The sequence below is a fragment of the Prevotella sp. 10(H) genome (assembly GCF_000711235.1).
Taxonomy (GTDB): Bacteria; Bacteroidota; Bacteroidia; order Bacteroidales; family Dysgonomonadaceae; genus Dysgonomonas.
Window position 1 is genome coordinate 1 of sequence record NZ_JOMI01000004.1, and the last position, 115343, is coordinate 115343.

99 protein-coding genes and 1 pseudogene (1 of these 100 running past the window's edge) are annotated in these 115343 nt (G+C 38.7%); 58 read left to right on the forward strand and 42 right to left on the reverse strand.

Going from position 1 to position 115343, the window contains the following annotated elements; all coding sequences use genetic code 11:
* The 7 genes from K348_RS0109265 to K348_RS0109295 all read right to left on the reverse strand — a co-directional run.
* Positions 1-1490 (reverse strand): lipopolysaccharide biosynthesis protein (locus tag K348_RS0109265; protein WP_029904691.1); only part of this gene is annotated, 1490 nt, incomplete at its 3' end.
* Complete coding sequence (locus tag K348_RS0109270) at positions 1487-2236, reverse strand: WecB/TagA/CpsF family glycosyltransferase (protein WP_029904692.1); 750 nt, start codon at positions 2234-2236, stop codon at positions 1487-1489. The genes K348_RS0109270 and K348_RS0109265, both read right to left, overlap by 4 nt.
* 5 nt (positions 2237-2241) lie before the next feature.
* The gene (locus K348_RS0109275; protein WP_029904693.1) at positions 2242-3354 is read right to left on the reverse strand and encodes a glycosyltransferase family 4 protein; all 1113 of its coding nucleotides are present in this window, start codon (positions 3352-3354) and stop codon (positions 2242-2244) included.
* Positions 3347-5548 carry a polysaccharide pyruvyl transferase family protein gene (locus K348_RS0109280; RefSeq protein ID WP_029904694.1) on the reverse strand — a complete coding sequence of 734 codons (2202 nt, stop codon included), beginning with the start codon at positions 5546-5548 and terminating at the stop codon, positions 3347-3349. The genes K348_RS0109275 and K348_RS0109280 overlap by 8 nt, the downstream gene beginning before the upstream one ends.
* Positions 5549-5907: 359 nt before the next feature.
* Entirely contained in the window at positions 5908-7002 is a 1095-nt protein-coding gene (locus K348_RS0109285) for a Wzz/FepE/Etk N-terminal domain-containing protein (protein WP_029904695.1), read from the reverse strand.
* A 3-nt stretch (positions 7003-7005) separates the two neighbouring features.
* Complete coding sequence (locus K348_RS0109290) at positions 7006-9375, reverse strand: SLBB domain-containing protein (protein ID WP_029904696.1); 2370 nt, start codon at positions 9373-9375, stop codon at positions 7006-7008.
* A 256-nt stretch (positions 9376-9631) separates the two neighbouring features.
* Positions 9632-10213: an SIS domain-containing protein gene (locus K348_RS0109295; RefSeq protein ID WP_029904697.1), complete on the reverse strand. Its 582-nt coding sequence runs from the start codon at positions 10211-10213 to the stop codon at positions 9632-9634.
* A gap of 198 nt (positions 10214-10411) precedes the next feature.
* On the opposite strand from K348_RS0109295, the gene K348_RS0109300 reads away from it, so the two are divergent.
* A complete protein-coding gene (locus K348_RS0109300) occupies positions 10412-11368 on the forward strand; it encodes an SPOR domain-containing protein (protein ID WP_029904698.1) in 957 nt (318 codons plus the stop codon).
* 70 nt (positions 11369-11438) lie between these two features.
* Here K348_RS0109300 and upp read toward each other — a convergent pair whose 3' ends face one another.
* The 3 genes from upp to K348_RS0109315 all read right to left on the reverse strand — a co-directional run bounded on the left by upp (position 11439) and on the right by K348_RS0109315 (position 13621).
* Positions 11439-12095 (reverse strand): uracil phosphoribosyltransferase, encoded by a 657-nt coding sequence (gene upp, locus K348_RS0109305; protein WP_029904699.1) that lies wholly within the window; start codon positions 12093-12095, stop codon positions 11439-11441.
* A gap of 63 nt (positions 12096-12158) precedes the next feature.
* Positions 12159-12902 (reverse strand): shikimate dehydrogenase, encoded by a 744-nt coding sequence (locus tag K348_RS0109310; protein WP_029904700.1) that lies wholly within the window; start codon positions 12900-12902, stop codon positions 12159-12161.
* A gap of 101 nt (positions 12903-13003) precedes the next feature.
* Positions 13004-13621 (reverse strand): OmpH family outer membrane protein, encoded by a 618-nt coding sequence (locus K348_RS0109315; protein WP_029904701.1) that lies wholly within the window; start codon positions 13619-13621, stop codon positions 13004-13006.
* Positions 13622-13837: 216 nt separating this feature from the next.
* Between K348_RS0109315 and K348_RS0109320 the strand changes: the two genes are divergently transcribed.
* The 6 genes from K348_RS0109320 to K348_RS18765 all read left to right on the forward strand — a co-directional run bounded on the left by K348_RS0109320 (position 13838) and on the right by K348_RS18765 (position 20677).
* Positions 13838-15295, forward strand: a complete 1458-nt coding sequence (locus tag K348_RS0109320) for an aminoacyl-histidine dipeptidase (protein ID WP_029904702.1) — start codon at positions 13838-13840, stop codon at positions 15293-15295.
* Positions 15296-15421: 126 nt separating this feature from the next.
* The gene (locus K348_RS0109325) at positions 15422-16486 is read left to right on the forward strand and encodes an acyltransferase (RefSeq protein ID WP_029904703.1); all 1065 of its coding nucleotides are present in this window, start codon (positions 15422-15424) and stop codon (positions 16484-16486) included.
* A 153-nt stretch (positions 16487-16639) separates the two neighbouring features.
* Positions 16640-17362, forward strand: a complete 723-nt coding sequence (locus K348_RS0109330) for a DsbA family protein (protein WP_029904704.1) — start codon at positions 16640-16642, stop codon at positions 17360-17362.
* Between the two features lie 11 nt (positions 17363-17373).
* Complete coding sequence (locus K348_RS0109335) at positions 17374-18762, forward strand: choice-of-anchor Q domain-containing protein (protein WP_036930433.1); 1389 nt, start codon at positions 17374-17376, stop codon at positions 18760-18762.
* Positions 18746-19783: a hypothetical protein gene (locus K348_RS0109340; RefSeq protein ID WP_029904706.1), complete on the forward strand. Its 1038-nt coding sequence runs from the start codon at positions 18746-18748 to the stop codon at positions 19781-19783. The genes K348_RS0109335 and K348_RS0109340 overlap by 17 nt, the downstream gene beginning before the upstream one ends.
* A gap of 6 nt (positions 19784-19789) precedes the next feature.
* Positions 19790-20677, forward strand: coding sequence for a beta-1,6-N-acetylglucosaminyltransferase (locus K348_RS18765; RefSeq protein WP_029904707.1), 888 nt, complete (start codon positions 19790-19792; stop codon positions 20675-20677).
* Here K348_RS18765 and K348_RS0109350 read toward each other — a convergent pair.
* Entirely contained in the window at positions 20664-21146 is a 483-nt protein-coding gene (locus tag K348_RS0109350; RefSeq protein WP_029904708.1) for a MarR family winged helix-turn-helix transcriptional regulator, read from the reverse strand. The two genes, K348_RS18765 and K348_RS0109350, sit on opposite strands and share 14 nt — an antisense overlap.
* Before the next feature lie 155 nt (positions 21147-21301).
* On the opposite strand from K348_RS0109350, the gene rpsF reads away from it, so the two are divergent.
* From rpsF to pgl, 7 genes are all read left to right on the forward strand, one after another.
* On the forward strand, positions 21302-21658 hold the full coding sequence (gene rpsF / locus K348_RS0109355; RefSeq protein ID WP_029904709.1) for a 30S ribosomal protein S6: 357 nt from the start codon (positions 21302-21304) through the stop codon (positions 21656-21658).
* Complete coding sequence (rpsR, locus tag K348_RS0109360) at positions 21659-21928, forward strand: 30S ribosomal protein S18 (RefSeq protein WP_183305946.1); 270 nt, start codon at positions 21659-21661, stop codon at positions 21926-21928.
* Between the two features lie 18 nt (positions 21929-21946).
* The gene (rplI, locus tag K348_RS0109365; RefSeq protein WP_029904710.1) at positions 21947-22390 is read left to right on the forward strand and encodes a 50S ribosomal protein L9; all 444 of its coding nucleotides are present in this window, start codon (positions 21947-21949) and stop codon (positions 22388-22390) included.
* A gap of 123 nt (positions 22391-22513) precedes the next feature.
* The gene (gene gspS2, locus K348_RS0109370) at positions 22514-22909 is read left to right on the forward strand and encodes a type II secretion system pilot lipoprotein GspS-beta (protein WP_029904711.1); all 396 of its coding nucleotides are present in this window, start codon (positions 22514-22516) and stop codon (positions 22907-22909) included.
* Positions 22910-23319: 410 nt separating this feature from the next.
* On the forward strand, positions 23320-24216 hold the full coding sequence (gnd, locus tag K348_RS0109375; protein ID WP_029904712.1) for a phosphogluconate dehydrogenase (NAD(+)-dependent, decarboxylating): 897 nt from the start codon (positions 23320-23322) through the stop codon (positions 24214-24216).
* A 112-nt stretch (positions 24217-24328) separates the two neighbouring features.
* Positions 24329-25864: a glucose-6-phosphate dehydrogenase gene (gene zwf / locus K348_RS0109380; protein WP_029904713.1), complete on the forward strand. Its 1536-nt coding sequence runs from the start codon at positions 24329-24331 to the stop codon at positions 25862-25864.
* A complete protein-coding gene (pgl, locus tag K348_RS0109385; protein ID WP_029904714.1) occupies positions 25861-26586 on the forward strand; it encodes a 6-phosphogluconolactonase in 726 nt (241 codons plus the stop codon). Before zwf ends, pgl begins: the two co-directional genes overlap by 4 nt.
* A 43-nt stretch (positions 26587-26629) precedes the next feature.
* On the opposite strand, the gene K348_RS0109390 is transcribed toward pgl, so the two are convergent.
* Positions 26630-28141, reverse strand: a complete 1512-nt coding sequence (locus K348_RS0109390) for a GH3 auxin-responsive promoter family protein (protein WP_029904715.1) — start codon at positions 28139-28141, stop codon at positions 26630-26632.
* A complete protein-coding gene (locus tag K348_RS0109395) occupies positions 28138-28839 on the reverse strand; it encodes a Crp/Fnr family transcriptional regulator (protein ID WP_029904716.1) in 702 nt (233 codons plus the stop codon). The genes K348_RS0109390 and K348_RS0109395 overlap by 4 nt, the downstream gene beginning before the upstream one ends.
* 266 nt (positions 28840-29105) lie before the next feature.
* Between K348_RS0109395 and tig the strand changes: the two genes are divergently transcribed.
* The 6 genes from tig (at position 29106) to K348_RS0109425 (ending at position 37111) form a co-directional block, all read left to right on the forward strand.
* The gene (gene tig, locus K348_RS0109400; protein ID WP_029904717.1) at positions 29106-30494 is read left to right on the forward strand and encodes a trigger factor; all 1389 of its coding nucleotides are present in this window, start codon (positions 29106-29108) and stop codon (positions 30492-30494) included.
* Between the two features lie 238 nt (positions 30495-30732).
* Entirely contained in the window at positions 30733-31401 is a 669-nt protein-coding gene (gene clpP / locus K348_RS0109405; RefSeq protein ID WP_029904718.1) for an ATP-dependent Clp endopeptidase proteolytic subunit ClpP, read from the forward strand.
* A 40-nt stretch (positions 31402-31441) separates the two neighbouring features.
* Complete coding sequence (gene clpX / locus K348_RS0109410) at positions 31442-32677, forward strand: ATP-dependent Clp protease ATP-binding subunit ClpX (RefSeq protein WP_029904719.1); 1236 nt, start codon at positions 31442-31444, stop codon at positions 32675-32677.
* 97 nt (positions 32678-32774) lie between these two features.
* Positions 32775-34970 carry a DNA helicase RecQ gene (recQ, locus tag K348_RS0109415; RefSeq protein ID WP_029904720.1) on the forward strand — a complete coding sequence of 732 codons (2196 nt, stop codon included), beginning with the start codon at positions 32775-32777 and terminating at the stop codon, positions 34968-34970.
* 4 nt (positions 34971-34974) lie between these two features.
* A complete protein-coding gene (coaD, locus tag K348_RS0109420) occupies positions 34975-35442 on the forward strand; it encodes a pantetheine-phosphate adenylyltransferase (protein WP_029904721.1) in 468 nt (155 codons plus the stop codon).
* Between the two features lie 70 nt (positions 35443-35512).
* Positions 35513-37111, forward strand: coding sequence for a S41 family peptidase (locus K348_RS0109425; protein WP_029904722.1), 1599 nt, complete (start codon positions 35513-35515; stop codon positions 37109-37111).
* A gap of 50 nt (positions 37112-37161) precedes the next feature.
* Here the strand turns inward: K348_RS0109425 and K348_RS0109430 are convergent, their stop codons facing one another.
* The 7 genes from K348_RS0109430 to lon form a co-directional block, all read right to left on the reverse strand.
* Positions 37162-38184 (reverse strand): galactofuranosyltransferase, encoded by a 1023-nt coding sequence (locus tag K348_RS0109430; RefSeq protein WP_029904723.1) that lies wholly within the window; start codon positions 38182-38184, stop codon positions 37162-37164.
* Between the two features lie 95 nt (positions 38185-38279).
* Positions 38280-38516 carry a DUF4834 family protein gene (locus K348_RS0109435; RefSeq protein WP_029904724.1) on the reverse strand — a complete coding sequence of 79 codons (237 nt, stop codon included), beginning with the start codon at positions 38514-38516 and terminating at the stop codon, positions 38280-38282.
* 124 nt (positions 38517-38640) lie between these two features.
* Positions 38641-39216 carry a manganese efflux pump MntP family protein gene (locus K348_RS0109440; RefSeq protein ID WP_051697779.1) on the reverse strand — a complete coding sequence of 192 codons (576 nt, stop codon included), beginning with the start codon at positions 39214-39216 and terminating at the stop codon, positions 38641-38643.
* Entirely contained in the window at positions 39213-39731 is a 519-nt protein-coding gene (locus K348_RS0109445; RefSeq protein WP_029904726.1) for a nitroreductase family protein, read from the reverse strand. Before K348_RS0109445 ends, K348_RS0109440 begins: the two co-directional genes overlap by 4 nt.
* Positions 39732-39794: 63 nt before the next feature.
* Positions 39795-40745, reverse strand: coding sequence for a glycosyltransferase family 2 protein (locus K348_RS0109450; protein WP_029904727.1), 951 nt, complete (start codon positions 40743-40745; stop codon positions 39795-39797).
* A 14-nt stretch (positions 40746-40759) separates the two neighbouring features.
* Positions 40760-41299 carry a DUF4199 domain-containing protein gene (locus tag K348_RS0109455; RefSeq protein WP_029904728.1) on the reverse strand — a complete coding sequence of 180 codons (540 nt, stop codon included), beginning with the start codon at positions 41297-41299 and terminating at the stop codon, positions 40760-40762.
* 72 nt (positions 41300-41371) lie between these two features.
* Complete coding sequence (gene lon / locus K348_RS0109460) at positions 41372-43855, reverse strand: endopeptidase La (RefSeq protein ID WP_029904729.1); 2484 nt, start codon at positions 43853-43855, stop codon at positions 41372-41374.
* 165 nt (positions 43856-44020) lie between these two features.
* On the opposite strand from lon, the gene K348_RS0109465 reads away from it, so the two are divergent.
* Both K348_RS0109465 and K348_RS0109470 read left to right on the forward strand, forming a co-directional pair.
* Positions 44021-44734, forward strand: coding sequence for a tRNA1(Val) (adenine(37)-N6)-methyltransferase (locus tag K348_RS0109465; RefSeq protein WP_029904730.1), 714 nt, complete (start codon positions 44021-44023; stop codon positions 44732-44734).
* Positions 44735-44854: 120 nt separating this feature from the next.
* Entirely contained in the window at positions 44855-47137 is a 2283-nt protein-coding gene (locus K348_RS0109470; protein WP_081852548.1) for a M60 family metallopeptidase, read from the forward strand.
* Between the two features lie 89 nt (positions 47138-47226).
* Here K348_RS0109470 and K348_RS0109475 read toward each other — a convergent pair whose 3' ends face one another.
* Genes K348_RS0109475 through panC form a run of 3 tightly spaced genes read right to left on the reverse strand, consistent with a single transcriptional unit; the run spans position 47227 to position 49828 of the window.
* Complete coding sequence (locus K348_RS0109475) at positions 47227-48576, reverse strand: MATE family efflux transporter (protein WP_029904732.1); 1350 nt, start codon at positions 48574-48576, stop codon at positions 47227-47229.
* Positions 48577-48632: 56 nt separating this feature from the next.
* Complete coding sequence (panD, locus tag K348_RS0109480) at positions 48633-48986, reverse strand: aspartate 1-decarboxylase (protein ID WP_029904733.1); 354 nt, start codon at positions 48984-48986, stop codon at positions 48633-48635.
* 17 nt (positions 48987-49003) lie between these two features.
* Positions 49004-49828 (reverse strand): pantoate--beta-alanine ligase, encoded by an 825-nt coding sequence (gene panC, locus K348_RS0109485; RefSeq protein WP_369793890.1) that lies wholly within the window; start codon positions 49826-49828, stop codon positions 49004-49006.
* 241 nt (positions 49829-50069) lie between these two features.
* Between panC and K348_RS0109490 the strand changes: the two genes are divergently transcribed.
* The 3 genes from K348_RS0109490 to K348_RS0109500 all read left to right on the forward strand — a co-directional run bounded on the left by K348_RS0109490 (position 50070) and on the right by K348_RS0109500 (position 53346).
* Positions 50070-50876, forward strand: a complete 807-nt coding sequence (locus K348_RS0109490) for a glycogen/starch synthase (RefSeq protein ID WP_029904735.1) — start codon at positions 50070-50072, stop codon at positions 50874-50876.
* A 98-nt stretch (positions 50877-50974) separates the two neighbouring features.
* Positions 50975-52366, forward strand: coding sequence for a DUF4270 domain-containing protein (locus K348_RS0109495; protein WP_029904736.1), 1392 nt, complete (start codon positions 50975-50977; stop codon positions 52364-52366).
* 134 nt (positions 52367-52500) lie between these two features.
* Positions 52501-53346 (forward strand): hypothetical protein, encoded by an 846-nt coding sequence (locus K348_RS0109500; RefSeq protein WP_029904737.1) that lies wholly within the window; start codon positions 52501-52503, stop codon positions 53344-53346.
* A gap of 231 nt (positions 53347-53577) precedes the next feature.
* Here the strand turns inward: K348_RS0109500 and K348_RS0109505 are convergent, their stop codons facing one another.
* The 7 genes from K348_RS0109505 to K348_RS0109535 form a co-directional block, all read right to left on the reverse strand.
* A complete protein-coding gene (locus K348_RS0109505; RefSeq protein WP_029904738.1) occupies positions 53578-54279 on the reverse strand; it encodes an LrgB family protein in 702 nt (233 codons plus the stop codon).
* Positions 54276-54623, reverse strand: a complete 348-nt coding sequence (locus tag K348_RS0109510; RefSeq protein WP_036930398.1) for a CidA/LrgA family protein — start codon at positions 54621-54623, stop codon at positions 54276-54278. Before K348_RS0109510 ends, K348_RS0109505 begins: the two co-directional genes overlap by 4 nt.
* Before the next feature lie 103 nt (positions 54624-54726).
* Positions 54727-55548, reverse strand: coding sequence for a UDP-2,3-diacylglucosamine diphosphatase (locus K348_RS0109515; protein ID WP_029904740.1), 822 nt, complete (start codon positions 55546-55548; stop codon positions 54727-54729).
* Positions 55549-55563: 15 nt separating this feature from the next.
* On the reverse strand, positions 55564-55878 hold the full coding sequence (locus tag K348_RS0109520) for a metal-sulfur cluster assembly factor (RefSeq protein ID WP_029904741.1): 315 nt from the start codon (positions 55876-55878) through the stop codon (positions 55564-55566).
* Between the two features lie 465 nt (positions 55879-56343).
* A complete protein-coding gene (gene radC, locus K348_RS0109525; RefSeq protein ID WP_029904742.1) occupies positions 56344-57042 on the reverse strand; it encodes a DNA repair protein RadC in 699 nt (232 codons plus the stop codon).
* Positions 57043-57102: 60 nt separating this feature from the next.
* Positions 57103-57669: an elongation factor P gene (gene efp, locus K348_RS0109530; protein WP_029904743.1), complete on the reverse strand. Its 567-nt coding sequence runs from the start codon at positions 57667-57669 to the stop codon at positions 57103-57105.
* 137 nt (positions 57670-57806) lie between these two features.
* Positions 57807-59963 (reverse strand): M3 family metallopeptidase, encoded by a 2157-nt coding sequence (locus K348_RS0109535; RefSeq protein ID WP_029904744.1) that lies wholly within the window; start codon positions 59961-59963, stop codon positions 57807-57809.
* A gap of 155 nt (positions 59964-60118) precedes the next feature.
* Between K348_RS0109535 and K348_RS0109540 the strand changes: the two genes are divergently transcribed.
* From K348_RS0109540 to murI, 17 genes and pseudogenes are all read left to right on the forward strand, one after another.
* Entirely contained in the window at positions 60119-60526 is a 408-nt protein-coding gene (locus K348_RS0109540) for a hypothetical protein (protein WP_051697751.1), read from the forward strand.
* A gap of 7 nt (positions 60527-60533) precedes the next feature.
* Positions 60534-60980 (forward strand): YhcH/YjgK/YiaL family protein, encoded by a 447-nt coding sequence (locus K348_RS0109545; RefSeq protein ID WP_029904746.1) that lies wholly within the window; start codon positions 60534-60536, stop codon positions 60978-60980.
* A gap of 77 nt (positions 60981-61057) precedes the next feature.
* On the forward strand, positions 61058-63064 hold the full coding sequence (locus K348_RS0109550; RefSeq protein ID WP_029904747.1) for an alpha amylase C-terminal domain-containing protein: 2007 nt from the start codon (positions 61058-61060) through the stop codon (positions 63062-63064).
* Positions 63065-63244: 180 nt separating this feature from the next.
* Entirely contained in the window at positions 63245-64219 is a 975-nt protein-coding gene (locus K348_RS0109555) for a type I phosphomannose isomerase catalytic subunit (RefSeq protein ID WP_029904748.1), read from the forward strand.
* 80 nt (positions 64220-64299) lie between these two features.
* Positions 64300-65259 (forward strand): ferrochelatase, encoded by a 960-nt coding sequence (hemH, locus tag K348_RS0109560; RefSeq protein ID WP_029904749.1) that lies wholly within the window; start codon positions 64300-64302, stop codon positions 65257-65259.
* A gap of 15 nt (positions 65260-65274) precedes the next feature.
* Positions 65275-66432 carry a glycosyltransferase gene (locus tag K348_RS0109565; protein WP_231496767.1) on the forward strand — a complete coding sequence of 386 codons (1158 nt, stop codon included), beginning with the start codon at positions 65275-65277 and terminating at the stop codon, positions 66430-66432.
* Positions 66433-66610: 178 nt separating this feature from the next.
* Positions 66611-67375 carry a ParA family protein gene (locus K348_RS0109570; protein WP_029904751.1) on the forward strand — a complete coding sequence of 255 codons (765 nt, stop codon included), beginning with the start codon at positions 66611-66613 and terminating at the stop codon, positions 67373-67375.
* Between the two features lie 35 nt (positions 67376-67410).
* A complete protein-coding gene (locus K348_RS0109575) occupies positions 67411-68319 on the forward strand; it encodes a ParB/RepB/Spo0J family partition protein (protein ID WP_029904752.1) in 909 nt (302 codons plus the stop codon).
* 27 nt (positions 68320-68346) lie between these two features.
* Positions 68347-69030 (forward strand): DUF5683 domain-containing protein, encoded by a 684-nt coding sequence (locus K348_RS0109580; protein WP_029904753.1) that lies wholly within the window; start codon positions 68347-68349, stop codon positions 69028-69030.
* A gap of 60 nt (positions 69031-69090) precedes the next feature.
* A pseudogene (locus K348_RS18405) lies at positions 69091-70344 on the forward strand (transglycosylase SLT domain-containing protein); the annotation flags it as partial.
* A gap of 78 nt (positions 70345-70422) precedes the next feature.
* The gene (locus K348_RS19560; protein WP_369793891.1) at positions 70423-71010 is read left to right on the forward strand and encodes a LysM peptidoglycan-binding domain-containing protein; all 588 of its coding nucleotides are present in this window, start codon (positions 70423-70425) and stop codon (positions 71008-71010) included.
* A gap of 101 nt (positions 71011-71111) precedes the next feature.
* The gene (locus K348_RS0109590; RefSeq protein ID WP_029904755.1) at positions 71112-73364 is read left to right on the forward strand and encodes a bifunctional (p)ppGpp synthetase/guanosine-3',5'-bis(diphosphate) 3'-pyrophosphohydrolase; all 2253 of its coding nucleotides are present in this window, start codon (positions 71112-71114) and stop codon (positions 73362-73364) included.
* Positions 73365-73509: 145 nt separating this feature from the next.
* Positions 73510-73977 (forward strand): ribosome assembly cofactor RimP, encoded by a 468-nt coding sequence (rimP, locus tag K348_RS0109595; RefSeq protein WP_029904756.1) that lies wholly within the window; start codon positions 73510-73512, stop codon positions 73975-73977.
* Between the two features lie 5 nt (positions 73978-73982).
* The gene (gene nusA, locus K348_RS0109600; protein ID WP_029904757.1) at positions 73983-75245 is read left to right on the forward strand and encodes a transcription termination factor NusA; all 1263 of its coding nucleotides are present in this window, start codon (positions 73983-73985) and stop codon (positions 75243-75245) included.
* Between the two features lie 122 nt (positions 75246-75367).
* Positions 75368-78250 carry a translation initiation factor IF-2 gene (gene infB, locus K348_RS0109605; protein ID WP_029904758.1) on the forward strand — a complete coding sequence of 961 codons (2883 nt, stop codon included), beginning with the start codon at positions 75368-75370 and terminating at the stop codon, positions 78248-78250.
* 204 nt (positions 78251-78454) lie between these two features.
* On the forward strand, positions 78455-78973 hold the full coding sequence (locus K348_RS0109610; RefSeq protein ID WP_029904759.1) for an OmpH family outer membrane protein: 519 nt from the start codon (positions 78455-78457) through the stop codon (positions 78971-78973).
* A 71-nt stretch (positions 78974-79044) separates the two neighbouring features.
* Positions 79045-79872: a glutamate racemase gene (murI, locus tag K348_RS0109615; protein WP_029904760.1), complete on the forward strand. Its 828-nt coding sequence runs from the start codon at positions 79045-79047 to the stop codon at positions 79870-79872.
* 80 nt (positions 79873-79952) lie between these two features.
* Here murI and K348_RS0109620 read toward each other — a convergent pair whose 3' ends face one another.
* Both K348_RS0109620 and K348_RS0109625 read right to left on the reverse strand, forming a co-directional pair.
* Positions 79953-81251 carry an FISUMP domain-containing protein gene (locus K348_RS0109620; RefSeq protein WP_029904761.1) on the reverse strand — a complete coding sequence of 433 codons (1299 nt, stop codon included), beginning with the start codon at positions 81249-81251 and terminating at the stop codon, positions 79953-79955.
* 341 nt (positions 81252-81592) lie between these two features.
* The gene (locus K348_RS0109625) at positions 81593-84313 is read right to left on the reverse strand and encodes an alpha-L-rhamnosidase (protein ID WP_029904762.1); all 2721 of its coding nucleotides are present in this window, start codon (positions 84311-84313) and stop codon (positions 81593-81595) included.
* 164 nt (positions 84314-84477) lie between these two features.
* Between K348_RS0109625 and dinB the strand changes: the two genes are divergently transcribed.
* From dinB to asnS, 16 genes are all read left to right on the forward strand, one after another.
* Entirely contained in the window at positions 84478-85569 is a 1092-nt protein-coding gene (gene dinB / locus K348_RS0109630; RefSeq protein WP_029904763.1) for a DNA polymerase IV, read from the forward strand.
* A gap of 58 nt (positions 85570-85627) precedes the next feature.
* Entirely contained in the window at positions 85628-85843 is a 216-nt protein-coding gene (locus tag K348_RS0109635) for a hypothetical protein (protein WP_029904764.1), read from the forward strand.
* Positions 85840-86283 carry a nucleoside deaminase gene (locus tag K348_RS0109640; protein WP_029904765.1) on the forward strand — a complete coding sequence of 148 codons (444 nt, stop codon included), beginning with the start codon at positions 85840-85842 and terminating at the stop codon, positions 86281-86283. Before K348_RS0109635 ends, K348_RS0109640 begins: the two co-directional genes overlap by 4 nt.
* Positions 86284-86418: 135 nt before the next feature.
* Entirely contained in the window at positions 86419-87135 is a 717-nt protein-coding gene (locus K348_RS18410) for a NigD-like protein (RefSeq protein ID WP_036930402.1), read from the forward strand.
* Between the two features lie 420 nt (positions 87136-87555).
* On the forward strand, positions 87556-88065 hold the full coding sequence (locus K348_RS0109650) for a Fur family transcriptional regulator (RefSeq protein WP_029904766.1): 510 nt from the start codon (positions 87556-87558) through the stop codon (positions 88063-88065).
* The gene (locus K348_RS0109655; protein WP_029904767.1) at positions 88062-89324 is read left to right on the forward strand and encodes an adenylosuccinate synthase; all 1263 of its coding nucleotides are present in this window, start codon (positions 88062-88064) and stop codon (positions 89322-89324) included. Before K348_RS0109650 ends, K348_RS0109655 begins: the two co-directional genes overlap by 4 nt.
* Before the next feature lie 82 nt (positions 89325-89406).
* On the forward strand, positions 89407-90075 hold the full coding sequence (locus K348_RS0109660; protein ID WP_051697755.1) for a zinc metallopeptidase: 669 nt from the start codon (positions 89407-89409) through the stop codon (positions 90073-90075).
* A 95-nt stretch (positions 90076-90170) separates the two neighbouring features.
* Positions 90171-90854, forward strand: coding sequence for a zinc metallopeptidase (locus tag K348_RS0109665; protein ID WP_029904769.1), 684 nt, complete (start codon positions 90171-90173; stop codon positions 90852-90854).
* A 137-nt stretch (positions 90855-90991) separates the two neighbouring features.
* Positions 90992-92119 (forward strand): metallophosphoesterase, encoded by a 1128-nt coding sequence (locus K348_RS0109670; protein ID WP_231496768.1) that lies wholly within the window; start codon positions 90992-90994, stop codon positions 92117-92119.
* A complete protein-coding gene (locus K348_RS0109675; RefSeq protein WP_029904771.1) occupies positions 92119-93315 on the forward strand; it encodes a metallophosphoesterase in 1197 nt (398 codons plus the stop codon). Before K348_RS0109670 ends, K348_RS0109675 begins: the two co-directional genes overlap by 1 nt.
* 15 nt (positions 93316-93330) lie before the next feature.
* Positions 93331-94989 (forward strand): DNA repair protein RecN, encoded by a 1659-nt coding sequence (recN, locus tag K348_RS0109680; RefSeq protein WP_029904772.1) that lies wholly within the window; start codon positions 93331-93333, stop codon positions 94987-94989.
* 228 nt (positions 94990-95217) lie between these two features.
* The gene (locus K348_RS0109685; RefSeq protein WP_029904773.1) at positions 95218-96318 is read left to right on the forward strand and encodes a DegT/DnrJ/EryC1/StrS aminotransferase family protein; all 1101 of its coding nucleotides are present in this window, start codon (positions 95218-95220) and stop codon (positions 96316-96318) included.
* Between the two features lie 19 nt (positions 96319-96337).
* A complete protein-coding gene (locus tag K348_RS0109690; RefSeq protein ID WP_029904774.1) occupies positions 96338-96856 on the forward strand; it encodes a hypothetical protein in 519 nt (172 codons plus the stop codon).
* Between the two features lie 173 nt (positions 96857-97029).
* The gene (gene purB, locus K348_RS0109695) at positions 97030-98373 is read left to right on the forward strand and encodes an adenylosuccinate lyase (protein ID WP_029904775.1); all 1344 of its coding nucleotides are present in this window, start codon (positions 97030-97032) and stop codon (positions 98371-98373) included.
* Between the two features lie 66 nt (positions 98374-98439).
* Positions 98440-99756 carry a pseudouridine synthase gene (locus K348_RS0109700; RefSeq protein ID WP_029904776.1) on the forward strand — a complete coding sequence of 439 codons (1317 nt, stop codon included), beginning with the start codon at positions 98440-98442 and terminating at the stop codon, positions 99754-99756.
* A gap of 215 nt (positions 99757-99971) precedes the next feature.
* Positions 99972-101369 (forward strand): asparagine--tRNA ligase, encoded by a 1398-nt coding sequence (gene asnS / locus K348_RS0109705; RefSeq protein ID WP_029904777.1) that lies wholly within the window; start codon positions 99972-99974, stop codon positions 101367-101369.
* 56 nt (positions 101370-101425) lie between these two features.
* On the opposite strand, the gene K348_RS0109710 is transcribed toward asnS, so the two are convergent.
* The 10 genes from K348_RS0109710 to K348_RS0109755 form a co-directional block, all read right to left on the reverse strand.
* The gene (locus tag K348_RS0109710; RefSeq protein WP_156032847.1) at positions 101426-103090 is read right to left on the reverse strand and encodes a DUF6044 family protein; all 1665 of its coding nucleotides are present in this window, start codon (positions 103088-103090) and stop codon (positions 101426-101428) included.
* An 8-nt stretch (positions 103091-103098) separates the two neighbouring features.
* On the reverse strand, positions 103099-104784 hold the full coding sequence (locus tag K348_RS0109715; protein WP_029904779.1) for a DUF6044 family protein: 1686 nt from the start codon (positions 104782-104784) through the stop codon (positions 103099-103101).
* Between the two features lies 1 nt (position 104785).
* The gene (gene rffA / locus K348_RS0109720) at positions 104786-105922 is read right to left on the reverse strand and encodes a dTDP-4-amino-4,6-dideoxygalactose transaminase (RefSeq protein WP_029904780.1); all 1137 of its coding nucleotides are present in this window, start codon (positions 105920-105922) and stop codon (positions 104786-104788) included.
* 63 nt (positions 105923-105985) lie between these two features.
* Entirely contained in the window at positions 105986-107608 is a 1623-nt protein-coding gene (locus K348_RS0109725; RefSeq protein ID WP_029904781.1) for a hypothetical protein, read from the reverse strand.
* A gap of 129 nt (positions 107609-107737) precedes the next feature.
* On the reverse strand, positions 107738-108601 hold the full coding sequence (locus K348_RS0109730; RefSeq protein ID WP_051697757.1) for a methionyl-tRNA formyltransferase: 864 nt from the start codon (positions 108599-108601) through the stop codon (positions 107738-107740).
* A complete protein-coding gene (locus K348_RS0109735) occupies positions 108588-109517 on the reverse strand; it encodes a glycosyltransferase family 2 protein (protein WP_036930405.1) in 930 nt (309 codons plus the stop codon). The genes K348_RS0109730 and K348_RS0109735 overlap by 14 nt, the downstream gene beginning before the upstream one ends.
* A gap of 63 nt (positions 109518-109580) precedes the next feature.
* A complete protein-coding gene (locus K348_RS18415; RefSeq protein ID WP_036930407.1) occupies positions 109581-111395 on the reverse strand; it encodes a hypothetical protein in 1815 nt (604 codons plus the stop codon).
* A gap of 32 nt (positions 111396-111427) precedes the next feature.
* Positions 111428-114424, reverse strand: a complete 2997-nt coding sequence (locus tag K348_RS0109745; RefSeq protein ID WP_029904784.1) for a tetratricopeptide repeat protein — start codon at positions 114422-114424, stop codon at positions 111428-111430.
* A complete protein-coding gene (locus K348_RS0109750) occupies positions 114421-114942 on the reverse strand; it encodes an NUDIX domain-containing protein (RefSeq protein WP_029904785.1) in 522 nt (173 codons plus the stop codon). The genes K348_RS0109745 and K348_RS0109750 overlap by 4 nt, the downstream gene beginning before the upstream one ends.
* A 41-nt stretch (positions 114943-114983) precedes the next feature.
* Positions 114984-115343, reverse strand: partial view of a DUF3109 family protein gene (locus K348_RS0109755; protein WP_029904786.1) — the 3' portion only. 234 nt of this gene lie beyond the right edge of the window; 360 of the gene's 594 nt are visible here — the last part of the coding sequence; its start codon lies beyond the right edge, outside the window; its stop codon occupies positions 114984-114986.

A 115343-nucleotide genomic window follows, 5' to 3' on the forward strand; every position in this document is an offset into this window, starting at 1 on the left:
AAATTTCTTTCAGTTCTATTTAATCCGATATAATAAATAACCAATCCTGAAATTAGAAATGAAGCAGCGCATGTTGCTGAAAATCCAAACCACGATGCATCCATATGTGAATATATTGTAAAAGGTATGGGTAAAGATATTAAAGTTACAACTATAGATCTTAATATTACTTTTTTGAAATATAGTAAAGTTAATAATTGAATTTTATTTTTTAAATAAAATATACGGAAAACATAAATAATAAGATTCATGATTATTCTTACTACCCAAACCGAACTTGGAGAATAGCCCATTTTTAGGGCAATATATGAAATCGGTAAATTTAAAAAAATCAGCACACTCATAATTATTTGATATGTCGCTATTTTTCCAGTAGCCTGAACAGACATCCACAGAGGTCCTCCAATGGCTTCTATTAAAAGAAAAAGAATTATTAACCGGCAAAATTCTGATGCATATTCAGGCACGATAACCAGCCATTTCTCCAATATAAAATCTGTACAGATCAGTATGGGTATGGATATGAATATAAATAAAAAATAAGAAAGCTTCGAAGCCTTAAATATCAATGATAAAAAATCATCCTTACTGTCTGATGCATATAGTTTGACAATCTGTGGATTAAATGCTGTCTGAAAATTGGATATAAAATTATATATGGCATTTGTTACCTGATTAGCTACGCCTACAGCAGCATTTATTGTTACACCATAAAATAAATTTAATACAATACTTATACCTTGTTGCGTCCCCATATTAGCAACACTTCCAAACAGGCTCCACCCAGAGAAGCTCATTATCTGTCCAAATAGTTTTTTATCCCATAATACTTTATATCTTGCTGTTTCAAAATTTCTCCCACAATATATTCTATAATATAGTGCGACAAGAAGTGTTACAACGAAAATTAGAAAGGCATAAAAAATTAGCCTGTCAAACTCAGATTTCATTAATAAAAAGACGACTCCTAACTTAAGAACTGCCTCTACAATACTGGTATACGCATAGAAATTCATTCTCTCATAGGCTATAATAGTAGCATTGTAAGGTACCCTGATGAGATTAGCACAAAATGTTAATAAAGAAAACTGATAAACCCAATTTGCGGCAACAATCCTATCTTCCGGAATATTTATTTGAGTATTTAAGAACCATAATCCAATAGTCTCCGCTAAGATAATAACTATAAAGGCTATCAGTATATAAGATGTCATACTTATACTAAATATCCTTTTTACTCCGTCCAAATTATTTTTCCCCAATTCAAAATTAAGGAAACGCTGGGTGGCACTTGACATAGCACCATTTAAGAAAGAAAATAATACTACAATACCTCCAACAATGTTATATATCCCAAAATCTTCAATACCCAGAGTATTTATCACTACTCTGGATGTATAGAGTGAAACAACTATTATAACTAATTGCCGGATGTAAAGGAATACCGTATTTTTAGCTATACGTTTATTATTATCTACATTTGCACTCATTTATTAGTCGATATACATTGCGATTTTGAGTTTCTATTTTTCTCTATAAAAATATATCCACAAAACAAAAGATTACCAATAATATATCTCTTCCATAGCCGTTTGGGTTCTTGTGATAGACGATAGAACCATTCTAATCCAAGCTTTATACACCAAGCAGGTGCCCGCTTTACCGTACCTGCATAAAAATCAAAAACGGCACCAATAGTTCCTATATGACAATTGATATTTAACTCACGATAATGAGTATATGCCCACTTTTCTTGTTTTGGAGCAGTCATACCTATCCACAAAAGGTCTGGATTATTTGTATTTACGGCGTCAATCATAGCTTTGTTTTCTTCTTCCGAAAATTCTGCTTTATATGGTGGAGAATATGTTATTATATTTATATTGGGATAGTCTTTCGATGCTCGTTGTTTCATTAATGATAATACATTCTCGCTACTGCCAAGAAAAAAACAAGTACCTCCTTTTTCATTTAGTCTGCTCATTTCGAAAACAAATAGATCTGCACCTGCAATACGCATCAGTTTTTCCCCGTTTAGCCATTTGACTGCTTTTACGATACTTATACCATCTGGTATCAGTTTTCCGCCAAAGATAAGTGATTCGGCAAACAGTTTATCTTTTTGTGCAATATTGTATGAATGGGCATTAATTGTATTTATAAGGAGTTTTCCTTCCGGCAACAAAGCCAGTTCACCCATATTTTTAATAAGATCTATATTTCTTAGTCTTAACATAGTTTTTATATTAAAGATGATAAAATTTCTTTTATCTTGTTTTCAAATGATCCGATCGTAAAAGAATCGAGATACTTCTGATAGCCGTTACTGCCAAGCCGAGCGGCTAATTCAGGATCATCCAAAAGCTTTTCCATTGCATCGGCCAAATCATCCACGCTTTGTCTACGACATAACAACCCAGTTTTCCCATGTTCAATTATGGCCGGAATACCGGCTTCATCGGTAGATATACATGGTATACCGTATTGCATTGCTTCTAATAATACAACAGGGAAACATTCTTTTGAATAAAAAGTCGGAAAAACAAACAGTGAGGCATTTTGTAAATATGTATTCTTTTCTTCACCGTACTTTTTACCATGATAAATGACTGAATCCTGTAATTTTAGTTCTGCTATTTTATCATTTAAAACATTTCTATCAATTTCCTGCGTTTCTCCTCCAATTATTTCACATACAAAAGAAAATCCTTTATCCTTCAGGATTTTACAGGCTCCCAACAAAATAAAAATCCCTTTACTTTTAATTAAGTTAGAAAGAAATAATATATGTGGAATTGCCAAATTATCTTTCTTTTCTACGTTATTTATTTTATTAGGTAAAGGTATCCCATTCGGACATACATTTATATCTCTCTTATTTACGTACTTTTTCAAATCTTCATGAAGGACGTCTGCCAATAATATAATATTAAGATCCTTAAAGAATCGTTTGTAACAGAAGTTATATATAAATTTATCCTGATATGCAGCAACTCCTTTATTATGATAATGCGCCACCACTTTTACTCTTTGGCTCTTAATCATCCTCACAACCAGAAAATCCTTTAGAAAAGATATTCCGGTTGCATTCGGTGTAACATAAACTACGTCAGGATTGAATGACTGAATTACCTTTTTTATTTGCATTAACATAATAAAAAAAGAATATATTTTTTTCAACCCTGCTTTGCCAATATCCTCCAAATTCTTTGCAGTACCCAAGTTTATGTATTTACATTCAAAACTATTATTAATAATTTTACTTTCGTAAATATACTGCCCCATAATAGATGCACCATGAATAGGAGGTGGCATATGAAGTATAAATAATATTTTAGGTAAATCTTTAGTCATTTAAATAGCCAACTAAATTCAGTATTTCTTCAGACTTAAAGTCCTTAATATTTAAACATAATTCTTCTTTGTCGAATAAGGTTGAAACCTTTCCTTTTCCGGATAAACTATAATCGAGGCCAATAGTCATTATTTTCTGAGATAAAGCAAATATTGCTGCATGAAATCTCATGCATATAGCTAAATCCGAGTGACGCAGAAAATGTATAAGACCTGCTATCGTTGGTTCTGTTTCCCATATTTGAAAAGATTCCGGCTTGGATAGTCTACTTGCAATTTCATTAGCAACATCTAAATCTGAAAAGCCAAATTGATCTGAATTCATAGGGAAAAAAACCACAAAGTAATTTCTCTTTATCAGTTCTGATAATGATAAAATTATCTCATTTAAAAAATTGTCGAAATCAAATGACTTATCATTCCCGTATCTACCCCATAAAGGACGAAGATTGACAGCGACTAATTTGCGTCCGTTCCTTTGATTCAAAAGGCGATCTATTGTCCTCTTCTCTTCCTGCTGCAGATTTAGTTCATCAGGTAAGAGTGATAAATAATTGAATGCAGGATCTCCTAAATTTTCAATTTTATCATTTGATAATACCCGGGATATCGCATTTTTATCTTTTTCAGATCTGGCAGTGACAGCCGAAGCTGCTTTTAATATTTTCTTAGACATATATTTTCCAAAAAAGCTATTTAAAGGTCCATAACCGATTCCCTCTATCTCTATCTTACATCCAAAAGACAAGGCTTTACGTATAAAATAATAATTTTGAGTCATAACTAAAGGCAACTCCATCATAGGACCTCCTGCCCATACTAATATTTGAGTTCCCTTCAATTCTTTTACAAATGATTGATTATTATCATATACTTTTATCTCGATATCTGATAATTGCGTTAAATTATCTGCCCAACATTCTGTTCTATCTTTTCGAAAGCTATATACGGAAACTTTCCCAAGGTGAGGATATCTGTTTTTTAACCGCCAAATCACACCACCCAGAATAGCTGCATCTCCAACATGTTCTCCCCCATACATTCCTACGATACCTACATTTGTAACTTCATTGAAATCACGCTGTTTATCAATTAATCTATTGGCTAAAAATAAATTTTTTGAAACATAATAGGCTTTTCGCACAGGTAATAGTTTTTTACCAAAAAGTTGCCCCAAAACTTCAGAAAATGACCAAAATCCGGTTTGGTCATGGTAACAAGACGAACAATTTTCTGAAATACAATTATTCCGTAATCGATCATTAAAGAAAGATTTAGATAAATCAATATCATAAATTTCAGAAAAAGGAGTTTCGAATCTTGAACAATAGAATAGATTCTTATCGGAAGACAATACGACCCCTTCTTTTTGAAAATAACAAGGGGCAGATCTTTTTCCTGTTTTTAATAGTTGATTGGCTAAATGTTTATAATAAAGTTTTCTTCCAATAGATCTAGTATAATTTAATAACGATTCGCTATTGATAAAGTCACAAAAAAATGATATTTGTTTCTTATCCAAAGATATTCGTTCTATAACCCTTTTATTACTTAACCGGCTGATTTCACTAGCCAGTCTGAATATAATATCTGCATTTTTAGACTTTGCATAACCTAATATTGCATTTACATGATACACATTATATCTATTTATCGTAGTATGTATTTGATATGGTATTTGCTTCTCTCTAACCAAAGAGAGTACTTTTTCGAAAGATTCAAAATTTCCATTCGTACCCCTTACTTTATTATGAACTTCACCCACTCCATCCAAACTAAGATTTATCTGAAAATATACATTTTTTTCCTTACACGTACCAAAAATTGGTTCCAGATTGTTGATCCAGAAATCCGGCTGGATACTATTCGATGTAATTGATACAGATTTTATATTGGGTAAGGAATTCAATATCTCTTTTATATGATATTTCAGATCAGGAAATATAGACGGTTCTCCGCCTGAAATACCCACGTGTCTGATTTCAGAAAATAATTCTTTATCTAAAGTAGCCTTTAAATCATTTAATTCAATTGTCTTACCTTCTCGCTCTTTCCAAATATTGCAGGTTATGCAATGAGAGTTACAAAGATTTGTGATAAGATAACTTAATATTTGAGGCTTTGACTGTTGTTGTTTTAATTTAAAGAAATTGAGAAATGCCCGCTTTCCATATTGAATTATTTTTTTATTCATATTTTATTGAACAATTTACTTTTAGGAACTTTTTTAGAATCTTTGCAGTATGTATAAGATTCTAAAGTTATTATCATGCACAAGTCTGTTAGATTTAGTTAGATTCATCTCTTATCACTTAGTAAATGATGAGAGTTGATAATAATTTATTTAATTTTGATTAAATCAAAGATAAATATAATGAGTAAACCTTAACACTATTAAATATAATTATAAAATATTTTATGAGATCTATTTATAATGATTATAATTAGGACTATAACAGCACCATCCAAATTTAGTTCACGTTTTTAATTCACTTTCAATTCTTAATTAATAAAAATGGCAATTATTTTCTTTTCCACCCCGTTTTATCTTAATCAACTATTTTCTCCCTCATTATTAGAAATATAGTCCCAAACATCTTTTCTTAAAGTCCATATTGAAATACCTACAAATGATAAGAATAAAAATACCGCTACAATTACCTTTTTGAGAGGTCTTGATGGATTAATGGGTTGTATTGCCGGCTGTATTACAGTGAATACGGGGGTAGTATCTTGTACTTTTACTTTAGCCATTTGCAGTTGCTGTGCCATTTGATTATAAATGGAATATGTTAAATTTGCTTCATTTTGAAGCCGTTCCTGAGTAATTCTGAATTTAGCTGATACTACATTTATATTACCGTCAATGAAGGTTGCATAATCTTTTTGTGCCTTGTAATAATTTATTTGAGATTCATTAAATAATTTTTCAGCATATAACAAATCTTTCCGTGATTTCTGAGTACGATAATTTATAATATATGCCTGAAAATACGAAACTAAACTATCTGCAATATAGGCAGAAATTTGAGAATCTTGCATTGTCACAGACACTGTAGTTACTCCGCTCTTTTTATCAGAACTAACAAACAATCGTTCTTTAAGAATATTTATTATATCAATTTCTTCTTTAGACATGACTCTCTCACTCGGTTTCGCCGTTTTAGCTGAGGTCTGTGAGTCATTCGATGAGAATTTTCCAAGTAATTTTCTGGGAAAGCTAAAAATGTAACTCCACCAAGGATAATTTTGATGATCTTTTAAATATACATATAGAGTCGTGTCTACTTCTTCTTTTCTGTCCTTTACCTCTATATTGAATAAGCCTTTAAGAAATGACGTTGATTGAAAAACATCCGGATATAAATCAGGGGAAGCCAAAGCATCTCCCATATTAGGATTTAAATTTATCCCGGCCATCGCGGCTAATGAACCCATAGAGGAAAACAGGCCCGATGATTGCGACTCAGGCATTAAAACAATTGTCGTTGTATATTCTTTTGGTATACTGAATGCAACGATAACTCCTATGATTCCTCCGATAATCGTTACTTTGAGTACTTTTTTCTTTTGAATCCATATCTTCTTTGCCAGAATCAAGAAATCAATTTCTTTTTTTTTAGGGATATTACCTACCAAATCATCCATACCTTATTTCGATAAAGCATTAATTAATAAAGCGACAACAGAAGCCATAGAAGTTACACTTGTGCCTATACTGATAGTTTCGGCTAAAGTCATTTTTTCTTTACGTTCTTTAGACGGGACAATAATCTCACAACCGGGTTGGATTACATTTTTACTTGAGCGTTTTGCTTTTGTAACCGTACCGTTCATATATACTACATATATATTCTTCTTCTTTGCCAAATCGCTATAACCTCCCGCCTGATCTATATAGTAAGAAACTTTCTCTCCCCTTTTGAACAGGATTGTATTAGGATACATGACTGCTCCATTAACTTTGATCGTATTGTCATATTCAGGAATAATTAAACGATCTCCGGGTTTGAGTACCAGATCAAAATCGGACTTGGGATTAGATAAAGCCTTATCTAATTCTATACCAATAGAATAATGGCGTTCAATATCGACTAATTCGGAAGAAATAGAATCACTTATACCTCTATCAGAAATCGTTTTTAATGATTTTCTTTGTTGAGCGATCTCCTCATCTGTCTGCATTCTCTGCAGTCTTGCTCCTTGCGAGTAGGCATATCGAGTCAGATCGCCTGCTCTTTTAACGACATCTGATAATCGTTCTTCTTTTTCCAATAAAGCATAAGTACCCGGAAACAAAACCTCCCCTATGATTGTAATATTACGCTGCTCAATATATCCGGGACTCTTTCTTATATAGACCTGATCATAGGGTTGAAGTATAAAATTAGATTTACCGTCTGCAATCAATCCGTTTTTTATATCAAATGTGAATGTTTCTGCTATTGTTGTAGGAACATCAGTCCGTAAAGGGTCAATAATTCTACGAGCCACATCAACTTTTGACATGGATGCCGACCCTAATAAGCCGCCTGCTCTAATGATTAAATCTTCAATAGTCGTATTATCAGCATATTTATACGAACCAGGAGAAAGAACGTTCCCATGAATACCGAAATCTCCTAAATCATTGAGTATATCTATAGTAGGAATAAATAAAATATCATTTTTCTTGAGAACTATATCATTTTGCTTGTTAGAAAGCAAAGATCTCAAATTCACAGATATATTTTCCAGCGTCAAATCATCTTTTTCCCTTGTTAATATTGCCCTATCCAAAAATGCATTTTCTTTTAATCCCCCTGATTTTTGAATCAGATCCCTTATATTCTTTATATCTTTCCCTACTTCATAGTATCCGGGTCTGAAAACAGCTCCTTTTATTTCTGCTCTGTTATCATACAACTCGAGTCCTGCGCGGACTATGACCGAATCGCCATCATCTAAAATAAAACTAGAGAAATCACCGGATACTAAAGAAAACAGTTTATCGTATCCTCCTGTTTTCCTATTCAAAGTAATCTCATCCTTGTAAGCATCTGCAGTAAATCCTCCTGAATATTTAATTAAATCAGCAAGAGTTTCCTGTGAAGTCATCTCATAATACATGGGACGTTTTACTTTTCCATATATCTTTACTAACGAAACATATGTAGGAACGATAATTATATCACCGTCCGCTAAGCGTATGTCTGCAGAAGAATCACCATCCAACAGATATCTATATATATCTACAGTTTCTATTAATTTGTTTTTTCTAAATACTTGTATCAATCTTAATGAACCTATGTCACTCACGCCTCCTGCATTATATAAGGCATGAAGAACTGAGGATAAAGAAGATATTGCATAAGTACCCGGTGCAACCACCTCCCCCATTATATTTATTTGAATAGTACGTATCTGCCCTAAAGTCAACTTAATATGGGATGCTCCCTCATCTCCAATGCCAGAATATAAATTCGAGAATTTTTTTTGAATATAACTATTGGCTTCTTTGATAGTCATCCCGTTTAGAAAAACAGGACCAAGCTTATCCACTATTATATTTCCTTCCGGAGAAATTGTCTGTCTCAATGAAGCTTGGGATACACCCCATATATCAATTACGACCTCATCGCCAGGTCCAAGTTTATAATCTTCCGGAGTAGGAATATTTATATTAGGAGCAAATGTCAGATTTTTTTTATTAAAAATATTTCGTCCAAAAACATCTAACTTCCCATCTTCTGCAGTATGTAGAGCAACAGTTTCGTTATCTGATGCAGTACGTAACCTTGGCATATTTGACATTACCGGCTGGACAGGTTGTTGATTTGGCTGAGTCATTTGATTTTTTATTCTTTCAACCTGGCTCTCAGTTACGCCTCTTTTCAACAATTCTGTTCCTATTGCTTGCTGTGAAGTCCCCTTTGCTACCTCCGTTTTCACATAGTCAATAACCTGACTATCTGACATCTGGGCATAAATAAGATGAGTTGAAATTAAAAAAGTAAAAAAATAAAGAATAACTTTTTTCATATAATTAATAAATATTTACACTTTATTCAAACTAATCACATGTATAATAAAAATTTCTATTATTTGTATTCAAAGCAAGAAACCACAAACCAGACCAAGTGTCAATAAATCAGCAAATTGCAAGATAGCAAAAAGTAAATCACACCCTGTTTTTTCGCGCTACAAATGTAGGCATTTTTTGTCTGATAACAAGTATATTTTTAACAAACATTTAAACACATCATAAAATCCTGCATATCAATAAGTTCCCCAACAGCTATCCAAACAATTCTTGTTCTACAATACAACAAATGATATGCCCTACCAATATATGGGATTCCTGTATTCTGGGAGTTTCTGTTGAAGGAATTCTAATACAAAGATCACACAAACCTAATGTCTTACCACCGTCTTTTCCGGTCAGGACAATAGATTTTAAACCTTTTTCTTTGCACACCTTTAATGCTTTAATAATATTCTCAGAATTTCCGGATGTTGTTATCCCGATAAAAACATCGCCTTGCACACCGTGGGCTTGCACCTGACGTTCGAATAATCGGTCGAAACCGTAATCATTCCCTATAGCTGTAATTATCGAAGTATCTGTAGATAAGGAAATAGATGGAATCCCCGGCCTGTCGAAATAAAATCTGCTTACAAATTCTCCTGCTATATGCTGTGCATCTGCTGCACTCCCCCCATTCCCGGCAAGCAATGTTTTAAAACCATTTTTGTAAGCATCAGTAACAATCGCGGCAGCCTTGCGGATATCATCCAACAAAACTGAATCAGCTAATATAGCTTCCTTTACCGAAATTGAACTTTGTATTTGCTGTATAATCGTTTGCTTAATATCCATAACCTTTTATTTTCAGCTGCAAAATTAATCTTTTTATCTTAAAATCAGGTATTTTTCATCCGATTCTTTTCATTAATTACGGATATAAATCCACTCATAGAAAGACATAGTAATCTGAATATGATTATAATAAAAAGTTGTTAATAACTTTCCTAATTTTATATTATAAAATATCATCCGGTTTTTTATCTTTGTAAAATGGAAAAAATATTATTTAAATACCTGGAACATTTACTGCCCATACATAACTGTGTGATTATTCCGGATTTAGGAGGCTTTATTCTCAATATGGAACCTGCCCTTTTCTTATCCGATGGCAGAATTAATCCGCCGAGATATAGTATTGTTTTCAATCCCGATTTAAACTACAACGATGGCATTATTGCGACGCATATAACTAAAATTAAAAGCAGTTCATATAACTCTGCCAATAAACAAATAAAAAGTTTTGTAAAAGCCATAAAAGCCGATCTGAAAACTGGCAAAACCATTTTGTGCGGCAACTTAGGCTCATTTACCGCCGATTCCAGTCTGAATATTATATTCACTCCTAACAAATCCTTGATATATCCGGCTTTGTGGGGGTTAAACTCAATTAATATCAGACATCTGTCAGAAATTAATCAAACCACGCTCAGGGAGAAAAGGAATATACGGCTCAGATATACTGCCGGAAGAGTTGCCGCTGCGGTAGCAGCTATAGCATTCTTTATAATTCCAATCAACATCGAAGATAGCAATTCGGATAAAACAACACAGCAGGCAAGTTTTATTTCTACTATCAACAGTTCTCTGACCGAAACGGCCAAAACTGAAAATAACGTTGAAGCCGAAAAAATAACAGCAAACACTGCTCTGTTTGAAAAGCCAATTGAAAACGAAGCGCCTAAAGCTGTAGAAGAGAAAAAGAAATCTAATAAATCTTACTACATTATTGTAGGGGGGGAAGTAGAAGAAAGTCAAGCGAACAGGCTCTTGAAAAAGATACGCGAGCAGGAATTCGAACAGGCAAAGATTATAGAATGCTGGGATAGGTACAGAATATATGTGGCCTCCTTCGATGACAAAAATGAAGCCGAAACATTCCTCACTGCTTTCAGAAAAGAACACCCTAAATATGAAGCAGCATGGCTATATCCAATGAAAAATAAGTAGGGTATTTATCTATATAACAGAAAAAGTCCGGCAGAACCGGACTTTTTTTTATTCTGTTCTCCTCAGACTCTTATTCTTTTTCACCATATGCAAGGTCACCTGCATCGCCCAAGCCGGGAATAATATAAGCAAATTCATTCAGTTCAGGATCGATTGCCGCTGCCCAGATAGTAGTCCGTTCTTTAGGAAAATTCTGTTCGCAGTATTCAATTGCCTGTTTACTGGCAATAATAGTGGCAATGTGTATATGCTTAGGTTGACCTTTAGTAAGGAGCGCCTGATAAGACAAATCCATGCTTCCTCCGGTAGCAAGCATAGGATCAGTTAGGATCAGCACCTTATCCTCTATTCGTGGTGAGGCAATATACTCGATATGAACGTGAAAACTCTGATGATTTTCCCGGTATTTACGATATGCGGATACAAATGCATTCTCCGCCTGATCGAAACAGTTCAGGAAACCATGATGATAAACAAGCCCTGCTCGCAAAATTGTACCGATTACTATAGGATCAATCGGCACATTGGTAACAGAAGTACCCAGAGGTGTAGTAGTTTCAAGAGGAAAATAATTTAACGTCTTACTTATCTCATAAGCCATAATTTCACCGATACGCTCCACATTACGCCTGAACCGCATGCTATCTTTCTGAATTTCCACATCACGCAGTTCGCTGACAAAACGATTTAAAATTGTATTTTGTTCTGATAGATTTATTGTTTTCATTATTGTATTTTAGGCCAAAATTAATTGTTTTTCTTTCAAATTCACAAGACAAATTCTTAAAACTCACTTATTCCATATATCCCATGCCGCCAAAGCCTGCAATTCAAGCATCTCAGCACCGTTCTTTATGGCAGCACCATTCTCCTTGCCCAACCTCAAAAATTTTGTTTCAGCAGGATTATAGACCAAATCATACAGAAGATGACTACGGGTCAAATAATTATATGGGATATCCGGTGCCTCATCCACATTGGGAAAAGTACCTAAAGGGGAAGAGTTAATAATAACCTTGTATTCGTTCAACATTTCTTTATTAAGGTCGGCATACGACAACTGCCCCTGCTTCGGTGTGCGGGATACATATTTGAAATCCAGTCCGAGATTATGCAATCCTTCGGCTACAGCCTTAGAAGCCCCTCCTGTACCTAATATCAATGCTTTTTGGTGAATATCTTTATTTATAAGTGGTAAAATCGAGTTTCGAAAACCTATAATATCGGAATTGTGCCCTGTCAGTTTTACCTTATCTCCTACCCTATCTACTTTGATGACATTTACCGCCCCTATTTCCTGTGTTTGCGGATCTAGTTCATCCAGATATGGAATAACTTTCTCCTTATACGGGATCGTAACATTCAATCCTTTCAAATTTGGATGCGACTGTATAATCTGAGGAAATAATGAAATATCTTCTATTTCGAATTTTACATATTCGGCATCTATATTTTCCCTTACAAATTTCTCTGTAAAATACTTCGGTGAAAACGAATGCCCAAGCGGATAACCTACTATTCCATATAAATCCATAATCGGGTAAAATAATTATTCAACAATAAAAATGGGAAAGTACAAAAAAATAGGATAACACCTTTACGGGCAGTTATCCTATTTCTGTATTGTTAGTATTATTACTTGGCAGCCTCTGGTTTGTAACGGCTGTTGAGTAATACTATTACGTCTTTAGTTATATCGTAAGAATCTTTTGCCAGCAATACATTATCCAGCCCTGTGTTGCTGAAAATAATCTGATAGTTGGCTTTCTTATTGTATTCTTTCAGGCATGTGCGTACAGAGTCTGTAACCTGTGCATTCATCTTTGCCTGTTTTCTCATATAGTCATCCTGCAACCGCTGCGCTGTAGCATGCAGGTCTGACTCGATTTTTTGTATACGCGTTTGCTCCTGTTGTGCTCTTTCCTGACTCAGAAATACATTGTTTTCAAGTTTCTTGCGAAAATCGGCAACCTCATTTTCAAACTGTCTTTGCTTATTGTTCAAAGTCGCATTCGCACTGTTGTATTCCTTCATCAAAACATCGTTTGCATCTTTTGCGTAGTTGTAGTTGATAAGTAATGAGTCAACGTTGACATAAGCCACGGGCAAAACACCTGTTGAATCTCCTTCTGCAAAATTAAGGGATGCAGATCCCCCTTCTGTGCCTTTCTTATTAGACGTAAAAAACAAAATAAATAAAACGATGATAGCTACTGCAAGCACACCGTTGATAATGTAAGAGATATTCTTCATTTATTTAAATGCATTTAGTTAATCCTTCTTTATAGAAAATCAGTCGATACCGATCTATCATTTTTGAACGACTTGGCAAAGATATATCTTTATGTTAAAACATTGTCACAAATAAACCTTTAAAAGATGTAAAAAAATTGGTTTTTACTTACCAACTACATATTTTTATGTGTTATTACCAAATAGAATAGTAATTTATTAAAATTTTTAACCCGCATGACAATAAAAGATCTGAAGCCGGCAGGCGTATGGAATTATTTTTATGAAATAACCCAAATCCCGCGCCCGTCAAAGAAAGAAGAGAAAATCATTGCTTATCTTCTCGATTTCGCAAAGAAACACAATCTTGATGTAAAAAAGGACGAAGCCGGAAATGTCCTTATCACGAAACCAGCGACAAAAGGAAAAGAAAATCTTCCGACAGTGATACTACAGGGACATGTAGACATGGTATGCGAAAAAAATAACGATACTGTACATGACTTCGACAACGACCCGATAGAAACCTTCATAGAAAACGACTGGGTAAAAGCAAAAGGAACCACCCTTGGTGCAGATAACGGCGTAGGCGTTGCTGCCGCACTGGCTATTCTGGCGTCGGATACTATCGAACACGGAAAATTGGAATGCCTCTTTACAGTGGATGAAGAAACAGGCCTAACAGGGGCTTATGCTTTAGGTAAAGATTTTCTGAAAGGGGATATACTTATCAATCTGGATACAGAAGAAGAAGGCGAAGTATATATCGGTTGTGCCGGAGGTAAAATTACTACTGCCACATTTACATACAGGCCGGAAGCCGTTCCTTCGAATTATTTCTGGTTCAGGGCACAGGTGACAGGACTGAATGGCGGACATTCGGGCTCGGAAATACATAAAGGACTTGGTAACGCAAATAAAATACTCAACCGCTATCTGTGGGAATTGAGCAGAAAATACGACTTTGTCCTTTCCGAATTTAACGGTGGTAATCTACATAATGCGATTGCTCGCGAAGCCTATGCAATAGCAGGTGTACCTTATAATAAAAAAGAGGATGTAATCGTAGAACTCAACACTCTGGCTCCGGAAATCGAAGCCGAACTGAAAGCTATAGACCCGAAACTGAAAATGACAGTTGAATCTACAGATACGCCGTCATTTATTATAGACAGGGATACGACAGAAAATCTGTTGAATGCATTATATGCCTGCCCGCATGGTGTGTTAGGCATGAGCTTCGAAATACCGGGATTGGTGGAAACATCTACAAATCTGGCTTCGGTGAAGATGAAAGAAGGAAATACAATCCTTATCACTACCAGCCAGAGAAGTTCGACCAACTCGCTGAAAGACGATGCCGGAAATATTGTAAATGCTGTTTTCACTTTGGCTAAAGCAAAAGTAGAACACTCGGCCGGATATCCGGGCTGGCGCCCTAATCCGGATTCGAGAGTACTGGGTGTTGCCAAAGAAGCTTACAAAAAACTATTCGGTAAAGAACCTGAAATAATGGCTATACATGCAGGGCTCGAGTGCGGACTATTCCTTGAAAAATATCCGCATCTGGATATGATTTCGTGTGGCCCTACAATCCGCAATGCGCATTCACCGGAAGAGCAGATAGAAATATCCTCAGTAGAAAAATGGTGGAATTTCTTACTGGAAACCCTCAATAATATTCCGGCTAAATGATACAATTTTATTATTTAGCATTATAAACATATATATATCTTTGTCGTGTCGATAACCGGATTATCGGCACGGCATTTTTTGATACTTAATTCTAAACAGACCCAATTAAACACTAATAAACGGAAAATGAAGGGAGAAAGAGTATTCAGCCTTGACCTGCTCAGGGTATTAGCCTGCTATATGGTTATACAGGTTCATGCAGGAGAATTCTATTATATAGGCGAAGGCAACACGGTGATAAACAATGCAGATGCCTCCTGGGTCGGCCTTTATAATTCCTTATTCAGGAGTGCTGTTCCCCTCTTTATTATGATCACAGGATATTTTGTCCTTCCGGTAAAGGAAGAGATGAGCACATTTTTCAAAAGGCGTTTTACACGTGTAGTGATTCCCTTTGTTGTATGGTGCGGGCTGTATGCCGTATATTTTTTCTTTACGGGAGACTCGACTTTGGGAGAAGTATTTATCAATATAGCCAAAATCCCTGTCAATTTCGGTGTGGAAGTAGGGCATCTCTGGTATATTTATATGCTTATAGGGCTATATCTGTTTTTTCCGATTATATCTCCATGGCTCAACAGTGCTTCACGCAACAATATCCTTTTCTTCCTTGTTATATGGGCAGTAACATTGCTTCTGCCATATATACACCGTGAATTTCCCGAAGTACTTGGCGAATGTTTCTGGAATCCGACACCACTATTATATTATTTCAGCGGATTTCTCGGATTTGCCGTTCTTGGGTGCTATCTGAAAAAATTCCATAAGGAAAAGAACAAATGGGATTTAACGGCAGGAGTTGCCCTTATCGTGATCGGGTACCTCATCACTTATACTCTTTTTATCACACGTCTGGATACGGAAAAAATGGTTACCGATCTCGAACTGTCATGGAACTACGGAACTATCAATGTAGCTATGATGGCTTTGGGAATATTTTTAGTGATAAAGAATATTCAATTCAAAAAAAATAATGCTTTTAGAAGAAGAATGGTAAGTATTTCTATGATGAGTTACGGAATGTACCTGGTCCATATTATGGTACTGAATTTCTTCTACTGGGCATTCAACGATATGTTTTCATCGGCGGCTGTCAAGATTCCGTTAATGGCTGTATGTACATTCATAGTGTCTTATATAATTATTAAATTAATTTCATATCGGTCGAGGAGCAAATATATTATAGGTTAATCGTATCTTTGTAATAATAAGCAACAGCATGAAATATATTTATCTATATAATATACAAATAGTTACAAGATAAAAAGTAACTATTTAGCAATATACGCAAAAAAGGTTACCTTTGTTACTTTTTAACATTATATAGTTAATAAAAGTAAAATTATGGATAAAATGAAAATCGAGATATGGTCGGATATAGCCTGTCCATTCTGCTATATAGGAAAGCGTAAACTAGAGGCGGCACTCGCGCAGTTTCCGCATAAAGACAAAGTTGAACTTGTGTGGAACAGCTACGAACTCGACCCCGAATTGCCTAAAGAGGCTTTGGAATCGAAGATATACGGCTATTTTGCCGACAAGCACAATATGAGCGTCAATGAAGCGCACGAAACAATGGAACGGACTGCGGCGCTGGCAAAAGAAGTGGGGCTGAACTTCGATTATGACAACCTCATCGTTGCCAATACATCGGATGCTTTACGCTTAGTTAAACTGGCCAAAGAGTCGGGACTTGCTACCGAAGCTGAAGAAGTACTGTTCGATGCCTACTTTGCTAAAGGCGAAGATGTAAGCGATAAGAATGTACTTGTAAAGCTGGGCACTAAAATCGGGCTGAAAGAAGACGATATTTTGAAAATGCTCGACAGCGATAAATATCTCAATGAAATAAAGAAAGATATAGCCTATAGCGAGAATGTCCTTAATTTGGAATACATTCCGTTTTATGTATTCAACAACGAGCAAATGGTACAGGGTTCTATCCCCGTAGAAGATTATCTTGAAGTGCTGACCAAAGCTTACGCGGACTGGGAAAAAGGCATTTCTAACAATAGCGGAGAAATAATAAGCGGGAAATCCTGTTCTATAGACGGTATTTGCAGCTAAAAATATATGAAGTGAGAAAGCTTCTGCACCTTATTATATATGTAGCTTTGTTCGCAGCCCTTTTTGCATGTTCGAACGACGACGACTTTTCTTCCGATGGAAATTTGACGCTCAAATTTTCAGCGGATAAGATCCGTTTCGATACTGTCTTTAGCCATATCGGCTCTGCTACGAAGCAGTTTAAAATATATAACAGGAGCGACAAGTCTCTTGTCATTAGTTCAATACAAATAATGAATCCGGACAAAAGCGGGTTCAGGATGAATATTGACGGGGAAAAAGGAACAAGCCTCAGCAATGTGGAAATCCTGAAAAAAGACAGCCTTTTCGGGTTCATAGAAGTTACGGTGAACGCCGAAGCCGAAAATCCGTTATTGATCCGCGACTCTATCCGCTTCGAAACAAATGGGAATATACAATACCTGCAACTGGAAGCCGTAGGGCAGGATGTTTACATATGGAAAGGCGGACGCATTACAAGGGATACTGTTATTCTCTCCAAAAAGCCATTACTGGTTTACGATTCTATTATTATCAACAAAGGTGTTACAGCTACATTTCAAGAAGGGGCGAAGATATTCTTCCGCAACAATGCTTCTATGCGCATATATGGCACTCTAAAAGCCAATGGCAGCATACAAAAACCTGTCATTTTCAGAGGCGACCGCTTCGACAGGATAGAAGGTGACATCCTTTACGACAATGTACCCGGACAATGGGACGGCATATATTTTTGCCCCGAGAGTTTCAACAACGAATTACTAAATGTCAATATACGAAATGCCACCCGTGGTATTACATTCCACGATTCCGGTATAAAGAACAAAAAGGCCGTTCTTACAAATACAGTAGTTCAGAATACGGCAGAATACGGCGTTAAAGCGACCAATTGCAAAATTGAAGGTGGGAACTGCCGGTTTGTAAACTCGAAAGGTGCTGCCTTGGAAGTGATCGGCGGTGCATACACATTCCTGCATTGTACAATAGCCAACTATTACCAATGGGACAGGCGTATAGCTGAAAGCCTGCTTATAAGCAATACTATAAGCGCCCCTTTAGAAAAATGCGAGTTTATTAATTCCATTATATACGGCCCTGCCATAGACGAACTATACATCCAAATGCTGGCAAGCAACACATTCAATTATAAATTTGCCAATTGCCTGATTAAAGCTACAGAAATAACCCGTTCAGAGTTTATCAATACAATATGGAATGCCGATCCACAATTTAAAAACCTGAACACAAGCGGAGATTATTCATACAATTTTGAATTGACAGACGGTTCGCCCGCCATTAATAAGGCAGATAAGGCATATTCCACGTCCCTACCTTCAGACCTGAAAGGGCAATCGCGCCTCGATAATCCCGATATCGGATGTTATGAGTGGATCAGGTAGATTTGCTATATTGATTATTGTTGTAGTACTGACGTACAGCATTCCGCTAGTAGGGCAGGAGAAATTCCGTGTTATGTTTTATAATACTGAAAACATGTATGATATAAAAGATAACCCTGACACCAATGATGACGACCTGACTCCTAAAGGACAACTGCACTGGACAAAATACCGATACTGGAAGAAGTTAAATAATATAGGTAAAGTCATTGCCTCCGTTGGTGACGACTACCCTCCTGCCCTTGTAGGCATCTGCGAAGTAGAAAATGATTCGGTATTGTTTGACCTTACACGCCGGTCCAATCTGAAAGAACATAAGTATGAATATATTATAACACATTCGAAAGACGACAGAGGCTCGAATGTAGCGTTACTCTATCAGCGCGACCAAATGAAAGTTATCAGCCGTAATAGTTATACCCCTGTACTCTCCGATCCGGATAAGAATACAAGGGATATACTGCACATAACAGGTCGTGTTGTAAACAATGAATTACTGGACATTTTCATCTGCCATTTCCCGTCGAGGCGTGACGGAATCCGTAAAACAAGGCCCGACCGTATAAAGTGCGCCGAATTATTGAAACAAAAGACGGATAGCATTTTGCGGATACGTAAAAAAGCCAATATCATTATTATGGGCGACTTTAACGATTATCCATACGATATAAGTATTAAAGAAACACTTGCTGCACAAAGCATAGAATCGCCTATATCAGACAAGAAGCTGTATAATATGTTCCTTGATAAAGCAATCAAAAAGGAATCGGGTTCTTATAAATACAGGGGAAAATGGAATTACATCGACCAGTTCATCGTTAACGGGAAACTATTAGGCAATTCGTCTAAGGTTAAGATAAAGAATAAAGAAGCGCATGTTTTTTCTGAAGACTTTCTTCTGCATGAAGACAGTCAGAAATATGGAGGACTAAAACCGTTCCGTACTTATCTCGGATTTAAATATCTGGGCGGTTACAGCGATCACCTGCCAATCTATATGGACTTAATCATTAAAAACTAAGGGAGGATGAAGCAGGCCATATTGATTACAGCATACAAGAATCCGCAGCAGCTTTTAGATATCGTGGATTTCTTCGATGAAGACTTTTCATTCTATATCCATATAGATAATAAGAGTAATATCCCTGCCGCAGATATAAAGATGCTGGAATCACGTTTATCTGTAAGATTCGTATCCCGTACCTATAGTATCAATTGGGGAAGTATAGACCATCTGAAAGCTATCCTGCTTTTATCTCAGGAATGTATCAAGGATAAAAGTATAGAATATATTCACCTGATTACAGGACAGGACTTTCCGGTAAAGACTCCTCACCAGATAACAGATTATCTGAAAGAAAATAGGGGAACCGAGTTTCTGTCGGCAAGACCTCTGCCGATTGAAACATGGAAAGGCGGCGGCCTTAACAGGGTTCAATATTATAACCTGTATGAAGTATTCAATGCCAAAAGCTGGCAACGGGTGTTTATTAAGGTATTTGTTTTTATGCAGAAGGTTGTCGGTTATAAGCGTAAATTGCCTGCTGAACTGCCACAGCTATACGGAGGCTCTACTTACTGGACAATTACGCGAGAAGCTGTAGAATATTACATTGACTTCTTGGATAAGAATCCGCATGTATTAAAAGCTTATGACTATACCTTCTGCTCCGAAGAAATTCTTTTGCACTCCATATTAATGAATTCTCCATTCAAAGAGAAGGTAGCTAAAAGAAATCTCCGGTTTATGCTGTGGGAAAACCGCGACGGCGCATATCCGCCCAATCTGGATGAAAGGGATTATGAAAGTATTATAAATTCGGATGCCTTCTTTGCCCGAAAGTTCGATTATCGGGTTTCCAAGAATTTACAAAATAAGATTATAGCACACCTGTCGGGAACTAATAGCGATTAGATTCCTCGAGTGCTTCACGTATATTGCCGAAAACAGCCGACAGGAGGAAGCGCACATGTTTCAGCCCGTCTTCATCGATACCGGCCAAAGCCGCATCCATGGTGCGGTAAACAGCACGGTTGGCACAATCTTTTATCGACCGGCCCAGTTCTGTAAGGTATACATAGTTGGAACGCCTGTCGGTAGTAGATGCATTGCGATAGACAAGATTCTGCTTAGCCAGATTATCTATCAGCCGGGTCATACTCGGCTTGTCTTTGAAGGTCGAATTGCATAAAGTCTGCTGCGTCACACCGTCTTGTCTCCATAGAAAAGCAAGTACGGTCCACTGTTCGGGTGTTATGTCCAAACCCTCTTTGCGAAGGTTGCGGTACATCATCCGGTTGATCGCCATTGACACTTTTCCATTTATGATAGGGAAAATAAGGTCCTGGTCTTCATTTAAGCTTAAGATATCTCCGTTATCCATTAGGTCTTATTTCATATTGGTAATACAAATGTAAGATAAGATGTCTGTTAATCAAAGATTTTTTAAAGCTTTAGCATTTGTTATATTAATAAAAAAGTCTATCTTTGCACCTCATTTGCAAAAATGACATGTTTAATTTTATAATTATTTAATTTATGAACAATTACGAAACCGTTTTCATTTTGACTCCCGTTTTGTCTGATGTACAGATGAAGGAAGCGGTAGAAAAATTCAAGACTATTTTGACCAACGAAGGGGCAAAAATAGTAAATGAAGAAAACTGGGGACTACGTAAGCTGGCTTATCCAATCCAGAAGAAGTCTACCGGTTTTTATGCTATGTTAGAGTTTGAAGCTGATCCGTCTGTAATCGCTAAACTAGAACTTAACTTCCGTCGCGATGAACGTGTAATCCGTTTCCTTACTTTCCGTCAGGATAAGTTTGCACACGAGTATGCACAAAAGAGAAGAAATCTAAAATCACCTAAAAAAGAAGAAGTAAAGGAGAACTAAATTATGGCACAGCAATCAGAAATCAGATATTTGACTCCGCCTTCAGTTGACGTCAAGAAAAAGAAATACTGCCGCTTCAAAAAGAACGGTATAAAGTATATAGACTACAAAGACCCTGAGTTTTTGAAGAAATTCCTTAACGAACAGGGAAAAATTCTTCCTCGCCGTATCACCGGTACATCTCTTAAATTCCAACGTCGTGTTGCACAAGCTGTAAAAAGGGCTCGCCATTTAGCTTTGCTTCCTTACGTTACAGACTTAATGAAATAATAAAAAGGAGGAAAAGAAATGCAAGTTATATTGAAAGAAGACATCCTTAACTTAGGATATAAAGATGAAGTCGTAACGGTTAAAGACGGTTACGGACGTAATTACCTTATACCTCAAGGTAAAGCTGTGATAGCATCAGAGTCTGCAAAGAAAGTGATGGCTGAAAACCTGAAACAACGCGCTCACAAACTTGAGAAAATCAAGAATGACGCTCAGGAACTGGCTGCCAAACTAGAAGGAGTTTCGCTTACTATCGGAGCAAAAACAAGCTCGACAGGTACTATCTTCGGCTCTGTAACTAACATACAGATAGCTGAAGCTCTTGAGAAACTTGGTTACAATGTAGACAGAAAGGTGATCATCATCAAAGATGCCGTGAAAGAAGTAGGTACTTACAAAGCTATCGCTAAGCTTCACAAAGAAGTTTCGGTAGAAATACCTTTCGAAGTAGTATCGGAATAAGACATATTTCAAACATATTAGGAAAAAGAGCTACAGTTTGTAGCTCTTTTTTTATATTCTTTAACAACAATACGAAAATTACACCTATCTTTGCACACTTACTATTAATTTAAAACATTTGTTATGAAAAATTTATCCAAAACTACATTTAGCATAATCGCTATCTTATTTGTTTCTATGTGCTTTATCCAATGTAAAGATGCAAAAGATGCTGCTGTGACTAAATATCTGGAGTTGCAGGCAGAGCAACTAAATAAACAATTTCCTATGAACATGGGAGCCATGACTATGGAGAAATGTACAATAGAGGGAAAGACAATCAAATTATTTGTTACAATAAATTCAGACGTGGAAACATTTGATGCTGAAGCAGGAAAAACAGCAGCAGTGCAGTCTATCAAAAACAGTCCGGAAGCAAAACAATCGCAGGAATTCGGTATTTCATATGCATATGAATACAAGAATGCTTCGGGTAAGGTTATAGGAGAAATCAACATATCGCCTGAAGATTACAAATAATCGGATGATATATTAAAAGATAAGATATCCGGAAACTAATCTTAGTTTCCGGATATTTTTTTATGCATGAGATATATAATATTGGGATAAATTTATCTATATATAAAAACGCATTATTATCTGAAAATATAAAAAAATAAATCGTTACTCGTTTATGTTACTTTTCTGCTCATTTCACTTTACATAAATAATTAAAATAACACAGCATTAGAAATAGATAAAAACTATATTTGATTTTCAATCATAATTCTTTGATTTTCAACCCTGGCTATTTCATTTGAAGATAAAACGATAATTCTTTTAACTTAAAATCATAAAAAAACAGTACCTTCGTGTGGTTTAAAAGTTTAATTATCAAAATCTTTTAAAACAATATCTTGTTAATAATAAAAAACTAAAATAGAAGCGATATGAAAATCGGATTTGTAGGATTAGGAAAAATGGGCGGCAAAATGGTAGAACGCCTTTTGAATCACGGTCATGAAATAGTTGCATACAACTTAACCCAGAAAGAAATAGACGATGTGGCGGCAAAAGGTGCTATTCCGGCTTCGAGCCTGAAAGATTTGGTGAGTAAACTGGAAGGGCGTAAACTGGTATGGCTGATGGTTCCTGCGGGTAAACCTGTAGAAGAAAACATTGCCGAACTGCTTACTTTACTTAATCCGAACGATATAATCGTCGATGGCGGTAACAGCTACTGGCGCGAAACCGTAGAACGCGGTAAAAAGGTACAAGAGAAAGGAATCCATTACCTCGATTGTGGTACCAGTGGTGGTGTATGGGGACTTCAGAACGGATACTGCCTGATGTATGGCGGAGACAAAGATGCCTGCAATTTTGCAGAACCTATATTTAAAAGCCTTGCTCCCGAAAACGGATACATGCGTTGCGGAGAAAGCGGTGCAGGTCATATGGTAAAGATGGTGCACAATGGCATAGAGTATGGTATGATGCAGGCTTATGCCGAAGGCTTCGAAATAATGAAGAATTCTCCCTATGATGTTGATCTCGAAAAGATATCACGTGTATGGATGCAGGGATCGGTAGTACGTTCATGGTTATTGGAACTGATAGGAAACGCACTCGAAGGAAACGAAAATCTCGACGGTATAAAGGATTATGTTGCCGATAGCGGTGAAGGCCGCTGGACAGTGCAAACGGCAATTGATTTTGATGTGCCGGCACATGTAATTACAGCTTCGCTCTTTACGCGATTCGAATCCAGACAGGAATCGTCTTACGCTATGAAACTGCTCGCTGCAATGAGAAATCAGTTTGGCGGACATGAAATCAAAAAAGACTAACTTAGTTACTAGTTACTCCGCCCTATGGGCAGTTACAAGTTTGCTGACGCGCAACAAATCGACGTTTAAATAAGCTTGTTACTCGTAACTCGTAACTCGTAACTAAAGAACAATGAAACCAAAGCATATAAAAGATCAGGCTCTGATTATATTCGGTGCATCGGGCGACCTTACCCATAGGAAGCTCATTCCGGCAATATTCGACCTGTATCGCCAAAAATCATTGCCTCAGAACTTTGCCGTTCTGGGCGTGGCACGCAGCCCTTATACCGACGATTCATTCCGCGAAAAGATGAAAGACGGTATCAGACAGTTTGCAACTGCTAAAGACATATCTGATGAAGAACTGAATACCTTCAGTCAGAAACTGCATTATCTTTCTATCAATACGGATGACGGCAAGGATTATGTGAAAGTAAAAGAAAGACTGGAACAGCTAGATAAGGAGGAAAATACCGCTGGAAACTACATCTTCTATCTTTCTACTCCACCTGCATTATATCCGCTGGTTCCTAAATTTCTAGCTCAACAGGGTTTGAACAAGGAAGAAGGATATTTCAGGAGAATAATTATAGAAAAGCCTTTCGGCACAGACCTCAAATCTGCTATAAGCCTGAATGCTTCTCTGCGAGAGGATTATAAAGAAGATCAGATTTACCGCATAGATCATTATCTGGGTAAGGAAACGGTACAGAATATGCTTGTTACCCGCTTTGCAAACGGAATATATGAGCCTCTGTGGAACAGGAATTACATACATCACGTAGAAATTACTGCTGCCGAAAGTATCGGTGTTGAAAATCGCGGAAGCTATTACGACCATTCGGGAGCATTGCGGGATATGCTTCAAAATCACCTGTTGCAATTAGTGGCGCTTGTTGCCATGGAGCCACCAATGGCCATAGAATCGGAAGCCATACGCAACGAAAAATTGAAAGTATTTCAGGCACTGCGTCCAATGTCGGATGAAGATGTTTTCAAAAACGTAATCCGCGGACAATACACTGCTGCCAATATAAAAGGGAAATATGCGAAAGGCTATCGTGAAGAAAAAGATGTAGACAAAGACTCCCGCACCGAAACATATATTGCGATGAAACTCTTCATCGACAACTGGCGCTGGGGTGATGTACCTTTCTATATTCGTACAGGGAAACGCTTGCCTACACGTGTTTCAGAAGTGGTTATCCATTTCAAACCTGCACCGCAACGTTTGTTCCACGAAACAACTGATTTGAGGAATGATGATAATCAACTCGTTATAAGAATCCAACCGGATGAAGGCATATTACTGAAAACCAGAATGAAAGTACCGGGTAGCGGTTATCAGGTAAAAACCGTGAATATGGATTTCCATTACTCACAATTACAGGACACTTATCTGCCTGAGGCTTATGAAAGACTTTTGCTGGATTGTATGACGGGCGATTCAACGCTTTACATACGCGGTGATGCTTTGGAAGCCACATGGAAATTTGTACAACCTCTGATCGATTTCTGGGAAAAGAATCCCGATGCCCCGCTGCACGGTTATCCCGCAGGTACATGGGGTCCTGAAAATGCAGACGACCTTATAGAAGAAAAAAATCTTACATGGCGTTATCCATGTAAGAATCTCTCCGATGATGGAATATATTGTGAATTATGATAAAAGAAGAAATTAAAATTTACGAAGACCCGCAAGCCCTCAGTAAAGGCTTCACCGAATTTCTGTTGAAATTATTGGATGTATATCCGCACATGAACCTCGCACTGTCGGGAGGAACAACACCGAAAGTCATTTTCGACTACTGGGCCGAAAATTGTAAGGACGCTATCGACTGGAACCGTATCTCTTTCTTTTGGGGAGATGAACGTTGTGTGCCACCCGAAAATGTGATGAACAACTTCGGGATGACAAAAGACCACCTTTTTGACAAAGTTCCTGCTATTCCTAACAATAACATTTATCGCATACATGGCGAAAACGAGCCGGAAGAAGAAGCGTTGTGGTACAGCAAGATTTTGTCAGCAAAGCTGATGCAAAGGCAGGATATGCCAAGCTTTGAAATAGTGATGCTAGGACTGGGCGATGACGGACACACCGTATCTATTTTTCCTAACCAGATAGACTTATGGGACAGCAAAGAAACCTGTGTCATTGGAGAACATCCCGAAACGGGCATGCAGCGGGTTACTATTAGCGGACGGGTTGTAAACAATGCTCAATACGTAGTTTTTCTTGCTACAGGGAAGAACAAGGCTGAAAAGGTCAGGGATGTAATAAAGAACAGGAAAGATTTTCTGAATAAATACCCTGCAGCAAGGGTTAATCCTAAAAAAGGATATCTCTACTGGTTCCTTGATGCTGATGCAGCAAGTTTGCTGTAACTAAAAATAAGAAAGGATGACTAAACAAGTCATCCTTTTTACTTTATATCTTCCAATCTACAAACTTCAACAGTCTGTCTATATAATCCCGGTTATTAGACAATCGCGGCACTTTATTTTGTCCGCCTAATTTTCCGATAGATTTCAACCAGTCATTAAATGTACCTTTTGGTAGGCTGCGGACAAGCGGTACACCCAATGAAAGATTATAAGAGCGTTTAGCCTCGTAGTCAGAATTCACTTTCTTAAGATTCGTATCTAAAGACTGGATAAACTTATCGAGATTATCCGGTTCAACGGCAAATTCGATAAACCACTCATGCGCTCCGGTATTATTATCACCGAAATAAACAGGGGCAGCGGTATATTCGCTTATCTGTGCTCCGGTTTCTTTACATGCTTCGGATAAAGCCTTCTCTGCATTGTCTATGATTATTTCTTCACCGAAAGCATTTATAAAGTTCTTTGTCCGTCCGGTTATCCGAAACAGATATGGATGTGTTGACGTAAACTCGATAGTATCACCTATCATATAACGCCACAGGCCGCCATTGGTAGAAATAAGAATGGCATAGTTCTGTCCTGTCTGCACTTCGTCCAGAGTCAGAGTTCGAGGATTCTCGCTATCCCATTCGCTCATTGGCACGAATTCATAATAGATACCGCTATCCAGCATCAATAGCATATCTTTTGAATCATCAGAAAACTGCACGCCAAAGAATCCTTCCGAAGCATTGTATGTTTCCCAATAACGCATCGCAGGCTTTTGGATAATCTTCCTATATTGCTCTTCGAAGGGAGTAAAGCTAACACCTCCATGAAAGAATACTTCGAGATTAGGCCATATATCGGTCAGTTCCCGTCCCGTATCTGCTTTTATCTTTTTGAGAAGGACGAGCAGCCAGGACGGTACTCCCATAAATGCTCTTACATCATTCTTTACAGCATAATCAGTCAGAGCCTGCAGCTTTACCTCCCAATCAGGTAATAAAGAGATGCTTTCCGGTGTACGACTTCTCTTAGCCCAGAAGTACAGATTCTTGATAAGTATAGCAGAAATATCTCCTGTAAAAACACCGTCGCCAATATTGTTGATTTGCTTGCTGCCTCCCAATACCAACGTCTTTCCGAAGAAAAACTTTGCATTTTTGTTAGCACGTCCATATATCGCCAACATCTGCTCACCACATTTGTAATGACCTTTTGTCAGCGATTCTTTGGTTACAGGAATATATTTGCTTTTATCTTCTGTAGTACCCGATGACATGGCAAACCATTGCGTCGGCTTATTCCATAAAATATTTTGCTGCTTATCTATCAATATTTTATCGAGATAAGGACGTAAATCTTCATAATGAAATACAGGAACTGACTTCCTGAAATCATCCTTATTCTTAATGTTGGAAAAGTTGTATTGTTGTCCTATGAATGTTTGTGCACCATTCCGGAGAAGGTAATCCAAGATTCTCTCTTGAGTTCGGATAGGGTCGGATATAAACCTGTCTACTTCACGATATTTGAAGTCCAGATACTTATGGGCGATTTTGGTAATCATCCTATCTTACTTATTCTGCGTAGCTTTTCTTCGTCGATTATCTTTATCTTGCGTCCGTCGAGCGTAATAATATGTTCATCGACAAAAGTCGATAGTGTCCTGATGGCATTTGAGGTTGTCATATTAGACAGATTGGCAAGGTCTTCACGTGATAAGTAAATACTGATAGTAGCCCCGTCTTCTTCCAGTCCGTAATTTTCGATAAGGAAAATAAGCGATTCGGCCAGTCGTCCGCGGATATGTTTCTGAGTAAGATTTACCACCCTTTCATCTGCAATTCCCAAATCGGTCGACAATTCCCGGATAAAGAACATACCCATCTTCGAATTAGATGAAACAATGCTCTCGATGATTTGCATCGGAATAAAACAGATTGTCGAAGCCTCGAATGCCGAAGCGGCAGTAACATATGGCTCGTTAGCAAAAAATGCCCTGTAACCAAAATACTGCGTAGGCCGTATCATCCTGATTATCTGGCTGCGTCCGCCTACCCCGTCTTTATATATCTTTACTTTACCTTTGCAAAGGCACATCAGGTCGAGCGGAATTTCTTCCTCCCGGTAGATTACCTCATTCTTTTTGAAATCAAGAATTCTTGCATTCGCCGAAATCAGGTCACGCTCCTTAGTATTCAACAAATTCCAGATTTCAGGAATACTTTCCGATAAACTTACAACATTGCTGCTATCTGCCACCATAAAGAAATGCTTGATAATATAAATCAGGTTCTACTTTTTAACTTAAAACAAAGTTAGTATTTTTTTATATAAAACATGTTACAGAACATATTTTTAACGCTTTGGTTCATTTTTTTATAAAAACAAGTTCGAGATTAATTATTATTTCGCTTTGAATATTACAATAATAAGACTATTTTTGCACCACCAAAAAAGAGGGAGCCGCCAAGGCTAACTTTTTCTTACACATCTGAATAAACTTGTAATAATTAAAATAGACCGTTAAGATGAACGTATCTCTGACAAATGTCGATAGCGTGAATGCTATCCTGCAAATAAGTGTTACAAAAGCAGACTATCAGGAAAAACTTGACAGTGCGCTGAAAACTTTCCGTAAAAAAGCAAATGTACCGGGATTCCGTCCGGGAACTGTACCGGTAGGTATGGTAAAGAAGATGTACGGAAAATCTATTCTGGCCGAAGAAATAAATAAAATGGTAGGTGAAAGCCTCTACAACTATATACAGGAGAATAAACTGAACGTGCTTGGCGAACCTCTTCCGAATGAAGAAAAACAGCAACCGTTTGATTTTTCGACAGAAGGCGACTATGACTTCTTTTTCGACATTGCAATGGCTCCTGAAATGAAGCTTTCCCTGACTAAGAAAGACAAGATAACATACTATAAAATAGATGTAAACGAAGAGCTTGTAGATAAGCAGATCGAATCATACAAAGCCAACTACGGCAAGTATGACAAAGTAGAAGAAGGCGCCATTGCAACCGACCTTATCAGAGGTATTATTTCGGAACTTGAAGACGGCAACGTGAAAGAGGGCGGAATAAATGTAGAGTCAGCTGTCGTTATGCCTTCTTACATGAAAGACGCTGAAGAACAATCCAAATTTATCGGAGCTAAAGCCGGTGATGTGATTACATTTAATCCGGGCAAAGCCTATGAAGGAAATGAAACAGAAATATCTTCACTATTGCACATTGAGAAAGATGCAGTAGAAGCAATTGCTCCGGAATTTAAATTTGAAGTTTCGGAAATCACCCGCTACAAAGAAGCAGAACTAGATAAAGAACTCTTTGATAAAGTATTCGGTGAAGGCAATGTAAAAGATGCTGCCGAATTTAAGGCGAAAGTGAAAGAAACAATCGAAGACCAGTTTGCACCGGATAGCGATTACAAATTCCTGTTGGATGCGAAAGAACTAATGGAAAAGAAAGCCGGAGATGTACAGTTCCCGGATGCTTTCCTGAAAAGATGGCTGGTTGCCTCAGGTGAAGAAAGAACAGCAGAATCTGTAGAGGCTGATTATCCTAAAATCATTGCCGACCTGAAATTCCACCTTATCAAAGAGCAGATAGCAAAAGACAATGATATCAAGATTGAAAACGAAGATATGAAAATCATTGCTATGCAGGCGGCAAGAGCACAGTTTGCTCAATATGGCATGATGAATCTTCCTGACGAAATGGTTGAGAATTATGCAAACGACATGTTGAAGAATAAAGACAATGCCCGCAACCTGCTTGACCGCGCCATGGAAAATAAAATCATCGACACGTTGAAAGGCAAACTGGGAATAGAAGAGAAATCAATCTCATTGGACGACTTCCGCAAATTCTTCGAAAAAGAAGAAGAAGAAGATACAAAAGAGGAAGCATAATCCTGAAGAAAATATAAATGACGGGCAGACAGAACATAATCTTTCTGCCCGTTCTTAATGACATATTCGAAATACGGTGAATAATATTTTAGCTTTTCAGTTTTTTATTTATAACTTTGTTTATAAGAAATGGAGGCTTAATACATTTAGCCTCTTTTTTATGCTGCACACAGTGGCACGATAATTGTTTATAAAACTAACGATATTAAATTATTCACACATTTGAAAAGGAAATATTATGAACAATGATTTTAGAAAATATGCTACCAAGCATTTAGGAATGAATGGTCTTGCACTAGATAATTATGTAGATATCACCAGCAGCTATATATCACCCACTATTATAGAAGAACGCCAGCTCAATGTGGCGCAGATGGATGTATTCTCCCGTCTGATGATGGATAGGATTATATTCCTCGGCACACAGATAGACGAATATACTGCCAATGTCATTCAGGCACAATTACTGTATCTGGATTCTGCAGATTCGGGTAAAGATATATCGATCTATATCAATTCACCGGGCGGCTCTGTTTATGCCGGTTACGGAATATATGATACCATGCAGTTTATCAACAGCAACGTATCTACTATCTGTACAGGTATTGCGGCATCAATGGCAGCAGTATTGCTAGTAGCAGGTGAAAAAGGAAAACGCTTTGCACTGAAACATTCACGAGTGATGATACATCAGCCACTTGGCGGTGCGCAGGGACAGGCTTCCGATATAGAAATTACAGCACGCGAAATAGGCAAGATAAAAAAAGAACTATACACAATTATATCAAACCATTCCGGCCAACCGTTCGAAAAGGTTGAAAAAGATTCTGACCGTGACTACTGGATGACTTCAGGCGAAGCTAAAGATTACGGTATGGTTGACGATGTATTAATTAGAAACAAATAATCGAAGAATAAACCAAAGCTTATTTGCTGACAAACTATAAATGGCAAAAAAAGAAATAAACCAATGCAGTTTTTGCGGACGAAGCGATAAAGACGTAAATATGCTTATATCTGGCTTGTCCGCAGACATCTGCGATAGTTGCGCCGAGCAGGCCTATCTGATTGTAAAAGAAAGTATCGAAGCAAAACAGAAATCTGCTTCGGGACTTGAAAAATCACAACTACCCGACCCCAGAAAAATCAAAGAATATCTCGACGGATATATTATTGGACAGGATAATGCAAAGCGTTATCTTGCTGTAGCCGTTTATAATCACTACAAACGGATATTGCAGGAAAAAAGCGATGATATCGAGATCGAAAAATCCAATATTATACTTGTAGGCCCTACCGGAACAGGAAAAACATTACTTGCCCGTACTATAGCAAAGATGCTTCATGTACCCTTTGCCATAGTAGATGCCACAGTACTTACCGAAGCCGGATATGTGGGTGAAGATATAGAAAGTATACTGACCCGCCTGCTGCAGGCATCGGACTACGATGTGTCTGCTGCCGAAAGAGGTATTGTCTTCATTGACGAGATTGACAAAATAGCACGTAAAAGCGACAATCCGTCTATCACCCGGGATGTAAGCGGCGAAGGAGTACAGCAAGGACTTTTAAAATTACTCGAAGGCTCGATTGTAAATGTGCCGCCTCAAGGAGGACGTAAACATCCTGAGCAAAAAATGATCGCCGTAGATACTAAGAATATACTCTTTATTTGTGGAGGGGCATTCGACGGTATTGAACGCAAAATTGCACAAAGGCTCAATACGAAAGTAGTCGGTTATGCTTCTTCAATGAATAACGCCGAAGTCGACCGCGAAAACCTGCTTCAATATGTAGCGCCTCAGGATTTGAAGTCGTACGGTCTGATTCCTGAAATAATAGGTCGTCTGCCGATACTTACCTATCTGGACTCACTGAACAGAAGCGCTTTGCGCCGGATTCTGACAGAACCGAAAAATTCAATCATAAAACAATATGTAAAACTCTTCAAGATGGATGATGTAGACCTCAGCTTCGATGAAGATGTTTACGAATTTATTGTAGATAAGGCGATCGAATACAAACTAGGCGCAAGAGGCCTAAGGTCTATTGTAGAAAGTATTATGATGGATGCCATGTTTAATATTCCATCTACTAAGGAAGACAAATTACACATCACGAAAGAGTATGCTGTAGAGCAACTCGAAAGATCGCAAATGCTAAAACTCAAAAATTCACAATAAAGTTTGTTTTTTTCATAAAAAATAGCCTATTTTAAGTTGTAGATTTAGAATTAGGACTTTATCTTCGTATAACATAATAGCCTGTTTTTTTATAAATATGCCTGATCGAAACGACATACTGACCACCGCATTAAAAAAGCATTTTGGCTTTGATAAATTCAAAGGCAATCAACATGCTATCATCCGGAATGTATTGGATGAGAGGGATACGTTTGTGCTGATGCCTACAGGGGGAGGAAAGTCGCTATGTTACCAGTTGCCCGCCCTGCTGATGGAAGGAACGGCTGTAATTATATCTCCGCTGATAGCTCTGATGAAAAATCAGGTGGATGCCATGCGCAATTTCAGTGAAGAAGACGGAGTGGCTCATTTCATAAACTCATCACTCAACAAAGCGGCTATAGAGCAGGTAAAGGGCGATATACTTTCAGGTAAAACAAAATTGCTTTATGTAGCGCCTGAATCGCTGACCAAAGAAGACAACATAGATTTTCTCCGCCAGATAAAAATTTCATTCTACGCTATAGACGAGGCTCACTGTATCTCAGAATGGGGGCACGATTTCCGTCCCGAATACAGGCGCATACGCCCTATCGTAACAGAGATAGGCAAACACCCGATAATAGCGCTCACAGCTACTGCAACACCCAAAGTACAACTCGACATACAGAAAAATCTGGGTATGACCGAGGCCGATGTTTTTAAAGCATCATTTAACAGGGAAAACCTTTTCTACGAAGTGCGTCAGAAAACAAATAACGTAGACAAGGATATAATCAAATACATTAAATCCCAAGGACATAAATCGGGTATAATCTATTGCCTTAGCCGTAAGAAAGTAGAAGAATTTGCTGAAATATTACAGACAAACAATATAAATGCCTTACCTTACCATGCCGGACTGGATGCAAGTACAAGATCTGCCAATCAGGATGCGTTCCTGATGGAACAGGTCGATGTGATCGTTGCCACTATTGCTTTCGGTATGGGTATTGACAAGCCGGATGTCAGATATGTAATACATTACGACATGCCTAAAAGTCTGGAAGGTTACTATCAGGAAACAGGCCGTGCCGGACGCGACGGCGGAGAGGGCAAGTGTATTGCTTTCTATGCTTTCAAAGACCTGCAAAAACTTGAAAAATTCATGCAGGGAAAACCTGTTGCCGAACAGGAAATAGGTAAACAACTACTCCTCGAGACAGCAGCGTATGCAGAGACTGCATTATGCAGAAAAAAAGTACTCCTACACTATTTCGGTGAGGAATATAAAGAAAGAAATTGTGGAAATTGTGACAATTGTGTAAATCCAAAAAAACAAGTGGAAGCTAAAGATTTATTAATGACAGCTCTGGAAGCTGTAGTTGCATTGAAAGAAAAATTCAAGACGGATTATGTTATTAATATCCTAAGAGGTAAAGAAACATCCGAGATTGAAACATACGGGCATCAGGATCTGGAAGTATTCGGATCGGGTGACGATGCCGATGAGGAGACATGGAATGCGGTAATACGTCAGGCCCTCATTGCAGGCTACTTCGATAAGGATATCGAAAATTACGGTTTGTTGAAAGTTACCAAAAAAGGAAAGGATTTTCTGAAAAAACCGGTATCTTTCAAAATCACGACAGCCGATGAAGAAGATTTGGAAGACGATGACAACATTGACGATGTAGTTGTGAAAGGAGGCGGGGGCGGCTCGGCCGTAGACCCTATACTCTTCTCTATAATGAAAGACCTGCGAAAGAAAATGGCTAAGAACAATAATGTTCCGCCATATGTAATCTTTCAGGATCCGTCATTGGAAGCAATGGCTACCATCTACCCTATCACTATGGAAGAATTACAGAATATTCCGGGTGTAGGAGCAGGAAAGGCTAAAAGATACGGAACAGAGTTTCTCCAGATAATAAAGAAACACGTTGAAGAAAATGAGATAGAACGGCCTGAAGACCTGCGCGTAAGGACTGTAGCCAACAAATCGAAGCTGAAAGTAGCTATAGTACAAGCGATCGACCGTAAAGTGGCCTTGGATGATCTGGCCGAATCGAAAGGAATTGATTTTACTGAACTACTAAGTGAAGTAGAAGCAATTGTATATTCGGGAACTAAAATAAATATCGATTATTTTCTGCGCGAAGTAATAGACGAAGATCATCTGGAAGATATCTTCCAATATTTTCAGGAAGCAGAGTCCGATGATCTTGAAGAAGCTATAAACGAGTTGGGTGAATATTCTGAAGATGAAATACGTTTGGTAAGAATTAAATTCATCTCAGATATGGCCAACTGATATAATGAAGAAAAAAGCAATCTTTCCGGGTACATTCGACCCTTTTACGATAGGACATTACTCTTTGGTAAAACGATCTCTCGAACTGATCGACGAGATCGTTATTGCTATCGGTAAGAACGATACCAAAAAAAGTTACTTCCCCCTCGAACATCGCACGGAGATGATACGTTCATTATATAAAGATGAACCGCGCATTTCGGTGGATACTTATGATAGTCTGACCGTAGATTATGCAAAAGCTATTGGTGCTAACTTTATTGTTAGAGGTATACGTACGGTAAATGATTTCGAATACGAAAAGACAATTGCCGACATGAACCGGAAAATTTCGGGTATAGAAACAATTATTCTGTTTACAGAACCTGAGTATACACACATCAGTTCAACGATTGTCCGCGAATTATTGCGGTTTGGACGTGATGTAAGTGATTTCTTACCGGAAGGCATGGATCTGCAGATAAGAAATTAACACAAATCACATACACAGAACGAAATATCCGCCTGATGCGGAATATATATAAATCAAGAAAAAATCACATATGAAAAGAGTCTTTCTATCAGCTCTATGCTTTTTCGCCATTATCCTCACAACCTCTGCTCAGTTCAAAATGAGTGAAGGATCGAAGAAAGTGGCAACTACGATGGCAATCATCGAAAACCTTTATGTAGATGACGTAAACGACCAAAAACTTTCGGAAGATGCAATTAAATCTCTTCTGGAAAAACTCGACCCGCATTCTGTTTATATCAGTACAGATGAGGTAAGGGAGATGAACGAACCGCTGGAAGGAAATTTCGATGGTATAGGCATTTCGTTTAATATGATGACCGATACGCTGTATGTTATTGAAGCATTGCCAGGCGGGCCTTCAGAAAAAGCAGGAATTTTGGCCGGAGATAAGATTCTCTATGTGAACGATACGCTTATCGCAGGTTTAAAAAGATCGAATAAGGACGTTATGTCGCGTTTGAAAGGGCCGAAAGGAACAAAAGTAGAAGTTAAAGTGCTTCGCAGAGGAGTACCTGATCTGCTTAAATTTACCATAACCCGTGCTAAAATACCTGTATATAGTATCGACGCAGCTTATATGGTCGATAACTTAACTGCCTATATCCGTATTATACGCTTCGGTGCAACTACTACAAAAGAGTTTCAGGATGCTTTGGCACGGCTTAAAAAGGAAGGTATGAAAAATCTTATACTCGACCTTGAAGGAAATGGCGGAGGCTATATGGGCCCAGCAATCGATCTGGCTGATGAATTCCTGAGCAAAGGTAAACTAGTCGTATATACCGAAGGTCTACGACAAAAAAGAAGAGATGAAGTTGCTACTGAAAAGGGATCTTTCGAAGAAGGAAAACTTGTAATAATGATAAATGAAGGATCTGCCTCGGCAAGTGAAATTCTTTCGGGAGCAATACAGGATTGGGACAGAGGTGTGATAGTGGGCCGTAGAAGTTTTGGAAAAGGTTTGGTACAAAGACAAATTCCTTTGCCTGATGAATCTATGATACGACTTACCGTAGCTCGTTATTATACACCTACCGGACGATCAATACAAAAACCCTATACCAGCGGAGACCTTTCTTCTTACAATATGGATGTGATAGAAAGATATAATAAGGGTGAGATGATGCATGCTGATAGTATCCACTTTCCGGATTCATTGAAGTATACCACTCTGGTGAATCATAGGACTGTATACGGCGGGGGCGGTATTATGCCGGATTATTTTGTTCCGTTGGATACTACTGATTATACAACCTATTTCAGAGATATAGCAACAAGAGGGCTTATTTACAAGGTAGCTTATGCAGAAGTGGATAATCATCGTAAGGAAATTCTGGAAAAATATCCGAATAAAGAAGTATTCCTTAAGAATTACAGTATTCCTCAAAGCCTGCTGGATAAAGTAATTGCTGCCGGAGAACAAGAAAAAATAACATATAAAGAAGAGGAATTCAACAAATCGGCAGACCTGATTAAAATGCAGTTGAAAATGCTTTTGGCACGGGATGTGTACGATATGGAAACTTCTATAAGAGTTTATAATGACTATAGCAATATTTTCAAGAAAGCATATGAAATAATACGTGACGACAATGTGTACAATAGTCTATTAAAAGGAAAGAATTAGTTTTTATATATATTACAAGAAAGGCCGGCAAATACCGGCCTTCTCTATTTTTAATCTATATGTAAGTTATCTATCGCCCGTTGCAGATAATAACCCGATTGGAGTTTTTTACTTACTTCCGCTGTATTCTGTTTCATCGCGTTATATTCCTCTGGCTTTATAGAAGCTATAATATCATTGATTTCCTTTAGAGAATTAATCGCTATGCCTATTTTATGTTCTTCTATAAAAGACGCCAAAGCTGCCTTCTTCCATATAATAATCGGCAGATGACTTTTAATATAGAACGATACTTTATGAGGAGTATTGTATTTCAGATACTCGCCGAAACTTCCCGTGCATTCATCCATTGAATCCCCGTCCCATACAAGTCCGAAATCGTCTTTATTGGTCATTATAAAGGTATCGCTAGCAATATATCCCTTGCAATGGAAGTTATCTGTATCGGGTATATCGAAGGTATCGCCATATATATTAAAATTGAAATTTCTAGCATAAGGAATGAAGTCATACAGGAATGCATTCTTCCTGCGATTGAGTGCTCCTGCATAAGATATGCTATAAGTATACCCCGAAGTAATAGGCTGCATAGAATGTTCTTTATCTGAAAGGAAATGCCATATATCTAATGAACTGATCTTAGCTTTTATATCTTTCGATTTCAGCCAATCTGCCATCTTTTCATTCGTAGCGATTATATAATCGGAATGATTGAGGCGTGCGATTTCTTTTTCTTCTGTAATTTTTTTCCTACGGAAAGAACCGAGATCGTGAATAAGAGAAATTACTTTTGTATGCTTAAAATGAGCGATACGGCATAAGAACGTGTAATACTTTTTTGTTGGATATTGGATAAACAGCACACCATCGTATGGCATGAATATTATACCTTTTAATGTGCTAAATAAGTTTCGGGTAAAATCCAGTATCTTGTTCTGATGAAAGGTACGCTTAAGGCCTATATTCTTATAGCCGAATTTGTCTAAAAGAATTTCCGTATCGGTACGGGCATCGTTTCCTGCAGAAACGCCTTTATAATTACGGGAAATATAAACCAGCTTTTTGTTCTTCATTACCAATAATACTCACGATAAGTTCACTCAAACCTACTACTATTTAAAGAATAAAGATATTACATTATTTGTTTATGAATGAAGGAAAGCTGTATTTAATCTTTTATCTCCTCATATTTTACATACTCCCCTTCTTCTTTAGAGAATACTTTGCGATGAGATTTCTGATTATTATATGCTGTTTTGCCGGCAGATGAAGCATGGTTCGAAGTATATCCCTGCGAAGAAGAAGGTTTACCGAAAATAAACGACGATACACCTCTTACTATCGAAAGCAAAAACATTATTCCGAATATTACAATGGCAAATATTAGAAAAAGCAAGAATGTCATTTGTGTAAATTTTTAATTACTAACCTTACAAATATACCCCCTCTCATAGTAAATACAACTATCAAAAGATAAGTTAGTTCTGATCTTTCATTTTATTTAACAAGAGTTTGTTATCGTAAACAAATCAGATGACTGCCAAATGACTTTCTACCATTACCGTATGCTGCAGCAATATACTTAAACCTATCAGAATAAGAATGATACCTCCTGCTATATTCAATCGCAGATTGTATCGTTGCCCGGCCTTACAACCGAATATGATACCGAAAGAAGACATAATGAATGTCACAATTCCGATAATCAGTGCAGGAACCAGAATCTCAACATTTATCAGAGACAAAGATAAACCGACGGCTGTTGCATCGATACTGGTAGCTATCGCAAGACCAAGCATTACTTTAAAACTAAGTGGATTGAATGGCCTGCTGTCATCATTTTTCATTGCTCCCATTATTACTCTGGCTCCCAGGAAAAATAATATTGCGAATGCAAACCAATGATCGTACTGATCAATATAATGGGCAAACGTAGAACCAATATACCAGCCGAAAACCGTCAAACTCATCTGTATAAAGGCAAGCATACCTGCTATTTTCAGAATATTGACGGCCTTATGGTTCCCTATTACCGCCCCACTGGTGAGGGCAATAACAAGGCTGTCCATGGATAAACCTACAGCTAAACTTACAATCTGAATCATATCCATTTGGTAATTTCAGAGAGAGAACTACGTTTCTTATCCGGAACGAAACTCTTTTCCTCATCTATATAACCGAGAGGAAATATGGCAATCGGCTCTATATTTGTAGATAAGTCAAGAACTTCCGAAAGTATAGCAGGATTGAAATTACATACCCAGCATGTACCTAATCCTATTTCTGCTGCCGACAGGCAAATATGTTCCGCAGCAATTGCTGCATCCACATCACCGAAATCTTTATTGTCAGACGTTGTTCTTTTCCACGATACGGTTGAATCTTTACAGACAACAATATGCGTCGGTGCAGTCTTAAACCATTCACGATTATAGGATTCTTGTATTTTTTTCATCACATCCTGACTTCTTACGACATAAAATCTCCACGGCTGAAGGTTGCATGCCGAAGGAGCCATGCGGGCACATTCGAGAATATAATTAATCTTTTCTTCTTCAACCGGACGGGGAAGATAAGCCCTGACCGAATAACGACTTTCGATAAGTTCCTTTAGTTTCATTAGTGATCTTAGTGTATAGTATATCGTAAAAAAATGCCGGTATTAGTATATCGGCATTTAGGTTTATAGTTCTTCTATTATCTTATAATCGTTTCTGACAGTCGAATTTCGGGATACAATTTCTCCTAAAAATCCAGCAAGGAATAACTGTGTCCCCAGCAACATCATAGTCAGCGCTATATAAAAGTATGGGGAATTAGTAACCAGCGGATGCGGAATCCCCTGACTCATTGCATATAGCTTATTAGCTCCGACGATAATGACAGCAATAAAGCCTAAAAGAAACATCACAGTTCCCCACAGTCCGAAAAAGTGCATCGGTTTACGTCCGAATACCGACAAGAACCATAGAGTAAGCAAATCCAGATATCCGTTTACAAAACGGCTAAGGCCCACAAATTTACTCTTCCCGTATTTACGTGGCTGATGATGAACTACCTTCTCCCCTATCTTACTGAATCCTGCGATCTTAGCCAAATAGGGAATATAGCGGTGCATATCATTGTATATTTCTATGCTCTTTACAACGTCCTTACGATAAGATTTTAGTCCGCAATTGAAATCATGCAGCTTAACTCCTGATACCTTGCGAGCAGTAGCATTAAACAATTTTGTAGGAATGGTCTTGGATACAGGATCATAACGTTTCTTTTTCCAGCCTGAAACCAGATCATAACCGTCCTCCTTTATCATTTTATAAAGGGCCGGTATTTCATCGGGGCTATCCTGCATATCGGCATCCATAGTGATAACAACATCTCCCTGTGCCTTTTGGAATGCACAATGAAGCGCCGGCGATTTACCATAATTGCGCCTGAAACGGATAGCTGTAATTTCAGGTGAAGATTCTTTCAGATTGCTGATTACATCCCAAGAACGATCGGTACTACCATCATCGACGAAAATAACTTCATACGAAAATTTATTCTCGTCCATCACCCGCTTTATCCAAGCAAAAAGTTCGGGAAGAGATTCTTCTTCGTTGAGTAATGGTATTACTACTGATATATCCATAAAGCTATCTAGCGCTATTTATCTATTCTATTTGTATTATTAACGAGCAAACTCATAACCAATCCCAGAATTAATCCTAAAATAATATTTCCTATAAAGGCGGATAATATATATATCGGTTTGCCTGAGAATATCTGAATCATAATTTCTTTTTGTTCCGGCAAAAGATTCGGCATCTTATTTACCATCTCTATCAAAGGCGAGGTCATGGTCATAAAATATCCCGGATCGATAAACTTAAAATGGGCGTACATAATCACTCCTTCAAAAAAAGAGGCAAAAAAACAGATAAGCACCACAAAAATGATGCATGACCATATGCCTTTCGGCTTCTCCGGATCGGACATTTTAAACTTGAATGTAAAGATATAAATCAGAAGAAAAGTACCTACATTCAAAAGATAAAATACATATATAAACACATGGTCTGAAAATCCCGCACCTATCTTGAACAGATACTTGAATATCCAGAAAAGTCCCAGAATAACCCCATAATTCATGGCGTATCGCAGAAGCGAAGTTCCCTTTTCTTTAAAATCAGTGGTATCTATCATTGCGTTACAAATGTAAGAAAATTGTTTAAAACAAATAAGTGCAAATCACCCGATTTACACTTATTTAATTTATTAATTACCTTTTACTTTTCCTTCCTTTACCGTGAGATCGAGCGGATCTTTTACTTTTTCCTTAAGGAGAGCTATATCAAGAACATCCTTTATATCTTCAACATAATGGAATGTTAATCCTTTCAGATAAAGAGGCTTTATTTCATCTATATCTTTCTTATTTTCCTTGCAAAGAATTATTTCTTTTATCCCGGCACGTTTAGCAGCCAGTATTTTCTCACGGATGCCACCCACAGGAAGTACTTTACCTCTCAGTGTGATTTCTCCGGTCATAGCAAGATTGGCTTTCACTTTGCGCTGAGTTAATGCCGAGGCCAGCGATGTCACCATGGTAATACCTGCCGACGGCCCATCCTTTGGTATTGCTCCTTCAGGTACGTGTACATGAACATGCCAGTTTTCGAACACCTTTTCGTCAATTCCGAAATGCTGGCTATGAGAATGCAGATATTCGAGCGCAAGTACTGCAGACTCTTTCATTACATCGCCAAGATTTCCGGTCAGGGTCAGCTTATTGCCCTTCCCTCTACTTAGAGAAGTTTCAATAAAAAGTATTTCACCTCCTACCGATGTCCATGCAAGGCCTGTCACAACTCCGGCATAACCGTTGCCCTGATATTGGTCTCGGTTATATTCAATGGCACCGAGGTATTCGTGAAGATCGGCTGTCTCGATTGTTTTTTTGTAATCATCTTCCGATGCAACTTTACGTGCAACTTTACGCATGATCTTGGCAAGTTTTTTATCCAGTTCACGCACACCTGATTCACGTGTATAGTTTTCGACAATCTTTTCTATTGTCTTTTTCGGAATATCTATTACATCTTTTGCCAAACCGTGATTCTCCAATTGTTTCGGAATAAGGTGACGACGTGCTATTTCAACTTTTTCTTCGATGATATAACCGCTGACATCTATAAGTTCCATACGGTCTAGCAAAGGTTGAGATATTGTAGTCAGGTTATTGGCCGTAGCTATAAACATCACCTTTGACAAATCATAATCGATGTTTAAGTAATTATCATGGAAAGCCGAATTCTGTTCAGGGTCGAGAACTTCGAGCAAAGCAGAAGCCGGATCACCTTTAAAATCATTACCTATCTTATCTACTTCATCAAGTACAAAAACAGGATTTGACGAACCCGCCTTTAGTATATTCTGAATAATACGTCCCGGCATGGCTCCTATATAGGTACGGCGATGCCCACGGATTTCTGACTCATCATGAAGTCCGCCGAATGACACACGTACATATTTGCGGTTCAATGCCTTAGCAATAGACTTGCCCAAAGAAGTTTTACCTACTCCCGGAGGGCCATAAAGGCATATAATAGGGGATTTCAGGTCACCTTTCAGTTTGAGAACCGCCAGATGCTCAATAATACGCTCCTTTACTTTTTCCAATCCGAAATGATCCTGATCGAGCACTTTTTGTGCGTTTTTCAGATTGAAATTATCCTTTGTATACTCTCCCCAAGGCAGGTCGAGCAATGTTTCGATGTAAGTATATTGTGTCGAGTAATCGGGTGATTGCGGATGCAAACGCTCCAGTTTACTCATTTCCTTTTCAAAGGCCTCCGCTACTTCCTTACTCCATTTCTTTTTGAGTGCCTTCTGACGGAATTCATCCAAGTCGGCTTGCTGCGGATTGCCACCCAACTCGTCCTGAATAGTTTTTATTTGCTGCTGCAGGAAATATTCCTTTTGCTGCTGATTCAGTTCTTCACGGGTCTTCATCTGGATATTGAGCTTCATCTCCATCATCTGTGTTTCCCTGTTAAGGATTACCAGCAATCGGTAAGCACGTTCTTTATCGTCATCCATTTCCAGCAGGCTTTGTTTTTCTGCACCGGAAACAGGAAGATTAGCACAACAGTAATTTACAAGAAGTGGAGAAACCACATCCGATTTCAATCGCTGTATAAAATCTTTCGGAGGCTCGCCATACATGCGAAGCATCTGTATTGTAAGATCTCGTATCGAATCGAGTAAGGCCTTATATTCGGTATCATTTTTCAGAACCGGAACACTTTCACGCACTTCGTATTTTCCTTTAAGGAAAGGCTCGCTTTGTGTCAGTTCTGTCAGTCTGAAACGTTTTTTCCCCTGAAAAATAACAGTAACATTTTCATCGTCCGGTAGCTCTATCACACGTATAATCTCACCGATAACACCCATCTGATACAAATCGACAGTTTCGGGGTCGTCATTTTCTGCGTCCTTTTGGCAGATAAGACCGACATATTTTCCTCTTTGCCGACTGACGCTTTTTATAAGTTTCAAGGATTTTTTACGTGCTACCGAAATCGGCATGCTCGTCCCGGGGAAGATCACCGTATTGCGAAGCGGTAGAATCGGCAATTCGTCCTTAAGGTCTTTTTCGTTTATGTAGCAATCCCCGTCATCGAAATCGTTGGTTATAATGGATATAACCGGTTCACTGTTTTCTTCAAGACGAAGAAGGTCTCTTTTTTTATTAAACATATTTATCCTTTTGTTTTATTTGGATTACCCCCTACTCTATAGGGAGGCTGTAAAAATACAGAATATTAATTAACTTTGCTTTTAATATATAACAAAATTTATGCCAATATAGATTTTATGTTTTAACATTCTTTCTATCTATAATAAATCTATAGCAATCCGGTCATGTCAAACCCCTTTTTCCAATTTAAACAATTCACTATTCATCAGGACAAATGCGCTATGAAAGTCGGAACAGACGGCGTATTACTGGGTGCGTGGATAAATGTTTCGGATGCAGAGACGGCGCTCGATATTGGTACAGGTACGGGATTGATAGCATTGATGACAGCACAGCGAAATGAAAATTTAAAGATAGATGCTATAGATATAGAATCCGATACTGTGGAACAAGCTAAAGAAAATATCAGGGGTACTACTTTTGCACCACGAATTAATTGCTTAAATATATCCTTACAGGAACTCAGCCAAAAGTATAACAGAAAATATGATCTGATAGTTTCTAACCCACCTTACTTTATACATTCACTGAAATCACCGGATCCGGGAAGAACACAGGCACGCCATACTGATAGCCTGACTGTCGACGAATTAATAATAATATCATCCCGATTACTGAGTGCGAAAGGCCGTCTTTCTGTTATTTACCCTTTCGGCTATAAAGAAACATTACTGAAACTAGCTAAAGAAAACGGATTGTATATAACACGAATTACAAACGTGTATCCTACCCCTACATCTTTACCTAAACGTATACTGATAGAATTATCCAAGTCAGAAGTGCCATATAAAGAAGACAATCTCATTATAGAAAAAGAAAGGCATATTTACACAACGGAATTTACGGAACTGGTAAAAGATTTCTATCTAAAGATGTAATTAAAATTTAACATAAAATAAGATTATTGAGTACAAGTGTATTTACTAAATCGTTCACATAGTATAGGATATATGTAATTCTATCCGCTTGTTTATACTTACTCTTTAAATCAAAGTTTTATGAAAAAAATGCACTATTTCCATTGCAGATTATTCTGCCTGTTCCTATTTTGTTTTTCTTCAATCAGTTTGATTTCCTGCAAGGATGATTCTCCGGACCAACAGATTCTGGATGAAGAATATTATATCACTTTCCAGCAAAGCCGCTATGATATCGACAGGGTTTCAACCGGCTATACTATTAAATTCAGAACAAACATAGAAGGGTTATCAGTAAAAATACCTAGTGCCGATACAAAATGGTGCGATGCCAAATTAACGTCGGATTCGGTACTGGTGATAAAGCTTAGTACAAATAACGATCCCTCTCCCCGCGAAACTTCATTGACAGTATCCGGAAAAGAAATCTCTAAAAGCATAACCATTTCGCAAAAGGGAAAGGAAAATGCAAACATCAAAGATGACATACAGATACCTGTTGCCAGCGCATCAGCAAGTTCTTTCCAACCGGGTGAAGATATAGACAAAAGCTTCGACAATGACTTTGCGACCAATTATCATTCGCAATGGGATAACTCTGCACCCGATTATTTCCCTATAAATCTCGACTATAACTTCGAAAATGCGCCGGCGATAGATTACTTTATCTACAATCCGCGCATGGACGGACACAACAATGGCAACTTCAAAGAGATTGAAGTATGGGCAGCAACAGAAGCTACGCCCGCTTTGACCGAATATATGAAACTCGATCTGAAAGGTTCCAGTTCCGCTACCCGCATCACATTTAGCCCGGCACTGGAAAAACCAAAACAGATACGAATTATTGTGAAGTCAGGTGTTGGCGACGGGAACGGAAAAGGATTTGCCAGTTGCTCCGAAATGCAGTTTTTCCGCAACAACCCTGACAATTTCGATTATATGACTATATTCTCTGACGCAGCCGCTACTACAATCAAGCAAGGCCTGACCCGCAGCGATATCGAGAGTGTATCCGATCCTTTCTTCAGAGATCTTGCTCTCGAAATATTCGATAAGACTTATGATAGTGAATTCAGGATACAGGAGTTTAAATCATGGCAGAATCCCACTATTATGTCCGTAAAAAACATGACAAGTCCATATAGCCTGCGTGACAACCCTACGGGCATCTATGTAAAAGAAAACGAAGAACTGATCGTATTTGCAGATGATATGCACGGACAAAACATTTCGGTTCTGGTTCAGGATTTGAATGAAGGCTTTGGAGGCAACTCGTATCCACTGGTAAAAGGGCAAAATAAACTGAAAATTAGAAAAGAGGGCTTGGCATATGTGATGTACCACACCGATATGGGAACAGAGCCTCAGATTAAACTACATTTTGCTACAGGTACGGTAAACGGCTACTTTGACAGCCAGAAGCACAAAGAAGCAGGTGACTGGAAGAGAATTCTTGATAAAGCAACCTACCGCGATTTTGATGTATTGGGAGAATATGCTCATCTGACATTCAATACGGAGAAGTTCAAAACATATACACCAGACGGGAATGCATTGATAGAAATCTATGATGATATTGCCCGACTGGAACAAGAGATTATGGGACTATTCAAATATAATAAAGCATTCAAAAACAGGATGTATTATCATGTTATTTACGATCCTGACGGATATATGTATGCTACTGACCACCGCACCGCTTATCAGGTAAATACATTGGATGAATTGTGTAATGCTACGTTGCTCGCAACTAAGGCTATCTGGGGGCCTGCGCACGAAGTAGGGCATGTGAACCAGACGCGGCCGGGATTGAAATGGGTAGGAACATCCGAAGTGACTAACAATATCTTTTCGTTATATGTGCAGACAACTTACGGCAATACATCGCGACTGACGGAAGAAAACAGGTATACAAACGCTATCAGAAAAATAGTAGAAGCTAAAATTCCTCATAATTCATTAACAGATAAAAACGGCGACCATTATTTCGAAAAACTCGTACCGTTCTGGCAACTGAAATTATATATCCAGGATGCTCTGAATAAAAAGGATTTCTATAAAGATGTTTTTGAGAAAGTAAGAAATGCACCGGCTAATCTCCCAAATGACGGGGGGTATCAGCTACAGTTTGTGAAATTTGCATGCGAAGCCGCAAATCTCGACCTTACCGAGTTTTTCGAACAATGGGGCTTCCTTTACCCGATAGATCAAATAGTAGAAGATTATTCACCTGCGCAGTTTACAATTACTCAGGAACAGATAGATGCAGCAAAAGCTGAAATAAAAAGTAAAAAATATCCAAAACCTAAACATAATGATATATATAAAATAAATGACAACAATTGGGAATCATATAAATAATTGTTTTTAGGAATCTACTGAAACCGAAAATCCCCGACTACATAATTTAATATGTCAGTCGGGGATTTTTATATTTTATTCCGGATGAGTTATATCCGTTTATTCTGCCATTTAGCTTTAGTAAGGTAAACGATACAAAATATAAGCAATGGTCCCCAATAGAAGTATTCTACCGTCCAGCACCATGCCACCGACATTTGCTTATAAATAACTATCCAAAACATGGCCAGTACGTAGATTACCATTGTTATCATCTCGAGAAAAAGGGCGGCTTTAGTATTTCCGGTACCCGAAATGGAACTAAAGATGACTGTCCCAAGAGATGAAATCGGCAATGAAAATAACAAGACAACCAAAGGTGTTACCGTTTCTCCGATAATCGAAATCTGATCGCGTGGAGCGATCAGCGATATCCAAAATTCGGGTGCAACGAGTGTTATAGCCATCAGTACCAGAATAAACCCTAAATTGAGTAAACATATTTTCTTTATCAGAGGGATTACTCCCCTGATGTTACCTGCGCCTATAGTGTTTCCGACTAGCGTATTTGCTGTCGTACCCAATGCATTCATAGGAATAAAATAGACGAGGTAAAAACTACGGACAAGATTCGTTATCTTTAGTGCATCTTCGGAATGCTGCTCAATAGCCACAAAGAAAATAAACCATGTAGACATGGAAATAAGGTACTGCACCATAGTGAAAGATGATATATTCAATATACTTTTGATAATCGTCGTATTGAATTTCATCTTCACAAAGCCGTATTTCTTAAAATCTATCTTGGCAAAAGTGTATATACAGAAAAACAGCACAGAAACCAATTCAGACAAAACAGACGCAATAGCAGCGCCTTCTATACCCATCTCCGGAAAACCGAATTTACCGAAAACAAGCAGGTAGTCGCCGATAACATTGGCAAAAGCCATTGCAAAAGCGTTGAATGTCAAAACCTTTGTTCGTGCTATACCTACATAAAATGCACGGAACATAACATTTATCGCAGCAAAGAAAAAGCCGTATACACGCCACGAAAGGTATTTTTCTGTAGCATCGTACATATCCGGCGATTTCATAAATGCCGATAGAACATTCTCAGATAAAAAGCCGGAAAGGAAAAATAATATGAGTGCAAATATCTGCAGAAAAAGTATCCCCTGTATTACAATACTACCTATGCGGTCGTAATTCTTTTCCCCGTTGCGGCGGCTTATAAGTATCTGCCCCCCTATACTGAATCCGAAACAGATAGTGAAAATAGCCACATAATATATACCCGCAAGACCGGACGCACTCTGGTATATACCCGCAATACCCGGACGCAACGGATCGGATACAAGCCCGAGAAAAAAAGTATCGGTCAGTTGTACAACATTTTGAGCAAGCAAACCCAGCATAATGGGCAGGCTCACCTTCCATATATCTTTATATGAATACATACTTAAGGCTGTTAGCTATTAGCAGATAGCTATTAGCTTTTTCTGATTAAGAGTTCCTATTTTATAATTTTATTAGTCTTTGTATCGGGGAATGCGACCCATGGCTTGAATTTCTTAGCTTCTTCAAAATCCATTTGCGCATAGGACATAATAATAACAACATCACCGGGTTGCACCCTACGGGCAGCAGCACCATTGAGGCAGATAGCACCCGAACCGCGCTCACCCTTAATGATATAAGTTTCGATGCGCTCGCCATTGTTATTATTGACAATCTGAACCTTTTCACCTTCGATCAGGTGTACAGCATCCATCAGGTCTTCATCTATCGTGATACTTCCTATGTAGTTCAAGTTGGCTTCAGTTACAGTAACACGATGTAACTTCGATTTTACAACCTCTATAATCATCTTTGCTTTCCTTAAAATTAGCTGTTCGCTTTGTATACTATATTATCTATCAAACGCACTTCGCCGCAAAATACGGCAATACATCCCACAATATATTCGCTATCCTTCCAATCTGCAATCGACTGTAAGGTATTTCCATCCACTATTTCGTAATATTCGACTCGCAAATCCTTAACTGCATCGAGCTTTTCAGTAACTTTTCTTATTACCGTATCTACAGATTCGGACTTCATCCATTCTTTGCTCTCGAAGAGGACTTTCGAGATATTTACGGCCTCTTCTTTTTGCTCACTGTTCAGCCGCTCATTTCGGCTGCTTAGTGCCAGTCCGCTCGGCTCCCTTACAATCGGCATCGGCACAATCTCTACTTTCAGATTAAGCTGCCTCACCATTTCACGGATAATAGCAAGCTGCTGGAAATCCTTTTGCCCGAAATAAGCTCTATCAGGCTTGACAATATCGAATAAGCGGCTTACCACCTGCGCCACACCATTGAAATGCCCGGGACGATGCTCACCCTCCATTACCTTGTCCAGCTGTCCGAAATCAAACTGGCGGGTATCCGGCTCGGGATAAATCTCTTCTACGGTAGGGGCAAAAACAATATTAACTCCGGCTTCTTCCAGATATTGACAATCCCTCTCGAGCGTACGGGGATACTTATCCAGATCCTCTTTATTATTGAACTGCGTAGGGTTGACAAAAATGCTGACAATGCAGATATCATTATCTGCAATACATTGTTTTACAAGGGAAAGATGCCCTTGGTGCAAGGCTCCCATTGTAGGTACAAAACCAACCGATTTTGCATTCTGATGCAGAGATGAAACCATATCCCGCATCTCACGGGTTGTTCTTATCAAATCCATTTACATACAATAATAAAAAACGGATACAAAGCAAGTAAATATTTATGGAATGGCGAAACAATCCAACATTTTTGTTGGATAATTAACGCAGAAAGTGTGAGTAAAACACACAAAAACACAAAACGTACAATTTTGTCCGCTCAAGTTTGCAAAAAAGAAGATTTTTTTTTATTATCTTTGTATCCGCAATCGAATTCAGAAGAGAATAAATTAAATGGGTACAAAAAAAGTTTTATACATCACACAAGAGATAACTCCTTATCTGCCTGATTCACCACTTTCGACAAATTGTAGATACTTACCACAAGCTATACAGGAAAAAGGACAGGAAATAAGGACTTTCATGCCTAAATTCGGGAGTATCAATGAAAGACGTAACCAGTTGCACGAAGTAATACGGCTTTCGGGAATGAACCTGATTATCGACGATACAGATCACCCGCTGATCATTAAGGTTGCATCGATACAGGCTGCACGCATGCAGATCTATTTTATCGACAACGACGATTATTTTAAGCGTAAATACACTATAGCCGACGAGAAAGGCGTGGAATACAACGACAATGACGAGCGCAGCATCTTCTACGTGAGAGGGGTGCTAGAAACAATAAAAAAACTGCGATGGATACCCGATGTTATCGATTGCCACGGATGGATGACCGCACTTACCGGGCTTTATATAAAGACGGCGTATGCAGACGATCCTTGTTTTAAGAATTCGAAAGTAGTTTATTCATTATACAATGATGACTTTAAACAGCCTTTCAGCGATAATTTTATCAGCAAACTCAAATTTGACGGAATAAAAGATAAAGAAGTGGAGGCGCTAAAAGGTGTGGTAGATTATGAAACACTTTCCAACTTTGCGGTAGAGTATGCGGACGGCGTTATTCAAAGTGAAGAGTCTGTGAATAATAACGTTCTCGACTACGTGAAAAAATCAGGAAAAAAATTCCTTTCTTATCCCGGTAGTTTAGACGTCTCGGTAGAACCTATCAATAATTTTTACGAGAATCTTTAAAGTATCTAAAATAAAAATAGAAAAATGTTGTTTTATTTTCTGAGAACGGCATTTTTTTTTAATATTTGCCCCCATATTTAATTTAACATTAGTTTTGAATGAAAATTAAAACATTTCTGATCCTTACATTCGCCCTCTTTGCGACAATCTTTATAGCCTGCGATGACGATGCAAGCTCTCTTGGCTCAAGCATACAACCCGGCGGTGATGACATATATGCAGGTGGTGACACAATAAATCTGACAGCGGAAACATTTTCCTTTAAAGATTCGGTTTATGCACATACGGTTTACGGTCTCTTAGGAGAATATACAGATCCTATATTCGGAAGAGTAAAATCGGATTATCTGTGCCAATTATCTTCAGCCGAAAATTTGGAATTTAAAAACCCTGAGAATAAAGAAGTTACAATTGATTCGGTACTATTGAATATCCAATCTGTTTCTTTTACAGGCGACTCTGTATCACCGATGGGTGTCAGTGTCTATGAAGTAACCGAGCCACTCAAAGCATTTTTCTTTACAAGCGTAAACCCGGAAAGATACTGTAATATGCAGGAAGTGCTCGGACAAAGCGTATTTACTATACAGGATGCACTGGATACCGTAATAAGCAAAATACCGATCAGGGTTATAACTACAAAACTTACGAATAAATTAGGAGAAAGATTCTACAAAGAGTGGGTTGATTCCAATGGCAACACATTTAAGAACCAGAGCGCTTTTAACGAGTTTTTTAAAGGGATGTATATCACCACTAATTTCGGATCGGGTAGCCTTATCGATGTAGATTACACCGGATTTGATATACACTATTCATACCGGATAAGAAATGTAGCTAATACAGCCGACTCCGCTGTTGCTGCTATATTCCGTCTGCCTGTAAATGAAAAAGTGATTCAGATGAACCATGTGAAGAATGAGTTCCCTGAAAATTTATATCTGGATAAAAAGCACACATACATGAATACACCGGCAGGTGTATATACCCAAATCAATATTCCATTGAATGAGATAGTTGATGCAGCTACAAAAGGTGCGGGTAAAGATCCTACTATCAATGCAGCTAATTTGAGTATAAAAGGTTTCACTGAAGAAGAGGAGAAATCCGGAATGGCAAGGCCTGATTATGTATTACTCATCAATAAGGACTCTTTGCAAAACTATTTCTTTAATGAGAGAGACAATATGGTTAATGGCAGGACCACTTATGCAATTCAACGTAATCCGCAAACAAATACTTATAATTTTAACAATCTTGCCAGTATGATAAATTATTATGCTAAGTATTATAAAGATAAAGGAGAAACAAATCTACCTGATTTGAAATACTTAGTAATTCCAATAGGCGTTTCTAAAGCGAATACTGTTATTAATGGCTATAATGTAGAGTATGTTAATAGGGTATATAATCTGATGACGCCGACATCGGCGATTTTAAGAACCGGGGAAAAAGACATCAAAATGTCGATCATATACAGTAAGTATTGAAAATATACAATTGAAATAAATAAAGGCAGCTAAGAATTACTTAGCTGCCTTTATTTATTTGTCACATCACTTATTTGCTTTACTTAACCTAAATATTTTATCTTTGCATATAAACCTAATAAGCTCACAAACGAATGAAAACACTTATTTCTTTTTCCTTTTTCGATATTTTCAAATATTGGGATACACTTACACAATATATAAATCCGCTCACAATAATACTTTGGGCAGTAATAGGCGGCATTGTCGGTTTTATTATTGTATTGATAACCCAAATAATCCTCCGAAAAAAAATACTTGTGAGACGGCGCCACTGGACTTTGAAATGGCTATCCTATATTTACATGGTATTCTTCCCGCTTTTTGCAGGGTTTTGCTTTACGCAATGGTTTGCATTGCATGGATGCCAAAGGGAAATAGTGAAAAATATTCCCGTTTATCTTGGTGAAGCCAATTCGGCATTCAATAAATATCTCAAAGCCGAAGTAGAAAAGGTAATTGACAAAAGGCATATGCAGCTTACAGGGCATGATGTCATCGATAAAACAGCCTCGTATGCCACTAAAGTTGCCGGTTCGCTGATAGCAAGTGTTGAGCCTGCCGATAGCAGCATGACGGCAAAAGCCTCTGCTTTTCTGATGGGTAAACTTGTTGAAACTGACTTTGTGAAAGATCAGGCAGTAAAATATGTAGAAGATGCTCTTGGTGAAAAGGTACTGAATGATAAAGAGCTTTCGAACGATTTATTGAATGTAAAAATAGATAATATACTGAGCGACGGAGTATTAAACACAATAATAGAAAAGAAAGTAAGTAATATATTCGGTGGGCTGAAAATGAATGTATTATTAATGTTCCTACTCGGAATACTGATACCGATAGCCGAGATAATCCTTGCCCATTATCTTGAGAAGAGAAGATTAGCCGCTACACCGCCGCCAATGCCGGTATCACCGCCACCAATCAATCCGGGTAATTAATTTTCACATTTTTTATTCCTTTTCTCTTAGGGTTTCTCTTATTTATCCGATCTGTTATATAGAGACAGGAGATAAAATAGGAGGCGAAAAGTTATGCATTACTTTGGCTATTATATTCAAATATGCAAGATGAGGATCTTCATAAATAGGATGGCGTATATTTCATTTATTTAAGCGCAAACAAGGTTAGTCAGAGCCCTGTGTAGATTAGGCACTACATGGGGCTTATTTTTAGGAAATAGAAGAGAAAAGTTCATGAAAGATAGGAATCAGCAGTGCCGTCATTACACCCATCAAACCGATTGCCAATCCGCTGAGGGCTCCTTCAATTACACCCATTTCCATGGCCTTAGCGGTGCCTACACCGTGCGCAGACGCTCCCATTGCCAATCCTTTCGCCACACTGCTCTTTATTCCCAGCAATCGTAATATCGGAGGGCCGACAATACTTCCGAAAATACCGCAGAACAATACTATAACAGCTGTAAGGGATACGTTCCCGCCCGACTGTTCGGCAATGCTCATTGCGATGGGAGTAGTTACTGACTTAGGTTCAAGGCTGTGGATAAGTATTTCATCGGCACCGGTCAGCCTAGCCAGTATGACTACACTCAGAATTCCTACCACACTACCCATGAAAATGGAGGTAAGAATAGAAACTACATTTCCTTTCAGATATGCCAGTTGTTCATACAAGATATATCCTAAAGCTACGACCGAGGGCCCTAGCATAAAGCTTACAAACCGGCTGCCCTCTTCGAAAGTCTGGTAACTCACACCAGATACTTTAAGAAATATGATAATTATGACCAATGAGATGATAAGGGGATGCAACAATCCTAATTTAGTCTTTTTGAATACCCATTGCCCGAAAAGATAACTCCCGAAGATGAGCATGAGTATGAATTCCGTAGATTCGAATAAAGCTTTCATTTCCGGTTCTTCTCCATTTGTTGTTGGATAACAGCTACTACAGCAATCACAAGAATAGTACTTATCGAGCAAACGATAAGAATAGACATCCAGAACTTACTGATAATCCCATATGAGCCCAGTAGTCCCGCCCCGGCAGGGATAAAGAATATAGCCATATTGCGGGTAAAGGCATTGGCAACATCTTTTACATAGTCGGGCTTAAGTGCTTTGAAATAAAGACTGAGAAACAAAAGAATCATTCCGATAATACTTCCGGGAACAAAACCGTTTATCAGATAACTAACGCCTTGTCCGAGAAAATAAAACAGAAGAATGATAAATATACCTTTTATCATTTTCATAACGATAACCTCCTAACTTAACTCGGATGCAAAGGTAGATATAAGTTACGACTTATAAATATAAATGAAAAGTATTTTGAGGAACATTTCCGATTATGAAGAACTAACCGAGAGATTCAGTCTCTTCGAATATTTCCAGCGAAAAGTTTTCTCCGTCGAATACTCCGTAAGAAAAGAATTTTATCCAGTCGCCCAGTATCACTACCCTGCTTTGAGCCGAAAGCATCAGATCGAGCATGATATGACGATGTCCGAATATAAAATAATTGATATTAGGTGCAACCTGAAGATGCTTTTTGGCAAAAAGTACTAAATGCTCTTTGTCTTCCCCGAAATAATCGGGCATCTCGTCATTCTCGCGGTTATGATTCGACCACCATTGGGCAAAGCCGACAGTCCAGCGGGGATGAATAGCCGCATAAAGCTTACGGCAAAATTTATTATGAAAAAGTGCTCTTAATAGTTTAAAAGAAGTGGAATCATCGCCTAATCCGTCGCCATGCGCCAAAAAGAATTTCTTGCCTGCTATGTCCTTTACCAATGGCTGAATATGTATGATCATACCGCATTCTTTCTGCAAGTAGTCAGTGACCCATATATCATGGTTTCCGATAAAGAAATGTACTTCGATACCCATATCGGTAACCTCAGCTATCTTACCCAGAAAGCGCACAAAACCGCGGGGAACAACATTACGGTACTCGAACCAATAGTCGAAAATATCGCCAAGTAAATAGATAGCTCCCGCATCCTGTTTAACAATATCGAGCCAACGGCACAGTTTGCGTTCTATCTCATGTTGCGGGAAATAATGTTCGTCTACCTTTACCGAAGGCAAAGTCATCTGCTGATATTTCTCCACATTTTTTTTGTGAAAAGCAGAACCTAAATGTGCATCTGATAAGAAATAGACTTTTTTACCCACTTGTTGTTATCTTTTTTATAAAAATCCCAGTTCCAGTTTTGCCTCTTCACTCAGCATATCCCTGTTCCACTCGGGTTCGAAGGTGAGATTGACGATCACATTATTCACACCCTGTATTGATTCCACCTTATAGCGTACATCCTCGAGTATGAAATCGGCAGCCGGACAGTTAGGCGCTGTTAATGTCATGGTGATTGTTACATTATTACTATCGTCGACATCCACTTCATAAATAAGTCCGAGGTCATATACATTGACTGGTATTTCGGGATCGTAAACAGTTTTCAGCATGTTTACGATTTTTGTTTCCATATTTAATAAATCACTCATAATTCAAAAATTTATATCTGTTATAAACAGCTATGGGCAAATGTTAGTTTATAACTATTCTACATTGCAGCTGCAAAATTAGTAATTTTCAGCGAATAATTCAGCGTAGCAATAACAGACTGGCGTAAATTTGAAAACTTTATCTTTATAATAGGTTATAAGCCTGATGCTCTTTGAAATGATATAGCAGTTACAAGTTACTTCACCCTGCGGGCAGTTACGAGTTGCTGAATTATTTATTGTTCATTTTTGATTATTAATTGAATGCTGTTACTTTTGTTACTTTTTGAATTTTATTATACAAGAAAGCTAACGGCTAAAAGCTATCAGCTAATAGCTGAAATATTCGTTACTTTTGTTACCTTTTAACTAAATATAGTTAATTATTGTAAAGAGACTGACAGTTGTATTCTTTATGCTTTGCAACATTAGCATATCGGCACATTTACTAATTTGCACATTGATTTACATCTTCCCGTTATCCATATAACTATAATAAGAATGGTCGCAGACAATGATATGGTCTAAGAGCAATATATCCATTATCATTCCTGCATCTTTGAGCCTACGGGTAATATTATCATCATCGCCGCTCGGATTAGAATTGCCCGACGGATGATTATGACAAAGAATCATAGCCGAAGCAAGGGAATCGATAGCCTCTTTCATTATCATACGGATATCCACAACCGTTCCGGTAACACCGCCTTTGCTTACTTGTATCTTTTTCAGCACTTTATTGGCTCTGTTTAGAAGTAGCACCCATACTTCTTCATGTTTCAGATCGGCCAGTATAGGGTGGAATATCTGATACACACTTTCACTCGATGTAATTTGGGGTTGTACCATTACTTCCGACAGCTTCCTTCGCTTACCAAGCTCCATGGCGGCCGCTATAGTAATGGCTTTAGCCTCTCCTATTCCATTGAAATTGCGGACAAGGTCTTTTATCTCCTGCTTACCCAGAATGTTGAGGTTATTGGATACACTATGTAGAATGCGTTGGGCAAGTTCTACTGCCGTCTCGTTCTTATTTCCCGAACCGATAAGTATTCCCAGCAACTCGGCATCGGACAATGCACCGACACCTTTCAGAAGCATCTTTTCGCGCGGACGGTCTTCTTCAGCCCAATCTTTTATGTTGAGTTTGATCTTGTTTTCCATAATACTAAAAAGAGGCACACCCAAAGACATGCCTCTTTCTTTATATATTAAGATTTATCTTTAAGCTTTAACACGCTCTACATACGAGCCGTCCTTTGTACTAATCTTGATTTTATCACCTTCGTTGATAAAAAGCGGCACGCGAACTTCTGCTCCGGTTTCTACAGTTGCAGGCTTCAATGTGTTGGTAGCAGTATCACCTTTCATTCCCGGCTCGGTATAAGTTACTTCGAGAACAACATTCTGAGGCATTTCCGCTGTCAATATTGCTTCCGTTTCGGCATGTACCTGCACTTCTACCATATCTCCCTCTTTGAGGAAAGCGACCCCGTCTATCATATCTCCGGAAATGGAAATCTGTTCGAACGTTTCGGTATTCATAAAGTTATAGCCCATATCATCCTGATACAGGAATTGGTAAGGACGTCTTTCGATACGTACTTCGTCGAGTTTCACCCCGGCATTGAATGTTCTTTCAAGTACGCGTCCTGTAGTTACACTCCTCATTTTTGTGCGGACAAAAGCGGCGCCTTTACCCGGCTTTACATGAAGGAATTCGATAATAACATAGTATTGCCCGTCGATGTCGATGCACATACCGTTTCTTATATCTGCTGTTGTTGCCATTAAATTATTGTATGTTTGGTTTATAAATTTTCGAGTTGCAAAGATAATAAATTACAGTTACCAGTCAACAGTTATCAGTTAACAATGTGTCTATCTGCACACTAAAAAACTCATAACTTATAATTTATAACCTATAACTATTTTACAAACCCTCTGTTCTTTAACAGGTAAACCGGATTCGGTTCTGCTCCTCTGAAATTCTTATACAATGTCATCGGTTCATCAGTTCCTCCTCTAGAAAGTACGTTTTCACGGAATGATTTTGCCGTTGCCTGATCAAAGATATTCCCTTTCTCAACAAAAGCCTGATAAGCATCGGCATCGAGAACCTCCGACCATAGATAGCTGTAATATCCGGCAGAATATCCACTGCTGCTTCCGAAGATATGGTTAAAATACGTGCTTCTATATCTTGGGATGATTTCTGATATAAGACCGATTTCGTTCATTGCATCCTGTTCGAATTTGCGGACATCCAATTCTTTCACTCCTTCCTGATTACGCGGGTTGAAATTCGGAGTAGCTGTTATCGTATGCCATTTCATATCCAGAATAGCAGCAGCAACAAGTTCGGTTGTCATAAAGCCCTGATTGAATTTAGATGAGTTCTCTATCTTTTGTATCAACTCATTAGGAATGACCTTTCCGGTTTCGTAATGCTTAGCGTACATTTTCAATACTTCCGGCTCGAATGCCCAATGCTCCATTACCTGTGAAGGCAATTCTACAAAGTCGCGCGCAACCGCAGTTCCCGATAGACCGTTGTAAGTACATTTCGACAATAAGCCATGCAGACCATGACCGAATTCGTGGAACATTGTCTGTACCTGATCTAAAGTCAACAATGCAGGTTTTCCGTCAGTCGGAGGATTATAGTTACCTACATTATAAATAATGGGATGCACAAAGTTTCCTTTATATATTTCCTGCTTGCGGAAACTGCTCATCCATGCACCCGGGCGCTTTCCTTCACGGGCAAAATCGTCGAAGTAAATAACACCGATAAGTGAACCGTCGGCATCGCTTACTTCATACGCTTTCACATCTTTCTGGTAAACGGGCACATCGGTAATCTGCTTAAATGAGATTCCATAAAGTTTATTTGCTACGGCAAATACTCCCTGACGCACATTATCGGCTTGGAAATAAGGTTTGATTTCATCCTCATTCAGTGCATATTTCTGTTTACGGAGCTTTTCGGCATAGTACCACCAGTCCCACGATTCCAGTTTGATGTCCTGTCCCTCTTTCTTTGCTAACGCCTGTAATTCGGCTGATTCTTTCTTTGCCTGAGGCAGAGCGTATTTCCACAGATCGTTAAGCAGTTTCATTACATTGTCAGGAGTCTTGGCCATCCTTTCATCCAGAACAAAATCGGCATGTGTATTGAAGCCCAGAATATTTGCCTTTTCAAGCCTCAATGCTACCATCTGCTTTATGATATCTTTGTTGTCGTTTTCGTTATCATTATCGCCACGTGAATACATGGCCTTATATAGTTTTTCTCTCAGCGAACGATTATCAGCATATTGCAGGAATGGTTCCCAGCTAGGCTTACTCAAAGTGAATACCCATTTGTCGTCCATGCCTTTATTCTTAGCCGTTTTAGCTGCAGCAGCGATGATATCTTCCGGTAATCCGGATAAATCTTCTTTCTTATCGATAACAAGTTGGTATCCGTCGGTTTCTTTCAATAGGTTCTGAGCAAAAGAAAGCCCTAAAAGGCCAAGCTCTTTATTTATCTCGCGCAGACGCATCTGTTTCGATCCGTCGAGAAGAATACCCGAACGCACAAAACCCTTGTAATACTTATCCAGCAACATTTTCTGCTCCGTGTTTAGCTTTGCTACTTTAGCGGTATCGTCATGAACGGTTTTAATCCGCTTGAAAAGATCTTCATTGAGATTTATATTGTCGCCATGTTCTGTCAATCTCGGCGAAATCTCTTTTTCGATAGCGCGCATCGTAGAGTCGGAACAGGTTCCCGATACAGCCGAAAATACGGAGGAAACACGGCTGAGCATCTTGCCTGTTTCGTCTAATGCCACAACTGTATTTTCGAAAGTAGCAGCTTGCGGATTGTTTATTATAGAATCGATTTCAGCTGACTGTCGCTTCATACCTTCTTCGAAAGCAGGAAGATAATGCTCTACCTTTATTTTATCGAAAGGAGGAACCCCGTTCGGCGTCTGAAATTCCGAGAAGAAAGGATTGTCCGTAGTATCCTTGGTACCCGTTGTATTGCAAGAATATGCCATAATTATAAAACTAAAAATAAATAGAAACTTCTTCATACAGTAGTGTTTAGTGAATGATCTGATTTTCGACAAAATTAGGTAAAATTTGCTTCAGGCTAAAACTATTTGCTGATATGAATAAGAAAAACGACAGGATTGGCCAAAAATCCGATTAATTTTCTTAAACTTGTAGTGATTAATATACAGAATGCATGGGGAATTTATCAAAAAGAAAGATAGTATATATTCTTATTATGTCGGTCATGGTTTTGGTACTTACCAATTGCTCTGACAGTCTGAACAGTCAATTGAAAACAATCGTCAAAGAGATCAATAAACAATGCCCGAAACAATTGGACGAGTATACCCGTGTAGATAGCTGCGCTGTAGTGGGAGAAAAAAGTATAAGATACTATCAAACTGTAAATAAAGACCTGATAGTAACGGATACGACCCTTTTCAAATCGAATTTAGAACCGGGTATCATCAGCCTTGTAAAGACAAGTCCCGATATGCGTTTCTTCAAAGAGAAGGAAGTTACAGTACAATACCGGTTTGGGGATGAATCCGGTAAATATCTGTTCCTTATCAGCGTAACGCCGGATAAGTACAAAAACTAAAGATGTTATGATAATCGACAATTTAAAAAATGCAGAAGCATACTATAATCTGCATCCTTTATTTAAAGAGGCATTCGAATATTTAAAATCCGGCGATTTCATAAAAGCGGAAAACGGCAAAATTGAGTTTAAAGGCGAAGACCTCTTCGCAATAATCAGCGACAGTGATATGAAAGCTTCTACAGATGCCAAAATCGAAGTCCATAATAAATATATAGATATACAAATTCCTGTCAGCAAACCTGAGACTTACGGCTGGAAAAGCCGTACTGAATTAAATGAAGAAAAGGATGTATTCGATAATTATAAGGATATCCAATTCTTCGAAGATAAAGCAACGACAGAAATAACCGCTATACCCGGTAATTTCGTCATATTTTTCCCGCAGGACGGGCACGCCCCTTGCATCGGAGAAGGGAAAATAAGGAAAGTAGTCGTAAAAATAAGGTATTGACCGCTTTCCGTTCATAATGTTTCCTTTGTGGAAACTAATAACCATAACCCAGAATTTAAACTCATAATATACCGCTTATGCTTAAACTGATAAAGAACGATCAATGGTTAAAACCATATACCGACGCGATAGAAGGACGCTATAAGTATGTGTTGAAAAAGGAAGCCGAAATCACTGATAACGGTAAACGTTCCCTGAGCGATTTTGCATCGGGGCATCTTTATTTCGGCCTGCACAAAAAGGCGCGCATGTGGGTTTTCAGAGAGTGGGCTCCAAATGCGACAGCAATATATATGGTGGGCGATTTCAACAACTGGCAGAAGCAAGATGAGTACAAACTCAACAAAAAAGATAATGGGGAATGGGAGTTAAAACTTCCTTTGAATAAAATAAAACATGGCGATTTATTCAAACTCAGAGTCTGTTGGGACGGGGGCGAAGCTGAACGCATTCCGGCGTGGGCAACCCGTGTCGTACAGGACGAACAAACCAAAATATTCAGTGCGCAGGTATGGAGTCCGGAGAAACCCTACGAATTCAAAAAGAAAACATTCAAGCCTAAAACAGACCCGCTTCTGATTTACGAATGCCATATAGGTATGGCTGCCGAAGCTGAAAAAGTAGGCACATACGAAGAGTTCAGACTGAATATCTTGCCACGTATAAAAAACGACGGATATAATACAATCCAGATAATGGCCATTCAGGAGCATCCTTATTATGGCTCTTTCGGCTATCATGTTTCCAGCTTCTTTGCTGCGTCATCACGTTTCGGTACCCCGGACGAGTTAAAGCAACTGATAGATGATGCTCACGGTATGGGTATAGCGGTAATTATGGATATAGTCCATTCGCACGCAGTAAAAAACGAAGTGGAAGGCCTCGGACGGTTCGACGGTTCATATTCGCAATACTTCCATGAAGGGGCAAGACGCGAACATCCGGCTTGGGATTCGCTCAACTTTAACTATGGAAAAGACGAAGTTGTACATTTCCTATTATCGAATTGCAGGTATTGGTTAGAAGAATATAAATTTGACGGTTTCCGTTTCGACGGAGTGACCTCTATGCTTTATTACAGCCACGGACTGGGCGATAATTTTACCGGATATCAGGATTATTTTAACGGTAATGAGGATGAAGATGCAATCAGCTATCTGACCCTTGCCAACAAACTGATCCATGAAGTAAACCCGAAAGCAATAACCATTGCCGAAGAAGTGAGCGGGATGCCGGGACTGGCAGCGAAAATAAAAGATGGCGGCTACGGCTTTGATTACCGCATGGCAATGAATATACCGGATTACTGGATTAAGATAATCAAAGAAAGAAAAGACGAAGAATGGCATCCGACAAGCATTTTCTGGGAGCTGACTAACAGGCGCGCCGACGAAAAGACAATATCGTATGCCGAAAGCCATGATCAGGCTTTGGTAGGTGACAAGACTATTATATTCCGCCTTATAGATGCAGATATGTACTGGTATATGTCGAAACATTATGGAAGTTCTTATCTGACAGACAGGGGAATTGCCTTGCATAAGATGATACGCCTTGTTACGTCGTCTACTATTAACGGAGGATACCTCAACTTTATGGGAAATGAATTCGGACATCCCGAATGGATCGATTTTCCACGCGAGGGTAACGGCTGGTCGTATAAATATGCGCGCAGGCAGTGGTGGCTGGCAGATAACCACGACCTGAAATATCATTATTTAGGAGATTTTGACAAGGCAATGCTTTCTCTTATTTCTTCGGTAAAACATTTCGAGCAAACTAAAATTGTCAAACTGTGGGATAAGGATGAAGATCAAGTATTGGCTTATCAGCGGGATAATCTGATATTCGTCTTTAACTTCAATCCTCATAAGTCCTTCAACGATTACGGATTCCTTGCCCCCGAAGGTAAATATCAGGTTGTATTAGACAGCGATTCCAAAACTTTTGGAGGTAACGGGCTGATCGACGATACGGTAGAACACTTTACCATATATGACGGCCTTTACCATAAAGACGGAAAAGGGTGGCTGAAGCTGTATATTCCGGCCCGCACATCTTTTGTGTTAAAGAAAATGGATTAAAAAATAATATAAAGGGGAACGGACCGGAACATTTAGCTTTCAGTCCGTTTTTCTGCTTTAAAGCTTCTTTATCTAAACAATTAAGATATATACCGTGTTTGAGAACTGAGAAGTATTTAAATCAACAAAGTTTGATTACTTTTGCAAATGAATTTTTAACCAAACAGTAATTATAATAAAATGAAATTATATCCATTAAAATTTAAGACTATCCTCAAGTCGATAATCTGGGGAGGAGATGAGATATGTAAATTTAAAGGAATAACTCCCGGACAGGACGGTATCGGCGAAAGCTGGGAAATATCCAGCGTAGAGGGCAATGTTTCAGAAGTAGCCAACGGAGAACTTGCCGGCAAAAGTCTTACTGAAATCATCGACACATATAAAGAACAATTGGTAGGTAAAAAGAATTTCGAAACTTTCGGCACTACTTTTCCCTTACTAATCAAATTTATCGATGCACGCGATAATCTTTCCATTCAGGTTCATCCGGATGACGAACTGGCAAAGAAAAGACATAATTCGTTCGGAAAAACCGAAATGTGGTATGTTATAAATGCTGCTCCGGGCGCATTCCTGTACTCCGGATTTGAAAAACAGATGACGCCTGATTCGTATGTAAAAAGTATCGAGGACAATACTTTCGTAGATTCGCTGGCAAAGCATGATGTTAAAGCGGGTGACGTATTTTTTCTTCCTGCCGGACGTGTGCATGCTATCGGTGCGGGAACATTCATCGCCGAGATACAGCAAACTTCCAATATTACTTATCGCATCTATGACTACAATCGCAAGGATGCCAATGGTAACGGACGTGAACTGCATACCGAACTGGCAAAAGATGCAATAGATTTCAAATTATACAATAATTATCAGAATTCATATACACGTAAAGAAAACCAGCCAGTTGAACTCGAATCGTGCAAATATTTCACTACGAATCTTTTGGAGCTGACAAAAGATATAACAAGGGATTATAGCAGTATAGATTCTTTTGTAGCCTATATTTGCATGGGTGGTGCCTGTTCCGTTAGAGATGATAAAGGCAATGATTTATCTGTGAAACAAGGTGAAACTATTCTTATCCCTGCCGATACTAATAGTGTCACTATAAGTCCGGAAGGGAATGTCCTGCTACTGGAAACGTATGTATGATGTGAATTTAAAATAATATTTTACAGATACCACAAGTTTTCAGATAAAGAGAATCTGTGGTATCTGCATTTTATACAATTATGAAAGGGGTATTATTAGTAAATACAGGAAGTCCGAAAACATGCGCACGGACGGATGTAAAAGCATTCGTCAGTGAGATGCTTTCCGACCCGTATCTGATGACGGTTCCCGACTGGTTTCGCCCCATTCTTGTCAAAGGCATAATTGTTCCGTTTAGGCAGTTCAGTTCTACCGCGCACTATAAAATGATATGGCCACAGGGACAAAAAGATTCTCCCCTGCTTTATTATGCAAAATCACTGGCAGAGAAACTGGAAAAACTAACTAAAATGCCTGTCGAAGTAGCCATGAGATACGGGCAACCGGACGTACAACTCGCATTGGAAAAGTTAATGTCGAAAAATAACAGGCTGCATGAGGTTATTGTCTTTCCGTTGTTTCCCCAATATGCCGAATCCTCATATAAAACGGTGGTGGATGCCGTGGGCAACACCTTTTTCAAACGGGCTTATCCTTTCCGGCTTAAATTTATAGAGCCATATTACAAACATCCGGCATATATATCAGCGCTGGCAGAAAGTATAAAGCCTTATATTGCTGATAATTTCGATAAACTTATCTTTACGTTCCATAGCCTGCCACTTTCCCATGTGGACGCAGGGTGGAGGAAAGGAAAAGAATTCGATTATGTATACCAGACAAAAGAAACAGTGCGTCTGATAATAAAAGAACTGGAACTGGACGGAAAAAAGACCCGTCAGGTGTACCATTCGGCAATGGGTAGTAAATGGCTTGAGCCTGATCTGAACGATACAATAAAAGAACTCGCCGAGGAAGGTGCCAAGAAGTTATTGGTTATAGCGCCGGGCTTTGCTGCCGACAATCTGGAAACGCTTTATGATATAAATATAAAGGCAAAAGAATTGTTTATAAAACATGGAGGTTCGCAGCTGACATTTATACCATGCCTCAACGATAAAGATTATTGGGTGGAAAGTGTGGCTAAAATAATCTCCTGACAACAGGGTAATAATATGATGAAACGCATCCTGTTTTTTAATGATAGTCTTGAAATGGGCGGAACAGAAGTTCTGCTTGTGGATTTGCTGAATAATCTGTCAAAAGAAGCGCACATTACTCTTCTGTTGCCTGAAGCTTCAGAAAAAAATATACTTATAGATAAGATTTCGCCTGCCGTCTCCATTAAATATGTTTACACAAAGAAATCTTCGCATATTGTAAAAAAGATATGGGAGAACATTATGATTTTCTTCCCCCGCTTCTTCGCAAAACAAAAAGGCATTTCCGAATCTGATTATGATGAGATAGTATGCTTCAAAGAAACATTCTCGGCCCGTATATTCGCAAAAATGAGTATACCTAAGATACTGTGGATTCATAACATTCTATACAAACGAAAATACGAAGCTAATTCTTTCAGGGAGAAATTTTCCGTTTGGCTTAATAAAAAGCAACTGAAGCGGGTAGAGCAATCATACAATAACTTCGATAAAGTGATATGTGTTTCCGATGCAGCCAAAGAAGCGTATATATCTGTCTTACACAACCAAAAGACACCAAATCAGGGTATACAGGTACTCTATAATGCTATCGACCTGAGTAAGGTAAAAGAAAAAGCTAAAGAATCAATCATCGATATATCACATGATAAAATCAATTTCATTCTCATTACCCGTGTTTCGCCGGAGAAAAGAACTGATAGGCTTATCAATAGTATTATGCGCCTGAAAGAAGATGGCTACGATTTTCATACATATATAATAGGTGACGGCATGGATAATCAGGCAATGAAAGACGAACTGAACCAAAAAGGAATATCGGACATGATTACATTAAAAGGACGTATCGAAAACCCTTTTCCTTATATACTGCAATGTAACTGGTCTTTATGCGTATCCGAAAGGGAAAGCTTCTCATTAGTACTTTTAGAATCGATGGCTATCGGTACACCCGTGATAACAACCGATTGCGGCGGCCCCCGCAACATTGTCGATAACGGGAAATACGGTATTCTGGTCGAAAACAGCGCAGAAGGAGTATATAAGGGAATGAAATCGGTACTGGACGATCATAGCCTCTCTGTAAAGTACAGTTCAGAATTAAAAGAAGCTGTAGCACGCTTCGATTATCACAACTGGCTGAGAAATGTGAGGGAGATATTAGCAATTTGAGGCCGAAGTGTCGCTAATATCAGGATTTTTTCGTAAAATTGTACTCAAATACAGACTATTATTTATTAACAATCATATTGACTTTTCAACAAGAAAGGTATTGTTACACAAATTTAACATTCACATCCTGTTTTTTATTGTTTAATTTGTCATCGAAAAAAAACATAGGTAATTTTTTATGGGAAAAATAATCGCATTAGCCAACCAAAAAGGCGGCGTAGGAAAGACAACAACTACAATAAATCTGGCTGCATCATTAGCTGCACTCGAAAAGAAAGTTCTGGTAGTAGATGCCGATCCGCAAGCCAACGCTTCGTCTGGGCTGGGTGTCGACATAAAGAAAGTGGGGAAAACCATTTATGAATGTTTGATAGGTACCGCTTCCCCGAAAGAAGCAATCATACCGACCGAAATAGAACGACTCGATATAATTCCTTCTCACATCAATCTGGTAGGTGCAGAACTGGAAATGCTGAATGTTGAAGACAGAGAAAAACAGCTACGCAAAGTATTGGTACCGCTTAAGACTGAATACGACTATATACTGATCGACTGTTCCCCTTCTTTGGGACTGATAACCGTAAACGCACTCACAGCTGCTGATTCTATAATCATTCCCGTGCAATGCGAATATTTTGCACTAGAAGGTATCAGCAAATTACTGAATACAATAAAAATAATCAAAAATAAACTTAATCCGGCGCTAGAGATAGAAGGCTTCCTTCTCACTATGTATGACGCCCGCCTACGTCTGGCAAACCAGATATACGAAGAGGTGAAAAGCCATTTCCAGGAACTGGTTTTCACTACTGTCATACAGCGGAACGTAAAACTTAGCGAATCGCAAAGCTTTGCACAACCTGCACTTGTTTACGATGCTGCATCGAAAGGTTCTGTAAATCATATGCAATTAGCAAAAGAACTTATTGAGAAAAATTCTTAACTTTGCCGCTCTGATTAAATTCTTAATGCATTGCTATGGCTAAAAAAATGGTTTTAGGAAGAGGGTTAGACGCCCTTATCACCATTGATGAAGTAAAAACGGAAGGTTCATCTTCGATCAACGAAATAGAGTTATCAAAGATACAGGTCAATCCAGGACAGCCCCGTCATGTATTCGACGAGGAAGCCTTGCAGGAACTGGCTGCCTCTATCCGTCAGATCGGAGTTATCCAGCCTATAACATTGCGTAAAGTAGAGAATGACCAATATCAAATCATAGCAGGTGAACGCCGCTACCGTGCTTCGATGCTTGCCGGCATGAAGGCTATTCCTGCTTACATACGCACAGCCGAAGACGAAACGGTGATGGAAATGGCGCTGATCGAAAATATACAGCGTGAAGACCTCAACTCCATAGAAATCGCTTTGGCATATCAGAATCTTATAGAAACTTATGATCTTACCCAGGAACGTCTTAGTGAACGTGTAGGTAAGAAAAGGACTACCATAGCCAATTATCTGCGTCTTTTGAAATTGCCTGCCGAAATACAGATGGGCATCAGGGATAAAAAAATAGATATGGCGCATGCCCGTACTCTGATCACACTCGAAGATGTACCCACACAGCTTGAAGTCTACGAACTCATTATCGAAGAAGGCTTATCGGTAAGAAAAGTAGAGGAATACGTGAGGGCTATAGCTAAAGGTGAAAAACTGGAAGACTTATTAAAAGAAGAAAAAGTAATAGAAACCGTTAAAAGATCGGGAGTAAAGAAGGCTACACCCGAAGAATTTGAAATACTGAAAAATCATCTGTCGAAATTCTTTTCAGCTAAAGTACAATTAACATGTAATGAACAGGGAAAAGGGAAGATAAGTATTCCGTTCAAATCGGAAGAAGACCTGGAAAGAATAATAGCGATATTTGATCAGTTGAAAAAATAAAAGGAGGTATTTTCCGTAATAATATATATGAGCAGAGGTTTTTTAATTTGTTTTTGGTGCATCTTGGGAGGAATTCTCTCATTTTCATACGCACAAGAGCCTCTGACACAGGATTCGATACCTCAATGGGAAGACAAACGCACGCCCGTCGATACAGTGAAGCCTCTGTTCGATGTGAAAGATGTAGTATTGGCCGACTCGGTCATTTTGATAGACAAACCGGTTTTTAAGCCAGATTCGAAAAAAGCAGTAATCTATTCGGCTATATTTCCGGGATTAGGACAATTTTATAATCGTAAATATTGGAAATTACCTATCGTATACGGTGGAGCCTTAGGAATTACCTATGCGATAACATGGAACGGACGGGTATATAATGACTATAATCAGGCCTTCCGAGACTTGGTTACAGGATCGGGTACCAGTTATAACAATTATTTACCCAGCGGAATGACAGTTGACGATTACGGTAGAGACAGACTGCAGGATGCCCTGAGGAGAAAGAAAGACTTTTACCGCAGAAACAGAGATCTGGCTATTATTGCCGCTATAGGAGTATATGCTTTGTGTATGATAGATGCATATGTGGATGCACAATTATATGATTTTGACATGTCCCCGGACCTCTCTATGAGAGTAGCACCGGTCTTCTGGCCTCCTACATCCTATTCCAAAGCCTCTATCGGGCTTCAATGTAGTATAAATTTTTAATAAGGCTGTAAATCCGTTTTACACGGACTTCAATGCCCATACCATAAAAGGACACTTATGCTGAAGAAATTAATATTCACAGGGCTTTTCCTATCCTGCACATTTATCGTGTCGGGACAGTCCGGTCATAGGGAATTAGCGCCGCGTGATACAATTACAGACAAATCGATTGTATTTCCGGCTGATATGGAGCGCAACTATGACGAACTACTCACCAACTGGAGCAACAATGTAAAATATGCCGACGATTGCCGTTCGACTGACGACAGCGCAGTATCATTCAATGATTCGGTATACGTGAACAGACTATATTCACTGCCCACAAAAATGGAACTTGCATTCAACCCGGTAGTACGCGACTACATAGAAATGTATGCCGGACGCCGTCGAAATCAGGTCAGTTATATGCTGGGACAGGCTAAATATTATTTCCCGCTGTTCGAAGAGGCATTGGATAAAGAAGGATTACCATTGGAACTCAAATACCTGCCGATTATTGAATCAGCCCTTAACCCGATAGCCCGTTCAAGAGCAGGAGCTACCGGACTTTGGCAGTTCATGGCGCCTACGGGCAAAATGTACGATCTGGAAATAAACAGCCTTGTGGACGAACGCCGCGATCCGCACAAATCTACAGATGCCGCGGCCCGATATCTGAAAGACTTATACGCAATTTACGGAGACTGGAATCTCGTAATCGCTGCTTATAACTGCGGCCCCGGTAATGTAAATAAAGCGATACGCCGTAGCGGCGGGCAAACCGACTACTGGGCGATTTATCCTTACCTGCCGAGAGAAACAAGAGGATATGTTCCGGCATTTATTGCAGCGACATATATTATGAACTATTATAATGAGCATAATATATGCCCGGCAGAATGCAAGAATCCGGCTTCCATAGATTCTCTGATGATAGACAAAAATGTTCACTTCCAGCAAATAGCTGATAATCTGAATGTATCGGTAGATGATTTGCGTCAATATAACCCTCAGTTTAAAAGCGACATCATACCCGGCTCTTATAAGAACTATTCTCTAAATCTGCCTATCGATAAACTATCGTTGTTCCTCGACAAAAAAGACGATATATATACCTATAAAGCCGATCAATATCTTACTCATCGCAAAATAGCGGGAGTAGATGTCGTAGGAGGAAACAGGCCGGCAGGTAGCGCAGTCACTCACAGAGTGAGAAGAGGCGACACTTTAGCCCGTTTGGCAAGCCAGTACGGAGTAACATCCAGCCAAATCAAGCAATGGAATAATTTGTCATCCAATAAACTTTCTGTCGGACGCAGATTAAAAATATACAGGCCGGAAGAAAAATCAGATGAAGTTTTATTAGCCACAAACGACACAAATTCCGAAACTGATAAAGCTGTTTACTCGGGACTGACAAAAACCGTTTCTGTTCCTAAAACAACAACATCCTATTACAAAATACGAAAAGGGGACACATGGCCACGTATTGCTAAAAAAAATGGTGTAACAGTATCGGAACTGAAAGGCTGGAACAAAACAAATAAACTAATAGCAGGAAAAAGTCTCAAAATAGAGAAAATCGAATACGTAGAAGTACAGGAACCTATAAAACTGCCTGAACCTGAATTACCGATAGTGATAATAGACTCTACATATACAGCCGATCTGATAGACGGCTATCTGAAGAAAATAGTCAGGGATGAATCTACCTTGCCGCGTGTGAGAATATCCACAACCGATTCCGACTCGGACAGGAAAGACTCCGACGTCTCTAAAATTATCTATCATAAAGTAAAAATAGGGGAAACCATTACTCAAATCGCTGCCCGTTACAATGTCACAAAAAAAGACATCATTACATGGAACAAGCTTTCTTCTAATATGGCGAAAGTAGGGCAACGGCTTCTGATTTTACTCCCCGAACAGAATGCCTCTGACGGAACTAACGAGGGGGCACAGGCCTCTTCGGACAAGACATCGTTCACATCCAAAAGTTGAATGAACAACAACCGTTTTAATAGTTAAATCAATTTTATTATGTAGCATATTGCTCTTAATTAAAATTGATTTTACTATTTTTGTTACCTTACTCAAAACTTATGGCAAAAGAGGATACTCATACTCAGGATGATATTTTAATAGAGCAACAATTTAATGCTCTTATCGACGATTACCTGAAAACAAACCACAGGCGAAAAGTCGAGATAATAACAAAGGCTTTTCTTTTTGCAAAAGAGGCTCATAAAGGTGCGCGCAGGCGTTCGGGAGAACCCTATATTTTGCATCCTATTTCCGTTGCCCGCATTGTCTGCGGCGAAATCGGATTGGGTTCTACATCCATTTGCGCTGCTTTATTACATGATGTAGTCGAGGACACCGAGTATACGACAGATGACATAAAAATGCTGTTTGGGGATAAGATCGCCCAGATTGTAGACGGCCTGACAAAAATATCGAGTGGCATGTTTGGCGAGAATGTTTCAGCTCAAGCTGAAAATTTCCGCAAATTACTACTCACCATGTCGGATGACATACGTGTGATTCTCGTAAAAATTGCCGACAGGCTGCACAATATGCGAACATTAGGAGCGATGGCTCCGGCAAAGCAATATAAGATAGCGGGCGAAACAATGTATATTTATGCTCCCCTCGCCCACCGTCTTGGTCTTTTCGCTATTAAAACAGAGCTCGAAGAGTTGAGTTTCAGATGGGAAAACCCCGATGTATATAAAGAAATACAATACAAATTAGAATCGAGTTATAAACTCCGTTCGGATATATACCAGCATTTTGCAAAACCGGTGGTTGAAAAACTCGACGAATTAGATTTCAAATATGAAATAAGAGCCCGCGAAAAATCGGTTTATTCTATATGGAACAAGATGCAGGCAAAGGGAGTACCTTTTGAGGAAATATATGACATATTTGCCGTCCGCATAATCTTTGAAAACGAACCCGGTATAGATGAGAAAAAACGATGTTGGGATATTTATTCTGTTATAACGGATATCTACAAACTACGACCCGACAGAATCAGGGACTGGGTCAGCCGACCTAAGGCAAACGGATATCAGGCTCTGCACCTTACCGTAATGGGCCCCGACGGGCAATGGATAGAAATACAAATTCGTAGCCGTAGGATGGACGACATAGCTGAAAAAGGATTCGCCGCCCATTGGAAATACAAAGAAGGTAAGATAGAGGAAGACACAGAACTGGACAGATGGCTGAAAACAATTAAAGAAATATTGGAAAGCCCCAGCCCAAATGCTATGGATTTCCTCGATACAATAAAACTCAATCTCTATTCACAAGAAATATTCGTATTCACTCCGAAAGGAGAAATCCGCACATTGGCACAGGGAGCAACCGCTCTCGATTTTGCATACGATCTGCATTCCGATATCGGAGACCATTGCATCGGTGCAAAAGTCAATCACAAATTAGTTCCACTTAGCGAGAAACTCAACAGCGGGGATCAGGTCGAAGTCTTAACATCGAAATCCCAAACTCCGAAAGCTGAATGGCTAGGTTTAGTAACGACTGCCAAAGCGCGCACTAAAATAGAATACGCCCTGCGGAAACACAAAAAAGAAATAGCCAAACAAGGAGAAGATTTGTTATATAAGGCTGTAGAAGGCACCTCTGTCGAATTAACACCCGGCATTCTGGACAAGATAATGGATTATTATCAGAAACCAACCAAAGAAGAACTATTCTATGCTATTGGCAACCGCGATATATCTCTGCCTCAGAAGATTGAAAAATTACTCACTTTAAAGAAACAAAATTCCGATAGTGTTTTGCTGAAATATATGAAGCAAGCCTTTCATGCTGTGAAAAAATCGGATAAAGATAAGCTTGAGAAACCTGTTGAATATGAACAGATCGATCCTAAAAAAACTTACTTATTAGAAGAAGATTCTTTCAATAAAAATTTCAGGATACTATCATGTTGCAATCCTATACCGGGAGATAAGGTCTTCGGTTATCTTACCGATGACAACGAAGTGGATGTACATATAATCAATTGCCCTGTCGGTTTAAAATTAAAAGCCAGTCATGGCGACAAGATTGTCAATCTGGAATGGGGAAGTTATACACAGTTTCCGTTTGTGTCTACTATTATGGTTACAGGAATTGATCGTCTGGGAATGCTGAATGATATAACCAAAGTGATTACGGCAGGCTCTTTGAATATCAAAGGAATGACTATAGAATCGAATGACGGAGTTTTCGACGGTAAAATCATTGTCTATGTTCACGATGTTAATGACTTACAAACCCTTTGTGCGCGTATTGCCAAAATCAAAGGGGTGAAAGCTGTCAACAGAACACAAACAGGAACGTAATAATATCACTATAAAGTATAGTATTTATAAACAAATAAGTTATTTACATACAAAATTTGGTATAAAAAATTATTTTTACTACTTTTGTATCCGGAAAATAGAGGGAGAGGAGGCTGTGGCTTCCTCTTTGTTGTTGATAAAGCAAATGATAGATAAAGATTTTTTAAGGGATATAGTCGATGAATTTCTGCTGGGCACTCAGATGTTTCTGGTAGATATTGTTATCAGACCGGGTAATATAATAGTTGTGGAAATCGACAGCGAGGAAGGTGTCAGCATAGACGACTGTATTTCTCTGAGCCGGATGATAGAATCGAAACTAGACAGAGATACAGAAGATTTCGAACTTGAAGTAGGTTCTGTCGGAATCACATCTCCTTTCAGAATCCCCCGCCAGTACAAGAAAAACGAAGGAAATGAAGTTGAAGTACTGACTAAAGCAGGACAGAAACTATCAGGGATACTAAAAAGCAGCGACGATAACGGGTTTGTAGTTACCATTACAAAAATGGTAAAGCCCGAGGGAGCAAAAAAGAAAGTGGCAATAGAAGAAGACCTTCCCTTTGCCTATAATGATGTAAAATATACAAAATACTTAATACGATTTAAATAACTGTTATGGCTAAGAAAGAAGTTATTAGTATGATCGATACTTTTTCAGAATTTAAAGAACTGAAGAATATCGACAGGATGACAATGATAAGCGTTCTCGAAGACTCTTTTCGTAATGTGATTGCGAAGCTTTTCGGTTCGAACGACAATTATGATGTAATTATCAATCCCGACAAAGGTGACCTTGAGATATGGCGCAACCGCACTATTGTTGAGGACAACGAACTCGAAGATGAAAATACGCAGATATCACTTACTGAGGCCAGAAAAATAGATGAAGATTTTGAAGTTGGCGAAGAAGTGACAGACGAAGTATTCTTCGAAGATTTCGGACGCCGCGCTATCCTCAACCTACGCCAGACATTGACTTCCAAAATACTTGAACTGCAAAAAGAAGGCCTTTACAACCGTTATAAAGAAAAAATCGGAGAAATCGTATCAGGTGAAGTATATCAGATATGGAAAAAAGAGATATTGCTTCTTGACGACGAAAAAGAAGAACTTCTTTTGCCTAAGACAGAACAGATACCAAGCGACTTTTTCCGTAAAGGCGAGCACGTGCGTGCCGTAGTGGAAAAAGTAGAAAACAAAAATAATAATCCAAAAATTATTTTGTCACGTACTTCTCCTGTCTTTCTGGAAAGATTGCTGGAAATCGAGGTACCAGAAATAAACGACGGACTTATAACGATAAAAAATATAGCCCGCATACCGGGCGAAAGAGCCAAGGTAGCCGTAGAATCATACGACGACCGCATCGATCCGGTAGGAGCTTGCGTAGGTATGAAAGGTTCGCGTATACACGGCATCGTTCGTGAGTTGCGCAACGAAAACATCGATATCATAAACTATACGCCTAATACAAGCCTTTTCATTCAGCGTGCACTTAGTCCGGCTAAAATAACATCGGTTAAACTGAACGAAGAAGAAAAACGGGCTGAAGTATTACTACGCCCTGAAGAAGTTTCACTGGCTATCGGTAAAGGAGGTTTTAATATAAAACTGGCCAGTATGCTTACAGGCTATACAATCGATGTATACCGCGATATAGACGACTTCGACGAGGAAGATATCTATCTGGATGAATTCCGTGACGAAATCGACGGATGGGTTATCGACCAGCTGAAAAAAATTGGCTGTGTAACAGCTAAAAATGTGTTAACTGCCGATAGAGACAAATTGATTCAGGAGGCAGACCTTGAAGAAGACACAGTGGATGAAATAATAGAAATCCTGCGTGCAGAATTTGACGACGAAAGTCAGTCCTGATTTGGTTATTCACTGATTTCTTAATACTTTTGTATTTCGAGTTCGCCTGGCTGAATTACCATTTATGCAGATTAAGCAATATTACAGAGTTCACTGTCCATTTTTAGAATTAAAAAGAAAATATGTCAATAAGATTAATAAAGATATCCAAAGATTTGAATGTAGGAATTAGCAGCCTTGTTGAGTTCCTGCACAAAAAGGGATTTGACGTAGAATCAAATCCTAATACTAAAGTTGACGGTGAACAACATGAATTGCTTGTAAAAGAATTTGGCAACAGTGCCGATCTCGAGGCTTTACTCAACAGCCGCAAGGAAAAGGAAAGAGAGAGGGAGAAGGAAAAAGAAGTGCAGGCACAGGTAAAAGTTGAAGAAGTTGCACCTAAACAACAAGAACCGGAAGAAATAAAGACTGAAATACCGGATTCATTCAAGCCTCATGTACAAGTGGTGGACAAGATTGATCTGGATGCACTCAATAAACCTAAAAAAGCAGAACCTAAAGAAGAGGTTCAGCCCGAACCTGAAATCAAACCTACAGAACCGGTCGTTGAAGAAAAACAGGAAGAACAAATTCCTGAACCGGTACAGGCTGTAGAAGAAGAAAAAGAAGAACCAGTGTTGATAACAGAAGAAGAAAAAGAAGAAGAGGCGGTAGCTTCCGCCCCGGTTGTTTCACAGGATGTTGAAGAAGAAAAAGAAGATTCTGAAAATGTGTTCCGACTCAACAAAACTGTTATAAAATCGAATATCGTAGTCAAAGGATCGATAGACCTTAGCTCGATTAACGATAAAACCCGGCCTGCTAAAAAGACAAAAGCGGAAAAGAAAAAAGAACGTCTTGAAAAAGAACAGCAAGATCAGAAAAAGGTTAAGGAAAATACTGTCCGTCTGCTGAAAAAAGAAACGGACGAAGAGGCTAAAAAGCGAAAAGCCAGCACCGATGACAATGACGATGCTGCCAAAAAGAAACGTAACCGTATCAAAAAAGGCAAAGTCGATATTGAAAAAGGCGTTCCTCCACAAGGTACCGACAGACCTCATCATGGCGGAGGCGACAGGTCGAAGCACAATTTGCGTAAACCGGTCATAAAACAAGCGGTAAATGAGGAAGACGTACAGAAACAAATAAAAGAAACTCTGGCCCGCCTGACCGGAAAAGGAGGTAAAAATAAAGGAGCTAAATACAGAAAAGAGAAACGTGACGCCGTTTCGCAAAGGCAACAGGAAGAACAGGAATTACAGGAACAGGAAAGCAGAACTCTGAAAATTACAGAGTTTGTTACAGCCAACGACTTGGCCAATATGATGAATGTACCGGTAGTGAAAGTAATTTCCACTTGCATGAGTATCGGCATCATGGTATCGATAAACCAGCGGCTCGATGCTGAGACTATCAATATAGTTGCTGAAGAATTCGGCTTCAAAACTGAGTATGTAAGTGCTGAAGTTGTAGAAGCTATAAACGAGGAGGAAGACAACGAAGCAGATCTGGAACCACGCGCTCCTATCGTAACAGTCATGGGACACGTCGACCACGGTAAGACTTCATTGCTTGACAATATCCGACAAACGAATGTTATCGCCGGAGAAGCCGGAGGTATTACACAGCATATCGGAGCTTATAACGTGAAGCTAAAATCCGGACGACGTATCACATTCCTCGATACTCCGGGGCACGAGGCCTTTACAGCCATGCGTGCACGTGGTGCGAAAGTTACGGATATAGCGATCATTATTGTTGCAGCAGACGACAATGTCATGCCACAGACAGTAGAAGCAATCAACCATGCTTCGGCTGCGGGTGTACCTATCGTTTTCGCGATAAACAAAATAGATAAACCGGGAGCAAACCCTGAAAAGATAAAAGAAACCCTTGCCGGAATGAATTATCTTGTTGAAGACTGGGGAGGTAAATACCAGTCACAGGATATATCCGCAAAACAAGGACTTGGGGTAGATGAACTGTTGGAAAAAGTTTTGCTCGAGGCAGAATTACTCGATCTGAAAGCAAATCCAAACAGGCGTGCTACAGGTTCGGTTATCGAATCGTCTCTCGACAAAGGCCGTGGCTACTTGTCTACAGTACTTGTAGAGAACGGAACACTGAAGAAAGGAGATATTGTACTTGCGGGAACATATTTCGGACGTGTGAAAGCAATGTTCAATGAGCGTAATGCAAACATCGAGGCTGCCGCACCTGCTGCTCCTGCACTTATTTTAGGGCTGAACGGAGCGCCTCAGGCGGGAGATATATTCCATGTACTAGAAACAGAACAGGAAGCCCGTGAGATTGCTACAAAACGTGAACAGTTACAGCGTGAGCAGGGACTCCGTACACAGAAAATACTTACTCTGGACGATATAGGTCGCCGTATTGCTATCGGCAACTTCCAGCAGTTGAATGTAATTGTCAAAGGAGATGTGGACGGTTCGGTAGAAGCGCTATCCGACTCATTGATAAGATTATCTACAGAAGAAATACAGGTGAATGTGATACACAAGGCTGTAGGTCAGATTTCCGAATCGGATATCGTTCTTGCAGCTGCATCCGATGCTATTATCATTGGATTCCAGGTACGTCCGTCACAGGCAGCACGCAGGGCTGCTGACAAAGACGGAGTGGAAATCCGCTTGTATTCTATTATTTATGACGCGATTGAGGAAGTCAGATCTGCGATGGAAGGTATGTTATCGCCTGAAATCAAAGAAGTACAAACAGGATACGTTGAAGTTCGCGAAGTATTCAAAATTACCAAAGTGGGTACTGTTGCCGGATGTATGGTCAAAGAAGGTAAGCTCAAGAGGGCTAACAAGATACGCCTTATACGCGACGGTATCGTAATCTATTCCGGTGAACTGGGATCCCTCAAACGTTTCAAAGACGATGTGAAAGAAGTAGCATCCGGTTACGAATGCGGATTGAACATTCATAATTATAATGATATAAAAGTAGGCGACGTAATTGAGCCGTTTGAAGAAATTGAAGTGAAGAAAACATTGTAATATTCAAAATATTACGTATCTTTGCATCCAATACAAAATAACCTAAGGAAAACCAATTGATAGTTGTTGACAAGCAATCTTGCCTTGAAAGTCGGTGGTACTAACCATACCACCGAAACACACAACTATCAACAGGTTGAAGGTTAAGCCGGTTTCTTCGTCAGATTTCAAAAGTTGTAATACTACAAAACAGCAATTATCGTGATGAAAAGAATTATTCTAATTTCCATATTTGCCCTTTCGGTTCTATTTGCGGGAAATACATTTGCGCAGTCTGTACAACAAATAGCCTTTGTTAATTCGAATGAATTGCTTGAAACCATCCCTGAAAAGGTGGCTGCATCGAAGACTATCAATGACCTGAACAAGAAATATAAAGACGAACTGCAGGTAATGCAGAACGACTATAATAAAAAATATTCCGATTTCATATCCTATCAGAACTCTATGGCAGAGAATGTACGTCTCCGCCGTATGCAGGAACTGTACGAACTGGAGCGTCAGATAAATAACTTTATGAAAGTGGCACAGGACGATATCCAGAATCAGGAACAGGTACTGATAGCACCTTTACGTCAGAAAGTTAAGGATGCTATCTATCAGGTGGGAATGGAACAGGGATTTGTCTGCATTTACGATCTGGCAAATCCGGCAATTGCTTTTGTTACCCCGGATGCTACAAATGCGACAGCTTTAGTAAAACAGAAACTGGGAGTAAAATAGAATTAATCAGAATATAGAACAATATAAATGCTTCTGGATAAAGGAAGCATTTTTTGTATAAACACAATATTATGTTGAAACCGGGACCAATAGGCGTTTTTGATTCGGGATACGGAGGGCTGACCATACTTTCTGAGATACAGGCATTGTTGCCCGAATACGACTATTGCTATCTGGGAGATAATTCCCGTGCTCCTTACGGACCGCGATCTTTCGATATAGTATACGAATTTACAAAACAAGCAGTCCTCGAACTGTTCGATATGGGTTGCAACCTGATTATTCTGGCGTGTAATACAGCTTCGGCAAAAGCTTTACGAACAATCCAGCAAAAAGATTTACCACATATTCATCCCGACAAAAGAGTATTAGGCGTTATTCGTCCTACAGCTGAGATTATCGGCTCGGTTACAAAGAGCAGGCATATCGGCATACTCGGTACAGCGGGAACAATACAATCCGAATCTTACCCGATAGAAATAAATAAGTTTTTTCCTGACATTAAAGTTACAGGTGAAGCCTGTCCTATGTGGGCTACATTAGTCGAGAACAGGGAACATGAGAATGAAGGGGCAGATTATTTTATAAAGAAGAATCTTAATAATATCTTATCTAAAGACTCTCAAATAGATACTCTTATACTTGGCTGTACCCATTACCCCCTACTATTAAATAAGATAGAAGCTTTCCTGCCTGCAGGCGTCAAAGCCCTGCCTCAGGGAAAATATGTGGCAGAAAGCCTGAAAGACTATCTGTTTCGTCATCCGGAGATGGATAGCATATGTACAAAAAACGGAATCACACAGTATTTTACTACCGAATCTCCACAGAAATTCTCAGAGGCGGCCACTATATTTCTTAATAAAGAAATTGAGGTAAAGCGAATAACACTTGAATAAAAAAGGAAATTCAATACTACATTTATTTGCGAATTGTATGCAGTATTGAATCACGCTCCTTCCTTTAATAATAATTTATCTCAATCTTTCTTGCATCTGACAGAAAGATTACTTCCACTTAATGCATAGCCCTTATCCACGCCACTGCTGGCGTAAATAAGACTACGAGACCACATGTTGGAATTATCTTTCGGACTGCTTGTCCAAAATCCGGTACCGACACCATATTCCCGATACCCTGATCCGAATACTAGATTTATAGAGAACCCATTGTTCACGGGATGATGGGATGTTCCTCTATTTGAAATACCGTCTGTAGAAGTTCCTTCATATGACTCACACACTCCTTTCATTGCCCGCCCGTGCAATCCGCGATATGGATACTGATTATTGTCTTGGGGTAGTAAATCTGCAGGCGAATTATATATATCCGGACTGTCACTATATTTTGATGTGTTACGGATCATTTCGTTTTCCAGTTCTGTCCATTCATAGTCGGTAGGTAAATGCCAACCATTAGGACAAATCCCCTGTCTCTTATTTACTGTAACCGTTGTCCAAGCGTCATTGACTGATTCCCCATAATTTAGACCAGCTTCATCCAATATAGCTTCTTTGGAATTTACAGCAGCATGCCAGTTATACATTAATCCTAATAGATTATTTCCGTTAAATATAGTAGCATCATCACCATTTTCAGATCCATTCCCATAAGGATAAAACCACGCAGGATCATTATGATCGTTGTAAGTTGCTGAATTTGTCGGTAGTTCTGTCTTAATTATCTGATCTTCAGCATCAGGTGTACGAACCGGATCGAACCTGTTTGCAGCCAGATTTGTAATCATCCACCGTCCTGCCGCACCAAAATCCGCAGAATAAAAAACTCTTGCTTTCGGAACCGACTGGTCGTAATGACGTAAAACCTGTGCACCCCAAGTAGATGCGTCTGCCGGTGCATCGTCTATATCTCTAAACATATCATCCGGACTCATATTAATCCATTCTTCACCACTCCAGACATATGCCCCGTCAGCAACCACAGCCTTAAATGTATTTTTCAGGCATTTGTTTAAGTTATAAACTGTAAGCCCTGTATGGGCACCCATATCATAACTTTCCGAATTGGCTCCTATCGAAGCAGCCAGTGTAGAATGTGTATCCGGATTTACTTTGGAAATAAATACACGTGGCAATATAATACCTTTAGTCGATGTTGTATTATCCGCCAGCGGTATGCTTTCTTTCATGTCGAGCAGAGTCCCATCATTCGGTTCTAGATCTGATCCGATTGTTACCTGAGCATTAATATTAATAACTGAAGAGAGAAAGGCAATTTTGAACAATAGCCGCAGTTTTGTTTGTCTTTTGGTTTTCATAATTTGTAAAAATTTGTTGTCTCGATATATCTGTTTTAAGATTGATATGCCGCAGGCTATGCGTACATATAATATGTGAAAGCTGTTTATGCTTTCGTTTTTTCTTTATTTGTCAAATTATTATGATTTCTCTGGGAAAATCATTTCTTGTTGTGCAATATGAGGCTGAAAGTAATGCTTTTAACTTAAAGCATCAAACAGAATTAACATTTATAGTTAAATATGTAATAAATAGGTCAGAATATGTAATTTGTTTATTTGTTACGATTTTGGCCTTAATACAAATATAAAAAATCCCCTCAGGAATAAGCCAAAGGGGATTTATAAGACATATTAGTTTTTCAGTATTTTATAGTCAGCGTATGTTTGCCAGAAGTAAGAATATAAGAAGTGGTACCGTCAATACCCTTCTTATCTGTAATTCCTGTATTCTTCTTTTTATCCAAAGTCATACCTTTCGGCAACATTACCTCAGCGGTAGTATTGGCAGGTATTTCTATTTCCCAGTTTATTGTATTTGAACCCTTTTTCCATTCGCTGCGGATTTTCCCGTATACCGATTCGTATGACGCTTTTACATAATCCAGTTTTTCAGGGAAGATAGGCTTCATATTGATTTTCTTAAATCCGATCATATCCTTATCTGTGCTTATCCCTGCCAATGATTCATAGTACCATATCAGCAAATCTCCGAGTAGCATCACATGGTTATGCGAATTCATGGCCGGATCAGCCGTATTTCCATTCCAGAGTTCCCATATGGTTGTTGCCCCGTTTTCGATCATATACCCCCAGCTAGGATAAGTCCTGTTGGTTGCAATCGTGTATGCCAGATCAGACCTGCCGTATTCAGTAAGCCCACGCATGAGGTATCCTATACCGACCAATCCTGTGCTCACATGGCTCTTAAATTCTCCTTCCGTTTTCTCGATGACATTAGAAAAAACCTTGTCCTGATATTCGGGAGGAGTAAGCCCCAACATCAACGAAAGTATATTTGCCGTAACGGTATTGTTGCCATATTGTCCGGTTTCCTTATTAAGATATTTTTCGTTATAGGCGTTTTTCATTTTCAAGGCAAGATCATCGAACTCTTTCTGATCCGACAGATTATTATTGATAACCGCAAACTTGCTCATAACCTGTAAAAGCCGATAGAAAAAAGTTGTACTCAATATGGCACCGTCTGTTTTCCTTGCAGGGTCTTCGGAATGGATGAGTTCCTGTCTTTCGGGCGGCATACACCAGTCGCCGAATCTATCCTTAGTCACTATATAGTCGGTCATAAAATTTGCAATGGTATACTCCATCCACTTTTTCATGGATGCATAATGAGTCATGATAGGACGTGTATCGCCATATTGTTCATAAAGCATATTGGCTGCAAATATATAAGCCGACGGCCATGTCACATTCTCATCTCTTACCTCCCAGTAAGTAGGCGCAACACAAGGCACGTTTCCGGCTGCATTCTGTGCATCTTCTATATCTTGTACCCACTTCTGATAAAGCAAAGCATTATCCAGCATGAAGCTTTCTCCGAAACAACCCATAGCTCTGTCGCCCAGCCAGCCCATACGCTCGTCGCGTTGCGGACAGTCGGTTGGCATGCTGCGATAGTTGCCTATGATACCCCAGTAGGCGTTATGGTAAATTTGATTTAAGGTAGGATCAGACGACTCGAAAGTTCCTACATCTTTCATCTCATCATAAATGACCTTTCCTTTAAAATCACTTAGTGCAGGCTCATAATTCAATCCTGTTATTTCGGCAAAGCGGAATCCGTGATATGTAAAACGGGGCTCCCATGTAAAATTACCGTCCTTTGCCGGAGTATATATATCCGTTACTCTGGCACTACGCAAATTGGCCATATATAAGCTTCCGTCGTCTTTCAGCGATTCGGCAAATACCATTTTTATCGGTTTATTCTTTGCGCCCTTCAAGTTAACAGCAAGCCAACCGACCATATTTTGACCCATATCTACCATATATGTTCCGCGTGATGTTTTCTTCACCGATAAGGGCTTCAGCTCTTTCATCACCTGAATGTTCGGATTTCGCTGGGCAATAAGCTCACCGCCCGGCTCATCTACGATAGAGGCCGGCAGCCAGCTGCTATCATTATATCCCTTTTCAGACCAGCCAGTCAATTCGAGATTTGCGTTATATTCTTCTCCGTCAAATTCATTGTTGGCAATAATCGGCCCGTTAGTAGTGAGCTTCCATGTATCGTCACTGGCTATGGTGGTTATCTTTCCGTATTGGTCTTCCACTTCCAACTGCATCAGCATTTTAGGGAAACCGAAATGACGGACGCCTGTATTGCGCATCGAGAAATAACGGCCGTTGCCGAGTATTACTCCCACTGTATTTACACCATTAGAAAGTAAATCCGTAACATCGTATACATTATAGTTTACATGCTTTGTATAATCGGTTGCCGTAGGGGCAAATACATCTTTACCTACTCTTTGCCCGTTAACATAGCACTCATAGAAACCCAATCCTGTAATATAAACTTTTGCTTTCCGTATCTGTGCCGGTAATTGGAATTCTTTGCGCAAGTATCTTGCAGCAAGGCGGGTTTCTCCTTCCAGTTTATCCCCTTCATTGATAGATTTATCCAATCCTATCCATTTAGCCTGCCAGTCTTCTTTTGACAAGGCCATTGTCCAGTTGGCAACTTCGCTCCAAGGAGATTCCCCCTTGTTTGTCCACACTTTTACTTTCCAGTAATAGGTTTTGCGCGATTGCAGCGGCTTACCCTCATAAGGAATGAATATAGAACTGCCGGATGTTACTTTTCCGGAATTCCATGATAAATTAGTCTGTTTGTTCAAATCCTTTTGCGATTCTGCTACAATAATCTGATAGGCGGTCTGGCTGACATCGGACTTATCGGATATAATCTGCCACATAAAACGGGGCGATTGGATATCGATTCCGTCCGGATTCGTTCTCATTTCGGTGCGCATGCTTTTGATCCCTATTCCCGGAAAGGCATATGGGCTAAAGCATGTTAAAAATACACTAGTAAAAATAAAGATTAGTTTTTTCATGATATACAGGTATATTATTTGGTGTAATTCAATTGTGGCACATATAAAGATATAAATTTACAGACACTCGATTTACTACGGGTTTAACAATTTGATATGATTATTTTAAAAAATGATTTTTGTATCTTTCGCTATTATAATCCATTTACGAAAGAAAGGAAAATATGCGTAAAATAATCCATGTAGACATGGATGCATTCTATGCCTCTATCGAACAGCGCGACAACAAAGAATATAGAGGTAAACCGCTGGCTGTGGGATATGCGGGACCGAGAGGCGTAGTAGCTGCCGCCAGCTATGAAGCCCGCCGCTATGGGGTACGCTCTGCCATGGCATCGAAAACAGCATTGCGGAAATGCCCTCACATAATATTTGTTCCTGCCCGATTCGATGTTTATAAAAGTGTATCGCGGCAAGTGATGGATATTTTCCATGAATATACGGATATTGTAGAGCCCCTGTCACTGGATGAAGCCTTCCTCGATGTGACACATAACCATAAGAATATTGCCTCCGCTACACAGATAGCAAAAGAGATTAAGGAGAAAATATTCGACGCAACAAGACTCACAGCTTCAGCAGGAGTATCATTCAATAAATTCCTTGCAAAAATAGCTTCCGACTACAATAAGCCCAACGGATTATTCGTGGTGAAACCTGCAATGGCTGAAAAATTTGTCGAATCACTTCCTATCGAACAATTTTTTGGTGTGGGGAAAGTTACAGCTAAATATATGCATGATTTAGGGATAAAAACAGGCTGGGACTTAAAACAACGAAGCGAAAATGAACTGGTTGCCCACTTTGGAAAGGCAGGGCATGTCTATTACCTCAACGCAAGAGCAATAGACGAGCGGCCTGTAGAATCGCAGCGCATACGTAAGTCCATAAGTTCGGAAACCACTTTCGACAGGGATATAGATAATATAGACGAATTAGCGCTCGAACTCGATATTGTAGCAAAAGATGCCTTCTCTGATATCGAAAAAAAAGGATTTAAAGGGCGTACAATCACATTGAAAATAAAATATGCCGATTTTAAAATCATTACCCGCAGTAAAACATTCAATACACCGATTGTGGATTATGACACATTCTACAAAGAGGGATTTGAATTGTTGCAAAATGTCGATCTCTCTCCCAAAGTACGACTGATAGGGCTGGGATTAAAAAACAGTGATGATGAAACAAACTGGGCAGAAGCTGTACAACTACGGATAAATTTCGAAGAAGATGGTCACATAAACGGCAAATAGATGAATATTCTATTGTAAATTCTTTCACATATTGAGATTAGTGTTTACTTTTGCGATAATGAAACCTAATAAGAAAGGAGCAGCAAGTAACCGAACCAAGCATCTTCTTTTTTCGCTCAACGATGAAGAATATGCACTCATAGCATCTTATATGAAAAAGTATAAGATAGCTAACCGCTCCCGCTGGTGCAGAGAAACACTTATTGCCCATATTCTTAAAAACCTGGAACAGGACTACCCTACCCTTTTCGGTGAAAACGAAATGCGCCGATGACTACCATTCTGAACGATGAACATTATATGCGTCAGGCATTTAACGAGGCTCAGATTGCTTTCGATAAGAACGAAGTGCCGATAGGTGCCGTCGTTGTTTGTCAAGGGAGGATTATCGCGCGTGCTCATAACCTTACCGAAACGCTGAATGATGTCACCGCCCATGCAGAGATGCAGGCTATAACTGCCGCAGCGAATTTTCTCGGAGGAAAATATCTTAAAGATTGCACCTTATATGTGACTTTAGAGCCGTGCCCGATGTGTGCAGGAGGATTGCTTTGGTCACAAATATCAAAAATTGTGTACGGTGCGAAAGATGAAAAGAAAGGTTATTCGCTTTTCTCTCCCGGTATATTACATACTAAAACAACCGTAGTATCAGGAATATTGGAAGAAGAATGCGCTTCTTTGGTAAAAGAATTCTTCAGGCAAAAAAGATAACTTACCCTACTTGTATTAAAATCGCAATTCTTTAACATTTATTTAGATTTATTCATGCAACATGACCTATATATTGAGCATCTATTATGTGTAAGGAATATTAATTATTATCAATCAAAGTTTTTTACATAAAAGATGAGAAGGTATAGAAAATTATTTTCAACACTGATTTTATGCTCGGTTTTAGCACTGGGTTTCTCGTCTTGTGATGATATTGACGGATATTCTCTCGGCAATTTTTGGGAGGATATTGTAACAGTACAAAAGATAGACGAGAATACTTATTCGTTTGTCCGCGATAACGGAGAAAAATTATGGGTTGCTGCTCCGGTGGGAGTAAAATGGAAGCCCAAATACGATAGAGCTGTGATTAATTTCACCATATTATCGGACGAAAAGGACGGATATGACCATTATATAAGGCTGAACGATTATTATGATGTGCTAACTAAAAACGCCATTTACATAGATCCGGACGATAAATTCAGACAAGACAGCATCGGCAACGATCCGATAAAAGTAACCTCTGTATGGGAAGGCGGCGATTACCTGAATTTTAAATTTGCCTATAATACAGGTGAAAAAGAGCCGCATATGTTGAATCTGGTATCGGCAGAAACTGATCTGTCACTGGATAAGGATATAGTGAAACTGGAATTTCGGCACAATGTGAACAAGGACGAACCTGCTAAATATCCGGTAAGAGGCTATGTAAGTTTCAACCTGAAACCTTATAAGACAGAAGGACGGGATAAGGTGACTTTCGAAATAACATGGAAAGAATCCAACGGAGAAACTAAAACAGCTACCGTAGAATATAAATATACAGTGGACGAACCACTGGACGAATAAACATACTAACCTGAATATTTATTATAATATTCTTTTTGATTTCCTTTCAAAAAAGAGAGCTCGGGAGAGTTCTCTTTTTTATTTTTATTCATTTCCGTAATGGAACGTGAATAACAAAAACCAAATTAGATAAATTCTAAGAACCTGTTAGAATTTTGCTTGTCAAATAAATTATAGCTGTTTTTTAGAAAAATTGGAGCTTGATTTTGCGATAATAACCTGCTATTTGAGTAAAAGAAAAGTTTCAATTTTACAAAAAAGAGCAAAATTTATGACAAAAAACAGGATTTGAATGCCAATAGAAAAATATTTGTGGAAAATTTAAACAGGTTCTAAATAGTTAATAACTTTTTCTCACCTATAGTGCCTGATATTCTATTAAAAAGATGTATTTTTGTTCGTACCAGATTTTTCTAGTAAATGGACAATTCAAAACTGAAGGAACAAGTCAAAAACGAGTTCACGGACTATCTCGGTCTGCATAAACATCGTAAAACCCCCGAAAGATATGCCATACTTGAGCATATCTATTCTACGAAAGGACATTTTGACATGGATTCTCTGTATAATGCAATGAAAGAATCCAGTTTCAGGGTAAGCCGCGCTACATTATATAATACGATCGAGTTACTGCTCGATTGTGGTCTGGTCGTTAAGCATCAGTTCGGGGCGAATGTTTCGCAATACGAACGGGCTTACGGAAATGAAAATCACGATCATCTGATTTGTCTGAGTTGTGGAGAAGTAAAAGAACATAAGAATGGAAACCTGTTTACTCCCGCCCAGCAAAAAAAACTGCAGCGTTTCAAAATTAGCTATTACAGCATGTATATATATGGTATATGCAATAAATGCATGCGCGCTAAAAAAGCAGAAGAAAAAAAGAATAAACTAACAGAAAATAAAAATACACGTATTAAAAAGAAATGAAAGTAGATGTATTGCTAGGCTTGCAATGGGGAGATGAGGGAAAAGGCAAAATAGTGGACGTACTTACTCCCGAATATGAAATAGTAGCTCGTTTTCAGGGAGGACCGAATGCCGGTCATACCCTCGAATTCGAAGGGAAAAAGTATGTATTGCGTTCTGTTCCTTCCGGTATTTTTCAGGGAAACAAGATTAATATAATCGGAAACGGTGTCGTTCTCGACCCGGCACTTTTCAAAGGAGAAATAGAATCGCTGGAGTCGTCCGGCCACGAACTGAAAAAACGCCTGCTTATATCTAAAAAAGCCCATCTTATCCTGCCTACACACCGATTGCTCGATGCCTGCTACGAAGCGGCAAAAGGTGATTCGAAAATAGGAACTACCGGAAAAGGCATAGGCCCCACTTATACTGACAAAGTAAGCCGAAACGGCCTGCGTGTTGGTGACATACTGCATAATTTCGATGAAAAATACAATAAAGCTAAGTCTAAACATCTGAGAACGCTTCAGCAATACGGCCATGATACCAGTTCACTGGCTGAAATAGAAAAAGAATGGTTCGACGGAGTGGCTAAACTAAAAGAATTTACTTTTATCGACAGCGAACATTATATTAACAATGCGGTAAAGGAAGGAAAGAAAATTCTTGCCGAAGGCGCACAGGGAACAATGCTCGATATCGATTTCGGCTCTTATCCTTTTGTAACTTCTTCAAATACAATAAGCGCAGGAGCATGTACAGGCCTTGGTATTGCGCCACAGTCGGTAGGTGAAGTCTTCGGTATCTTTAAGGCTTACTGTACCCGCGTAGGCAGTGGGCCGTTCCCGACTGAGTTATTCGATGAAACAGGTGACAAGCTGCGTGAATACGGATTCGAATTCGGTTCTGTGACAGGACGTCCGCGCCGTTGTGGCTGGATAGACCTTGTGGCACTGCGATATGCGATTATGATAGACGGCGTAACACAGCTGATCATGATGAAGAGTGACGTGCTCGATACATTCGAAACCATCAGGGCATGTGTAGGTTATGAAATAAATGGTCAGAAAACAACCGAATTTCCATTCGAAACAGAAGATAATATCACTCCGGTCTACGTGGATATGAAAGGCTGGCAAACAGATATGACAAAAATGCAAAAAGAAGATGAATTCCCTACTGAGTTCAAACAATATGTTGCATTTCTGGAGAGCGAACTTGGCGTACCTATCCGTATTGTTTCTTTAGGACCTGACAGGGCGCAGACCATAATCCGATAATAATGTTTTTTAGAATAGTGTGCTGACAAACATTGTTGACACATTTTCTGCTTCTTTATTAACAAACACTAAAAAGAAAAACATGTATATAGCTTGGATTTTATTCGGAGTAATAATGCTTGCCAGTCTGGCTGTATCCCAGATGCTAAAGAGCAAGTTTATTAAATACTCCAGAATTCCGCTTGCCAGTGGAATGACAGGACGTGATGTAGCTGAAAAAATGCTCCACGACAATGGAATACATGATGTAAAAATAGTCTCCGCAGGAGGAATGCTTACCGACCACTATAATCCTGCCAACAAAACACTAAACCTGAGTGAAGGAGTTTATTCAAGCAATAGTGCGGCTGCTGCGGCCATTGCTGTTCGCGAATGCGGCCATGCCGTACAGCATGCAAATGCTTACGGGCCGCTGAAAATGCGCTCCGCACTCGTACCTGTCTTTAGCTATGCTTCACCATGGGTAATAATATTTATTATACTTACAGGCATTATATTAATACAGAGTTTTCCGCCGTTAATATGGATAGGAATAGGACTTTTCGCGCTGACAACCATATTCAGTTTCATCACACTGCCTGTGGAAATGAACGCCAGCCAGAGAGCTTTGGCGTGGCTCAATACAGCAGAAGCGACAAATAAAAGCAATCATGATATGGCTAAAAACGCTCTGAAATGGGCTGCTTATACATATCTTGGACGTACCTATCCTAATCGTTTAGTTAGGAATCTGACAGGGCACAGACAATAATACGATAATAATGTTTTTTAAGAATATAGAGTGTGTCGGCAAACATTGTTGGCACATTTTTTGTTTCTTTATTAACAAACACTAAAAAGAAATATATGTACATAGGTTGGATTTTATTCGGAATTATAATGCTTGCCAGTCTGGCTGTATCCCAGATGCTTAAGAGCAAGTTTAATAAATATTCCCGAATTCCGCTTGCCAGTGGAATGACGGGACGGGATGTGGCAGAAAAAATGCTTCATGAAAACGGGATATATGATGTTAAAGTTGTCTCCACAGGAGGAATGCTTACCGACCACTATAACCCTTCCAATAAAACAGTAAACCTGAGTGAAGGTGTCTATTCCAGCAACAGTGTGGCTGCCGCTGCAGTTGCTGCTCACGAATGCGGTCATGCCGTACAGCATGCACATGCTTACGGGCCATTAAAAATGCGGTCGGCACTTGTACCTGTAGTTAGTTTTGCTTCGTCATGGGTAACATGGGTGATTCTTGCCGGCATTATCTTTATACAAAGCTTTCCTGCGCTGATATGGATAGGTATCGGACTTTTTGCCATGACAACCATATTCAGTTTTATTACTTTGCCTGTTGAAATCAATGCTAGCCAAAGAGCATTAGCATGGCTTAATACAGCAGGAGTGACAAATACAAGTAATCATGATATGGCCAAGGATGCTCTGAAATGGGCAGCTTATACCTATGTGATTGCTGCAATCGGTTCACTTGCCACATTGCTTTATTATATAATGATAGCATTGGGCGGCAGACGCAATTGACATGTAATTGAATAATCTATATACAGAAGAGTGGTCTTTGCCGGCTACTCTTTTTTTATCACAAATAAATTATAATACACAGGATTATATATCTTTGTAGGTTCTAAAACTATCATTAAGTCTGAATGAAACCGATTATGTTTATAATAATATTCATTGTATACCTCCTCGTAAATTTCTATGTCTTTCAACATATATGGGTTGCTATGCCGCCGAATACAATCGGCAGGGTCGCCCTTGTTTCGTTTGCAGTCATAGCAGTTTCGTCATTCTTTATTTCTTTTCTCGCAGGCGATGCAATGCCTGTATGGCTAACATCGGTATTATATAAAATAGGTACGGCATGGTTTTTCATTATGTTGTATTTCTTTATTATACTTGCATTTAAAGACCTGTTCGGGTTGGCTAACCGTTTTTTGCATTTTATGCCTGCCGATGCAATTACCCGCTATACAAAAGAAAACTGGGTAGGTTTTAGCTTTATGATAGGCTTTATCGCCTTGTTTATGATTTGCGGCTATATCAAATACCAGTGGAAAGTACGCGTAGATGTGCCTATTCAGATATATAAGACAATAGGCGATTCCACTGCTAATCGTTCTTTACGAATTGTTGCCATTAGCGACCTGCATCTTGGCTACGGCATCGGTAAGAAAGAATTCGAAGGATGGATAAATACCATTAATGCTGAAAATCCCGATATTGTCTTGATTGCCGGAGATGTCATAGACAACAGCGTGCGTCCGCTAAATGAAGGGAATTTTGCAGAAAGCTTCCACAAGATAAAAGCACCTCTGGGAATTTATGCCTGTCTGGGCAACCATGAATATATAAGCGGATTGAAAAACAGCCTCGAATTTCTGGAAAAAGCGGGCATACATGTACTAAAAGATAGTGCGGCACTGGTGAATAACAACTTTTACGTTATCGGGCGCGACGACAGGTCCAATGAATGGCGCAGACCATTGAAAGAACTGACGGACAGCCTCGATAAGTCTAAACCGCTTATACTTCTCGACCATCAGCCATATCATCTTGAAGAAGCCGAAGCATACGGCATCGACCTGCAAATATCAGGACATACGCATCAGGGACAGGTTTGGCCGATATCGGCAATCACGAATGCCATTTATGAAAAAGACCACGGATTTGTAAAAAAAGGAAACGCAAATATATACGTCAGTTCGGGTATTGGTATCTGGGGCGGTAAGTTCCGTATAGGTACACAATCGGAATATGTAGTCATAGACATCAATAAAAAATAATGAGAGTATTCTTTAATGCGATAATCGTCCAGATTTTTCTCAGCGCCTATATCTACTGGCGCGGTTGGCAGGGATTGCCCGACAAGAATTACATAAAGATTCCGTACGCATCTATTTATATAATAGAACTAACCATTTATTTTATCGGCTTTTTCACCTCGGGAACCGGACTTCTACCGTTCGATGCCCTTCACAATTTCGCTTGGGTGGGCACTTCTTGGATGATTTTCACTATTTACATGACAGTACTGTTATTGTTATATGATTTACTAAAATATATAAACAAGAAGAAAAATATAATTCCGATAGATCTAAAAGCCAAAAAGTCACGGCTGATTTATTTCTGTTCTTCTCTACTCATAGTTTGCGCTTCCATGGGATACGGTAGTTACCGTTTCTGGAATCCTGTTGTTACCGAAATGGATTTGACGGTAGAGAAGCATTCTCCGAATGTAAAGAACTTACGGGTTGTGGTGGCTACGGATATACATGCAGGATATCTTATCGATAAGGGAATTATATCTATGTATGTAGATAAAATAATGGAACAGAAGCCTGATATAATATTGCTGCCGGGAGATATTATAGACTACGATGTCAAATCGCTATACGAACAGCATATGGAAACAGAATTTCACCGTCTGAAAGTACCGTATGGGGTCTATGCGACCACAGGCAACCACGAATATATTGAACTGGGAGACGAAGAAAAAGATGAGAAAATCCACTGGCTCAGTAAATATGCAGGACTAACCGTATTGAGAGATACGACAATACTGATAGCAGATTCATTCTATCTGGTTGGCCGTGAAGATGATATGTGTGAAACGAGAAAATCTCTCCCACAAATAATGCAGGGAGTAAATAAAGATTTACCTGTCATCGTTATGAATCATGAGCCGCACCGCCTCTATGAAGAAGCTGATAACGGGGCGGATATTGCTGTATACGGGCATACCCACAACGGGCAGTTTTTCCCTGTAAATACAATTATGGCTATATCGTCTGCTATTTATAATACGGGAATCATACCGGAAGACAAAAAACTAAGATCGATGTATGAAATACCTTACGGCTATAAGAAAAAAGGGAATACACATGTATATGTTTCGTCCGGGCTCGGCCTTGCCGGTCCTCAGTTCCGTATTGGTACAGTATCGGAAATTGTAGTTTTGAATGTGAATTTCACAAAATGATGATTATCTTTAGCTATGCTAAAATCACTTTATATAAAAAATTATGCATTAATAGATAGCCTCGAAATTGATTTCGAATCCGGCTTCTCTGTTATTACAGGGGAGACAGGTGCGGGAAAATCAATTATTCTGGGCGCACTTTCTCTTATACTTGGGCAACGAGCGGATATAAAGGCGATAAAGCAAGGGGAGAATAAATGCATTATCGAAGGCTCTTTCGATGTATCGGCATACGACCTGAAGGATTTTTGCGAAGAAAGAGGGATAGAATATGATCCCGACAGCTATATTCTGCGCAGGGAAATACTTTCTACAGGAAAATCACGGGCATTTATAAACGATTCGCCTGTCAGCTTAAACGACCTGAAAGAACTGGGTGGCCAGCTTATTGATATACATTCGCAGCATCAGAATCTCCTATTGACAGACAGCCGTTTCCAGATGCAGGTTGTAGATGCACTGGCAGGAAATAAATCTTTATTGAAAGAGTATCAACAGGCTTTTCATCAATATAAGCAATCTGAAAAGGAGCTGGCAGAACTAAAAGAGGCTGTAAAGAAAAGTAAAGAAGAAGAAGATTACCTGCGTTTCCAATATCAGGCGTTGCACGAAGCGGCATTGATAGAAGGAGAGCAGGAAGAACTGGAAGCTGAACAGGAACTGCTGAACAATGCAGAAGATATAAAATCAGCTCTATATAAAATCGACTCCCTATTATCAAACGACGAAAGAGGCATCGTTCCCATATTGAAAGAAAGCCTGAATACTTCTCAATCACTTACTAAGGTGTATCCAAAAGCTGATGAAATATCGCAGCGTTTGCAAACGGCATATATCGACCTGAAAGATTTAGCTTCGGAAATGGAGCGCACGGCAGAAGATGTGGAATTCAATCCCGAGCGGCTGTCTTATATAGAATCGCGGCTCGATCTGATTTATTCCTTACAGAAAAAGCACCATATATCATTGGTTTCAGGTTTGCTGAGCCTATATGAAGAATTGGCACATAAACTGGAAAATATCGATTCTTCCGATCAGCAATTGGAAGCTTTGGAAAAAGAAGTATTTCAGAAATACGACAAGGCCTTGAAATTGGCTAAAAAATTAAGCGACAGACGTAAGACTATTATCCCTAAATTTGAGAAAGAATTAGAGGCAAAAGTAGCTTATCTTGGCATGCCGAATATCAAATTCAAATGTGAGGTAATTACAGAAAATCATCCCAATAATTTTGGTATCGATAACATACTATTCTTATTCTCAGCTAATAAAAATGCACCTTTACAGCCTGTTGCCAATATAGCATCAGGGGGTGAAATTTCACGGCTGATGCTTTGCCTCAAGTCAATGATTGCAGGAGCCACAGCTCTACCGACTATCATTTTTGATGAAATAGATACGGGGGTTTCGGGAGAGATAGCAGATAAAATGGGACAGATAATGCTCGACTTCGGTAAAAATATGCAGGTAATTGCCATTACGCATCTGCCGCAAATCGCCGCTAAAGGACGAACACATTATAAAGTATATAAATCGGATAATGAATCGTCAACTACCACTCATCTCGATATTTTATCGGATGCCGAACGACTGGACGAAATTGCCCGTATGCTAAGTGGCTCAACCATTACCGAAGCTGCTATTCAGAATGCAAAGGCGATGCTGGCACATTAATACTGGGGTAATAAATTTATCTATATGGTAAGCAGTAGTGCTTATCGGTCTTTGAAAAAAGAGAAATGTAACAAATAAAGTATAAGTGGAAAAAACGTTACTTTTGTTACCTTTTTGAAATTTCTATACGAAAAAGCTAACCGCTAGAAGCTATCAGCTAACGGCTATAAATTCGTTACTTTTGTTACTTTTTAACCAAATAGAGTTAATTAATGTAAATATAAAATAATGAAAATTCCTTTTCTAAACCTCAAACGAGAAAATGAACGTTATGCCGCCAAAATAAAAGAGGCTGTATCACGCGTCATCGATTCGGGCTGGTATATATCAGGAGAGGAAAAGGAGAAATTCGAGAAAGAATTTGCGGCTTATTGTGGTGTAAATCATTGCATTGGCGTAGGCAACGGACTAGATTCCATTCGTTTGATACTAATGGGCTATATGGATCAGGGGACAATACAGAAAGGCGACGAAGTTATTCTTCCTGCCAATACATTCATCGCTACAGCTTTAGCTGTATCACAGTGTGGACTGGTTCCCGTACTTGCCGACTGTGATAACCGCACATACAATATCGAGTCTCAATCAGTAAAAGAAAAGATTACATCGCGCACGAAAGCAATCATTGCCGTACACCTCTATGGTCAGGTTGCTGCAATGAATGAACTAAAGCAGATAGCAACCCAATACAACCTAAAGTTGATAGAAGATGCAGCACAGGCACATGGTGCCACACATCAAGGGAAGAAAACGGGAAGCCTTGCCGATGCCGCAGCATTTAGCTTCTATCCGGTAAAGAATTTGGGAACGTTGGGAGATGCGGGAGCGGTAACAACCGATGATAAAAAGCTGGCAGATATTATTCGAAGTCTGTCGAATTACGGCTCTGGCAAAAAATACATACATCAGTATAAAGGTATAAACTCGCGTCTGGATGAAATACAGGCTGCTATCCTATCCGTAAAACTGAAACAGCTGGATGAAGAGAATCAAAAACGCAAGGAATTGGCTTCTTATTTCAGCCGGAATATTAAGAACGAAAATATCATCCTGCCATACAATAAAGAGCCGACAAGCCACGTTTTTCACTTATATGTGATTCGTACAAAAGAACGTGACAGGCTTCAGTCATATTTGGAAACAAAAGGAATATTTACACAGATACATTACCCGCTGGCCATACATAAACAGCCGGCTTACAGCGAATTGAAAGATCTGAAACTGCCTGTAGCCGAACAGTTACAGGACGAAGTTCTCAGCCTGCCTTTCTATATATCATTGACGGAAGACGAAAAGACGAGAATTACTAAGGCTTTGAACAGCTATTGAAAGATAAGGAACGATTAAGATGAAATATATTTATCTCTTACTTACTGTTATACTGTTATCATCCTGCAATAGTATAGCAAGCAAGGTAGAAAACCCGCAAAGTGACGACGACCGGATAAAGAATATGCTGATAGATGCAAAAGCATACAGCAATAGTCTGGAGATTATCGACATACAGAATATGGCAGAATATACACTTCCCGTCATTCTGCGGATGAACGGCGGCAAAGAGGTATATATCAGAAGCCTTGAGGAGTCGTCACATCCGATAGGTGAGATTGAATATATGAGAATCGAAATAATGCCGGAAGCCAAAATTATAAAAGGGCAAGGCGACAATTATTATTCAGTAGTCAGGCAGGAAACAGAGCAAAAACTGAACGGCATAGACGAAATCGTCCATTCGTCAATAAAGCTTGTCACCGAGTCCCTCGACGGAGGTAAGAACTGGACATTCGGATTCTTAAGAAAAGCCGATATATCAAATTATTATCCGCCGGAACTCGCAGGAGAGATTAACAAAAACCTTGATTACTGAATCGGATGTTACATCATGCAAAAAAAACCGTAAAAAAGATGAAAAAGATAAATAATTTCCTTTTAGTAAAACTCTTTGTCACATATATTTGTTATATATTTGCAGTAGATTAAAGTAAATAGTGATATCGAAAGGAAACTCTAAGTAAAAAACACAAAATTTCTGGCAACGAAATGACACTAACACCCTTAACCTCCATTTCACCCATAGATGGACGTTATCGTAATAAAACAGAAAAACTAGCTAATTATTTTTCAGAATATGCATTGATAAAGTATCGCGTATTAGTCGAGATAGAGTATTTTATCGCCCTTTGCGAATTGCCTCTCCCTCAGTTGAAAGATATAAATAAAGCTGTTTTTACCGATCTGAAAAAGATAGTAACCGATTTTTCAGAAGCGGATGCATTACGTATCAAAGACACGGAAAAAATAACAAATCATGATGTAAAAGCGGTTGAATACTTTATCAAAGAAGAATTTGACAGGCTGGGATTAGAAGAGTATAAAGAGTTTATACACTTCGGACTTACATCGCAGGATATAAATAATACCTCCATACCGCTTTCTCTTAAAGATGCATTGAATGATGTATATTATCCGATGCTTGAAGAACTTATAGCAAAACTTAAGGGATATGCTACCGAATGGGCTGAAATTGCCATGCTGGCAAAAACTCACGGCCAACCGGCCTCTCCTACCCGTCTTGGCAAGGAAATCATGGTATTCGTCAGCAGGCTGGAAGGACAATTAAACTTATTAAAATCAGTTCCTCTGTCGGCCAAGTTCGGTGGAGCAACAGGAAACTATAATGCACATAATGTAGCTTACCCGTCGTATGACTGGAAAGCTTTTGGCAATAAATTCGTATCGGAAAAACTGGGACTTGTCAGGGAAGAATGGACGACGCAAATATCGAACTACGACAATCTGGCGGCAGTCTTCGACGGACTGAAACGAATAGACACTATAATGATCGATCTCAACAGGGATTTCTGGCAGTATATATCGATGGAATATTTCAAACAAAAAATCAAAGAAGGTGAAATAGGCTCATCGGCAATGCCGCACAAAGTAAACCCTATCGATTTCGAAAATGCGGAAGGAAATCTGGGAATTGCTAATGCCATACTTGAACATTTATCCTCTAAGTTACCTATATCCCGTTTGCAGCGCGACCTTACGGACTCCACTGTATTACGTAATGTAGGCGTACCGATGGGACATATTGTGATAGCTATACAAAGCACGCTGAAAGGATTGGACAAATTGTTATTGAACGAGAAGGCGTTATATGATGATTTGGAAAATTGCTGGGCGGTGGTGGCGGAAGGAATCCAAACTATTTTACGTCGCGAAGGTTATCCAAAACCTTACGAGGCTTTAAAAGCACTTACACGCACTAATTCTATGATAACAGCAGAATCTATCGCAGACTTCATAAACGGATTAGATGTGAGTGAAACCGTGAAAAATGAACTTAGGAAAATTACGCCACATTCATACACTGGTGTATAATACTAAATCTAACCGTGAGGTTATAAAAACAGGTATCGTATTTATTAAAAAACAAGAAGGAATAAAATGATTACAGACAATGGAAATGATAGAGAAGGCCGGGATGGCTACTCATCATCAGAAAACAAAACAGGCGGGTCTGATCCCGTTAAAAAGAAACGTGCCCGTGTAGGAGATTTACGCAAACAGGCCTACGACAATAATTCGGACAGGGACAGGAATCCTTACAAATCGGGAGGTGACAGACAACAAGGCGGTGGATATAATAACGACCGTCCTAGGCCATCTTACGACAGGAATGACGGTGGAGACCGCCGTCCTTACGGAAATAACTCATATGGAAATCAAAGCCGCCCGTCAGGTAATAGAGGGGGATACTCTGATAACAGAGGCGGAGGATACTCCAATAATAGAGGTGGAGGATATGACAACCGCGGTGGAGGTGGATACTCCAACAACAGAGGTGGCGACAACCGTTCTTCTTATGGAAACAGAGACAACAGAGGTGGCTACGATAACCGTGGCGGTGGCGGATATGACAACCGTCGTCCTTCAGGAGGAGGTGGCTATAACAACAACCGTGGCGGTGGCGGAAGACCTTCACCCGGCGGTGGAGTAAAGAGACTGGTTAAACCGGTTAAGTACAAAGAAAATATAGATCCGAATACACCATTACGTCTGAATAAATATCTTGCAAATGCGGGTGTATGTTCACGTCGCGAAGCCGATGCATATATAACAGCCGGCGTAGTAAAGGTTAACGGTGAGGTTGTAGATCAATTGGGAGCTAAAGTTACCCGTGGCGATCTGGTTACATTCCAGGATCAGCCGGTACGTCTGGAAAGCAAAGTATATGTTCTTCTGAATAAACCGAAAAATTGTGTGACTACCTCGGATGATCCTCAAAACCGTCTGACGGTAATGGATCTGGTAAAGAATGCATGTCCTGAACGCATCTATCCCGTAGGACGTCTCGACAGAAATACAACAGGTGTACTCTTGCTTACCAATGATGGTGATCTGGCTTCGAAACTGATGCATCCAAAATTCAAGAAGAAAAAAATCTATCAGGTTACCCTCGACAGGGATGTAGCTATTGAAGATATGCAGACTATTGCCGATGGTGTTGAACTGGACGACGGAGAAATCCATGCAGACTCTATCGCTTATCAGGCAGAAGACATGTTGAACGTAGTAGGCATTGAAATCCACTCAGGCCGCAACCGTATTGTACGCCGTATATTCGAAAAACTTGGCTATCAGGTAATGAAGCTCGACCGTGTATATTTTGCAGGTCTTACCAAGAAAAATATACCTCGCGGAAAATGGCGTTACCTGTCAGAAAAAGAAGTGAATATGCTACGTATGGGAGCATTTGAATAAAAAAGTCATTACACATCTTATTATATAGAAAGCGCGGGATTAGTCCTGCGCTTTTTTGTGCATCTTATTCTGATAAATTTATCTATATGCTATAAGAAGAAATTGTATTTATCAAATTTTGCCCGTATAACTAAAAAGTAAAAGAATGAATGTTAGCTGAAAAGATTCACTTTTATTATCTTTGTGCACTTAAAAACAGATAAATATAGTTCAACATGGAAAGTATTCGCAGAACAAAAATTGTAGATGTATTTAAAGAACCAAAATTCGGTTCTACAGTAGATGTTAAAGGCTGGGTTCGAACCATCCGTGGTAATAAATACGTAAACTTTATCCATCTCAATGACGGATCTACAATTCATAATCTGCAGATTGTAGCCGATGTTCAGAAATTCGGGGAAGAATTCTTCAAGCCCATTACTACAGGTGCTTGCATCCATGTAATAGGTAAACTGGTAGAATCGCAGGGAAAAGGACAAAGTGCCGAAATTCAGGCCGATACGATAGAGATATACGGAACAGCAGACCCTGAAACATATCCTTTGCAGAAGAAAGGACATTCTCTCGAATTCTTAAGGGAAATTGCATATCTGCGTCCGCGTACCAATACATTCGGTGCAATATTCCGTATCCGTCACCACATGGCATATGCTATACATAAGTACTTTAACGATCATGGATTCTTTTATTTCCATACGCCTATCATTACAGCTTCCGACGCAGAAGGAGCTGGCTCGATGTTTCAGGTAACAACTATGGATTTCAATAATGTACCTCACACTGAGAGTGGAGAAGTAGATTATAAAGAAGATTTTTTCGGACGTCAGACAAACCTAACCGTATCAGGCCAGCTAGAAGGTGAACTCGGAGCTATGGCTCTGGGTGCTATTTATACATTCGGCCCTACGTTCCGTGCCGAAAACTCTAATACACCACGCCACCTTGCCGAATTCTGGATGATAGAACCGGAAGTTGCTTTCTACGATATCCACGATAATATGGATTTGGCTGAGGACTTCCTTAAATATCTTATCCGCTATGCTCTCGAACATTGCAAGGATGATATTGCATTCCTGAGCGAAATGTTTGATAAGGAGCTTATCGAACGTTTAAACTTCGTAATAGCTAATGACTTTATCCGTCTGACCTATACCGAAGCAGTAGAGATATTGGAAAAGAGCGGGCACAAATTTGAATTCCCTGTCTACTGGGGAGCCGACCTGCAATCGGAGCATGAACGCTATCTTGTAGAAAAACATTTTAAACGTCCGGTTATTCTTACCGATTATCCGAAAGAAATAAAGTCGTTCTATATGAAGCAGAATGAGGATGGAAAAACAGTGCGAGGTATGGATGTGCTTTTCCCTAAGATCGGAGAAATTATCGGTGGTTCGGAACGCGAATCCGACTATGACAAACTTCTGCAGCGTACTAAAGAAATGAATATGAATACCGAGCCTATTTGGTGGTATATGGAAACCCGTAAGTTCGGAACAGCTCCTCATGCAGGATTCGGACTCGGATTTGCACGACTTATCCTCTTTATTACCGGTATGACGAATATAAGGGATGTTGTTCCATTTCCACGGACTCCTAATAATGCAGAATTTTGATATTCGCTCTATATATTATGAAAAAGCAGCAAACATGGGTTTGCTGCTTTCTTATTTTATAACACTTCGTACAGGTATATAGTCCAGTGTGAGTCTTTATACCCGTCAAATACTTTAAGGAGTCGTAGTCGGGGATTATTGCCCTCATTTATATTGACTGCCGATAGGATATACTCTCCTCCCATCTCTTTCAGAACATCATAGTTGTAGTCGAGATGTTGTATTTCAGGCAGGTTATTATCATATGAGAAGTCATTTGCTCCGCACTCCGATGAATAGGCATAGCATCGCGAGCCCCATATATCGAAGAAGACATCTCTAGTCTTAACCAATTCTTTCTCTATTATCTTTCTGAACTGATGCTTATAGGATAAGGGGTAACTAGTTGAAAAACCATCGACTGTATAAAATCCGTTATATTGAGAGATAGCAGGATGCAGCCATATACTTATCACCCTGTAGGTAGAAGGCTCCTTTCCTATATAAGATTTTATATCTTGAAATTGTTCCTCTGCATAGAATTCTCCGTATGACGGCAACTCACGATATTTAAAATAGGGCTGCTCGCTGATAACATAACAGAACTGGAACAGCAATATTATAGAGACAATGTGTTTGCCCCATTTAATCTCATTGTATATATAATATAAGGCCATGCACAATAAGATAGCCCAGCAAACAGGATGAAGCCAAAAGAATCTTTTGAGATCTAAAGGGAGTATTTTCCCTAGTTCTGATACGAGTCCTACTGTTTTATTCCAATCATAGAAGCCATAGAATAATGATGTTAATACCAAAAACAGCAGAATAGAACAATATAGTTTATTGACTTTCCTATTCTTTATCATTAATAATAAAATAAATAGAATAGGTATCAGCATGTATTTCTGTAAACTGATTGCATGACCGTATGCATCACCGTCAACGAATAATGAAAGTGCATCTTTTGCCACTTGTCTGAGCCCTACTCCATAAAACTGAAATTCTACACGATGAGAAACATAATCGGAATCATATAAAAAGGAATAGAATAGAGGCAAATGACTTATGATATACATTCCGCAAAGGAAAACCATTGACAAAAAGAAATATAGATTGAATCTCTTCTTTCTCGCCCAGTCCGTTAAAAACAAGCAGCCGATTATCAATAGGACGAAGAAGCCTGTAGTTACAGCAGAAGAGTAAAAGGCATAGACAAACAGCATGAGCCAGTTATACCAAGATATATTCCCCTTCCTTATATTAAGAAAAGCAAGTACAACCATAGGAATACCCGCCACTGAAGCTGAGAAAGACCAGAAAGGCAAGAGGCCAAATAGGACAGCTACAGCTAATGCAATGTTCGATGATGATCCGTCAGTTAATAAATACTTACGTATAAGGAAGTACATTCCCAAGAAACCGATCAGTGCTATCAGATATTTACTAAAAACATAACCCCAAAACGATCCGAGTAGTTGAAACCAGACAAGGCTGATATCATATGTTCCGTAAACAGAAGCATGAGGTATGCCGTCCATTATCTGACCGACTGTTTCCCCCGGTGGGAGAAATAATCCTCCTTCATCGAGTACCATCTTAGCCCATACTACATTCGAATCAAGATTATCAAATATAGGAGTATGTATACCTTCCCCCTCAATTACATAAGGAAGAAAGATTATGGTAATAATAGCAATTCCACAATACATACCATATTTATCAAATAGACTTGATAGCATATAATCTCTTAATTCACTTTATATAAATATATATCCCATTGAGAATCGGCATAGTTGTCAAATACTTTTAGTAGTTGCAGACGTGGATTATTATCTTCATTTATTTCTATGGCAGACAGGATATATTCTCCTCCCATCTCTTTCAGGACATCATAGTTATAATCGAGATGATTGACCTTTGGGACATCATTTACATAGTAAAGGACTCTTGAACCAGCGCCACCTTCATTTGTATAAGCATAGCATTGTGAGCCCCACCAATCAAAAATATTTTTCTCCTCTACTAGCACTTTCTCTATGATTTTCCTGAATTGATGTTTATAGGATAATGGATAGTTAGCCGAAAAACCATCAAGTGTATAAAATCCGTTATACTGAGATATTGCAGGATGCAGCCGTATATTTATTACTCTGTAGGTCGAAGGCTCTTTTCCTATATATGACTTAATATCATTAAATTGTTGTTCTGCATAAAATGATTTGTAAGATGAGTTATCTTTATTATCCATATAAGGTTGCTCACTAACAACATAAACCAACTGAAACAGTAGAATTACATATGCTACATATCTTCCCCATTTAAATCTGTTATAGATATGGCACATAGCCATAAAGAATAATATTGCCCAACATACAGGATGTAGCCAAAAGAACCGCCTAAAGTCCATTGGTATTACCTGTACTATCTTTTGTAGTAGCGGAGTCAATCTATACCAATCATATAAGCCATAGAAAATTGAAGTTAGTATGACAAATACAAAAACTGATATGTATAACCTGTTTATTTTTCTATCCTTCATCATTATTGCTAATACAAATATGATAGGAAGAATCATATATTTATGTAAGCTAACGGCATGCCCGTATGTATCACCGTTTATAAAAATATATTGAATATTCCGCAGAATATTTCTTATAGGCTCTTCATAAGAATGGAATTCTGTACGGTGTGATACAAAATCCGAACTAAAGAAAAAAGAATAGAATAACGGAAGATGGCTTAGAATATACATAGTGCTGAGAAATGCCATTGACAAAAAAAAAGGAATATTAAATTTCTTCTTTTTTATCCAATCTATTACAAAAAGGATAAACATTAAAAGCAGTACGAAAAAGCCGGCAGTTATTAACGAGGAATAAAATGCATACAGAAGCAATATTGCCCAATTATACCAGTTTTTCTCACCCTGTCTTATATTTAAAAATACCAGTATAGTCATAGGTATCCCCGATACAGAAGCGCTGAACGACCAAAAAGGTAATAAACCGTAAAAAACAGAAACTCCCAAAACAATATAAGAAGGACAATTCGGAGACAAGAAATATTTTTTTAGGAGATAATACATCCCCAGAAAACCGATCAAAGCTATGAGGTATTTATTAATAACATAGCCCCAGAACATCCCTAAAAGCTGAAACCATATAAGGCAAATATCATAAGTTCCATATACAGAGGCATGAGGTAAACCATTCATTATCTGGTAAACTATTTGCCCCGGCGGAAGTAATATTCCTCCCTGATCGAGAACCATTTTAGCCCAGACAACATTAGAATCAAGATTATCAAATACAGGAACATATATATTTTCGCCTTCTATCAGATAGGGCATAAAACACAGTGTTATGATAAAGATTCCTAAACATAGTTGAAATCTCACATTAGTAAATAATAAAAGCCAACGTGATTCTTTCATATTAAACAGATCCCTTTATTTCTCTTATTATAAGACAAATATCTTCTTCCGTCAGATCATAATATAAAGGTAGTCGTACTAAAGTATCAGCATATCTGTCACATTGTGCCAGTGTCCGTCCATCATGTTTATCTTTATAAAACGGACTGGTATGTAAACTTAAATAATGAAATACACTCAGGATATTTTTCGATTTGAGGTGTGCTATGATAGATGATCTTTGCTCCAGGCTCTCACAAACCAGATAAAACATATGTGCATTATTCGTTGCGTATTCGGGTATAGAAGGTAATTTAATATTATTCTCCCGGGCAAAATCTTTTAATCCTTCATTATATTTTGTCCATATCTCCAGTCTTTTCTTCTGTATATCCTCCAGATTTTCCAGTTGTGCCCATAAAAAAGCAGCTATTACCTCAGACGGCAGAAAAGAGCTGCCAACATCTACCCAGCCATATTTATCAGTTTCTCCCCTGAAAAAAGCCGATCGATTAGTTCCTTTTTCCCAAATAATTTCAGCTCTTTCTTCAAACTTATTATCATTAATAACAAGCATTCCTCCTTCTCCCGAAATAATGTTCTTCGTTTCATGGAAAGAGAAAGCAGCTAAATGTCCTATAGATCCAAGTACTCTTTTTATACCATCGCTGCCTGTGTAATAATTCTCGATAGCTTGTGCCGCATCTTCAATTACATACAAATTATACTTATCCGCCAGATGCATGATCCTGTCCATATCACATGCAAAACCTGCATAATGGACAGAAACTATCGCTTTGGTTTTGGATGTAATTAAAGATTCGATCTTTTCTGTATCTATATTAGGATGATCGGTCATAGAATCACAGAATACAATTTTGGCTCCTCTCAATACAAATGCGTTTGCTGTACTTACAAATGTATATGATGGCATTATAATTTCATCACCCGGCTGTGTATCTATAAGTATTGCAGCCATCTCCAGAGCATCGGTACAGGATGTGGTGAGAAGACATTTATTAAAACCGTATCGGTCTTCAAAAAATGTATGGCATTTTTTGGTAAATATCCCATTTCCGGAAATCTTTCCTGAAAATACAGCCTGATACATGTAATGGGCTTCTTTGCCTGTAAGATATGGTTTATTAAATGGAATCATAATAATTATATGTTTTGTAAATTATTAGTTTCATAAAGATAAGGACAATGAATGAAAATAAGATCAATTAACTTTCCTTAATCTTAATATAAAATAGTGTTTACTTTCGGAAAGGATAGTAAATTCAACATCTGTATTATAATGAAGTTTAATACTTTCGCGTAAATTAGGTAAAGCAGCTGTAGCCCAATCTTTACTTATTAAGATTGCGTTCTTATCTATAATATCTGTATGAGATTCTAATCGATTCTTATTAAATGGTATCATAGAATACCATCCTAATGTCAAAAACGGATATTTCTTATATAAATTTGAGATCTTAAATGGAGAATAATTCTCAAACTTCAAAGCGTCTCCAAATGATATCATATAATCAGTCTTTTCTAACTTTATATTCTCTATAAGACTCTCCTGCTCTGTAGTATCATTTGCTGTTTTTCTTTCATCCAATCGTCTTCCAATATATATACTTCCAATTAATAAAAAAATGTAGAGAAAAATAAGTCCAATATTATCCAATCTATTTCGGTATTGATTATTGTTTTGCATATAAAATAATAACCAACAAAATGCAAGCAAGGCTGAAACAAATACTCTAGGTTTTAATGTGGCGTCAATGGATATATAAAATAAAAGGAGAAAAAATAATCCAATGGCTCCAACCAGTATAATCACATTAATTCTACCCTTTATAATAAAAATCTGGATTATTGAAAAAATTAGAATACACGATAAAAGAAACTTATAAGGCAATACATTGTAATATATATTTATCAGCTTCTGTTTAAATTCAACCTTGTTAGCTTTGAAATATATTGATTTTAGCACATCAATATCTACTATTTGTGTATCGGGGAAAAATAGTCTTAACATTAGGTAGTCAGATTCATATACAGTTTCAGGTAAATCCTTTTCCGATACTATATTCGGATTATCATGAATCAACCCCCGGTAGAAGTTATATTCCTTATACATATCCCATTGTTTATCCTTACTGTATATTTTTATATCTATATATTTTGCTGTTACAGGTAAGATAAAAAATAACGATAGCAATATTAAATTTTGTTTTAGCTTGATAGTAGGATTATTAAAATATTCAAACAAAAATAGAGGACCGGACATTATTAAGACTAAAAATGCAGCTTCAAAGCGTATCAAGGAGGCTAATAAGAATAATATAACAGCAATAATTTTATATTTTGTTTGCGGGTAGTTAAATAGTACTACTGAAGCCATAGCGCAAATTGCCGCTGTTGTCGTAAACTGGAAATTGAGGACTATCCAGATCTCTATCATATATAATATTAATGTAAAGGCTATTTTATATGCAGTTTTCTTTTTTGAATTAAGGATAGAAAACGATATGATAGTAAGAGATACTATATGTATAAATATAAAAAATACTGTATACCATTCTATTTCCGGTATAAAAAGATATAGATGTGATACTAATATTCCATATATATAATTAATAAAAACTAAATGTGCATCGGGAATTCCGGAGTAATCTCCAGAACTGATAAGCAACATCAATATATCATCATTGGTTTCAAACCTAATAGGCAGTATCCAAGCAAAGAAAAGAAATATTAGTGAATTAAGTAAAAATAGGAACCAGCCTTTATAATAAAAAGGCCTAATTTTAATATTATCTTTTTTACAGTGAATGTCTTTTTGCTCCATTATTATCTATAAGTTCCGATGGAAATATTGGAATCGATTTTATAAAGTATATTTTGAAAATATTATATATATCGAATAAGTTGTTTCTCTTTTAGGCATACTTTATTAATGCAATCTACTGACATAGAATTATACAAACTTTAATCGAAACAACTTTGAGTAATCAAATATTGTATTGTCTTCTTTATAAAAATGGGAAATCTGAAGTAATCCTTTACCACAGACGATAACCAAACCGTCAGAATCTTTAAAGATTACTTTTCCCGGCACTCTATTTTCAACCGTAACGTCCCTCATAGTTCGGGCATCAAAGATAGTCAAAGTATTTTCACCTGATTTTGTTTTTGCTCCATCATAAGGAGGGCCAACTGCATCAATAAATCTCTTTATTTTTTCTGCATCTTGATTCCAATCTATAAAATAGTCGTCCTCGTTTCTCCAAAGACTATATGTCGAATCTGCTTCGATCTGAGGAGTTGACCGTATTGTTTCATCATTGTTTACCATATCAAGAAAACAAACAATTAAATCAAGGTATAATTCTGATATTATAGAAATTGCATCCTTTATTTTTATAGGATAAGTTACCTTAACTTTTAATTGCCCTATAATGGCTCCCGTATCATATTCTTTCTCTCCAAGCAGACATGTCGCTCCAATATACTCATCACCATTGATCAACGCAGAAACAAGCGGGTTGAATCCTCTGTATTTAGGAAGTAAGGAGTCATGAAAAACAATTAAAGTAGCTTCTTCCTGAATGAGCCATCTCCATCCTATCAACACCAAATATCTTGATTGAATCTTTGGCTCTTTACCTCTGTCGTAGCATTTTATGTTATTGGCACTGCATAAGTTTACTATTTCGGTATAATAATCATTTTCTACATTAGCGTCTTTACCGATTACAACGTCATCGATAAGGTCATAATATCTGTGGATATTTGATAGTACGTAGTATCCCTTATAACCCAATAAATTAATCCTGACCATAATTCATTTTTTGAGATACAATATAAATAGGCCGTTTTCTCACTCCTTCAAATATTTTTCCTATATACAGTCCAACTATTCCTAATATAAGAATTATAATTCCTGATAAAAACCAAATAGATATAATGAGACTTGTATATCCAAGTACAACAATTTCACCTAATAGCCATAAAATAAGAGTATAGATAGCAGCTAAGATTGATAAAAACGAAATGAATGCTCCCACCTTCACGGTTAGCCTGATTGGTTTTTCTGAATATGCTAAAATTATATCCAAGGCCAGATTCAGTAACTTTTTTAAATTATAAGATGTCTTACCTTCGTATCTGGCACTATGCTCTACATTTATCTTAGTCTTATTAAAGCCCACCCAATTTACCATTGTTGGAAAATAACGGATCGATTCCCTCATACTACGAATTGCATCAATAGCTTTTTTGTCATATATTCCAAAATTAGCTACACTCGGGTCTTGCTTTACACCTGTGAGATATGATAAGGTTTTATAAAAAAGAGAAGATGATAACCGTTTAAGAAAGGAGTCTTGCCTTTCAAATCGTTCTGCCAAAACTATGTTATATCCCTCTTTTGCTTTATTATATAAATTAGGTATTTCTTCCGGTTTATCTTGCAAGTCACAATCCATAACAATGACCCAATCCCCTGAAACATGATCTAACCCGGCTGTTATTGCATAATGCTGTCCGAAATTACGGCTAAGCTTTATGCCAATAACATTCCTATTTATGCGGGCTATTTGCTCAATAACTCCCCACGAATTATCCGGTCCACAATCTTCGACCAATATAATTTCATAATCATCAGTAATTCCAATCACAGCTTTCTCAATCCTCTCGACTAATACTGGTATTATCTTTTCTGCTCTATATACAGGACTTACTATGGATATTTTCATAGGGAATTCAGCTTTATAAAGTCTTCGTATTGTATTCTCTTTAATTATATACAAAGATACCTTTTAAAATTTAAAACTCAAACCGCCCAGAATATTAAATCCTTGCAGAGGATATCCATATTGTAACTCATATTTCTGAAACAGCAGATTGTTAGCCCTCACATTTACAGAAAACCACTCGGTCACCTGATATTCACCTCTTATATTCAGTTCGTTAATATCTTTCATCTTAATGACTTCCGTTACAGGATTCATAAAATTACTGTAAAGCGTCTTACGGCCGCCGGCATACTGATAGTTCAGATTGAAAGTCAATTTATCGATAGGTTTGATATCAGCATTCAGCTCAGCTGTAAAAGTCGGACGCCCCCATGCTTTCTTCTCCTCAATAGCATCTTTATCGATCCTAGTTATATTTCCATTTACATATTTGACATCATAGAAATAAGCCGTGATCTTCGCCGATAAATCTGTATATGGAATAAGCTTAGTTCTTATTAATCCTCCAAAATGCCCTGTACCAATATTGGCATATAAAGGTTTTCCTACATTTCCCCACATTCTTACTCCTTCGGGATAACTTTCTCCGGGAAGCGGATTATACAGAGATTGGGATAAATATAAATGATCTTTGTCTGTCTTTTTATATCCGGCAAATATGTCGAATTCAAAGCCACTCACAACTCCCGATTTGAAGCCTATCTTCCCATCAAACAGTGTTTTTGAATATTCTACACGTGAATTCATGTCCACGTATCTGTTTTCCTGCAAGATATCCAAAAATGTGTTATTATTTATACCACCGGTTATTTCTCCATAGAATGTATTTAACTCATTTATATGAATGGATGCTTTTACATTCGGACTAAAAAGGAATTTATTCTTGACATCCGCCGTATAGCTGACATTCACTCCCAGATCAGCATCCCAGCTGCCACCCTGAAATTTAATATATGGAGTTGCCGTCACACTGGTAAGCGCGTGATAAGTATCTTCAAGAAAATTATCACTACTGCTGAAAGACTGGTTCATCAATGAACCCTTTACCCCTACCATTCTGTCGGAACCGAAATCTGTATAGAAATCAAGCGCTAAATCCAGCTGACCTCCTTTTGGCCCCGAATCAGGTAAATACGGTCCATATTTAGTCTTAAAATGCTGATAATTGAGATTCCCGTAATACTTCAATACTCCTTCGTTGTTATCACTAGATTTCAATCCTGCACCGATACTGAATACATCTACATTCTGGCGGGATGTAAGATCAAGAGGATATGCTACAGATGAAATAGCAGGAATAAACGGGTTACCATAGTAATTATACGAGGTGTTATAGAACGATGCATCGAACCATAAAACCGACGGGTCGAAAATATGCTGATATTTCAGATTGCCTCTACTTGCAGAATATTTAGCCTTAGCCTCATCAAATGTATAACCTTTCTGAATATAATCTACATTCGAACTGGAAGAACTATGTGTAGCAAAGATATCCAGACGGTCGCGTTCTCCGTTTACAATGCGGTAACCAAAAGCGCCTTCGAGGTTAGAATTGTTTCCAGCACCTAATACCAGATAACCACGTTTTTTATTGAAATCAACACCAGTTCTTATATCGCTTGGTTTTACACTTCCCAGTTGATTGTTGGTAATAGTTATCCGCGGCACCGAACTGACAAACTTCAATTCTTTCGCCTTTATTTCCGGTGAATATATGAAGGGCTGCGTATTAACTTTGGATGCATCCTGCAATGTCGGATTATAATCACGCTCGAGCATTACCTGACGAATCAGGGTCGAATCTTTCTGGGCGGTAGCAGTCAGGCTGACAACACCTAATCCTATGGCGAAAATGGAATTATATATTGCTTTTTTCATCGTTTTTTATTTTTTCATTATCCGTATTCCTGTTATTTCAATGCTTCCAGACGTGAAGATATCATACCTGTAAGATCAGCTTCCCCGCCTTTATAGTTAGCCTGCAAACTTTCAAGATACTGGCGGGCCTGGAATTTATCACCTTTAGCTGCATATACATCCGACAGAACAACAATAGCCCGGGCCATCCAGTATTCGTGAGGAGTTCCTTCTTTCATAAATGCCTGAATCTGTTTTTCAGCCTTATCATAAGATTTTGCTTCATAATATATTTCAGCCAACAGATATTGAGATTCGGCGCCGGAGGCACTGCGTGTATCTTTTGCCACTTCCTGTAAATCCGCAATAGCCTTTTCTGACTGACCAAGATTTTTCAGAGACTGTCCTCTGTAGAAACGCGCCTCATTAACCACATTACCCGATTTTGCATTTTGTAATAATTTGTCTGCAGCAGCAACTACCTCATTGTCCTTCTTCAACAGATAAGCACTACGCAACATTCCCAGTTGAGCTACATCTTTATTTTCTTTTTTGGATGCTACCATGTTCAGGTGCTCGTATGTTTTGTATGCAGCTTCGTAATCTTTGTTATCAAACTCCATTCCCGAAACAAAAATCAACGCATCATCTATATATTTCGGATTATTGCTATTTATCACTTCCTTAAAATGGCTCAAAGCCGAAGAAGTGTCTTTTGTCTCAAATGCCATATTTCCCAGATAGAAATGTGCATCGCTAGCAAATACTCCACTAGGATATGACTGCAGATATCTATTGAAAGCCGTCTTCGATTCATCTTTACGACCTTTCATATACACATTCTCGGCAGCAAGGTAAGTCAGTGAATCCTGACGGCTGGCCGACAATACAGTTCCCTGTCCCAAAGAATTCACATAAGAAGCATATGCGCCGATATCGTTAATATCTTTATATACACCTTCCATACTCTGAATAGCTGTCCGCGCCTCATCCGTATTCGGGCTGGTAGCTACTACCTGCTTGTATGCAGCAATAGATTTCTGAGGATTATTATTATTGAAATATAACTGTCCGAGCTGGATACCTGCTTTTTGCGACAGGTTCGATTTCGGATGCTCATTCAATAATTTTTCCAAAACGGATATAGCCTCCTGATCCTTACTTAACATAACCAATGCCCTGCTCTTTTCAAACAACGCATCATCATAATACGGAGAATTCGGATATTTGGACATCATACTGTTCAATGCCGACACTTTTCCGTTATAGTTACGTTGAAGCCCAAGCACAAATGCTTTCTGGAATTCAGAATAATCGGCATTCCCCGGATTTACATTTACCGCCTGTGAATAATAATTTTCCGCTTCGGAGAAGTTACGGTTAAATAGATAGCAATCGCCGATACGGTTCAATGCGTCTGCATAATTCGGTACTTGTCTGTCTTTTTCTGCCGAAGTATATTTTTTGAAATTCGTTAATGCCCTGCTGTAGTTCTTCTGCTGATAATCGGTATAAGCCAGATTGTATAATGCCAGTGCATAGTTTTGTCCACCGGATGAAGCTTCCTCTATATAAGAAGCATAGTCGCGGGCAGCAGCATGATAGTCACCCTTGCGATATGCCAAATCACCACGCCAGAAATATGCTTCATTACGTGCTTTCGTATTATATCTGCCTAAGCTGATAGCTGCATCGAGATTTCTTTCCGCAGCATCGTACTGTCCGTCTATCGATTCCTGCACTCCCAATTGGAAAAGGATAAGCTGTTTCGCATCCAGAATCTGTCGTCCGGGAGATTTTATACTATTGATAGCTGTAAGAGCGGTATTATAATTCTTTGTAGAAAGTAAGGTAGAAGCCAAAGCCTCATTTACCTCATCTGTATATTGTGAAGACGGATATTCGGTAAGGAACCGCTGCGATGCCGTAATGGCCTGACCGAAAGCAGAGCCTCCGTCACGGTTCATAAGCATTACATAATTATATAAAGCCTCCTCACTGATCGTCTTATTGAACTGTGTACGTGCAGCAGCATCGAATGCCATAGTAGCATTCGGTATATCATTGACTTTCAGGTAGGATTGTCCCAGCAGCATATATGCTGCCTGACCGAGCAGGTCGTCTGTAGAAGGTACATCTCTTTTCAGTGCATTCACAGCTTTACTATACGCTCCGGTCTGATAGTAGGCTTCTGCCAGTTGGTACATATCGTCGCGGAAAGTAGTTTCAGCACCTTGCAGATATTTCTCATAGTTGCTTATTGAATTTCTCACATCACCCTGACGGTAGTAGCTGTTTCCCAGAAGGCGGTAAACTTCAATCACATTTGTACTGCTAGGATATGATGATATATAATCCTGCCCTTCCGATATAGTACTGTTCAAATCACCTTGAAGAAATGCAGCCTGAGTAAGGAAAAATGAAGAACTTTCCTTATACTCCCCTTTATTCTTCAATTTACGGAAAACAGGAATTGCCTGATCATATTCCCCATCCTGAAAATTGGCATAAGCCAGATAGTAAGAAGCCGGTTCGCCGTATTTATTGCTGTTACGGGTGAGCAGGCCAAACAGCCGCTTGGCTTCCACCCTGTTGCCTGCCTGCAGGTTTACGTATGCAGACCTGTAGCTGAAATCCTCCTGTTCCTTCACATCCAGATAATCCATATCGGTCTGTGCAAACCAGTACAATGCTTTTTGCCAATCCTTTTCTGCAAAATGCATAGACCCGATAAAGAAAGAAACCTGATTGCGGTGATAAGAAGAAGGGTATTTTTCCAGATAGTCCTTCAACATATTGCCAACATTCGCATTTCCCTGATAGTACATCGAACTGAGAATCATATATTCGGCCTCAGGGATAAGCTTAGTATCTTTTGATCGCTTTGTAAATTCTTCCAATGCATTCATGCAACCTACATAGTTGTTGTCCAGGAACATCTCTTTTCCCTGCGAGAAAAGCCTGTCGGGCATCTCCGTGTATACGGACTTCTGAGCGTATGTAAACTGTACACTCAGAACAAATCCTAACGCTACAAGTACTTTTTTCATATATTCATTTTTTGTATTTCCTTTATTACTTCTTTTACCGACATCAGCCCGAACAATTCAGGCTTCAGTTCCGATATTTTTATAAATTCCAGTCCGGCAACATCATCTTCTGCTTTAAGCATATGGGTATCACTCACCTTACACAGATAGACAAGGTCGAGTGTCTGCACTTCAAACCCCGAATATATATATTTATTAGGTATCGAAAACAAATACTTTACATTTTCTACTTTAAGTCCGGTTTCCTCCAGCACTTCGCGGGCAACAGCCTCTTCGCCTGTTTCTTCCATATCAACAAAGCCACCGGGTAAATCAAGTGTACCCTTTACAGGCTCGTGCGCACGCGTAGCGACAAGTAATTCTTTATTATCGTTTATAATAATAGCAATCGTAGATGAGCATGAATTGAAATAATAGACAAAGCCGCAATCTTCACATTTCTTCGATTTGAAATTATTTTCGACGAAACGGTCAGATCCGCATTTTGGGCAAAATTTGAATTGTGTTAAAGGATGCATTTTTAAGTTTAAGTATATATGTTATTAATTAAAACTTTAAACTATTTGTTAACGCCTGCTACACGCTCTTTATTATACTCTTCGGCAACAAGCGAAAGCTCGTTGTACCAATCTTCCCCGAAACGCCGGATGAGCGGCTCTTTCAAAAACTGATATACTCTAAGATTCTCCTTATCACCCAATAATACAGCAGCCTTACATACCCGCCAGCGATGATAATTCACGGCTGTAAAATCCCTGTATTTATCTAAACGGATGGGATATAAATGACACGAAACAGGCTTGTAGAAATCCACACGACCTTCACGATGCGCTTTTTCTATAGCACATTTGCAAATACCTTTTTCGTCATAATATGTGAATACGCAGTCTTTACCGTTGACGATGGAAGTGACCATATC

What these genes read in the sequence shown, in the direction of transcription:
- panD (WP_029904733.1), bottom strand. Translation starts at nt 48,986, where the DNA reads ATGATTATAGAGGTTGTAAAATCGAAGTTACATCGTGTTACTGTAACT.
- K348_RS0109710 (WP_156032847.1), bottom strand. Translation starts at nt 103,090, where the DNA reads ATGCTATCAAGTCTATTTGATAAATATGGTATGTATTGTGGAATTGCT.
- K348_RS0109730 (WP_051697757.1), bottom strand. Translation starts at nt 108,601, where the DNA reads ATGGTCAGGATTAATTTATTGGGTTATAAGGGATACTACGTACTATCA.
- K348_RS0109675 (WP_029904771.1), top strand. Translation starts at nt 92,119, where the DNA reads ATGAGAGTATTCTTTAATGCGATAATCGTCCAGATTTTTCTCAGCGCC.
- K348_RS0109425 (WP_029904722.1), top strand. Translation starts at nt 35,513, where the DNA reads ATGAAAAGAGTCTTTCTATCAGCTCTATGCTTTTTCGCCATTATCCTC.
- K348_RS0109670 (WP_231496768.1), top strand. Translation starts at nt 90,992, where the DNA reads ATGTTTATAATAATATTCATTGTATACCTCCTCGTAAATTTCTATGTC.
- infB (WP_029904758.1), top strand. Translation starts at nt 75,368, where the DNA reads ATGTCAATAAGATTAATAAAGATATCCAAAGATTTGAATGTAGGAATT.
- nusA (WP_029904757.1), top strand. Translation starts at nt 73,983, where the DNA reads ATGGCTAAGAAAGAAGTTATTAGTATGATCGATACTTTTTCAGAATTT.
- K348_RS0109330 (WP_029904704.1), top strand. Translation starts at nt 16,640, where the DNA reads ATGGATAAAATGAAAATCGAGATATGGTCGGATATAGCCTGTCCATTC.
- K348_RS0109690 (WP_029904774.1), top strand. Translation starts at nt 96,338, where the DNA reads ATGAAATATATTTATCTCTTACTTACTGTTATACTGTTATCATCCTGC.
- pgl (WP_029904714.1), top strand. Translation starts at nt 25,861, where the DNA reads ATGATAAAAGAAGAAATTAAAATTTACGAAGACCCGCAAGCCCTCAGT.
- K348_RS0109590 (WP_029904755.1), top strand. Translation starts at nt 71,112, where the DNA reads ATGGCAAAAGAGGATACTCATACTCAGGATGATATTTTAATAGAGCAA.
- lon (WP_029904729.1), bottom strand. Translation starts at nt 43,855, where the DNA reads ATGTTTAATAAAAAAAGAGACCTTCTTCGTCTTGAAGAAAACAGTGAA.
- K348_RS0109685 (WP_029904773.1), top strand. Translation starts at nt 95,218, where the DNA reads ATGAAAATTCCTTTTCTAAACCTCAAACGAGAAAATGAACGTTATGCC.
- K348_RS0109620 (WP_029904761.1), bottom strand. Translation starts at nt 81,251, where the DNA reads ATGAAAACCAAAAGACAAACAAAACTGCGGCTATTGTTCAAAATTGCC.
- upp (WP_029904699.1), bottom strand. Translation starts at nt 12,095, where the DNA reads ATGAAAACAATAAATCTATCAGAACAAAATACAATTTTAAATCGTTTT.
- murI (WP_029904760.1), top strand. Translation starts at nt 79,045, where the DNA reads ATGTTGAAACCGGGACCAATAGGCGTTTTTGATTCGGGATACGGAGGG.
- K348_RS0109290 (WP_029904696.1), bottom strand. Translation starts at nt 9,375, where the DNA reads ATGAAAAAAGTTATTCTTTATTTTTTTACTTTTTTAATTTCAACTCAT.
- panC (WP_369793890.1), bottom strand. Translation starts at nt 49,828, where the DNA reads ATGCGGGATATGGTTTCATCTCTGCATCAGAATGCAAAATCGGTTGGT.
- K348_RS0109505 (WP_029904738.1), bottom strand. Translation starts at nt 54,279, where the DNA reads ATGAAAGCTTTATTCGAATCTACGGAATTCATACTCATGCTCATCTTC.
- K348_RS0109300 (WP_029904698.1), top strand. Translation starts at nt 10,412, where the DNA reads ATGGAAAAAATATTATTTAAATACCTGGAACATTTACTGCCCATACAT.
- K348_RS0109700 (WP_029904776.1), top strand. Translation starts at nt 98,440, where the DNA reads ATGATTACAGACAATGGAAATGATAGAGAAGGCCGGGATGGCTACTCA.
- K348_RS0109270 (WP_029904692.1), bottom strand. Translation starts at nt 2,236, where the DNA reads ATGTTAAGACTAAGAAATATAGATCTTATTAAAAATATGGGTGAACTG.
- K348_RS18410 (WP_036930402.1), top strand. Translation starts at nt 86,419, where the DNA reads ATGAGAAGGTATAGAAAATTATTTTCAACACTGATTTTATGCTCGGTT.
- recN (WP_029904772.1), top strand. Translation starts at nt 93,331, where the DNA reads ATGCTAAAATCACTTTATATAAAAAATTATGCATTAATAGATAGCCTC.
- dinB (WP_029904763.1), top strand. Translation starts at nt 84,478, where the DNA reads ATGCGTAAAATAATCCATGTAGACATGGATGCATTCTATGCCTCTATC.
- recQ (WP_029904720.1), top strand. Translation starts at nt 32,775, where the DNA reads ATGCCTGATCGAAACGACATACTGACCACCGCATTAAAAAAGCATTTT.
- K348_RS0109445 (WP_029904726.1), bottom strand. Translation starts at nt 39,731, where the DNA reads ATGAAACTAAAGGAACTTATCGAAAGTCGTTATTCGGTCAGGGCTTAT.
- K348_RS0109635 (WP_029904764.1), top strand. Translation starts at nt 85,628, where the DNA reads ATGAAACCTAATAAGAAAGGAGCAGCAAGTAACCGAACCAAGCATCTT.
- K348_RS0109395 (WP_029904716.1), bottom strand. Translation starts at nt 28,839, where the DNA reads ATGGTGGCAGATAGCAGCAATGTTGTAAGTTTATCGGAAAGTATTCCT.
- K348_RS0109735 (WP_036930405.1), bottom strand. Translation starts at nt 109,517, where the DNA reads ATGAAAATATCCATAGTAAGTCCTGTATATAGAGCAGAAAAGATAATA.
- K348_RS0109750 (WP_029904785.1), bottom strand. Translation starts at nt 114,942, where the DNA reads ATGCATCCTTTAACACAATTCAAATTTTGCCCAAAATGCGGATCTGAC.
- K348_RS0109280 (WP_029904694.1), bottom strand. Translation starts at nt 5,548, where the DNA reads ATGAATAAAAAAATAATTCAATATGGAAAGCGGGCATTTCTCAATTTC.
- K348_RS0109510 (WP_036930398.1), bottom strand. Translation starts at nt 54,623, where the DNA reads ATGAAAATGATAAAAGGTATATTTATCATTCTTCTGTTTTATTTTCTC.
- K348_RS0109430 (WP_029904723.1), bottom strand. Translation starts at nt 38,184, where the DNA reads ATGAAGAACAAAAAGCTGGTTTATATTTCCCGTAATTATAAAGGCGTT.
- K348_RS0109580 (WP_029904753.1), top strand. Translation starts at nt 68,347, where the DNA reads ATGAGCAGAGGTTTTTTAATTTGTTTTTGGTGCATCTTGGGAGGAATT.
- gspS2 (WP_029904711.1), top strand. Translation starts at nt 22,514, where the DNA reads ATGAAAAATTTATCCAAAACTACATTTAGCATAATCGCTATCTTATTT.
- rplI (WP_029904710.1), top strand. Translation starts at nt 21,947, where the DNA reads ATGCAAGTTATATTGAAAGAAGACATCCTTAACTTAGGATATAAAGAT.
- K348_RS0109315 (WP_029904701.1), bottom strand. Translation starts at nt 13,621, where the DNA reads ATGAAGAATATCTCTTACATTATCAACGGTGTGCTTGCAGTAGCTATC.
- K348_RS18765 (WP_029904707.1), top strand. Translation starts at nt 19,790, where the DNA reads ATGAAGCAGGCCATATTGATTACAGCATACAAGAATCCGCAGCAGCTT.
- K348_RS0109570 (WP_029904751.1), top strand. Translation starts at nt 66,611, where the DNA reads ATGGGAAAAATAATCGCATTAGCCAACCAAAAAGGCGGCGTAGGAAAG.
- K348_RS0109470 (WP_081852548.1), top strand. Translation starts at nt 44,855, where the DNA reads ATGAAAAAAATGCACTATTTCCATTGCAGATTATTCTGCCTGTTCCTA.
- K348_RS0109320 (WP_029904702.1), top strand. Translation starts at nt 13,838, where the DNA reads ATGACAATAAAAGATCTGAAGCCGGCAGGCGTATGGAATTATTTTTAT.
- clpP (WP_029904718.1), top strand. Translation starts at nt 30,733, where the DNA reads ATGAACAATGATTTTAGAAAATATGCTACCAAGCATTTAGGAATGAAT.
- K348_RS0109650 (WP_029904766.1), top strand. Translation starts at nt 87,556, where the DNA reads ATGGACAATTCAAAACTGAAGGAACAAGTCAAAAACGAGTTCACGGAC.
- K348_RS0109550 (WP_029904747.1), top strand. Translation starts at nt 61,058, where the DNA reads ATGCTTAAACTGATAAAGAACGATCAATGGTTAAAACCATATACCGAC.
- rimP (WP_029904756.1), top strand. Translation starts at nt 73,510, where the DNA reads ATGATAGATAAAGATTTTTTAAGGGATATAGTCGATGAATTTCTGCTG.
- K348_RS0109715 (WP_029904779.1), bottom strand. Translation starts at nt 104,784, where the DNA reads ATGAAAGAATCACGTTGGCTTTTATTATTTACTAATGTGAGATTTCAA.
- K348_RS0109655 (WP_029904767.1), top strand. Translation starts at nt 88,062, where the DNA reads ATGAAAGTAGATGTATTGCTAGGCTTGCAATGGGGAGATGAGGGAAAA.
- radC (WP_029904742.1), bottom strand. Translation starts at nt 57,042, where the DNA reads ATGGAAAACAAGATCAAACTCAACATAAAAGATTGGGCTGAAGAAGAC.
- K348_RS0109575 (WP_029904752.1), top strand. Translation starts at nt 67,411, where the DNA reads ATGGCTAAAAAAATGGTTTTAGGAAGAGGGTTAGACGCCCTTATCACC.
- coaD (WP_029904721.1), top strand. Translation starts at nt 34,975, where the DNA reads ATGAAGAAAAAAGCAATCTTTCCGGGTACATTCGACCCTTTTACGATA.
- K348_RS0109325 (WP_029904703.1), top strand. Translation starts at nt 15,422, where the DNA reads ATGAAGGGAGAAAGAGTATTCAGCCTTGACCTGCTCAGGGTATTAGCC.
- K348_RS0109340 (WP_029904706.1), top strand. Translation starts at nt 18,746, where the DNA reads ATGAGTGGATCAGGTAGATTTGCTATATTGATTATTGTTGTAGTACTG.
- K348_RS0109625 (WP_029904762.1), bottom strand. Translation starts at nt 84,313, where the DNA reads ATGAAAAAACTAATCTTTATTTTTACTAGTGTATTTTTAACATGCTTT.
- K348_RS0109455 (WP_029904728.1), bottom strand. Translation starts at nt 41,299, where the DNA reads ATGATAGATACCACTGATTTTAAAGAAAAGGGAACTTCGCTTCTGCGA.
- K348_RS0109495 (WP_029904736.1), top strand. Translation starts at nt 50,975, where the DNA reads ATGAAAATTAAAACATTTCTGATCCTTACATTCGCCCTCTTTGCGACA.
- K348_RS0109350 (WP_029904708.1), bottom strand. Translation starts at nt 21,146, where the DNA reads ATGGATAACGGAGATATCTTAAGCTTAAATGAAGACCAGGACCTTATT.
- K348_RS0109440 (WP_051697779.1), bottom strand. Translation starts at nt 39,216, where the DNA reads ATGATTCAGATTGTAAGTTTAGCTGTAGGTTTATCCATGGACAGCCTT.
- hemH (WP_029904749.1), top strand. Translation starts at nt 64,300, where the DNA reads ATGAAAGGGGTATTATTAGTAAATACAGGAAGTCCGAAAACATGCGCA.
- K348_RS0109500 (WP_029904737.1), top strand. Translation starts at nt 52,501, where the DNA reads ATGAAAACACTTATTTCTTTTTCCTTTTTCGATATTTTCAAATATTGG.
- K348_RS18415 (WP_036930407.1), bottom strand. Translation starts at nt 111,395, where the DNA reads ATGAAAAAAGCAATATATAATTCCATTTTCGCCATAGGATTAGGTGTT.
- K348_RS0109535 (WP_029904744.1), bottom strand. Translation starts at nt 59,963, where the DNA reads ATGAAGAAGTTTCTATTTATTTTTAGTTTTATAATTATGGCATATTCT.
- K348_RS0109745 (WP_029904784.1), bottom strand. Translation starts at nt 114,424, where the DNA reads ATGAAAAAAGTACTTGTAGCGTTAGGATTTGTTCTGAGTGTACAGTTT.
- K348_RS0109555 (WP_029904748.1), top strand. Translation starts at nt 63,245, where the DNA reads ATGAAATTATATCCATTAAAATTTAAGACTATCCTCAAGTCGATAATC.
- K348_RS0109660 (WP_051697755.1), top strand. Translation starts at nt 89,407, where the DNA reads ATGTATATAGCTTGGATTTTATTCGGAGTAATAATGCTTGCCAGTCTG.
- K348_RS0109285 (WP_029904695.1), bottom strand. Translation starts at nt 7,002, where the DNA reads ATGGATGATTTGGTAGGTAATATCCCTAAAAAAAAAGAAATTGATTTC.
- purB (WP_029904775.1), top strand. Translation starts at nt 97,030, where the DNA reads ATGACACTAACACCCTTAACCTCCATTTCACCCATAGATGGACGTTAT.
- zwf (WP_029904713.1), top strand. Translation starts at nt 24,329, where the DNA reads ATGAAACCAAAGCATATAAAAGATCAGGCTCTGATTATATTCGGTGCA.
- K348_RS0109435 (WP_029904724.1), bottom strand. Translation starts at nt 38,516, where the DNA reads ATGACATTCTTGCTTTTTCTAATATTTGCCATTGTAATATTCGGAATA.
- rpsF (WP_029904709.1), top strand. Translation starts at nt 21,302, where the DNA reads ATGAACAATTACGAAACCGTTTTCATTTTGACTCCCGTTTTGTCTGAT.
- asnS (WP_029904777.1), top strand. Translation starts at nt 99,972, where the DNA reads ATGGAAAGTATTCGCAGAACAAAAATTGTAGATGTATTTAAAGAACCA.
- tig (WP_029904717.1), top strand. Translation starts at nt 29,106, where the DNA reads ATGAACGTATCTCTGACAAATGTCGATAGCGTGAATGCTATCCTGCAA.
- K348_RS0109390 (WP_029904715.1), bottom strand. Translation starts at nt 28,141, where the DNA reads ATGATTACCAAAATCGCCCATAAGTATCTGGACTTCAAATATCGTGAA.
- K348_RS0109520 (WP_029904741.1), bottom strand. Translation starts at nt 55,878, where the DNA reads ATGAGTGATTTATTAAATATGGAAACAAAAATCGTAAACATGCTGAAA.
- K348_RS0109610 (WP_029904759.1), top strand. Translation starts at nt 78,455, where the DNA reads ATGAAAAGAATTATTCTAATTTCCATATTTGCCCTTTCGGTTCTATTT.
- clpX (WP_029904719.1), top strand. Translation starts at nt 31,442, where the DNA reads ATGGCAAAAAAAGAAATAAACCAATGCAGTTTTTGCGGACGAAGCGAT.
- K348_RS0109295 (WP_029904697.1), bottom strand. Translation starts at nt 10,213, where the DNA reads ATGGATATTAAGCAAACGATTATACAGCAAATACAAAGTTCAATTTCG.
- K348_RS0109640 (WP_029904765.1), top strand. Translation starts at nt 85,840, where the DNA reads ATGACTACCATTCTGAACGATGAACATTATATGCGTCAGGCATTTAAC.
- K348_RS0109275 (WP_029904693.1), bottom strand. Translation starts at nt 3,354, where the DNA reads ATGACTAAAGATTTACCTAAAATATTATTTATACTTCATATGCCACCT.
- K348_RS0109450 (WP_029904727.1), bottom strand. Translation starts at nt 40,745, where the DNA reads ATGGATATATCAGTAGTAATACCATTACTCAACGAAGAAGAATCTCTT.
- K348_RS0109545 (WP_029904746.1), top strand. Translation starts at nt 60,534, where the DNA reads ATGATAATCGACAATTTAAAAAATGCAGAAGCATACTATAATCTGCAT.
- K348_RS0109475 (WP_029904732.1), bottom strand. Translation starts at nt 48,576, where the DNA reads ATGTATTCATATAAAGATATATGGAAGGTGAGCCTGCCCATTATGCTG.
- efp (WP_029904743.1), bottom strand. Translation starts at nt 57,669, where the DNA reads ATGGCAACAACAGCAGATATAAGAAACGGTATGTGCATCGACATCGAC.
- gnd (WP_029904712.1), top strand. Translation starts at nt 23,320, where the DNA reads ATGAAAATCGGATTTGTAGGATTAGGAAAAATGGGCGGCAAAATGGTA.
- K348_RS0109565 (WP_231496767.1), top strand. Translation starts at nt 65,275, where the DNA reads ATGATGAAACGCATCCTGTTTTTTAATGATAGTCTTGAAATGGGCGGA.
- K348_RS0109465 (WP_029904730.1), top strand. Translation starts at nt 44,021, where the DNA reads ATGTCAAACCCCTTTTTCCAATTTAAACAATTCACTATTCATCAGGAC.
- K348_RS0109725 (WP_029904781.1), bottom strand. Translation starts at nt 107,608, where the DNA reads ATGGAGCAAAAAGACATTCACTGTAAAAAAGATAATATTAAAATTAGG.
- K348_RS0109310 (WP_029904700.1), bottom strand. Translation starts at nt 12,902, where the DNA reads ATGGATTTATATGGAATAGTAGGTTATCCGCTTGGGCATTCGTTTTCA.
- K348_RS0109540 (WP_051697751.1), top strand. Translation starts at nt 60,119, where the DNA reads ATGGGGAATTTATCAAAAAGAAAGATAGTATATATTCTTATTATGTCG.
- rffA (WP_029904780.1), bottom strand. Translation starts at nt 105,922, where the DNA reads ATGATTCCATTTAATAAACCATATCTTACAGGCAAAGAAGCCCATTAC.
- K348_RS0109665 (WP_029904769.1), top strand. Translation starts at nt 90,171, where the DNA reads ATGTACATAGGTTGGATTTTATTCGGAATTATAATGCTTGCCAGTCTG.
- K348_RS0109490 (WP_029904735.1), top strand. Translation starts at nt 50,070, where the DNA reads ATGGGTACAAAAAAAGTTTTATACATCACACAAGAGATAACTCCTTAT.